The 110,825-nt window shown below is 73.2% G+C and carries 100 protein-coding genes and 8 pseudogenes; 56 read left to right on the top strand and 52 right to left on the bottom strand.

Features of this window, described 5'->3' with window-relative positions:
• Positions 1-20: 20 nt before the first annotated feature.
• Positions 21-827, bottom strand: a complete 807-nt coding sequence (locus tag CUT83_RS17795; protein WP_101256294.1) for a transposase family protein — start codon at positions 825-827, stop codon at positions 21-23.
• Positions 828-991: 164 nt separating this feature from the next.
• On the opposite strand from CUT83_RS17795, the gene CUT83_RS17790 reads away from it, so the two are divergent.
• The gene (locus CUT83_RS17790) at positions 992-1,846 is read left to right on the top strand and encodes a LysR family transcriptional regulator (protein WP_101256841.1); all 855 of its coding nucleotides are present in this window, start codon (positions 992-994) and stop codon (positions 1,844-1,846) included.
• Positions 1,847-1,967: 121 nt separating this feature from the next.
• Here CUT83_RS17790 and CUT83_RS17785 read toward each other — a convergent pair whose 3' ends face one another.
• Both CUT83_RS17785 and CUT83_RS17780 read right to left on the bottom strand, forming a co-directional pair.
• The gene (locus tag CUT83_RS17785; protein ID WP_101256840.1) at positions 1,968-2,186 is read right to left on the bottom strand and encodes a hypothetical protein; all 219 of its coding nucleotides are present in this window, start codon (positions 2,184-2,186) and stop codon (positions 1,968-1,970) included.
• A gap of 370 nt (positions 2,187-2,556) precedes the next feature.
• The gene (locus CUT83_RS17780; protein ID WP_101256839.1) at positions 2,557-3,561 is read right to left on the bottom strand and encodes a methyltransferase; all 1,005 of its coding nucleotides are present in this window, start codon (positions 3,559-3,561) and stop codon (positions 2,557-2,559) included.
• A gap of 415 nt (positions 3,562-3,976) precedes the next feature.
• Between CUT83_RS17780 and CUT83_RS17775 the strand changes: the two genes are divergently transcribed.
• From CUT83_RS17775 to CUT83_RS17750, 6 genes are read left to right on the top strand one after another with little or no spacing between them, the layout of a single operon-like run.
• Positions 3,977-5,008: a 3-oxoacyl-ACP synthase III family protein gene (locus CUT83_RS17775; RefSeq protein ID WP_101256838.1), complete on the top strand. Its 1,032-nt coding sequence runs from the start codon at positions 3,977-3,979 to the stop codon at positions 5,006-5,008.
• Positions 5,005-5,745 (top strand): glycosyltransferase family A protein, encoded by a 741-nt coding sequence (locus CUT83_RS17770; protein ID WP_101256837.1) that lies wholly within the window; start codon positions 5,005-5,007, stop codon positions 5,743-5,745. The genes CUT83_RS17775 and CUT83_RS17770 overlap by 4 nt, the downstream gene beginning before the upstream one ends.
• Positions 5,745-7,235, top strand: a complete 1,491-nt coding sequence (locus CUT83_RS17765) for a class I adenylate-forming enzyme family protein (protein WP_101256836.1) — start codon at positions 5,745-5,747, stop codon at positions 7,233-7,235. The genes CUT83_RS17770 and CUT83_RS17765 overlap by 1 nt, the downstream gene beginning before the upstream one ends.
• The gene (locus CUT83_RS30485; protein ID WP_194074717.1) at positions 7,232-7,468 is read left to right on the top strand and encodes a hypothetical protein; all 237 of its coding nucleotides are present in this window, start codon (positions 7,232-7,234) and stop codon (positions 7,466-7,468) included. The genes CUT83_RS17765 and CUT83_RS30485 overlap by 4 nt, the downstream gene beginning before the upstream one ends.
• A complete protein-coding gene (locus CUT83_RS17755) occupies positions 7,465-8,613 on the top strand; it encodes a cytochrome P450 (protein WP_101256835.1) in 1,149 nt (382 codons plus the stop codon). The genes CUT83_RS30485 and CUT83_RS17755 overlap by 4 nt, the downstream gene beginning before the upstream one ends.
• Positions 8,610-9,560 carry an NAD-dependent epimerase/dehydratase family protein gene (locus tag CUT83_RS17750; RefSeq protein ID WP_101256834.1) on the top strand — a complete coding sequence of 317 codons (951 nt, stop codon included), beginning with the start codon at positions 8,610-8,612 and terminating at the stop codon, positions 9,558-9,560. The genes CUT83_RS17755 and CUT83_RS17750 overlap by 4 nt, the downstream gene beginning before the upstream one ends.
• Before the next feature lie 253 nt (positions 9,561-9,813).
• Here the strand turns inward: CUT83_RS17750 and CUT83_RS17745 are convergent, their stop codons facing one another.
• The 4 genes from CUT83_RS17745 to CUT83_RS17735 all read right to left on the bottom strand — a co-directional run bounded on the left by CUT83_RS17745 (position 9,814) and on the right by CUT83_RS17735 (position 12,770).
• The gene (locus CUT83_RS17745; RefSeq protein ID WP_101256833.1) at positions 9,814-10,800 is read right to left on the bottom strand and encodes a nucleotidyl transferase AbiEii/AbiGii toxin family protein; all 987 of its coding nucleotides are present in this window, start codon (positions 10,798-10,800) and stop codon (positions 9,814-9,816) included.
• Positions 10,797-11,378: a hypothetical protein gene (locus tag CUT83_RS17740; RefSeq protein ID WP_101256832.1), complete on the bottom strand. Its 582-nt coding sequence runs from the start codon at positions 11,376-11,378 to the stop codon at positions 10,797-10,799. The genes CUT83_RS17745 and CUT83_RS17740 overlap by 4 nt, the downstream gene beginning before the upstream one ends.
• A 422-nt stretch (positions 11,379-11,800) precedes the next feature.
• The gene (locus CUT83_RS29860) at positions 11,801-12,115 is read right to left on the bottom strand and encodes a hypothetical protein (protein ID WP_143688588.1); all 315 of its coding nucleotides are present in this window, start codon (positions 12,113-12,115) and stop codon (positions 11,801-11,803) included.
• 160 nt (positions 12,116-12,275) lie between these two features.
• Positions 12,276-12,770 (bottom strand): hypothetical protein, encoded by a 495-nt coding sequence (locus CUT83_RS17735; protein ID WP_101256831.1) that lies wholly within the window; start codon positions 12,768-12,770, stop codon positions 12,276-12,278.
• Between the two features lie 983 nt (positions 12,771-13,753).
• Here CUT83_RS17735 and CUT83_RS17730 point away from each other — a divergent pair.
• The 3 genes from CUT83_RS17730 (at position 13,754) to CUT83_RS17720 (ending at position 17,412) form a co-directional block, all read left to right on the top strand.
• Positions 13,754-15,493, top strand: a complete 1,740-nt coding sequence (locus CUT83_RS17730) for a helix-turn-helix transcriptional regulator (protein WP_101256830.1) — start codon at positions 13,754-13,756, stop codon at positions 15,491-15,493.
• Between the two features lie 180 nt (positions 15,494-15,673).
• Positions 15,674-16,567 carry an alpha/beta fold hydrolase gene (locus CUT83_RS17725; RefSeq protein ID WP_158239029.1) on the top strand — a complete coding sequence of 298 codons (894 nt, stop codon included), beginning with the start codon at positions 15,674-15,676 and terminating at the stop codon, positions 16,565-16,567.
• On the top strand, positions 16,564-17,412 hold the full coding sequence (locus tag CUT83_RS17720; protein WP_101256828.1) for a class I SAM-dependent methyltransferase: 849 nt from the start codon (positions 16,564-16,566) through the stop codon (positions 17,410-17,412). Before CUT83_RS17725 ends, CUT83_RS17720 begins: the two co-directional genes overlap by 4 nt.
• A gap of 551 nt (positions 17,413-17,963) precedes the next feature.
• On the opposite strand, the gene CUT83_RS17715 is transcribed toward CUT83_RS17720, so the two are convergent.
• Complete coding sequence (locus CUT83_RS17715; RefSeq protein WP_101256827.1) at positions 17,964-18,806, bottom strand: alpha/beta fold hydrolase; 843 nt, start codon at positions 18,804-18,806, stop codon at positions 17,964-17,966.
• Positions 18,807-18,810: 4 nt separating this feature from the next.
• Complete coding sequence (locus tag CUT83_RS17710) at positions 18,811-19,428, bottom strand: dihydrofolate reductase family protein (protein WP_101256826.1); 618 nt, start codon at positions 19,426-19,428, stop codon at positions 18,811-18,813.
• Between the two features lie 756 nt (positions 19,429-20,184).
• On the opposite strand from CUT83_RS17710, the gene CUT83_RS17705 reads away from it, so the two are divergent.
• The 5 genes from CUT83_RS17705 to heR all read left to right on the top strand — a co-directional run bounded on the left by CUT83_RS17705 (position 20,185) and on the right by heR (position 24,955).
• Positions 20,185-20,763: a carbonic anhydrase gene (locus CUT83_RS17705; protein ID WP_101256825.1), complete on the top strand. Its 579-nt coding sequence runs from the start codon at positions 20,185-20,187 to the stop codon at positions 20,761-20,763.
• Positions 20,760-22,253, top strand: coding sequence for a SulP family inorganic anion transporter (locus CUT83_RS17700; RefSeq protein ID WP_101256824.1), 1,494 nt, complete (start codon positions 20,760-20,762; stop codon positions 22,251-22,253). The genes CUT83_RS17705 and CUT83_RS17700 overlap by 4 nt, the downstream gene beginning before the upstream one ends.
• A 390-nt stretch (positions 22,254-22,643) precedes the next feature.
• Entirely contained in the window at positions 22,644-22,889 is a 246-nt protein-coding gene (locus CUT83_RS17695; RefSeq protein ID WP_101256823.1) for a hypothetical protein, read from the top strand.
• A 63-nt stretch (positions 22,890-22,952) separates the two neighbouring features.
• Positions 22,953-23,993 (top strand): vWA domain-containing protein, encoded by a 1,041-nt coding sequence (locus tag CUT83_RS17690; RefSeq protein ID WP_101256822.1) that lies wholly within the window; start codon positions 22,953-22,955, stop codon positions 23,991-23,993.
• A gap of 179 nt (positions 23,994-24,172) precedes the next feature.
• Positions 24,173-24,955: a heliorhodopsin HeR gene (heR, locus tag CUT83_RS17685; RefSeq protein WP_165869436.1), complete on the top strand. Its 783-nt coding sequence runs from the start codon at positions 24,173-24,175 to the stop codon at positions 24,953-24,955.
• A gap of 60 nt (positions 24,956-25,015) precedes the next feature.
• Here heR and CUT83_RS17680 read toward each other — a convergent pair whose 3' ends face one another.
• Entirely contained in the window at positions 25,016-27,730 is a 2,715-nt protein-coding gene (locus CUT83_RS17680) for a cation-translocating P-type ATPase (protein ID WP_101256821.1), read from the bottom strand.
• Positions 27,731-28,324: 594 nt separating this feature from the next.
• Here CUT83_RS17680 and CUT83_RS17675 point away from each other — a divergent pair.
• From CUT83_RS17675 to CUT83_RS17665, 3 genes are read left to right on the top strand one after another with little or no spacing between them, the layout of a single operon-like run.
• Positions 28,325-29,170 carry a carotenoid biosynthesis protein gene (locus tag CUT83_RS17675; RefSeq protein WP_101256820.1) on the top strand — a complete coding sequence of 282 codons (846 nt, stop codon included), beginning with the start codon at positions 28,325-28,327 and terminating at the stop codon, positions 29,168-29,170.
• A complete protein-coding gene (locus tag CUT83_RS17670) occupies positions 29,167-30,291 on the top strand; it encodes a glycosyltransferase family 2 protein (RefSeq protein WP_101256819.1) in 1,125 nt (374 codons plus the stop codon). The genes CUT83_RS17675 and CUT83_RS17670 overlap by 4 nt, the downstream gene beginning before the upstream one ends.
• Position 30,292: 1 nt before the next feature.
• Positions 30,293-31,786 carry a phytoene desaturase family protein gene (locus CUT83_RS17665; protein ID WP_101256818.1) on the top strand — a complete coding sequence of 498 codons (1,494 nt, stop codon included), beginning with the start codon at positions 30,293-30,295 and terminating at the stop codon, positions 31,784-31,786.
• A 13-nt stretch (positions 31,787-31,799) separates the two neighbouring features.
• Here CUT83_RS17665 and CUT83_RS17660 read toward each other — a convergent pair whose 3' ends face one another.
• A complete protein-coding gene (locus CUT83_RS17660; protein ID WP_158239028.1) occupies positions 31,800-33,455 on the bottom strand; it encodes a YhjD/YihY/BrkB family envelope integrity protein in 1,656 nt (551 codons plus the stop codon).
• 323 nt (positions 33,456-33,778) lie between these two features.
• Here CUT83_RS17660 and CUT83_RS17655 point away from each other — a divergent pair, with 323 nt between their 5' ends.
• Both CUT83_RS17655 and CUT83_RS17650 read left to right on the top strand, forming a co-directional pair.
• On the top strand, positions 33,779-34,909 hold the full coding sequence (locus CUT83_RS17655) for a DUF3103 family protein (protein ID WP_101256816.1): 1,131 nt from the start codon (positions 33,779-33,781) through the stop codon (positions 34,907-34,909).
• A 248-nt stretch (positions 34,910-35,157) separates the two neighbouring features.
• Complete coding sequence (locus CUT83_RS17650) at positions 35,158-35,580, top strand: CBS domain-containing protein (RefSeq protein WP_143688587.1); 423 nt, start codon at positions 35,158-35,160, stop codon at positions 35,578-35,580.
• Positions 35,581-35,684: 104 nt separating this feature from the next.
• Here the strand turns inward: CUT83_RS17650 and CUT83_RS17645 are convergent, their stop codons facing one another.
• From CUT83_RS17645 to CUT83_RS17630, 4 genes and pseudogenes are all read right to left on the bottom strand, one after another.
• Positions 35,685-36,008: a hypothetical protein gene (locus CUT83_RS17645; RefSeq protein WP_143688586.1), complete on the bottom strand. Its 324-nt coding sequence runs from the start codon at positions 36,006-36,008 to the stop codon at positions 35,685-35,687.
• Positions 36,005-37,243, bottom strand: coding sequence for an SGNH/GDSL hydrolase family protein (locus CUT83_RS17640; RefSeq protein WP_101256813.1), 1,239 nt, complete (start codon positions 37,241-37,243; stop codon positions 36,005-36,007). The genes CUT83_RS17645 and CUT83_RS17640 overlap by 4 nt, the downstream gene beginning before the upstream one ends.
• 109 nt (positions 37,244-37,352) lie before the next feature.
• Complete coding sequence (locus CUT83_RS17635; protein ID WP_101256812.1) at positions 37,353-37,922, bottom strand: TetR/AcrR family transcriptional regulator; 570 nt, start codon at positions 37,920-37,922, stop codon at positions 37,353-37,355.
• 350 nt (positions 37,923-38,272) lie between these two features.
• Positions 38,273-39,235, bottom strand: a pseudogene (locus tag CUT83_RS17630) (alpha/beta hydrolase); the annotation flags it as partial.
• A 348-nt stretch (positions 39,236-39,583) separates the two neighbouring features.
• Here CUT83_RS17630 and CUT83_RS17625 point away from each other — a divergent pair.
• Both CUT83_RS17625 and CUT83_RS17620 read left to right on the top strand, forming a co-directional pair.
• Positions 39,584-40,438 carry a metalloregulator ArsR/SmtB family transcription factor gene (locus CUT83_RS17625; protein ID WP_101256810.1) on the top strand — a complete coding sequence of 285 codons (855 nt, stop codon included), beginning with the start codon at positions 39,584-39,586 and terminating at the stop codon, positions 40,436-40,438.
• On the top strand, positions 40,435-41,037 hold the full coding sequence (locus CUT83_RS17620) for a dihydrofolate reductase family protein (RefSeq protein ID WP_101256809.1): 603 nt from the start codon (positions 40,435-40,437) through the stop codon (positions 41,035-41,037). Before CUT83_RS17625 ends, CUT83_RS17620 begins: the two co-directional genes overlap by 4 nt.
• Before the next feature lie 9 nt (positions 41,038-41,046).
• Here CUT83_RS17620 and CUT83_RS17615 read toward each other — a convergent pair.
• Positions 41,047-41,508, bottom strand: a pseudogene (locus CUT83_RS17615) (type 2 periplasmic-binding domain-containing protein); the annotation flags it as partial.
• Positions 41,509-42,086: 578 nt separating this feature from the next.
• Between CUT83_RS17615 and CUT83_RS17610 the strand changes: the two are divergent.
• Both CUT83_RS17610 and CUT83_RS17605 read left to right on the top strand, forming a co-directional pair.
• A complete protein-coding gene (locus CUT83_RS17610) occupies positions 42,087-42,584 on the top strand; it encodes a DUF2975 domain-containing protein (protein ID WP_101256808.1) in 498 nt (165 codons plus the stop codon).
• Positions 42,584-42,838 (top strand): helix-turn-helix domain-containing protein, encoded by a 255-nt coding sequence (locus CUT83_RS17605; RefSeq protein ID WP_101256807.1) that lies wholly within the window; start codon positions 42,584-42,586, stop codon positions 42,836-42,838. The genes CUT83_RS17610 and CUT83_RS17605 overlap by 1 nt, the downstream gene beginning before the upstream one ends.
• Before the next feature lie 225 nt (positions 42,839-43,063).
• On the opposite strand, the pseudogene CUT83_RS17600 reads toward CUT83_RS17605, so the two are convergent.
• Positions 43,064-43,715 (bottom strand): annotated as a pseudogene (locus tag CUT83_RS17600) (hypothetical protein); the annotation flags it as partial.
• A gap of 721 nt (positions 43,716-44,436) precedes the next feature.
• On the opposite strand from CUT83_RS17600, the gene CUT83_RS17595 reads away from it, so the two are divergent.
• The 5 genes from CUT83_RS17595 to CUT83_RS17575 all read left to right on the top strand — a co-directional run bounded on the left by CUT83_RS17595 (position 44,437) and on the right by CUT83_RS17575 (position 50,074).
• On the top strand, positions 44,437-45,990 hold the full coding sequence (locus CUT83_RS17595; protein WP_101256806.1) for a pectate lyase family protein: 1,554 nt from the start codon (positions 44,437-44,439) through the stop codon (positions 45,988-45,990).
• Between the two features lie 173 nt (positions 45,991-46,163).
• Positions 46,164-46,787 (top strand): helix-turn-helix domain-containing protein, encoded by a 624-nt coding sequence (locus tag CUT83_RS17590; protein WP_143688585.1) that lies wholly within the window; start codon positions 46,164-46,166, stop codon positions 46,785-46,787.
• The gene (locus tag CUT83_RS17585; protein WP_143688584.1) at positions 46,784-47,389 is read left to right on the top strand and encodes a toxin-antitoxin system, toxin component family protein; all 606 of its coding nucleotides are present in this window, start codon (positions 46,784-46,786) and stop codon (positions 47,387-47,389) included. Before CUT83_RS17590 ends, CUT83_RS17585 begins: the two co-directional genes overlap by 4 nt.
• A 16-nt stretch (positions 47,390-47,405) precedes the next feature.
• Positions 47,406-48,653 (top strand): MAB_1171c family putative transporter, encoded by a 1,248-nt coding sequence (locus tag CUT83_RS17580; RefSeq protein ID WP_240957861.1) that lies wholly within the window; start codon positions 47,406-47,408, stop codon positions 48,651-48,653.
• On the top strand, positions 48,650-50,074 hold the full coding sequence (locus CUT83_RS17575; protein WP_240957863.1) for an FAD-dependent oxidoreductase: 1,425 nt from the start codon (positions 48,650-48,652) through the stop codon (positions 50,072-50,074). The genes CUT83_RS17580 and CUT83_RS17575 overlap by 4 nt, the downstream gene beginning before the upstream one ends.
• A gap of 39 nt (positions 50,075-50,113) precedes the next feature.
• On the opposite strand, the gene CUT83_RS17570 is transcribed toward CUT83_RS17575, so the two are convergent.
• Complete coding sequence (locus tag CUT83_RS17570; protein ID WP_101256846.1) at positions 50,114-50,746, bottom strand: TetR/AcrR family transcriptional regulator; 633 nt, start codon at positions 50,744-50,746, stop codon at positions 50,114-50,116.
• A gap of 155 nt (positions 50,747-50,901) precedes the next feature.
• Between CUT83_RS17570 and CUT83_RS17565 the strand changes: the two genes are divergently transcribed.
• Positions 50,902-51,858: a DsbA family oxidoreductase gene (locus CUT83_RS17565; RefSeq protein ID WP_101256803.1), complete on the top strand. Its 957-nt coding sequence runs from the start codon at positions 50,902-50,904 to the stop codon at positions 51,856-51,858.
• 153 nt (positions 51,859-52,011) lie between these two features.
• On the opposite strand, the gene CUT83_RS17560 is transcribed toward CUT83_RS17565, so the two are convergent.
• The 5 genes from CUT83_RS17560 to CUT83_RS17540 form a co-directional block, all read right to left on the bottom strand.
• Complete coding sequence (locus CUT83_RS17560; RefSeq protein WP_101256802.1) at positions 52,012-53,601, bottom strand: right-handed parallel beta-helix repeat-containing protein; 1,590 nt, start codon at positions 53,599-53,601, stop codon at positions 52,012-52,014.
• Between the two features lie 151 nt (positions 53,602-53,752).
• Positions 53,753-54,427 carry an FHA domain-containing protein gene (locus CUT83_RS17555; protein WP_240957864.1) on the bottom strand — a complete coding sequence of 225 codons (675 nt, stop codon included), beginning with the start codon at positions 54,425-54,427 and terminating at the stop codon, positions 53,753-53,755.
• Positions 54,411-56,405, bottom strand: coding sequence for an AAA family ATPase (locus tag CUT83_RS17550; RefSeq protein ID WP_101256801.1), 1,995 nt, complete (start codon positions 56,403-56,405; stop codon positions 54,411-54,413). Before CUT83_RS17550 ends, CUT83_RS17555 begins: the two co-directional genes overlap by 17 nt.
• A gap of 33 nt (positions 56,406-56,438) precedes the next feature.
• Positions 56,439-58,061 (bottom strand): hypothetical protein, encoded by a 1,623-nt coding sequence (locus CUT83_RS17545; RefSeq protein WP_101256800.1) that lies wholly within the window; start codon positions 58,059-58,061, stop codon positions 56,439-56,441.
• On the bottom strand, positions 58,058-60,379 hold the full coding sequence (locus tag CUT83_RS17540; RefSeq protein ID WP_143688583.1) for a protein kinase domain-containing protein: 2,322 nt from the start codon (positions 60,377-60,379) through the stop codon (positions 58,058-58,060). Before CUT83_RS17540 ends, CUT83_RS17545 begins: the two co-directional genes overlap by 4 nt.
• A 184-nt stretch (positions 60,380-60,563) precedes the next feature.
• Here CUT83_RS17540 and CUT83_RS17535 point away from each other — a divergent pair, with 184 nt between their 5' ends.
• Positions 60,564-61,721 carry a macro domain-containing protein gene (locus tag CUT83_RS17535; RefSeq protein WP_194074715.1) on the top strand — a complete coding sequence of 386 codons (1,158 nt, stop codon included), beginning with the start codon at positions 60,564-60,566 and terminating at the stop codon, positions 61,719-61,721.
• On the opposite strand, the gene CUT83_RS17530 is transcribed toward CUT83_RS17535, so the two are convergent.
• A complete protein-coding gene (locus CUT83_RS17530; protein WP_101256798.1) occupies positions 61,696-62,376 on the bottom strand; it encodes a 4Fe-4S single cluster domain-containing protein in 681 nt (226 codons plus the stop codon). The two genes, CUT83_RS17535 and CUT83_RS17530, sit on opposite strands and share 26 nt — an antisense overlap.
• A 239-nt stretch (positions 62,377-62,615) precedes the next feature.
• Between CUT83_RS17530 and CUT83_RS17525 the strand changes: the two genes are divergently transcribed.
• From CUT83_RS17525 to CUT83_RS17515, 3 genes are read left to right on the top strand one after another with little or no spacing between them, the layout of a single operon-like run.
• Positions 62,616-63,320, top strand: coding sequence for a hypothetical protein (locus CUT83_RS17525; protein WP_101256797.1), 705 nt, complete (start codon positions 62,616-62,618; stop codon positions 63,318-63,320).
• The gene (locus CUT83_RS17520; protein ID WP_101256796.1) at positions 63,317-64,102 is read left to right on the top strand and encodes a hypothetical protein; all 786 of its coding nucleotides are present in this window, start codon (positions 63,317-63,319) and stop codon (positions 64,100-64,102) included. The genes CUT83_RS17525 and CUT83_RS17520 overlap by 4 nt, the downstream gene beginning before the upstream one ends.
• Entirely contained in the window at positions 64,080-65,639 is a 1,560-nt protein-coding gene (locus CUT83_RS17515; protein ID WP_143688582.1) for a hypothetical protein, read from the top strand. Before CUT83_RS17520 ends, CUT83_RS17515 begins: the two co-directional genes overlap by 23 nt.
• A gap of 94 nt (positions 65,640-65,733) precedes the next feature.
• Here the strand turns inward: CUT83_RS17515 and CUT83_RS17510 are convergent, their stop codons facing one another.
• The 7 genes and pseudogenes from CUT83_RS17510 to CUT83_RS17485 form a co-directional block, all read right to left on the bottom strand.
• Positions 65,734-66,402: an RES family NAD+ phosphorylase gene (locus CUT83_RS17510; protein ID WP_101256794.1), complete on the bottom strand. Its 669-nt coding sequence runs from the start codon at positions 66,400-66,402 to the stop codon at positions 65,734-65,736.
• On the bottom strand, positions 66,402-67,079 hold the full coding sequence (locus CUT83_RS17505; protein ID WP_101256793.1) for a hypothetical protein: 678 nt from the start codon (positions 67,077-67,079) through the stop codon (positions 66,402-66,404). Before CUT83_RS17505 ends, CUT83_RS17510 begins: the two co-directional genes overlap by 1 nt.
• Positions 67,076-70,651: a CHAT domain-containing protein gene (locus CUT83_RS17500; protein WP_101256792.1), complete on the bottom strand. Its 3,576-nt coding sequence runs from the start codon at positions 70,649-70,651 to the stop codon at positions 67,076-67,078. Before CUT83_RS17500 ends, CUT83_RS17505 begins: the two co-directional genes overlap by 4 nt.
• A 353-nt stretch (positions 70,652-71,004) precedes the next feature.
• The gene (locus tag CUT83_RS17495; protein WP_101256791.1) at positions 71,005-72,450 is read right to left on the bottom strand and encodes a glyceraldehyde-3-phosphate dehydrogenase; all 1,446 of its coding nucleotides are present in this window, start codon (positions 72,448-72,450) and stop codon (positions 71,005-71,007) included.
• Between the two features lie 190 nt (positions 72,451-72,640).
• Positions 72,641-73,831: pseudogene (locus CUT83_RS31735) on the bottom strand (DUF5682 family protein); the annotation flags it as partial.
• A pseudogene (locus CUT83_RS31730) lies at positions 73,826-74,296 on the bottom strand (hypothetical protein); the annotation flags it as partial. The pseudogenes CUT83_RS31735 and CUT83_RS31730, both read right to left, overlap by 6 nt.
• Positions 74,281-74,511 (bottom strand): annotated as a pseudogene (locus tag CUT83_RS17485) (hypothetical protein); the annotation flags it as partial. The pseudogenes CUT83_RS31730 and CUT83_RS17485, both read right to left, overlap by 16 nt.
• A 432-nt stretch (positions 74,512-74,943) precedes the next feature.
• On the opposite strand from CUT83_RS17485, the gene CUT83_RS17480 reads away from it, so the two are divergent.
• Positions 74,944-75,147 (top strand): cold-shock protein, encoded by a 204-nt coding sequence (locus CUT83_RS17480; protein WP_093658049.1) that lies wholly within the window; start codon positions 74,944-74,946, stop codon positions 75,145-75,147.
• 117 nt (positions 75,148-75,264) lie between these two features.
• Here CUT83_RS17480 and CUT83_RS17475 read toward each other — a convergent pair whose 3' ends face one another.
• The 3 genes from CUT83_RS17475 to CUT83_RS31025 form a co-directional block, all read right to left on the bottom strand.
• Positions 75,265-76,110: a rod shape-determining protein gene (locus CUT83_RS17475; RefSeq protein ID WP_338104152.1), complete on the bottom strand. Its 846-nt coding sequence runs from the start codon at positions 76,108-76,110 to the stop codon at positions 75,265-75,267.
• Positions 76,111-76,369: 259 nt separating this feature from the next.
• A complete protein-coding gene (locus CUT83_RS31725; RefSeq protein ID WP_439145006.1) occupies positions 76,370-76,525 on the bottom strand; it encodes a hypothetical protein in 156 nt (51 codons plus the stop codon).
• A gap of 168 nt (positions 76,526-76,693) precedes the next feature.
• A complete protein-coding gene (locus CUT83_RS31025) occupies positions 76,694-76,954 on the bottom strand; it encodes a hypothetical protein (protein WP_241524805.1) in 261 nt (86 codons plus the stop codon).
• 230 nt (positions 76,955-77,184) lie between these two features.
• Between CUT83_RS31025 and CUT83_RS17465 the strand changes: the two genes are divergently transcribed.
• On the top strand, positions 77,185-78,927 hold the full coding sequence (locus CUT83_RS17465; protein WP_101256790.1) for a cellulase family glycosylhydrolase: 1,743 nt from the start codon (positions 77,185-77,187) through the stop codon (positions 78,925-78,927).
• 56 nt (positions 78,928-78,983) lie between these two features.
• Here CUT83_RS17465 and glgC read toward each other — a convergent pair whose 3' ends face one another.
• A complete protein-coding gene (glgC, locus tag CUT83_RS17460; RefSeq protein ID WP_101256789.1) occupies positions 78,984-80,204 on the bottom strand; it encodes a glucose-1-phosphate adenylyltransferase in 1,221 nt (406 codons plus the stop codon).
• A gap of 295 nt (positions 80,205-80,499) precedes the next feature.
• Complete coding sequence (locus CUT83_RS17455; protein ID WP_206282606.1) at positions 80,500-80,871, bottom strand: ASCH domain-containing protein; 372 nt, start codon at positions 80,869-80,871, stop codon at positions 80,500-80,502.
• Between the two features lie 201 nt (positions 80,872-81,072).
• Between CUT83_RS17455 and CUT83_RS17450 the strand changes: the two genes are divergently transcribed.
• Positions 81,073-82,080 (top strand): hypothetical protein, encoded by a 1,008-nt coding sequence (locus tag CUT83_RS17450; RefSeq protein WP_101256787.1) that lies wholly within the window; start codon positions 81,073-81,075, stop codon positions 82,078-82,080.
• A gap of 74 nt (positions 82,081-82,154) precedes the next feature.
• Here CUT83_RS17450 and CUT83_RS17445 read toward each other — a convergent pair whose 3' ends face one another.
• Positions 82,155-83,189, bottom strand: a complete 1,035-nt coding sequence (locus CUT83_RS17445) for a sodium:calcium antiporter (protein WP_101256786.1) — start codon at positions 83,187-83,189, stop codon at positions 82,155-82,157.
• Between the two features lie 449 nt (positions 83,190-83,638).
• Here CUT83_RS17445 and CUT83_RS17440 point away from each other — a divergent pair, with 449 nt between their 5' ends.
• Together CUT83_RS17440 and CUT83_RS17435 are read left to right on the top strand one after the other, a co-directional pair.
• Positions 83,639-83,860 carry a hypothetical protein gene (locus CUT83_RS17440; RefSeq protein ID WP_101256785.1) on the top strand — a complete coding sequence of 74 codons (222 nt, stop codon included), beginning with the start codon at positions 83,639-83,641 and terminating at the stop codon, positions 83,858-83,860.
• A 108-nt stretch (positions 83,861-83,968) separates the two neighbouring features.
• Entirely contained in the window at positions 83,969-84,964 is a 996-nt protein-coding gene (locus tag CUT83_RS17435) for a sporulation protein (RefSeq protein WP_101256784.1), read from the top strand.
• 98 nt (positions 84,965-85,062) lie between these two features.
• On the opposite strand, the gene CUT83_RS17430 is transcribed toward CUT83_RS17435, so the two are convergent.
• The 3 genes from CUT83_RS17430 to CUT83_RS17420 all read right to left on the bottom strand — a co-directional run bounded on the left by CUT83_RS17430 (position 85,063) and on the right by CUT83_RS17420 (position 87,068).
• Positions 85,063-86,004, bottom strand: coding sequence for a M48 family metalloprotease (locus CUT83_RS17430; RefSeq protein ID WP_101256783.1), 942 nt, complete (start codon positions 86,002-86,004; stop codon positions 85,063-85,065).
• 7 nt (positions 86,005-86,011) lie between these two features.
• Positions 86,012-86,407, bottom strand: coding sequence for a BlaI/MecI/CopY family transcriptional regulator (locus CUT83_RS17425; RefSeq protein ID WP_101256782.1), 396 nt, complete (start codon positions 86,405-86,407; stop codon positions 86,012-86,014).
• A 178-nt stretch (positions 86,408-86,585) separates the two neighbouring features.
• A complete protein-coding gene (locus CUT83_RS17420) occupies positions 86,586-87,068 on the bottom strand; it encodes a MarR family winged helix-turn-helix transcriptional regulator (RefSeq protein WP_101256781.1) in 483 nt (160 codons plus the stop codon).
• A 57-nt stretch (positions 87,069-87,125) separates the two neighbouring features.
• Between CUT83_RS17420 and CUT83_RS17415 the strand changes: the two genes are divergently transcribed.
• From CUT83_RS17415 to CUT83_RS30350, 3 genes are all read left to right on the top strand, one after another.
• Positions 87,126-87,956, top strand: coding sequence for an alpha/beta fold hydrolase (locus CUT83_RS17415; protein WP_101256780.1), 831 nt, complete (start codon positions 87,126-87,128; stop codon positions 87,954-87,956).
• A gap of 154 nt (positions 87,957-88,110) precedes the next feature.
• Entirely contained in the window at positions 88,111-88,782 is a 672-nt protein-coding gene (locus CUT83_RS17410) for a helix-turn-helix domain-containing protein (RefSeq protein ID WP_101256779.1), read from the top strand.
• Complete coding sequence (locus CUT83_RS30350; protein ID WP_165869437.1) at positions 88,772-88,912, top strand: DUF6126 family protein; 141 nt, start codon at positions 88,772-88,774, stop codon at positions 88,910-88,912. The genes CUT83_RS17410 and CUT83_RS30350 overlap by 11 nt, the downstream gene beginning before the upstream one ends.
• A gap of 81 nt (positions 88,913-88,993) precedes the next feature.
• Here CUT83_RS30350 and CUT83_RS17405 read toward each other — a convergent pair whose 3' ends face one another.
• A complete protein-coding gene (locus CUT83_RS17405) occupies positions 88,994-89,803 on the bottom strand; it encodes an ABC transporter permease (RefSeq protein WP_101256778.1) in 810 nt (269 codons plus the stop codon).
• A complete protein-coding gene (locus CUT83_RS17400) occupies positions 89,800-90,810 on the bottom strand; it encodes an ATP-binding cassette domain-containing protein (RefSeq protein ID WP_101256777.1) in 1,011 nt (336 codons plus the stop codon). The genes CUT83_RS17405 and CUT83_RS17400 overlap by 4 nt, the downstream gene beginning before the upstream one ends.
• Before the next feature lie 134 nt (positions 90,811-90,944).
• On the opposite strand from CUT83_RS17400, the gene CUT83_RS17395 reads away from it, so the two are divergent.
• Positions 90,945-91,565, top strand: a complete 621-nt coding sequence (locus tag CUT83_RS17395) for an L-threonylcarbamoyladenylate synthase (protein ID WP_093848778.1) — start codon at positions 90,945-90,947, stop codon at positions 91,563-91,565.
• Between the two features lie 67 nt (positions 91,566-91,632).
• On the top strand, positions 91,633-92,601 hold the full coding sequence (locus tag CUT83_RS17390) for a pyridoxal-phosphate dependent enzyme (protein WP_101256776.1): 969 nt from the start codon (positions 91,633-91,635) through the stop codon (positions 92,599-92,601).
• A 17-nt stretch (positions 92,602-92,618) separates the two neighbouring features.
• Here the strand turns inward: CUT83_RS17390 and CUT83_RS17385 are convergent, their stop codons facing one another.
• The 3 genes from CUT83_RS17385 to CUT83_RS17375 form a co-directional block, all read right to left on the bottom strand.
• Positions 92,619-93,254, bottom strand: coding sequence for a hypothetical protein (locus CUT83_RS17385; RefSeq protein ID WP_101256775.1), 636 nt, complete (start codon positions 93,252-93,254; stop codon positions 92,619-92,621).
• Between the two features lie 145 nt (positions 93,255-93,399).
• Complete coding sequence (locus CUT83_RS17380; protein ID WP_101256843.1) at positions 93,400-93,744, bottom strand: STAS domain-containing protein; 345 nt, start codon at positions 93,742-93,744, stop codon at positions 93,400-93,402.
• A gap of 344 nt (positions 93,745-94,088) precedes the next feature.
• Entirely contained in the window at positions 94,089-95,150 is a 1,062-nt protein-coding gene (locus tag CUT83_RS17375) for a Ppx/GppA family phosphatase (protein ID WP_101256842.1), read from the bottom strand.
• Between the two features lie 166 nt (positions 95,151-95,316).
• Here CUT83_RS17375 and CUT83_RS17370 point away from each other — a divergent pair, with 166 nt between their 5' ends.
• On the top strand, positions 95,317-95,733 hold the full coding sequence (locus CUT83_RS17370) for an ATP-binding protein (RefSeq protein WP_101256774.1): 417 nt from the start codon (positions 95,317-95,319) through the stop codon (positions 95,731-95,733).
• Positions 95,734-95,778: 45 nt separating this feature from the next.
• Here the strand turns inward: CUT83_RS17370 and CUT83_RS17365 are convergent, their stop codons facing one another.
• On the bottom strand, positions 95,779-97,419 hold the full coding sequence (locus CUT83_RS17365; protein ID WP_101256773.1) for an FAD-dependent oxidoreductase: 1,641 nt from the start codon (positions 97,417-97,419) through the stop codon (positions 95,779-95,781).
• Positions 97,420-97,637: 218 nt separating this feature from the next.
• Here CUT83_RS17365 and CUT83_RS17360 point away from each other — a divergent pair, with 218 nt between their 5' ends.
• The 11 genes from CUT83_RS17360 to CUT83_RS31390 all read left to right on the top strand — a co-directional run bounded on the left by CUT83_RS17360 (position 97,638) and on the right by CUT83_RS31390 (position 107,213).
• On the top strand, positions 97,638-98,783 hold the full coding sequence (locus CUT83_RS17360; RefSeq protein WP_240957857.1) for a SchA/CurD-like domain-containing protein: 1,146 nt from the start codon (positions 97,638-97,640) through the stop codon (positions 98,781-98,783).
• 76 nt (positions 98,784-98,859) lie between these two features.
• Positions 98,860-99,303 (top strand): cupin domain-containing protein, encoded by a 444-nt coding sequence (locus CUT83_RS17355; RefSeq protein WP_101256771.1) that lies wholly within the window; start codon positions 98,860-98,862, stop codon positions 99,301-99,303.
• Positions 99,300-100,568: a beta-ketoacyl-[acyl-carrier-protein] synthase family protein gene (locus CUT83_RS17350; RefSeq protein WP_101256770.1), complete on the top strand. Its 1,269-nt coding sequence runs from the start codon at positions 99,300-99,302 to the stop codon at positions 100,566-100,568. Before CUT83_RS17355 ends, CUT83_RS17350 begins: the two co-directional genes overlap by 4 nt.
• Positions 100,565-101,833: a beta-ketoacyl synthase N-terminal-like domain-containing protein gene (locus CUT83_RS17345; RefSeq protein ID WP_101256769.1), complete on the top strand. Its 1,269-nt coding sequence runs from the start codon at positions 100,565-100,567 to the stop codon at positions 101,831-101,833. The genes CUT83_RS17350 and CUT83_RS17345 overlap by 4 nt, the downstream gene beginning before the upstream one ends.
• Positions 101,830-102,099: an acyl carrier protein gene (locus CUT83_RS17340; protein WP_093848769.1), complete on the top strand. Its 270-nt coding sequence runs from the start codon at positions 101,830-101,832 to the stop codon at positions 102,097-102,099. Before CUT83_RS17345 ends, CUT83_RS17340 begins: the two co-directional genes overlap by 4 nt.
• 1 nt (position 102,100) lies before the next feature.
• Positions 102,101-102,580, top strand: a complete 480-nt coding sequence (locus CUT83_RS17335; RefSeq protein ID WP_101256768.1) for an SRPBCC family protein — start codon at positions 102,101-102,103, stop codon at positions 102,578-102,580.
• Between the two features lie 15 nt (positions 102,581-102,595).
• Complete coding sequence (locus CUT83_RS17330; RefSeq protein WP_101256767.1) at positions 102,596-102,940, top strand: TcmI family type II polyketide cyclase; 345 nt, start codon at positions 102,596-102,598, stop codon at positions 102,938-102,940.
• A 422-nt stretch (positions 102,941-103,362) separates the two neighbouring features.
• Positions 103,363-103,866: a hemerythrin domain-containing protein gene (locus tag CUT83_RS17325; protein ID WP_101256766.1), complete on the top strand. Its 504-nt coding sequence runs from the start codon at positions 103,363-103,365 to the stop codon at positions 103,864-103,866.
• Positions 103,867-103,969: 103 nt separating this feature from the next.
• Positions 103,970-106,138, top strand: coding sequence for a carbon starvation CstA family protein (locus tag CUT83_RS17320; protein WP_101256765.1), 2,169 nt, complete (start codon positions 103,970-103,972; stop codon positions 106,136-106,138).
• The gene (locus tag CUT83_RS17315; RefSeq protein WP_101256764.1) at positions 106,135-106,341 is read left to right on the top strand and encodes a YbdD/YjiX family protein; all 207 of its coding nucleotides are present in this window, start codon (positions 106,135-106,137) and stop codon (positions 106,339-106,341) included. The genes CUT83_RS17320 and CUT83_RS17315 overlap by 4 nt, the downstream gene beginning before the upstream one ends.
• Before the next feature lie 113 nt (positions 106,342-106,454).
• Entirely contained in the window at positions 106,455-107,213 is a 759-nt protein-coding gene (locus CUT83_RS31390) for a hypothetical protein (RefSeq protein ID WP_277347711.1), read from the top strand.
• Between the two features lie 60 nt (positions 107,214-107,273).
• Here the strand turns inward: CUT83_RS31390 and CUT83_RS17305 are convergent, their stop codons facing one another.
• The 6 genes and pseudogenes from CUT83_RS17305 to CUT83_RS17280 all read right to left on the bottom strand — a co-directional run.
• Positions 107,274-107,696, bottom strand: a complete 423-nt coding sequence (locus CUT83_RS17305; protein ID WP_101256763.1) for a DUF3662 domain-containing protein — start codon at positions 107,694-107,696, stop codon at positions 107,274-107,276.
• A 313-nt stretch (positions 107,697-108,009) separates the two neighbouring features.
• Positions 108,010-108,213: a hypothetical protein gene (locus CUT83_RS17300; RefSeq protein ID WP_101256762.1), complete on the bottom strand. Its 204-nt coding sequence runs from the start codon at positions 108,211-108,213 to the stop codon at positions 108,010-108,012.
• 112 nt (positions 108,214-108,325) lie between these two features.
• Positions 108,326-109,333 carry a magnesium and cobalt transport protein CorA gene (locus CUT83_RS17295; RefSeq protein ID WP_101256761.1) on the bottom strand — a complete coding sequence of 336 codons (1,008 nt, stop codon included), beginning with the start codon at positions 109,331-109,333 and terminating at the stop codon, positions 108,326-108,328.
• A 55-nt stretch (positions 109,334-109,388) separates the two neighbouring features.
• A pseudogene (locus CUT83_RS17290) lies at positions 109,389-109,955 on the bottom strand (terpene synthase family protein); the annotation flags it as partial.
• A pseudogene (locus CUT83_RS31015) lies at positions 109,955-110,410 on the bottom strand (hypothetical protein); the annotation flags it as partial. The pseudogenes CUT83_RS17290 and CUT83_RS31015, both read right to left, overlap by 1 nt.
• Positions 110,353-110,825: RNA-guided endonuclease TnpB family protein (locus tag CUT83_RS17280; RefSeq protein WP_143688532.1), on the bottom strand; the 473-nt coding region annotated here is incomplete at its 5' end. The gene CUT83_RS17280 and the pseudogene CUT83_RS31015, both read right to left, overlap by 58 nt.

Below are 110,825 nucleotides of genomic sequence, written 5' to 3'. Positions count from 1 at the left end.
TGAGGTTTTCTCATCGGTGATCACTTCCAGATCCCGTTGAGAACGAGAGCTGCTCTGGCGATGTCGCCGATCCGGTTGGGGCTGAGCGTGACGTGCTGCAGGGCCCGCCATCGCTGCTTGAGTTCGGCGGCAGTGCGCTCGCCCAGGGCCCGGACATGCCGCAGCAGCATGTTGAGCATGCGGGTATCGGCGTGAAGTGCCTGCTCGGACTGGCCCTTTGGGCGGCGGACCGGGATGCGGATGCCGATGCCCGCGCCGATGTAGCCCTTGTCCGCCAGGGTCGGAAGGCCCTCGGCGGCCTTGTAAAGGGCGGGCAAGGCGTGCAGGCGGGCGGCGGTGATGTCGGGGACGCTGCCGGGCTCGACGTCGGAGACCCACAGGGGGGTGCCGTCCGGAGCGGACAGGAACTGGATGTTGCCGCCGAACGCCTTGTGCTTCTGGCTGAACCACAGGTCGTTACCGTTGTCCCGGAGGCCGGCGAGGCGGTCGGACTCGATCAGTGTGCCGTCGAGGATCACGTGTGTCATGCCTTCACCTCGGCAGCGGGAGAGGACCTCGTGCAGGTCCGGGGCCTGGGCGGAGAGGACGTCGATGCCTTCGTGCAGGTAGCGGTAGCCGGTGGCCTGGGAGATTCCGGCGTCACGGGCCAGGCAGTGCACGCAGCCGCGCTCGCGGAACCAGCGCAGAACCAGTACGGCCTGGCGGAACGGGCCCAGCGCCCGCGAGCCGCGCGGCGTGCCGATGCGTCGTCGGTGTGCGGCCAGCAGGCGGGACAGGTACTCCACGACATGGCGTGGGACGTCGAGCGTGGCAACATAGGTGACCAACGTGAAGCCTCTGGTGGTTACGGACATGATCTTGTGGTGAGACCTGTCCTACCAGGGGCTTTACGTCTGTCCAGAGCCGGGGCCGCCCGGCCCGATCCACCCGGACCTGCACCGATCAGCCCACTTCGCGGAGATCATTTCGCTGAGAAAACCTCACTGAGGAGTTGCATTTCGGCCACGCCGCGGCCCGGTCGTTCATTACGCAGTCCGCTCTCAGCCAGCAGATTCGCAATCTGGAGAAGCGTCTTGGCGTGGCGCTTTTCGAGCGCTCCAGCCGGGCGGTCGCCCTCACCGAGGCCGGCCGGGCGCTGCTGCCCGAGGTCCGGGCGACCGTCGAGGCGATGATGCGGTTGCGGCGGGCCGCGGATGCGCAGGGGCGTCATCTGTCCGGGCGGGTGAGGGTGGGCGCCGTCGGTGCGGAGGCGGCCATGCCGCACACCCGCGCCGTGCTCCGGGCGCTGCGCCGCCGGCATCCCCATCTGGAGGTGGAGGTCCTCGGCCTGAACTTCGCCGACCAGTGGGGCGCCCTGTACCGGCGGGAAGTCGATGTGGTCTTCCTGCGTCCGCCGGTCCCGGACGGCATCGAGGTGCACCACCTGGCGGCCGAGCCCCGCGTGGCCTGCCTGCCCGGCGACGACCCCCTGGCGGCCCGGTCCCGCATCACCCTCGGCCAGCTCTCCGGGTATCCGGTGGTGGACGTCCCGCCTCAGGTGCCGCGGGTGTGGTGGGATTTTTGGGCGGTGGACCCGCGCCCCGACGGCAGCCCGGTGCGGTACGGTCCCGTCGCCGCGGACCTGGAAGCCCTACTGCACACCGTGGCACAGGGCGAGGCCATGGCCTTCCTCCCGGCCGCCGCCCGCGACCTCTTCCACCGTCCCGGCGTCGGCTACACCAACGTCGACGGCCTGCCGCCGTGCACCTCGGCCCTGGCCTGGACGGCCGAACACCGCGACACCCCCGCCGTCGCGGCCGTACGACAGGCCGCACAGGCGGTTTCACACGAACGCACCTACCCATAACAACCGCCCGGCACCTCCATCGCGGTGGAGGTGCCGACGGTGGTCGGCTCGGGCCCCCACAGAACACTTCCGCGCCGGCAGGGAAGACGGGCAGGAGGGTGTCTGTCCACGGCTCCGGTACTCAGAGGCCGCCGGCGACGCGGAGCGCGTCGCCGGCGGCCACGGTGAACGACCACACCACCGGGGAGCACGGAGACTCCAAACGGATCGTCACCGTCTGTGAGGTGTCGGGATACAGGGATATCCGCGGGGTGTCCACGGTGGACCAGGCGGCACAGCCCCCGACGACCTCCAGGCCCTGCGCGCTGTACGCCTGGTCATGGCGGCCGGGCGCCCCCACATCCCGGAGTCGTCCGGTCTGCTGCGTATCTGAAGGAACCCGGGCCTCTCGCCCTCTCCGGGCCAGAGGCCTGCCCGCTCAGCTCGCCTGGTCGTACGCGATAGCCACGACGGTCCGACTCTCTGAGTACCTTCACCGGGGCCTGCTCCGTCGTCGGACCCCGTCCCGCACCACCCATCAATCCCCGAAGGCGGTTTGGACCGCTGTGGAGTTACGGAGGGTCACCGACCGCCGTCGCAGGGCGGGCCTCCCCGGCGGTCGGGAAGCCGGCCCGATTCGGCCACCCGCAAGGGCAGGGCGCGGGTCGACCAGTGGTCGGGCACCCCCGCCCCTCGCGGTCAGTGCCTGTTCCCGATTCCCCGAGCGGCGTTCAGCCAGTGGCGAGTTCGATGATGGCCAGGCGGCCGGCGTGGTGTACCGCCACGGTGCGCAGACCCGCGTGGGCGGCGAGTGCGGTGAGTTCACCGACACCGCGCTCCCGGCCGCCGAAGTAGGCGAGCATCCGCAGGTCCATCCCGGTATCGGGCGACACGCCGTCGGGGCCGGTCATCTCGATGACGAGGACACGGCCGTGCTCTCCCGCCGCCTCCCCGCAGCGCCGCAGGATGGCGCGAGCCGCATCGTCGTCCCAGTCGTGGAGGATCGCGCACAGCAGGTAGCCTCCGGCGCCTGGTGGCAGGGTCTCGAAGAAGTCGCCGGGTACGGCGTCGCCCCGGTCGGTCAGGCCGGCCGCCGCCAGGGCCCTGCGGGCGGCGGCCGCGGTGTCGGGCTGGTCGAGGACGGCGCCCCGCAGTGCGGGATACGCGCGCAGCAGGGCGGTGAGCAGGGTGCCGTTGCCGCCGCCGACGTCGACCACGCTGCCCAGCGACTCCCAGTCGTAGGCGGGAACGATGTCCTCGGCCCAGGCGGCTGCGTCGGCGCCCATCTGTGCGTCGTAGGAGGCGGTGAGCGCGGGGTTTTCCGCCAGGTCCTCCCAGAAGGGCTTGCCGAAGTGCGCGGGGAAGGCGGCTTCGCCGGTGCGCACGCTGTGCGGCAGTCGGACGAACGCCAGATCGGCGCGGCCGATGGCGCCGTCGAGGTCCAGCACGCCACGGAGGCCGGACGGGTGGTCGCCGCGCAGTTCCCGGCCCCGTGCCGTCAGGGTGTAGCCGCCCGAGGAGTCCTGCCCGAGCACGCCCACGGAGACGAGGTGGCGCATCGTCCGGTCGAGCGCGTCGGTGTCGCTGTCCGTGGCGGCGGCCAGCTCCGGTGCCGTCCGCAGTCCCGCCGTGATGTGGTCGGCGAGCCGCAGGGTCGCCGCCACGCGCAGCGCCATCGGCGTCACCAGGTCCGCCATCGCCCACAGCCCCGTCCCGGCCGAAGCGTCCTCCGCCATCAGGCCCTCCTTCGTCTCGGCGCACGAAGGCACCACCCTGGTGGCCCCGGCAGCGGGCGGCAACCGGTTATCGGCCCGGTGCTCGCCGTGCGGCCGCGCGGCCGCACGGCCGGGACCGATGCCGGTGCTCCTCGTCGAGCAGTGCCCACAGGGCGGCGGTGGCGGCCGGGCTGCGGTCGCTCGAGGCCGCCAGGGTCTCCGCCGCGACGCTCCGCACGGTGACGTGCGGGTGGGCGCGTGGCATCGGCCGGCGCAGTGAAACACCGGGGCACGCCCGCGGTCTTGCCGGTTTCCGGGCGGCCTGCCCGGCCACGGTGCACGTGGCCAGAGCGGGCCGGTGACCGGCCGATTGCCTATTCCAGTTGAGTACCGGCACTCAGGCGGGCTGTCATGGTCCGCTCGTAGCGTCCGGCCCATGCACATAGACCATGCTGCTCCCGAGCAGGTGCGCCGCCGGGTGGGCATCACCGCGGTGGCCTCCTGCCTGCCGGATCTCGAAGTGACCTCACGGCAGTTGCAGGAGCGCCTCACCGCCGCCTCCGGGCTGCCCCTGCCCGCGCGCATGCTCGAACGGGCCACCGGCATCGCCTCGCGCCGGGCGGCCGCGGAGGACGAGTACGCCTCGACCCTCGCGGTACGGGCGGCGCGTACGGCGCTGGGCCGGGCCGGACTCGCTCCGTACGATGTGGATCTGCTGGTGTTCGCCTCCGCCACGCGGGACGTGGCCGAACCGGCGACCGCGCACATCGTCCAGGCCGAGCTGGGCTCGCGGGCGCACGCGCTGGACGTGACGAACGCGTGCAACAGCTTCGTCAACGGCATCGACACGGCGCGGGCGATGATCCTCGCCGGCCGTGCCCGCCGCGCCCTGGTCGTCACCGGGGAGACCCCCAGCCGCGCCGTGCGGCACGACCCCTCCGACTCCGGCCAGCTCCGGGACGGCTTCGCGGGCTACACCTTCGGCGACGCGGGGGCCGCGGTCGTCCTGGAGGCCGTGGACCGGGGCGGCATCCTCGACGTGGACACCGAGACGCACTCCGAGCACTGGTCGGTCGGCGGCATCTTCGGCGGTGGTTCGCGCCACCCCCGCGGGGACGAGCACACCTACTTCCGCGGGGACGGCGGCGAGCTGCGCGAGGTCTTCGAGAAGGTCGGCACATCGGTGCTCGACCGGATGCGGCAGCGCACCTCACTGGCGTGGGAGGACTTCCGGCACATCCTGGTGCATCAGGTCACCGTGCCGTACCTGGAGCGTTTCACGGAGCTCACCGGCGTTCCCCGGGACCGGCTCGTCGTCACGGTCCCCGAGCTCGGCAACATGGCGAGCGCCACCCTCGGCGTGCAGCTCGACCGTGTCCACGAGCATCTGCTTCCTGGCGACCGGGTCCTGTTCGTGGGCCTGGGCGGCGGCGTCAGCATCATGACGATGGTCTGGGAGAAGGCATGAGCGTCCTGTGGGTGATCGTGCCCGCGCACCAGGAGGCCGCGCGCATCGGCGCCACCCTGGAGGCGCTCGCGGCCCAGCGCGACCGCGACTTCACCCTCCTCGTCGTGGACAACGCCTCCACCGACAACACCGCGGCCCTCGCCCGCGACTTCGCCCGCCGGGCACCCTTTACGGTGCATGTCATCGGCGAGCCGGAGAAGGGCGTGGGCTGCGCGGTGGACACCGGCTTCCGGTACGCGATCGGACACGGCGCCACGCTGCTGGCCCGCACCGACGCCGACTGCCTGCCGCGGCCCGGCTGGACGGCGGGCGCCCGCGGCGCCCTGCGGCGCGGCGCGGGCCTGGTGTGCGGGCGCGTCGAGGCACGCCGCGACGAGCACGGACCGCTGGGGCGGGCCGTCTTCCGCGTGCTGGTCCGCGTCGCCGCCCTCTTCGGCCGCGTCCGCCCGGCCCACCACCGCCGCCATGGCTATCTCGCCCCCTACCGGATGCACGCCGGCAACAACATGGCCATCACCGCCGCGCTGTACGAGGCGGCCGGCGGGATGCCGCGCCGCCCCTCCCCCACCGACCGGCTCTTCCTCAACCGGGTGCGCCGCCACACCACCGCCATCGTCCACGCCCGCGACATGGTCGTGGAGAACTCCACCCGCCGGCTGCGCGCCTACGGCCTCGTCGGCACCGCCCGCTGGTACCTCGACAAGGGTCCGGGCCGCCACGGGGAGGATCCGCGCTGATGCTCGACGCTCTCGCCGGCGCCCTGCGGCGCCACCCCGGCCGGCCCGCCGTCCTCGGCACCACCCGCAGCGGCGCCGTACGCACCAGGGTCACGTGCGGAGACCTGGCCGACCTCGCCGACCGTTTCACCGCCGCCCTGCACGCGCGGGGCGTCGCACGCGGCGGCACCGTCGGCGTCGCCGTACGGCCGGGGCCCCGGGCTCTGGCCGTGATGCTCGCCGTGCACCGCCTCGGCGCCCGGGCCGCGGTGCTCGACCCGGGTGCCGGGCCGGACGTGCTGCGCGCCCGTCTCGCCCTGGCCCGTCCCGACATCGTCCTGGCCGACGCCGCCGCCCAGGCGGTCGCCGGCTGGGCCCGGCCGCTCGCCCGCCGGGCCCGCCTGGCCCTGCCGGACCTCGCGGAGCTGGGACCGGTGGCCACGGTCGGGCCACGGCTGCCCGGCTGCGCCCCCGCCCTGGACACCGGGGTGCGGACCGCGTTGCCGCCCCCGGTGGACGGGGACGGCGACGCGGTCATCGTGTTCACCTCGGGCACCACCTCCCGGCCCCGCGCGGTGGTGCACACCCGCTCCTCGCTCGCCGCCGGCATGGCCGCGGTGGCCGAGCTGGTCCGGCCCGAGGCCGGGCGGCCCGTTCTCGGCGGGACCTTCTTCGTCCTGGTGCCGTCCCTGGCGAGCGGAGCGCCGGTCGCGCTGCCCGCCCGTTCCGCGCGCGTGCTCTCCCGTCAGCTGCGCCGTCTCGCCCCGCAGGCCACCTATCTGACGCCGCCGCAGACAAGGCGGCTGCTCGCCGAGGGCGGCCGGTTCACCGGGCGGGTGTGGACCGGATCGGCTCCCGCGAGCGCCGGGCTGCTCACCCGCGTCAAGCGCGCGGGGGCCACGGAGGCGTGGGGCGTCTACGCGCTGACCGAACTGTTTCCCGCCGCGGCGGTCGAACAGGCCGACAAGGCCGGCTTCACCGGCGAGGGGGATCTGGTCGGCGCCCCGCTCCCCGGCGTGGCGGCCAGGACCGGCGCCTTGGGGGAGCTGCTGCTGTCCGGCCCCGCCGCCCGGGACCGCTACCTGGGCGAGGAGCCGGGCCCCTGGGTCGCCACCGGCGACCGGGCACGCCTGGACGGCGGCAGGATCGTGCTGGAGGGTCGGCGCAAGGACATGATCCTGCGGGGCGCGGAGAACATCTACCCGGGGCTGTACGAGCCGGCGCTGCACGTACCGGGCGTCGAACTCGCCCTGCTCGTGGGCGTGCCGGCCGGTGACGGCGACGAGCGTCTGGTCGCCGTCGTCCAGCCGGACGCCGGGGCGGACCGCGACACGCTGCGGGCGGCCCTGGCCGGACCGCTGGAGCGCATGGGTTCCGCCCGGCCGGACGCGGTGCTCTTCGCCGACATCCCGCTGTCCGGCCGCTCCCTGAAGCCCGACCGCGCCGCCACCGCACAGCTCGCCGCCCGGCGCCTCACGGCACGGAGCCTCGCGGCACGGAGCAGGCGATGACCGCGCCCGGCAGCGCGCCCGCGCCGTGGGTCGTGGTGCCCGCCCGCGACGAGGGGACCGGGACCGGCGCCGCCCGCGCCGCGCTCGCCACCCAGACCGACACCGGCCTCGCCCTCGCCGTCGTGCACAGCAGCCTGCGCCGGCCGCGGGCCCGGGGCGCCCGCCGGACCCTCCTGTGGTACCGGAACCGCCGCTGCCGCCCCGCCGACCCGAAGCAGGTGCACGCCGGATGACCACGGTTCCCGCCACCCCCACCGCATCCTCCCTCCGTACCGCCCGGCGCCGCGACCGGCGCGTCTACACCCGCTCCCACCCCGTGCTGTTCGCCCTCCTCGCCGCCGCCCGCCACCGCGCGGTCATCCGTGTCGGCGGCGCGGTACTGGTGCACGGCACCGAGCCCTACCGGCAGGCCCTCACCCGCCTCCCGCTGGACCGCACCGCGGCCGGCACCACCGGGGGCGCCGCCCGCGAACTGTCCTACGGCGGCACGCTGTTCGACCAGGAGGGCGCCGGCCACCGCGCCGGCCGGCGCGCGCTCGCCGAGGAACTCGGCGCGGCCGGGGTGGAGCGCCTGCGCCCGGTGTGGCGGGAGATCCTGGCCCGCCGTCTCGCCCCGCTCGGGGCGGGCCGCGACGTCGACCTCGTGCCGTTGGCCCGCGAAGTGGCCGGCGCCACCGTCCGCGCGCTGCTGCACGCCACCGGCGAACCGGAGGACATCGCCGTGGCGGCGGCCGCCGCGGCGGCCGCCACGGTGCGCGACCACCTGCCCGGCCCACGGAGGCCGGGCAGCGCACGTGCGGCCGCCGCGGCGGCCGCACGGCTGGAGGGTCTGCTCGCCCCTGCCCACGGCGAAGCGGCGGAGCCGGCCCTGCGGGCCATGCTCGCGGTCGCCGCCGTCAACACCACTGTCGCGGCCCTCCCGCGGGCCGCCGCCTGGTGCGCCGACGCGGGGCTGTGGGAACAGGCCGCCGATGACCGGCTGCGTCCGGCGCTGGTGGGCGAGCTGTTGCGGGTGACCGCCCCTTCACCGCTGCTGCCCCGCGTGGCGGCGGCCGACGCCGAGCTGGACGGCTGCCCGGTACGGGCCGGGGACCGTCTGATCCTGGTGGCCCGGCACGCCGCTCGGGCCCACGACCAGCCACCGGACGTCCACCGCCCGGCCCCGACCGCCCTGGCCCGGCTCGTCTTCGGTACCGGCCCCCACACCTGCCCCGGTGCGCGCCTGGCCCGTGCCCAGCTCGACGACACCCTCGCCTCGCTCGCCCCTCACCGCCCCACCGTCCAGCGCGCCCGCGTGGACCGGGGCGCGGCCCTGCCCGGCTGGCGCTCCCTCACCGTCCGGGCGACCGAAGTCCCTCGATCCCCGGAGGACCGATGACCACGATCGCCGTCACCGGCGCGAGCGGCTTCTGCGGCTCGCACGTCGCCACCGCGGCCGCCGCCCGCGGCGCCGACGTCCTGTGCGTCGGGCGGCGCCCCGGCCCGGTCGGCCGGCACATCCCCTGGGACGCCGCACACGAGGTGCCGGACCTGTCCGGCACCGACCTCGTCGTGCACTGCGCGGCGGCCGTCGGCGACCCGGTGCCCGGCTCCCCGGCCGAGGCCACCATGCACGCCGTCAACGTCGACGGCACGACACGGCTGCTGGAGGGAGCCGCCGGCCGGCCGGTGGTGTGGGTCAGCAGCGCCAGCGTCTACGCGCCCGGGGCCGGGCGCGCCGGCATCACCGAGGACCATCCGGTACGCGGGCACCTGAACGCGTACGGCCGCACCAAGGCCGCCGGCGAGGCGCTGGCGCTCGCCGCGGGCGCCGTGGTGCTGCGGCCGCGGGCGGTCTACGGCGCCGGGGACCCGCACCTGGTGCCCCGGCTGCTGTCCCGCGTCCGCCGCGGTCTGCTCATGCTGCCGGGACCCAGCGTGCGGCTCAGCCTGACCGCCGTCGAGAACCTCGCCGACGCCTGTCTTGCGGCCGCCGGCTGGCCGGCGGGCGCGTACAACATCGCCGACCCGGCGCCGTACGAACGTGACGAGGCGATACGGACGGTCCTGCGCGCCCACGGCGTACGGGCGCGCATCGGCCGTATCCCGCTGCCGGTGGCCCAGGCCGTGGCGGGCGCCGCCCAGACGCTGGCCCGGCTGCGCCCGCACGCGGAACCGCCGCTCACCCGCTACGCCGTCGACCAGCTGGCGCACTCCGTGGTCCTGGACGTCTCCAGGGCCCGGTCTCAGGGGTGGGTGGCCGGTCGCACCCTCCACGACTACGAAACCGCTCTCCTGAGGAGTCGCCGGAAGACAGCATGCGGGCGAGCGGCGAGCGGGGCCTGACTCCTGGCCCCGAACACGGGACGTGCGGCTTCGGCCGGCGTGGTCGGTGTTTCGCCACCTGGCCGTTCTCCCGGATCTCGGCAGTGATGCCGGGGATGCCGGGGATGCCGCAAGTACCGTCCGAGGCCCGATGAAGCGTGTGCAGCCGACGATGTGTCTCCCGCCGTTCCCGCACACCGCAGCACACCGCACACCAAGGTGTCCCCCAGGGGGCGAACACCAGTGGAACAGGCCTCGGCACCGAGCGGAAGACTCAGCGGTCCTCGAAGACAGGTCCCATCGCCGCGAGCAGCCTGGTGGAAAGGTGTCGGGTGGCGGCTTCCGCCTCCGGGTGGTCCCGGAGGAAGCCGGTCCAGTCCACCGCGGTCAGGGCTGCCCGGAACAGATCGGGGCCGAGCGGCTCGCCCGGGGGGCCGGGCCACTCGTCCGCCTCCCGCAGGACCGTCTCCAGGAGCCCCAGCGGCATGGTGCAGCTCTCGGCGAGCAGGACGGCGTCGTACAGGTCCTTGCCCTGCGGGTAGGCGTCGCAGCTGAGCCACATCAACTTCCAGGCCAGCGAGAGTTCACGGCTTGCCGCGGCGATCCGCACGCCCGCGACCTCCGTCGGCAGAGCGGGCGTCGGCAGCCCTTCGTTGAAGACGAAGTCGAGCTGCACCTGCCCACCGGGAAGGCCCGGAGCCGTCCATGGAAGCACCAGGCGGTGGCCGGGCACCCGATCGTAGGTCCAGATGTGTTCCGAGACCGCGCCGGAGGCGGAGACCACCAGGCCGTTGCCGCGCTCACGGGCCAGCCGCTCGGCGGCCTCGGCGATGCCGTCCAGCATGGTGCGTGTCCGCGGCTCCTCGATGCGCCAGGTGTCCGGGACGACGACGAAGTCGATGTCCCTGGGGGCGCGTGCGGCCGGGCCGAACCAGGCGGACATCAGCATGCTGCCGCGCAGCACCAGCGAGTCCGCCCAGGGTGATGCGGTGACGGCCGCGAGCACGAGGTCCAGCGCGGTGCGACGGGTCGCCTGCCAGCGGGCCCGCACCTCGGGGTCCTGGACCACGTCGTCGGTGGGCCGGTAGGCATCGTCGAAGTGCTTCAGGGCCGGATCGAAGACGCGGTGCCGGGCGGCTGCGTCACCGATGCCCGCCGTCAGGGTGTACGGCAGTTCCGTCCTGCGGTGGATCCTGGCAGCGGCCGGCTCGTCACCGTCCGGTCCGCCGGGGGTGGACGGCGTCCACGGCGTACTGCTCATACGGCTTCCTCCAGCCACCCCTCGTCCACCGACAGATCACTGTCGGACAGCACAAACTCGCGTTCCTCCGACAGTACTTCGTAGTCTGCCGCGGTGAGCGCGGAGATCAGCTCGTCGCAGGCCCGGCCCGCGGCATCCACCGGTCCGCGATGCCGCTGGGTCACGAAACGCTCGTGTCCGGCACCGGGCCCCGGCAGGACGCGCCGGGCGTTCCATGAGACATGTGCGCCATGCGGGACCACCAGGGTCTCCAGGGCGGCCGGGTCATAGTCAGCCGGCAGCGCCAGCTTGAGATGGTGTTCGAAGTAGCCCCCGCCGGGGCCTGCCGGCTCCTTGCTCCACGGCACCGTCTCCACCTTGACCCGTACCGGCTCGAATCCGGCGTCCCGCAGCCCGGTGACAACGGACGGGTGGCTGGTTCGGTCCGGCAGGGTCAGCATCGGCTGAAAGGTCATCCGTCCCCGGGCCAGAACAATGTGAGTGACCTTCACCTCGTGAGCCGCCGCCCACGCGTCCAGCGCGGCCGCCTCCCTCTCGGTCCGGCACCGGACCGTCACATGCGTCTCGTACACCGGCATGATTCTGGCAGACGGGGGGCGGGGTGTGCTCCATGGGCGAGTACGTCCAGACCGAGAAGAGCACGGTCTGAACCGGAAGCCGTGTCCAAAGGCCCGGCGTCCCGCTGGGCGCGGTACAGCCGGCCGGCCGGGAGACCGCTCCTACCCGAAGCGGCACCACCACGGAAACCCGGCATATCGCCATCAGAACCGCACCGATAAACCGACACGGACCGTCAACGGTGCCCGAGCGGTGCGACGGCAGGATCACCGGACCCGCCGCAGCGACCGTCGTCGACCGGGCAGCGGGCCCGCAAACGCTCCCACGTCCGCATCCGCGCCTTCGGTTTCGGTGAGCAGACCGCGGCCATCGTGAAGTCCCGGCGGCCGCCCCGCGGATCGCGGGGCGGCACCGTCCACATCAGCCTGAGGCCGGAGAGCGCTCACTCACCGGAACGGGGGCAGATGATCTTGGTCAGCTCTTTCTCCCACTCGTCGAGGGTGTCCGCCGGGGCGGCCGTGGTCGCCTGCTGCGCCAGTGGTGCGCCGGCGTCGAGGAAGGCGACGGCGTCTTCACGTGCCATCGGCAGCAGCGCCGTTCCTTCGGCGGAGCGCAGCCGGACGAAGATCCGCCTGCGCTGCTCGGCGCCCTCGCCGCCACCGGCACCGCCGTGCTGACCTATCTCGCCCAGCACAACACCGCCACCGCGCTCCTCGCCGGCGGCGCCGCCTTCGCCGGCGCCGTCCTGTTCTTCCACACCATCATCGCCACCTGACGCCCCGGGCGGCTCCCTGGGCTCGCAACGCCCTGTCCGAAGAGGGCGCTGCGGGCGTCCCGCCCCGGCGGGACGCCCCGGCGGGACGCCCCGGCGGGACGCCCCGGGGAGGCTGCGACGGCAGGGACACGGGCGCGGGTGATCAGCCCACCAGGAGGTAACTGGTTCCCCAGTCCTGCGGGTTGCAGTTGCCGCGGTAACGGCGGTCGGTGTCGGTGTAGGAGAAGCCGGGCGGGATGGTGCACGCCCAGATGCCGGTGCGGGGTACGGCGAGCAGGTAGGCGGTCCCCCAGTCCTGCGGGTTGCAGTTGCCGCGGTAGGTGCGGTCGGTGTCGGTATAGGTGTAGCCCGAGGGGACGGTGCACGCCCAGATGCCGTCGGCCGGGTCGACGACGTAGTAGCTGGTGCCCCATCCGCTGGGGTTGCAGTTGCCGCGGTAGCGGCGGTCGGTGTCGGTGTAGGTCTTTCCGGCCGGGACGGTGCACGCCCAGAAACCGGAGGCCGCCGTCACGCTCTTCTGCGCCGGCGGTGCGGCGGAGGTCGCGGCTCCTGCCGGTGCGGCGGCCAGGCCGCCGAGGGCGAGCGCTGCCGCACCGGCCGCCGCCGTGATGGCCGTACGAGTCCTCGATCGCTTCATGTGACGGGCTCCTCGTGTAGAGCGCGACGGAAGGGACCGGCCGGTCGACGCACCGCTCCCCGCCGGCTGCGACGGTCATCGAGCAAGGTCATGCTCACATCACGGTCGGTGATTGACAACGGGCCCCTCGCCCTCGAGGCCGCGCTCCGGTCGGCTTGACGGAGGTCCGGTCGGAGCTCTTGCCCGCGCGACGAGGGAAAACGTCGGTCGTCATTCCGAAAAGACTCAACGGCGGACGAGGGCTCAACCTGTGCTCCTCCAGCCGCTCCGGCGTCCCGGCGACTCCCGCCGTAGGTCTCGACGGTTTCCTCGCAGCCCTGCGGACGGTGCGGTGGAGGACGGCGGCCGGCCGGAGAGTGTGTCACCGGAGCATGGTGCCGGAGGAGTACAGCGGGTGGGGCGCCCCGCCGGGGATCGCCCAGACCGCGCCCTGCATGCCGTTCTCGCCCGCGGCGCCGATCAGCAGGTCGGGGCGACCGCCACCGTTGCTGTCCCCGCTCCGGCCGTGTTGAGGTTCCCGTAGCCATGACCGCTGTCCGCCCCCCCGGGGCGGACAGCGGCCGCGCTCCCCGGCAGGCCGATCACCCCGGCAGCCCCGGGCGCCGGCATTGCCACCGTTCACCGGACCGCTCTTCGCCCGTGCTTTCCGCGTCGGGCCGTGCCTGCCCGTCACGGTCTCCACAGCAGTCGCTCCCCGGGGCCGGTCGGCCGGTTCGGTGTACGTCCGTGCGAGGACCGCGCGACAGTCCCGGCGACCGGCGACCTCGATGCATCGCCGTCCGTTTCGGATCATCGAGGCCGGAGCACCACGGAAACTCTCCGTGAGGTCAGGAAGTCGAATTCTCGCTTTCCGTCACCGCCTGATGCGAGACAGGGCCGGACGAGTGGTGTAACCACGGTGGCCGGGGTTACTGACGGACTGCGAGGAGCCGGGCGGCGGCGTGCGTACGGCCCGGTGGCAGACCCGACTCACGGAGTATGCGATGGCGGAACGCAGGACGGCACAGAGGACATCGGCCGTGCCCCGCGGCGCCACGGCCGACGGACTCCGCGAAGAGACACTCCGCGAAGACGGTCTCCTCGAAGAGGACGGCCTGCTCGAAGAGGGCCGCGAAGCTTTCCGGCGGCGGGCCTGGGCAGAGGCGTACGGACGCCTCGCCACCGCCGAGGCCCGGAGTCCGCTTCCCGCACACGATCTGGACCTCCTCGCCCGTGCCGCGTACCTGACCGGTCGGGAGGAGCGCGCCGAGGAGCTCTGGGAGCGGGCCCACCTGGCGCTGCACGAGGTGGGCGCGGTCGGCCCCGCCGCACGCTGCGCCTTCTGGCTCGGCCTCACCCTGGCCCGGCACGGACACCACGAGCGCGCCGACGGCTGGTTCGGCCGCGCCACCCGGCTCCTGGAGGACGCGGGCGGCGACTACGTGGAGCGCGGCTATCTCCTGGTGCCGACCGGGCTCCGGGCGATGGCCGCCGGCGACCACGAGGCGGCACGCGCCGCGTTCGCCGAGGCCGTACGGACCGCCGACCGGTTCGGCGACCCCGACCTCGCCGCCCTCGGCCGCCTCGGCCGGGGACAGGCGCTCATCGCCGACGGCGACGTCGTCGAGGGCCGGGTCCTGCTCGACGAGTCGATGGTCGCGGTCACGGCCGACGAGGTCTCCCCGATCACCGCAGGCATCGTCTACTGCGCCGTGATCACCGCGTGCCGGGACACCTTCGACATCCACCGGGCTGCCGAGTGGACCGCCGCACTCAGCCGCTGGTGCGCCGCCCAGCCCGACCTCAGGCCCTATCGCGGGCAGTGCCTCGTTCACCGCTCCGAGATCATGCAGTTGCACGGTGAATGGACCGACGCCCTGGCCGAGGCACAGCATGCCTGCGCCCACATGGACACGCCGGCCGGCGATCCCGCCGTCGGCATGGCCCACTACCAGCGCGCCGAACTGCTCCGCCTGCGTGGCGCCTTCGCCCGCGCGGAGGAGGCGTACCGCGAGGCCGACCGGTGGGGGCACCCCCCGCAGCCCGGGCTCGCCCTCCTGCGGTTGGCTCAGGGCCGCACCGAAGACGCCCTGGCGGCCGTCCGCCGGGTCGCGGCCGAGACCGAGCACGACTTGGTGCGACGCTCCCGCGTTCTCGCCGCGTACGCGGAGATCGCCCTCGCGGCGGGCGACACCGGCACCGCCCGCGACGCCGCCGCCGAGCTCGCCCGGGCGGCCGACCATCTGGCAGCGCCGTACCTGCGCGCGGTCGCGGCCGGCGCCCGCGGCGCCGTCCTGCTCGCCGAAGGAGAGGTGGAGAGGGCCGGGGAGGCGCTGCGCGACGCCTGGTCGGCGTGGCAGGAGCTGGAGGTCCCGTACGAGGCGGCGCGGGTGCGCCTGCTGAGGGCCGAGGTCTTCCGGGCGCTCGGCGACCACGACTCGGCCGGGATGGAACTGGAATCCGCCCGCGCCGTGTTCGAGCGGCTCGGAGCCGCCCCGCAGCTCACCCGCGTGGACCGGCTGTCCCGGCGCGGCGACGCCCACCGGCTGCCGGGAGGCCTCACTCCGCGCGAGGCGGAGGTGCTCAGGCACGTCGCGGCCGGCGCCACCAACCGCGAGATCGCAGCCGCGCTCGTCATCAGCGAGAAGACCGTCGCCCGTCACTTGAACAACATGTTCCACAAGCTGGACGTCTGCTCGCGGGCGGCGGCCACGGCGTATGCGTACGAGCACCACCTCGTCTGAGGCGTGTGGGCCGTTCCACCCACTCGCCCCAGGTCCCCGACATGCACATTCCGGCCGATGCGCCGCCGGCACCCCCTCGCCCACACTCTCCGTAGAAGCGCGGATCCCCCGATCCGCAGGCCTGCGGATCCGCAGTCCGTAAAAGCGGAAGCTCTGCGGACCCGAGGAGAGGAGGCGGAGATGAACCGCACGTCCACCGTAGGCGCCGGGGCCCGGCAGCGGCTCCTCGCGCAGATCCCGCTCACCGAGCACCACCGCGATCTGGCCGGTGTCCCCACCGCCGTACTCGAGGGCGGCGAAGGACCGCCGATGGTCATCCTGCACGGCCTCGGGCAGACCTCGCTCGGCTGGATCCGGGTGATCCCGGACCTCGTGTCGTCCTGGACACTCGTCGTACCGGACCTGCCGGGGCAGGGTGCCTCCGAGGTCCCCGGGGACATCCCGCTCACCACGGGCCGGGTCATGGAGTGGCTGGCGGAGCTCATTACGGCCACCTGTCCCGCTCCGCCCGTCCTGGTCGGCCACAACCTGGGCGGTGCCGTCGCCGCCCGCTTCGCCTCGGCGCACGGTGACCGGCTCGCCGCGCTGGTCCTGGTCGACGCCTTCGGCCTGGGCCCGTTCCGCCCGAAGCCGCGCTTCGCCGTCACCGCCGCGACGTACCAGGTGCACACCACCGCACGGTCCAGGGACCGCATGCTCGGACGCTGCATGGTCGACTACGACGGCGTACGGGACGACCTCGGCGAGCGCTGGGACGGCATCGCCGACTACGTGCTCGACCGCGCCCGCACTCCCGCCGTCAGGCCCGGGAGCCGGACGCTCATGAAGGAGTTCGCGCTCTTCGCGATCCCGCCGGCCGACCTCGCCGCCATCCCCGTCCCCACGACGCTGGTGTGGGGCCGCCACAACCCCGAGACCAGGCTCCGGTACGGCGAGGCCGCCGCCGCCCGGTTCGGGTGGCCGCTGCACGTCATCGACGACTGCGGCGCCGACGCCCACCTCGAACACCCCGGCGCCCTTGTGGCGGCCCTCCGCGCCGCCTCGCACCCCGCACATGGAGGGACCCGGTCATGAATACCCGGACCGAACACCCCGCGGAGCAGATCCGTACCGCCTGGGACGCCCTGGCCCCGGGCTTCGACCGCCACACCACGCCGCACACCCTGCGGTACGGCGAACAAATCCTGGACGAGATCGCCATCGGCCCCGGCACCCGCTTCCTGGACGTGGCGGCCGGCAGCGGTGCCCTCGCTCTGCCCGCGGCGCGCCGAGGCGCCCGCGTCGTCGCCGTCGACATCGCGCCGGCCATGGTGGAGCGGCTCGCCGCCCGCGCCCGGGAGGAAGGGCTGGACCACGTCCGCGCCCTTGTCATGGACGGCGAGCACCTGGACCTGGAGGACGACGCCTTCGATCTGTCCGCCTCGCTCAACGGCGTGTCGCTCTTCCCCGACCTGGAGCGCGGTCTCGCCGAGATGGCCCGGGTCACCCGGCCGGGCGGGACGGTGCTGGTCGCGGCGTTCGGCTCACCGCAGGACGCCGAGTTCATCGCGTGGACGCTGGGCGCTCTGCGGGCCGCCGTCCCCGGATTCGCCGGCATGCCGGCCAACCCGCCGCCCCTGCCCTTCCGGCTCGCGGACCCGAACCGGTTCTCGGCGGTGCTGCGCGAGGCGGGGCTGGTGGGGGAGAGCGTCCACCGGACCGTGACGGACACGTTCTTCGCGTCCGCCGCGGAACTGCTGGACACCGTCCGCAGCAGTCATCCTCTCGGCGCCCGGTGGGTCACCGGCCTCACCGGGAGCCAGGCCGCCGAGGTCCGCCGGATCCTGGAGGGCATGCTCCGTGAACGTTCGGGCGGCGCGCCGGGCGCGGTGCTGCACACCGCGCTCAACATCGGCACGGGCAGGTCTCCGGCACCCTGACTCCCCCTGACTCCCCGCGAGACGGCGAAGGAGGCGGGGACCGGGGCTACCGACTGCCGCTGCTCACAGGGCGGCCGTAGCGCCGGCGGGCCGCAGCCGGTCGAGCCGATCGCGGAGGGAAGCGCCGCGGTTGTCCGCGCCGCGCCGTCTCGCGTTTGCCGAGCCTGCTTCGTCCAAGAGGGCTGAGCGCGGCGGAAGGGATCGGCAGGGCCCGTGACGGGCACCGGCCCGGGCCCAGTCGTCCAGCCCGGCTTCCCACTCGCGGCGTCGCAGCACGTAATCGCTGAACGGGTGCCGACCGCGGCCGAGCAGTTCGCCCGCCTCCGCGTCGCCGCGCCGGGCGTCCGCTCCCGGGCGCCGGCGCTGTACGGCCTGTTCCGGGCCGGGATCCCCCGACCCGGAGCAGGGGTGCCGGTCGGGCCGGGCGTGACGATGCCGGCACGGCCTGGAGAGCCCGACGGGCGCAGGGACAGCCGAGGTGCGCGACCGCGGGCAGCGGGGCGCCCGCGGTGACCTGTACCGCAGCCTGTGTGCGGCACACGCCGCCCCCTCTATCCGAGCGCGAGCATCGCCTCGGCGACCTCGCCGGCCGCCGTCTGCGGGATCGCGGTGGCGGCCGTCTCGAGGACCAGCAGTCGCGCCCCGGGCACCTCGCGTGCGATCGCCTCGCCGTTTCCGACGGGGAAGAACCGGTCGTGGCGACCGTGGACGACGAGCGTGGGGACCTTGATCCCGGGCAGACGCTCGCGCCAGCGCGGTCCGCAGTCGAGCCTGGAGAACACCATGCCCATCTGATTGGCCATCTGGACCGAGGGGTCGGTGCCGGGCGTGCGGTCCCAGACGCGTGCGGCGGTCGCACGCGCGGCGGCGGGGTCGTCGCCGAGGATCTCCGCGCCGCCTGCGGCGAACTCCGCCACCGCCTCGCGGTCGGTCCAGTCGGGCATCGGACGGGCGAACAGCCGGCCCATCGCCGCCCGGTCGTGGTCGGGGAGGTCGTCGTCGACCGGGCCGGGTGCGACAGCGCGGGTACCGGCCAGGGTGAGCGCCGAGAACGCGCCCGGATGGTCGAGCGCGGCCACCTGGGCGACCATCCCGCCGACGCCGATCCCCGCCAGGTGCACCGGCCCGCCGCCGAGCATTCCGGCAAGGGCCGCCGCGTCGGCGGCGAGGTCGCGCAGGGTGTAGGCGGGCGCCTCCGGTTCCGCCGTCGCCGACTCCCCGCTGTCGCGCAGGTCGTAGCGCACCACACGGCGTCCGCCGGCGGCGAGACGCTCGCACAGCGCGTCGGGCCACGAGAGCATCGTGGTCCCGCCCGCGAGCAGGACGAGTGGGGCGCCGTCGTCGCCGAACGACTCGATGCCCAGGCTGATCCCATGAACGTCGACGGTGGTCATCGGATCACCGCGGGACGTCGTAGGTCAGGTGCGTCGCGGTCGATGTCGCGGTCACGCCACTGTTCACCAGCGTGCGTGGCGCTCCGCCGGTGAACAGTGGCGTCCCGGCCCCCAGCACGACGGGCGCGAGGTGCAGCGTCAGCGCGTCGACCAGTCCGGCGGCCAGCGCCGAGCCGATCGTTGCGCCGCCTCCCATGATGACGGCGTCGAGGTCCCTGCCGTTGTCCGAGGACGCCGCCTCGGCGCGCTCGCGCGCGGCGGTGACGGCGCCGGGCAGACCGCTGGTGACGAACGTCCAGTCCAGGCCGGTGAGCCGGACCGACTTCGGCGGTGAACTCGTCACGACGACGAACGCGGGCTTGCCGACCTCTCCGGCGCCGTAGCCGGAGGTGTCGTCCCATCCGTTCGGCCCGTCGACGATGTCGAACAGACGCCGGCCGAGGACGACGGCGCCCGAGCGGGCGGTGGCCTCGCGCAGGATCCGGCGGTCGGCGGGGTCCTCGGAGAACGCCCAGGTGTGCAGGGCCTCGCCGCCGGTGCCCAGACCGTTGTCCGGGCCGGGCTCGGGCCCGGTGACGAAGCCGTCGAGAGAGATCGAGATGTCGGCGATGATTCGGGTCATGCCGGGGCAGACCCGAATCGGCGCACGAACTCATCGCTTGCGCATGAAGCATGTTCAGGTGCTCCGGAATCGCCGTGGCCCCCTGCGGGCGGCCACGGGCGGGGACCCGGCGGCCCGGCACGAGGGGCGACAGGGCGGATTCACGTCATCGGACCCTCGGTTTTCGGGCTCTCTTGGGCCGGAAGTGTCGACTTGCTCATGCAAGCCGCTTTACCGGGATATGGTTTTTCTTGAATGGTCGTTGACCAACGCTTGGCCTGGACGAGAAGTACGCGTCACCCGGAGAGGAGCCCATGTTGCGAGGTGTGAAGCCATGGGGTGCGGTCGCGTCCATCACCGCCGCCCCGTTCACCCCCCGCTTCCTCATCCCCTCTTCGGGTCGTTCGCTTCCGCACATACCGTCGGTCATGCCGAGGCCAAGGCATCGCAGCCGGAGAACGCGTGAGCGGAAGGACCTCACGCAACGACAGCGCGACTTCTCGCTTCCGTGACAGTTCCGGAGCGCCGCCCGAGCCGCTCCACCCCTGCGGCCGGTACCGCGTCTCCGCCCCCGCACACCCGGCACTCGGACACACGCTTCCCACCCGGAACCCGGTGACCGGCCACGAGCCGGCCGTGTCCGATGCCTCACGCTCACGTCTCTCCATGCCGCCGACGGCTCTTCAGGCCTTCCGCCGCTGACACGGGCGAGAGACGCCCCGATCCCTACCGTGCGTGCCCGACGCGCCCCCACGACGCGCCAGGAGGATTCACCACATGCAACCCTTCATCGACCATGCCCGCGTGTTCGGGCAGCGTTCGAAGGAATTCGCCGCACACGCCGAAGGCCAGACCCCGCAGGTGCTCTTCATCACCTGCGCCGACTCCCGGGTCGTACCGGCCCTGATCACGGGCGCCGGCCCCGGCGAACTCTTCGAACTGCGCACCGCGGGCAACATCGTTCCGCCCCACACGTTCGAGCGTCCCACCAGCGAGGCGGCCACCATCGAGTACGCCGTGGAAGTGCTCGGGGTGAAGGATGTCGTCGTCTGCGGTCACTCGCACTGCGGCGCGGTGGGCGCTCTGGTCCGCGGCGACGACCTGGACGCCGTGTCGGCCGTGCGCGACTGGCTCCACCACGCCACTCCCTGCCCCAAGGGAGACCCTCAGGACCCGGCCGTCTCCGAGGGAGTGCAGAACCACGTCCTGACCCAGGTGCTGCGCCTGCGGTCCTACCCGTGCGTGGCCGAGAGACTCGGCAGCGGCGAGCTGAGCCTGCACGCCTGGTACTACGAGGTGCACACCGGCGCGGTCCTGGCGCACCGTCCGCAGACCGACACCTTCGAGGCGCTGTGAGGGCGGGTAGGGGCACGGCGGACGGGAAGCGCGCCACGACCGGGTTCCCCCACCTGAAGCAGGACTTCACCGCCTCCCTGGTGGTCTTCCTGGTGGCGCTCCCGCTGTGCGTCGGCGTGGCGGTCGCTTCAGGGGTTCCGGCCGAACTCGGCCTGGTCACCGGGATCGTCGGCGGCATCGTCACCGGTCTCATGCCGGGAAGCAGCCTTCAGGTGTCCGGCCCCGCCGCAGGCCTGACCGTGCTGGTCCTCGGTGCCGTCGGCCAGTTCGGGCTGCCCGCGCTCGGCGTGATCGTGCTGGCGACCGGACTGCTCCAACTGGGGATGGGCGCGCTCAACCTCGGCCGCTGGTTCCGGGCGATCTCCTTGTCCGTGGTCGAGGGCATGCTCGCCGGCATCGGCCTGGTCATCATCGCCGGCCAGCTGTACGCGGCCGCGGGCACCACCGCTCCGGAGAGCGGCGTCGACAAGATCCTGGGCATGCCCGAGGCTCTGGTCGACGCCCTCGGCAGCGCCTCGACGCTCATCTCGATCGCGGTCGGCGCGGGCACCGTCGCCGTCGTCGTGCTGTGGCAGCGGATGCCCAGGAGGGCGCGGGCCGTGCCCGGCGCGCTCGCGGCGGTACTGCTGGCCACCGCCGCCTCGGCGGTCTTCTCCCTGCCGGTCGCCACGGTGGAGGTCCAGGGCCTGCTCGGCGTGATCCAGCCGCCCGGGGCGGACGCCTTCGCCGAGCTGGCCAATCCGGCGTTCGTCGGCACCGTCCTCGCCTTCACCCTGATCGCCTCGGCGGAGAGCCTGTTCAGCGCGGCGGCCGTGGACCGGTTGCACGACGGCCCGCGGACCCGGTACGACCGGGAACTGATCGCTCAGGGCGCGGGCAACACCGTGTGCGGCGTGCTCGGCGCACTGCCGATGACCGCGGTGATCGTGCGCAGCTCGGCCAACGTCCGGGCGGGTGCGAGGACCAAGGCGTCACGAGTGCTGCACGGTGTATGGCTGCTGGTGTTCGCGGCGCTGCTGCCCTCGGCCCTGGCACTGATCCCGATCCCCGCCCTCGCCGGCATCCTGGTGCACGCGGGCTGGAAACTGATCCCGTTCCGCCGGGTCGCCGCCCTGTGGCGGGGGAACCGGGGCGAGGCCCTGATCCTCGTGGTCACGGCCGTCTCGATCGTGGCCGTGAACATGTTCGAGGGCGTGCTGATCGGTCTGGTGCTGTCGGTCGTCAAGACAGCCTGGGACGCCTCGCACATCAAGCTGGAGGTCGTCGACAAGGGCGCCGGCCCCGTCCAGGCGCACCTGTCCGGAAACGCGACCTTCCTGCGGTTGCCGAAGATCCTCGACACTCTGGAGGCCCTTCCCCAGGACCGTCCGATCGAGCTGGACCTGTCCGGACTGCACCACCTGGACCATGCCTGCCGCTCGGCGCTGGAGAGCTGGGCCGAACGGCACACCACGGCCGGTGTCGATCCGGTGCGCCTCCTGGCTGCCTGACCACTGGGGACCGGAGGGCGCGGCTCGCCTTGTTCCGGCGGGCCGACGGCAGCCGGCCCGCCGGACAGCCGGACAGCCGGACGAGGACGACCGCCTGACGCCCCGGGCCGACGCGCCCGCATCGGCCCGGGGCAGGCGCGTCGGCCCGGCGAAGCGGCACGGGACCGCCGCCCGCAGCCCGCACTGTCCGATGCCTGGCCCGGCCGTACCGCGGCTCCGCCGCACCGGCAGCCGGAACGGCGCGGGCACCGTTCCTGGGGAACGACGAGGTCCCCTCCCCCGACGGGACTCCCTCGGGATGTGCCATGCGGTGGCCGGGCACGGAACTCCGGCGCTCCCCATCGTTCACCGATGTCCGGCAGTCCGTCACCGAAAGGCGGTTGACGGTGGGTGCTGCCGGACGCGGAGCACGAGCAGGTGTTCAGCCGGATCGCGCGAGTGCTGCCCGAGACGCTCGGGATCGTCGCTGACATCACCGTCCACCTCGCGCGCCGACGCGAGGAGCGCCAGGGCCTCGGCAAAGGCGCGCGGCCAGGTGACACAGCGGGTGCTGACGGCGGCAACCTGCCGTGTGTGGTTGGGCTGCACGCCGCCGCAGACGAGACCGCTGTCGCGACTCCGGCCGGAGAACCATGATCGACTGTCAGTGGCGGGTGAGACGGTGATGGCATCCAGTCGGCAAGAAGAGGGGGAGCTGTCATGTCCGGAAGCCAGAACTACATCAACCACGTCGCTCTCGTGCTGGACGCCAGTTCGTCCATGTCGCACCTGAGTCACAAGGTCGTCGAAGTCGCCGACCAGCAGATCGCCTACCTGGCCCGCCGGTCGCGGGAGCTCGACCAGGAGACCCGCGTCACGGTGTACGTCTTCGCGGACAGGGTGGAGTGCGTCATCTACGACAAGGACGTGCTGCGGATGCCGTCGCTGAAGCAGCTGTACCGGGTGGGGGGAATGACGGCTCTGCTGGCGGCCGCGCTGAAGTCGCAGCGGGAGCTGGCGCAGACGGCCCAACTGTACGGAGACCACAGCTTCCTGACCTTCGTGCTCACCGACGGGCAGGAGAACGCGAGCCACCGCTGCCCGGACGCCCCGGACAGGAATCCGCGGGAGCTGGTCCGGGCCGTGGCCGAGATGATCAGGACGCAGGAGGACAACTGGACACTGGCCGTCCTCGTACCGGACCAGATGGGCAGGCGCGAGGCCATGCAGTGCGGTTTCCCGAAGGACAACATCGCCATCTGGGACGCCACGAGCACACAGGGCCTGGAGGAGGCCGGACAGGTCATCCGGCAGGCCACCGAGAACTTCATGGTGGGCCGCGCCCGGGGTATCCGGGGGTCGCGGGCGGTGTTCTCCACGGGGGCGGAGACGGTCAACAAGGACACCATCAAGGCGGCCGGCCTCACCCCGGTGGACGCTTCGAAGTACCAGCTGATACCGGTGGCCCGTGAAGCGGCGATCCGGGACTGGGTCGTCGAATGCGGGCACACCTACCGCACCGGTGGCGCGTTCTACCAGCTGAGCAAGTCGGAGAAGATCCAGGCGCAAAAGCAGATCGCGGTGCTGGAGAAGAAGACGGACCGGGTGTACACCGGACCCGAGGCCCGGGCCCTGCTCGGCCTGCCTGACGTGGAGGTGCGCGTCAAGCCGGACCACAACGACGACTTCACGATCTTCGTGCAGAGCACCAGTGTGAACCGGAAACTCGTACCGAACACGCGGCTGCTGCTCATGCTCTGACGCCTCAGAACCCCGTCGCTCCCCGGACTCCGCCCGTCCCGGCGCCCCGCCGGGACGGAGCCGGCGGTCCCTGGGCCACTCCGGTGACTTCCGGCGGGGCGGTGCCGTGACTGCCGTGCTTCCCGCCCGGGCCGGTACGACCATGCAGAGGTGCGGTGGCGTCGAGCCCGGGAGAGACCATGAGGAGACAGGACGGCACGGCGGTGGCCACCGGTGTCACCGCCGAACGCCTGGCCGGGCTCCGCGCGTGGAATCTGGGGCTCACGCTGCTGCACCTGGCACAGGCCGCGGCGGTCGTGCTCCTCGCCGGGAGCTTCTCGATCACCGTCACCTCCTCCGTACCCGAGGGGCCGCCGGGGACGGCCGCGCCCGCCCCCGAAGCGCTGTTCGACGTGCCGATCGGCTGGGCCGTCGCCGTCTTCCTCGCCCTGGCGGCACTGGACCACCTGCTGACGGCGACGGTGTTCCGCGGCGTCTACGAACGCGACCTCAGGCGCGGCATCAACCGGTTCCGGTGGCTGGAGTACGCGCTGAGCGCCACCCTGATGGTGCTCCTCATCGGCTTCTACTCGGGCATCACCAACGTCAACGCCGTCATCGCCGTCATCGGAGCCAATGTCGGGATGATCCTGTTCGGCTGGGTCGAGGAGATGACGAACCCGCCGGGGCGGGCGGCGACCACGATGCTTCCCTTCTGGTTCGGGACGCTGGTGGGCGTGACGCCGTGGATCTCGATCGCGTACAACATCGTCGCGGCCGAGACCGTCCCCGGCTTCGTCTACGGGATCGTCCTCGTCCAGGCCGCCCTGTTCTTCAGTTTCGGTCTCAACCAGTGGCTCCAGTACCGCGGAGTCGGCCGGTGGTCCGACTACGCGTACGGCGAGAAGGCCTATCTGGTCCTCAGCCTCGTGGCGAAGTCGCTTCTGGCCTGGCAGATCTTCGCCGGCTCGCTGGCCGGCTGAGCCCGGAGCGCCTCTGTGCCGGGCCCGGCCGTGTCCGCGGCCGGGCCCGGCGCAGAGGTCTTACCCGACCCGCCGTGCCGCGTGGCTCCGCCCCGCCCGCAGGACGCGCCAGAGGTGCTCTGCCAGCAGCACGGTGGAGGCGGTGGCCAGACACACGCCCCACTGCACGGGCGTGAGGGGGACGGTGTCGAAGACACCGTGGGCGAAGGGAACCTGCACGGCGACGATCTGCAGCACGAGGACGGCCGCCAGGCTGGCCCACAGAGTGCGGTTGCGCAGCTGGTGGCGGCCGAGGACGGGGCCGTCCTCGCTGCGTGCGTTCAGCGCGTTGAACAACTGGAAGAGCACGAACGTGGTGAAGGCCATGGTCGCGGCGGTCGCGGAATCGGTGAGGTCCCGGGCCGCCGCGAAGACGGCCAGCGTGCCGGTGGCCATGACCGCGCCGGCGCGGGCGACGGCGCCCAGCCGGCGGGCGCCCAGGATGCGCTCGCCGGGCGGCCGGGGCGGGCGGCGCATGATGCCGTCCCGCGGTGGGTCGATGCCCAGGGCCATGGCGGGCGGCCCGTCCATGATGATGTTGACCCACAGCAGCTGGATCGCGTTCATGGGGGCGGGCAGCCCGGCCAGCACGGTGGCGAGCAGGGTGAGGATGGCGCCGACGTTGGTGGACAGCTGGAAGCGGACGAAGGTGGTGATGTTGTCGTAGATGGAACGGCCCTCGCGCACCGCCCGGACGATGGTGGAGAAGTCGTCGTCGGTCAGCACCATGTCGGCGGCTTCCTTGGCGACATCGGTGCCGGTGATGCCCATGGCGACGCCGATGTGCGCGGCGCGCAGGGCGGCGGCGTCGTTGACCCCGTCTCCGGTCATGGCCACGATGTGGCCGCGCTGCGCGAGGGCGCGGACGATGGTGACCTTGTGCTCGGGGGCGACGCGGGCGAAGATCCCGATCCCGTCGACGCGCGAGGCGAGTTCCTCGCCGCTCATCCGGGCCAGTTCGGCGCCGGTGACGACATCGCCGGTGATGCCGAGTTCGCGGGCGATGGCGGCGGCGGTGTCGGCATGGTCCCCGGTGATCATTTTGACGGTGACGCCGGCGTCCTGGGCCAGGGCGACGGCGTCGCGGGCCTGGGCTCGGGGCGGGTCGGCGATCCCGGCGACCGCCGTCAGGGTCAGCCCCGCCACCTGGTGCGGCTGCGATCGGCCGGGGGTGGCGGTGGCCGCGCCCAGGACGCGCAGGCCCTGTCCGCCCAGCCGGGTGGCGGCGGCCATGACCTCCCGGCGCCGCTCGTCGTCCATGGGGACGGGACCCCGCTCGGTCAGGAGGTGGGTACAGCGGTCCAGCAGGACGTCGACGGCGCCCTTGGCGTGGATGCGGGTGGACCCGTCGGCCTCGGTGTGGAAGGTGGCCATGTACTTGGCGGCCGGGTCGAAGGGCACCTCACCGGTTCGCGGTGTGCGGGTGCGCAGCGTCTCGGGGTCGAGGCCGGTCTTGGCGGCGAGCACGAGCACGGCGGCTTCGGTGGGGTCCCCGATGATGCCGTCGCCGTTGAGACGGGCGTCGTTGCACAGCGCGAACGGCAGGGCCGCCTCCCGCGGGTCCGCGGTCGGCGTCCCGGTGCCGGCCGGGCGCACGCTGCCGGCGGTGCCGTAGCCGTCGCCGGTCACCTCGTAGAAGCGCCCGGCCGACCACAGGGCCCGGGCGGTCATCTCGTTCAGGGTCAGGGTGCCGGTCTTGTCACTGCACACCACGGTCGCGGAGCCGAGGGCCTCCACGGAGGCCAGGCGCTTGACGATGGCACCCCGGCGGGCCATCCGGTGCACGCCCAGGGCCAGGGTGAGCGCGAGGACGGCGGGCAGGCCTTCGGGGATCGCGGCGACCGCCAGTGCCACGGCGCGCAGTGCGAGGTCGGCCAGGTCCTCTCCGCGTACCAGGGAGGCGATCGCGTAGGCGGCCACCGCGATGCCGCTGATCAGGGCCAGGCGCCGGCCCAGGCTGTCCATCTGCACCTGCAGCGGGCTGGGCGGTTCGGTGCCGGTGCGCAGGGCCGCGGCGATCCGGCCGACCTCGGTGCGCATGCCGGTGGCGGTCACGACCATCTCGGCGCGTCCGCGGGTCACGGCGGTGTTCATGAACAGCATGCCGGTGCGTTCGGCGACGGGCACCGGGTCCTCGTCATCGGCCGGGGCGGGGGCGGTCGACTTGGCGACGGGGTGGGACTCGCCGGTCAGTGTGGCCTCGGCGGCCTCGACGGACTCCGCGACCACCAGGCGGCCGTCGGCCGGGATGCGGTCGCCGGCTTCGAGCAGGACCACGTCACCTGGCGCCAGGGTGCGGGCCTGGACCACCTGCACCCGTCCGTCACGGCGCACCCGGGCGGTGGGCACCAGCATCTGCCGCAGTGCCTCCAGGCTGCGCTCGGCACGGCGTTCCTGCAGGTAGCCGATGACGGCGTTGAGGAAGAGGACGGCGGTGATGACGATGGCGTCCTTGATCTCGCCGATGACGCCGGCGATGACCGCGGCGGCGAGCAGAATGCCGATCAGCCAGCTGCGGAACTGGTCCAGCAGGCGCATCAGCTGCGACCGGCGGGCGGGTTCGGCCAGCGAGTTGGTGCCCCAGGTGGCGGCCCGCCGCTGCGCCTCCTGCGCGGGCAGGCCCGCGGACGGGTCCACGCCGAGGAGCCCGGCCACCTGCGCCGCATCGCGCAGGTGGGCGTCGGCCACCGGTTCGAGGGCATGCGGCGGGGCCGTGCCGGGTGGCTGCTGGACCATGATCAATTGCTCCTTTACGCGCAGGACGGCGACAGGGTGGGAGGAGTGGTGCATCGGAAACCGGCCGGGTGACGGAGCCGCGCCGGGCAGCGGATGCTCCGAGGACGGGCGGCGAAGCCGTCCTCCTCGGCGGTCATCAGGTCACTCCTCTCGCTCTCCCGCCCCGGAAGGCCGCCGGCAAGGGGCCTTCCGCGTCTCCCGGCCTCGGCGACGCCGCTCGCTCCGGCCGGGGGCCGACAGGTTCCCAAGGGGCCGGTCGGGCCTGCCGGTTCTGTTGCTTCTGTCCGTTGTCTCAGTTCTATCGCCTCTGCCGGACCCAGGGAGACCCCGGGCACCGGCACCGGCGCGCACGGACCGGGAGAGCAGCGGCGTCGGTGCCCGGATACCCGCCGGCTCCTGCCGGATACCCGGGCGCGGCCGGCCGCCGGACACGTCCACCACGACACGCGATCGGCATCCTCGTACGCGCGGGCCTTTGCGCCTACTGAGGGGGTCGCGGGCGTCGCGCCGTCGTGTGGTCCGTACCGGTGAAGCCCGCGGTGCCGGTCTCGCCGCCTCGGTGGTGGGGCCGGTCCGTCTCCCTATGCTCGTCGCATGGTTCAGGTACAGGGACGGCCGGCGCTGCGCCGTGGGCCCGGAGCCGGCCGGCGGACCGCCTGGGCGCTGGCCGCGGCCGCCGTGCTGTGCCAGATTCCTTACCCGCTCGTATCCGGTCCGTGGCGCGATGCGCTCACCGTCGCCGGCGTGGCGGTCTTCTGTCTGGCGTCCCTCGCGGCCGCCGCGCTGCGGCACGGCGTGCGGGGCCCGCTGGCGCTGTTCACGGTGGCGGGGCTGGGGGGCCTGGCGGTGGAGGCCGTGGGGGTGCGTACGGGTTTTCCGTTCGGCTCCTACCACTACACGGGCTCCCTGGGACCGGGCGTGGCGGGGGTGCCGGTGGTGGTGCCTCTCGCCTGGATGATGATGGCCTGGCCCGCTCTGGAGGCGGGGCGCGTACTGGCCGGGAACCGCGGGCGTGCCGGTGCGCCCGCGTCCCGGGTGCGGACGGCGGTGGTGGGGGGATGGGCCCTGGCGTCCTGGGACGTCTTCCTCGATCCGCAGATGGTCGACGCCGGTCACTGGGTCTGGTCGCATCCCCGTCCGGGGCTACCGGGCGTGGAGGGCGTACCGCTGACCAACTTCGCCGGGTGGGTGGCCGTGTCCGTGGTCATGGTCGCCGCCGTGGACGCCGTCTCCCGGCGCCCGGTGCGGCGGCCCGCCCGGAACGGTACGCCCGGCAGCCCGGCTGTCGTGCTGTACCTGTGGACCTACGCCTCCTCGGTGACGGCCTGTCTGGTCTTCTTCGGCCGCCCGCGGGTGGCGCTGGTGGGGGGAGTGCTGATGGGCCTGGTCGCCGTGCCGCTGGCCCTGCGGATGGTGGGCGCCGCCGGGAGACGGGGGTGAGCCGGCCCGGTCTCGCGCGGGCGGCGGTCGCGGCGGGGTCGGTGCTGGCGGTCGCCGGTGCCGTGCACAGCGTCTGGAACAGCAGGGCCCTGCGGACCCCGCCGGTGGATCCGCCGCCTGCGGCCGAGCATGTGTCCCTGCTGATGCCGGTGCGCGACGAGGCCGGGCGTGTCGGCCCCGCGCTGCGGTCCCTGCTGGCGCAGGAACGGGTGCCCCGGGCAGAGGTCATCGTGCTCGACGACCAGTCCACCGACGGCACCGGTGACGTGGTCCGCCGTCTGTGCGGACCGTACCGGCACGCCCGGGTCGTGCGCGGCACGGCGCCGAAAGCCGGTGCCCCGGGCAAGGCCCACGCCTGCCACCAGCTCGCGTCGCTCGCGCGGGGCGGCGTACTGGTCTTCGTGGACGCGGACGTGGTGCTCGCGCCGCATGCGGTGGCGTCCTCGGTCGCCCTGCTGCGCTCGGCCGGACTCGATCTGGTCTCCCCCTTCCCCCGCCAGATCGCCGAGGGATCCGCCAACCGGCTCGTCCAGCCGCTGCTGCAGTGGTCGTGGCTCACGGCGCTGCCGCTGCGGCGGGCGGAGACCTCGCCGCGGCCGGCGCTGTCCGCGGCGAACGGCCAGTTCCTCGTCGTGGACGCCGCCGCCCTGCACGGCTGCGGCGGTTTCGCCGCGGTCACGGACGAGGTCCTGGAGGACATGGCGCTCATCCGGGCACTGAAGCGGGCCGGTGGCCGGGGCGGGATCGTGGACGGCAGCCGGATCGCGCGGTGCCGGATGTACGACGACTGGCGCGATCTGCGTGAGGGGTACGGAAAGTCCCTGTGGGCGGCGTTCGGGTCCGGCGGTGGCGCTGCGGCGGTGTGCGCCCTCCTGGCCTGGGCTTATGTGGTGCCCCCGCTGGCGGCGCTGCGGGGGTCGCGATGGGGTGCGGCCGGATACGCCGCGGCCGTGGCCGGGCGGGCGCTGACCGCGCGGCGCACGGGCGGGCGGTGCTGGCCGGACGCGCTGGCCCACCCGCTTTCGGTGAGCCTGCTGGTGGCACTGACGGCGCGGTCCTGGCTCGGTCACCGCCGCTCCACGCTGACGTGGAAGGGCAGACCGCTGCGAGGGGGGCGCTGAGGTGGCCCGCGTCGCCGTGATCGGTGCCGGCATGGGCGCCCTGGCGGCTGCCGCCCGGCTCGCCCGGCAGGGGCACCGGGTCACCGTGTACGAGCGGGCGGCCGTGTGCGGGGGGAAGCTCGGCACCGTGCGCCGGGACGGTTTCGTCTTCGACACCGGGCCGTCGCTGCTGACCATGCCCGAGGTCTACCGCCGGCTGTTCACGGACACCGGCGCGCCCCTGGAGCGCTGCGTACCGCTGAGGCCGGTGGAGTCGGCCTGCGTCTACCGGTTCGCCGACGCGACCCGTCTGGCGATGCCCGGTGATCCGCGCCTGGTGCCCGGCGCGCTGGACGACGCCCTGGGCGAAGGCGCCGGAGCGCAGTGGGCCCGGCTGCACGCGGCCTCCGGCGAGCTGTGGCGGCTGGTGGGCGAGGACGTGCTGCGGCGGCCGCTCGGCGGCCCGGCGGGACTGCTGCGCCACTCGGTCCGTCCCCGCGGCCTGGCCGCCGTCGCCCCCTGGCGCACCCTGCGGGGCACCGGCCGGCGGTATCTGCACGATCCCCGGCTGCGCATGTGGCTGGAGCGCTACGCCACCTACAGCGGCTCCGATCCCCGGCGCGTGCCCGGCGTGATGTCGGTGGTCCCGTACGTGGAGCAGCACTACGGCAGCTGGTACGTTCCCGGCGGTCTGCGCCTGCTGGCCGAGGCCGTGGAGCGGCGCTGCGCCGAGCTGGGGGTGCGGTTCCGCTACGGCTGCGAGGTCGCGGCGGTGGACACCTCGGGCCGGGGCGTCACCGGGGTCCGCATGGCGGACGGCGCCACGGCGGCGGCGGACGTCGTCGTCTCCGGCATCGACGCCGCGGTCCTCTACGGACGTCTGGCGGCGGACCGGCGCGGTCGCCGGCCCTTGAGCGCCCTCACGCGGGCGCGGCCCTCGCTGTCCGGGTTCGTCCTCCTGCTCGCGCTGCGCGGTCGGGATCCCCGGACACCGCATCACCGGGTCCTGTTTCCGGCGGACTACGACGCGGAGTTCGACGCCGTCTTCGGTGCCCGGGCCCGTCCCGCCGCCGACCCGGCGGTGTACATCAGCGCGCCGGACGACGCCGCGCTGCGTCCCGATGGCGCGCACGAGGCGTGGTTCGTCCTGGTCAACGCCCCCCGGCACGGACAGCGGGGAGCACCCGGCACCGTCGACTGGAGCGTCCCGGGACTCAAGGAGTCCTACGCCGAGCGGATCCTGGACATCATGGCCGCCCGCGGCGCGGACGTGCGCCCGCGCCTGCTGTGGTACGAGGCCCGCAGCCCCGCCGACCTGGAACGCGAGACCGAAAGCCCGGGCGGCGCCATCTACGGCACCTCCTCCAACGGCATCCGCGCCGCTCTTCTCCGGCCGGCCAACCGCTCCCCCGTCCCCGGGCTCTTCCTCGTCGGCGGATCCGCCCACCCCGGCGGCGGCCTTCCGCTGGTGGCGCTGTCGGCGGAGATCGCCGCGGCCCAGATCGGTGGCGCCTGACCGCGCGGAGCCGCTATCTCAGCGCCCGCGCCACCCCGGCCGCCAGTTGTGCGAAGCCGACGGCTCCGGCCGCCGTCCAGCACACCGCGCACACCGTCGCCCAGTCCCACCCCGTCCCCGGCGTGCCGTCGGGCAGCAGGCCGCTGCCCAGGCAGGCGACCGCGCACAGCACGACCCGCAGCGGCCGTTCGGCGATGCTCAGCGCTCCGACTCCGCGCATTCCCGCCGCGTTGGCCCGGGCCCGGACGTACTCGTGCAGCTGGGTCAGGAAAGCGGCCGCCAGGCACCAGGAGGCCGGCGCCCCCAGGACGTACAGGACCGCGACGAGCAGAAGGTCCGCCACCCGGTCGGCCAGGGCGTCCACCACGGCGCCCAGCGGGCGGGCCCGGCCGGTGATCGCGGCGACCGCGCCGTCCAGCCCGTCGAACAGGCCCGACAGGACGACGAGCGCGCAGGCCGCCAGCGGCCAGCGGCCGCCCTCGGCCGCCAGTGCCACGGCGGCGGTGACCGCGAGGGGCCCGGCCAGCGAGAGAAGGTCGGGCGGCAGGGCGCGGAGCGGACGTGTGGAGGCGCAGCGCTGGACCAGCACCACCCACGCCGAGGCCAGAGCGCTGCCGGAGGGATCGTGCCCTCCATGGAGTTCGGCCCACCGGGCCAGGGCGTCGTCGCGGCCGCGCGTGCCGGACCCTGTGGACACCGCCCCGCGGCCGCGGAAGCGCTGCCTCGCGGCCGCGGCCGCGGTCCGAAGCGCCCGCGGCCGCGGGGCCGGCTCACCGGCCGGGCGGTCGCCCGGTACCCGGCCCCTCCGGAGGGGCCGGAACATCGTGAGAAGGGGTTCCGTGCGGCCGTCCAGACAGAGCATCAGCTGGTAGCCGACGAGCAGGACCGCGTGCAGCAGGTACAGCCACAGACCCAGTGCCACGGTGACGCCGGGGACGACGAGTCCTCCGAACGGCAGGCTCCAGTCGACCGGGATGGCCAGGAACACCACGAAGCCGCCGAGGAAACCGCACAGGAAGGCCCCCGTCACGAACGCGGCCGGGACGGTCGCCCGGGGAGCGGCTGCGCCGACGCCGACGAACCGGAAGACCAGGAGGACTTCCGTGGAGAGCAGGACCCACAGCAGGTGGAAGGCGAGAAAGGCGGACAGGGCGGCGGGCCGGCCGCCGGCTTCGGCCAGCCGGGCCAGCGCCGGGCCGGCGTACAGGACGGCGCCCATCAGCAGCGGGGCCGCCACGAGTGCGGGCACCAGCCCCAGCCTGCCCCGCCAGCCGGTGAAGGTGTCCTCCTCCGCCGCCGTCGGGGACAGCTGCAGAAATCCCCGGCGCAGCCCTTCGCCGTACACGGTGGCGGGCACCAGGGCGATGGCGAGAGCGGGCCAGGACAGCCCGACCGCCGCCTCGGCCAGGGTCCGCAGTCCCGTCTGTACCCCGTGCCCGTGGGGGAGCGCGTCCGCGATCTGCGCCACGGCCTGCCGGGTGCCGTCCGCGCCGGTCGCGAACGCGCACAGCCGGAGCAGGAGCAGTGCCAGGGAGACGACGGAGATCATTCCGAAGAAGGAGACTCCCGCCGCGACCAGGGCCACCTGCCTGCCGTGCAGGCCGTCACGCACCTCGCGGACGAGCACGCGCAGCGCACCCCGTCCTGTGTGCGCAACACCAGTCGGCACCGATCGCTCCTCCACATCCGCTATGAGGCGTATGAGCGCTTTGCGGTGACGATACACAGGGCACCGCGCGACAGCGGTCCCCCCGTGGACACACATGCCTTCGCCGCGGCCCCGGCACGGGACCGCGGGGCGGGCGGCGGGGATTTCGCGGCGCATCCGGGGTCTCCCGGCCGGGCCGGGGATGTCTTGATCCCACCCCTTGTCGCTTTGGCATGTCATCGTCATTCTGGGCCACGCGGCGGCTTCTACCCGCATAGAAGAGGCCGTCTGCGTCCGTGCACCGCCTCTCACCCACCCACCCCGTCCCTCCACAGGAGACCCGCGTGGTCAGACACCGGTTCAGGAACACAGTCGTGTGCGCCGCCCTCCTCGCCCTCGGCCTCGGCGGCGTCCAGGGGGCCGCCTCGGCCTCCCCGCCGCCCGCCACATCCCGGGGCCCCGCGACCGTCACCGCGATCGAGGACGGCACCGCCCGTTCACTGGCCGCCTCCCTCTCCGACCCCGCCTGGCAGGCCCGGATCGAGGAGGCCGCCCTCGCCTCGGACGGGGTCGGTCTCGGCGACCTCGCGAGGAAGGCCTCCTCACCGGTCGCGAAGGACTTCCGATCGATGGTCGCCGACGCCGACCGGGACCTGGCGGCGGCCAAGGGCCTCGGCACCGAGACCGGCCCCCTGCTGCGGCTCCGCCTCGCCGACGAGTCGATGCGCGAGGCGCTCGAGGCCGGAGCCGAACCGCTGGTGGCGGCCGCCCCCGCCGACGACAGCGCCACGACGGTCACCGCCTACGACAGCGCGGGCCGCACCCACACGCTGGACACGCACCGGCTCCCCGAACGCCCCGTCTACGTGGTCGGCGTCGACGCCGAGCGGGCCGTCACCGCGGGCATGGCCGTCCTGCGCGAGGAACTCGCCCGGCACGGCCTCTCCACAGCCGGCCCGGTGGACTCCGTGAGCACCGCGAGCGACGGTTTCTGGACAAGCCGTATCACCTCCGTGAGGCTGTCCGACGACGAGGAGCCCTGGATCAAGGGCGATGCCGAGATCTTCTCGCTGGTGACCGGCTTCGGCCCGGACGGCAGGGTACGCGTCGACCCGGTCGACATGCCGTACCTGGAGGAGGACGGCAGGACCTACCAGCCCAACCAGATCCTGGTGAACTGGTCGTACTACAAGTACAACCTCGCCGACGTCGTGATGATGGAGGAGGACAGCGGCACCAACTACCGGTCGCTCGCCAAGGCCCTCGCCAGCGCCCTGCTCACCATCATCGACATGGGCGCCTACACCCCCCTGGTCAACGCCGTACTGGACGCCATGCCCGACCACTGGTGGACCGACGATCCCGACTACGTGGACTCCTGGTACACCCTCGCCCGGAACAGCGCGGGCTCGTTCAGGGGCGCGCGGGGCAACGGCACCATGACGCTCGAGCCGTACTGGGTGTCGGCCTTCTAGGTCCCGCCTCAAAGGGCTCGTGTCCGCCCGGCCGGCCGCCCGGGACTTCCCCGGGCGGCCGGCCGATGCCGGGGCACCGCTCTCTCGCCGGCCGTTACCGGCACGGAGACGGGACAATAAGACCTGGAGGCCGCGAAGCGCATGTCGTGCGCCCGAGCCCCGGCCTCCCTCCTGTGCGCCTGTGCCGACCGGGAAAGCGAGGTGGCCGAGCTGTGCGTGCCTACGATCTGGCTGATCCCTATCCGTGGGTGTCGACCGATGACGACGCGATGGCGGCGGCCCGGCTGTTCGCCAAGCGGCGCCTGCCGGCACTGCTGGTGGTGGATCCCGAGGAGCAGCCGTACGCGGTGGTGCCCGGGTCACAGCTGCTGAGGGCCGCCGTGCCGGACTTCGTCCTGAACGAGCCGGTCCTGGTGGACGTCCTGCGGGACGACCATGTCGAGCGCCTGGCGGAGAGGCTCGACGGGCTCACGGTGGCACAGTGGATCCCCCGGCACGGCACCGTCCCCGCCGTGGTGGGCCGTGACACCAGCGCCGTCCGGATCGCCGCGCTGATGGCCACGACGCACACGCCGCTGGTGGCGGTGGTGGAGAACGACGGTGAGCGGACGCGGACGGTGGGCGCGGTGACCGCGGCGCGGCTGATGGAGTACTTCCTCGCCCAGGGATGAACCGGGGCGAGGGGAGACCCGCCCTGTTCCGCCCCCGGCCCACGTCCCACCGCCCCACAGCGCCGCCTCAGACCGGACGGGCGGGATCGCGGGACACGCCGTGCTCACCGTGTCATCAGGCCGCGATCCTCGAATTCGTCCACGCACTCCCGCGGCACCAGCATGCTCCTGAGGGTCGTGGACGGGCGCACCGGGGTCGCGGACGGGTCGAGCGCTTCGCGTCGCCCGCGTTCGGCCTCGGCGCGGGCCCATGCGATGTCGCCGGCGAGCTCCCGGCAGTCGACGGTGTATGTGGCGGCCGGCGCCGGCTCCCTGCCCGGGGAGGACGGTGTGTCCGCGGACGGCTCGGCCTCCAGGGCGGAGGTGGCGGCGAGGCCGGCCAGGCACAGCACGGCCCACCCCGCCGCGATCCTCCGGCGGGTGCTCACGAGCCGGCCGCTTCGGCGGCGGGGCCGGCTTCGGCGACGGCGCCGCGGTGCGCGAAGGGGCCCCCGGCGGCGAAGACCAGCTCCGCGAAGCGCTCGCCGATGCGGTGGTGAGTGGCGGCGTCGGGGTGGAGCCGGTCGGGCAGCGGCAGTTCGGCCGCGTCGGTCCGGCCGTAGAGGCGGCGGCCGTCGAGGTGGTACAGGTTCGCGTCCTCTTCCGCCCGCCGCGCCACGATCCGGGCCAGCTCCTCCCGGATGACGCCCAGGGTCAGCTTCCCCTGAGCGCGTTCCGCGGGATCGCCCGCGGCCCGGAAGCTCAGCCGCCCGGCGCCGAGGGCGGTGAGGTCCGGGACGCTGGGACCGGGGGTGTCCTCGTGGATGGGACACCAGATGGGCGAGACGACCAGCAGCGGTGTGGTGGGCCGGCCCTCGCGGATGGTGTCGAGGAAGCCGTGGACGGCCGGAACGAAGGCCCGCAGACGCATCAGATCGCTGTTGACCAGATTGATGCCGATCTTGACGCTGATCAGATCGGCGGGGGCGTCGCGCAGGGTGCGGGCGGTGAACGGGTCGAGCAGGGCTCCGCCGCCGAACCCCAGGTTGACCAGCTCCACCCCGGCGCGGGCCGCGGCGAGCGCGGGCCAGGTGGTGGTCGGGCTCGCGGCGTCCGAACCGTGGCTGATGGAACTGCCGTGGTGCAGCCACACCGCGCGGCCCCGCTCCGGTGCGGGCTCAACGGGGGCGTCGGTGCGCAGGGCGACCAGCTCGGTGGTCTCGTTGTGCGGAAGCCATATCTCGACGTCCTTGGCCTCGCCAGGCAGGCCGGTGAAGCGAAGCGTGCCGACCGGGCCGGGCCGGTGCTCGGCGGTGCCGGTGGCCATGTCGATGGTCAGGGTGTCGCCGCCGGCCACACTGGCCCGGCCGGCAAGGCGGCCGTCGACGAGCAGGTCGTAGACGCCGTCGGGGCGGGGCGGGGCGCCGGTGTAGACCCGCTTGGTGGGCAGCACGTCCAGCTCGACGGCGGTGGCACGGGTGCGGAAGACCAGCCGGACCCCGGAGGGCTGGGACTCGGCCATGGCCAGCTGCCCGTCGGTGCACTGGGCGCGGGCCCGGGCGGGCAGCCGGTGCGGCAGGACGCCTCGCGCGGTGCGCTCCAGGTCGAGGGCTCCGCGCAGGAGGTCCGCGGTGACGGGTGTGGTGACGGTGGTGGCGATCCGGTCGTGTTCGGTGTTGTTCATGGCGCAGTCCGTCGGTCGGGGTCGGTCGGGTTGTCCAGGGCTTGTACGTGCGCCGGTACAGAACCCCTCACGGTCACGCACAGGTGGTCGTGAGGGCCGGCGGCGGTGTTCAGCCGGCGGACCGGCCCCGCAGCATGGCGTCGAGGCGGTCCAGCGCCCAGGCCCAGCTCTCCTGCGCGCCGGGGGCGCTGTGGCTGAAGCCGCCGGCCGCCTCCAGGCTGACGTAGCCGTGGAAGACGCTGCCCAGCAGCCGGACGGCGTGCGTCTGCTCCGGTTCCGCCAGGTCGTAGCCGCGCAGGATCGCGCGCATCATCTGCGCGTGTCTGCCCCCGGCGCTCGCGGCCGCCGTGTCCGGGTCGAGTCGCAGCCGTGCCGCGGCGTAGCGGCCGGGGTGTTCCCGTGCGTAGTCACGGTAGGCGTTCGCGAAGGCCTCCAGGGCGTCCCTGCCGGCTCGCCCGGCCAGGGCGTCGGCGGCCCGGTCTGCGAGTTCCTCCAGGGCCAGCAGGGCGATCCCGGTCCTGAGCTCCCGGGAGTTCTCCAGGTGGGAGTACAGGCTCGCGGTCCTGACGCCGAACCGCCTGGCGAGCGCCGAGACGGTCACATGCTCGAAACCGACCTCGTCGGCCAGCTCCGCTCCCGCCCGGACCAGACGTTCCCCGGTCAGTCCTGCCCTCGCCATGGTCTCCCCTCCTTACCCTGAAGCGATTATGCAAAAAACTATACCCATTAGGCAATAGGCTTATCCCATAAGGGAGCGTGCTCGGTGCGCGGCTCCTGGGACGCGGTCCCCTGTCCGGGATGCGGCGCGGGCCGTCTCCGATCACCGACGGCGGGCGCGCCGGTCAGGGCCTGCCTGGATCACCACGTCCGGCAGGTCCTGACCGGGGGTTCGCCACCGGCCGCCGGCGTACCTTCCACCCGGAGCGCCGGACGGGCGGCGCGGCCTCACGGGTCGAGCAGTACCGGCAGGACCCGGCGCAGTTCGCGTTCCCAGTACGGCGGGCTGTGAGTGCCCCGGTAGAAGTGCGTGGTGACGTCGACTCCGGCCTCCTGGAGGCGGCGGGCCACGGTGCGGGACTCGTCCCCCATGACGGCCTCGGTCAGCGAGATCACCTCGTCCTGGTAGAGCGGCGCCAGGTCCGCCAGTCCGGGGATGTCCGGGTCCGGCTCGGTGCCCGGCGGGTCGAGGGCGCCCGGGGTGCCGTCCCCGGCGGCGATGTGGACCCGCGTACCGCGGAGCCGTTCGGCCAGGTGGTAGGGATCGTTGCGCTCCCAGACGTGGCGCTGCCGGACCGGGTCGCCCCAGATCCTCCGCCACGGCACACCGAGGTACTCTGCGCCGCCGCCGACCGCCTCGGGGTACTGGAGGGGGTGGAGGAAGCCGCCGAAACTGGCGGCCGCCTCGAACATCCCGGGGCGGCGCGCCGCGTACTTCACGGCCCCGTACCCGCCCTGCGACTGCCCGGCGATCGACCGCTGCCGTCCGGCCCCGTAGTCGCGCTCCAGGATGGGGACCACCTCGTCGAGGTGGAAGGTCTCCACGGCCGGCGCGCCGCCCTCCCCTCCGTTCCACCAGTCGCTGTAGAAGCCGTAGAACGGCATCTGGGGCACGACGACGAGCGTCCCGCGCAGTTCGGGCCACTCCTCGATGCGGTAGTCGTCGTTGTAGGTGCGGTAGTCCCCGCTGCCGTCGGGCAGCAGGTAGAGCACCGGCCAGCGGTCGCCGGGACGGCGCGAGTCCCATCCGTCCGGGGTCAGCAGCCGTACCTTTCCGGTGCCCGCCAGGGCCGGGGAACGGATGGTCAGATCGAGCAGACGAGGGCCGATCCGTTCCTCGCCGACGACACGGGCCGGACGCTGGGAGCCGGTCGCCGGAGGCTCATGGGACGCGGAGACGGTGGTCGGGGCGTCCCCGGCGGGGAACACCGCCGCGGGAAGCAGTCCGAGGACCGGCACGAGGGCGGCCACCGGCGCGACGAGGCCGAGGCGCATACGAGCACGAGTGCGTTGAGTCATGCCTTCACGGTTACCGGGCCGGGGCCCGCCGGCATCCGGCATGCCACGGACACCGCCCCTGATACCGACCCGGACGGCCTCCTCACACACTCCGACGGCAGACCCGTACCGTCCGCCGCCCCGTCCACCGGAGATTGGTCCCTACGCGCCCTGGCGCGACGGACCGCGTCGCGGTCTCACGCGGCGGTGACGGATCCCGCCCGACGGGGGCGAGCCGGCGGGGCCGGCTCCACGACCAGCAGGGCGGCCGGGTTCCGGTGCGGTCCGGCCGGTCTCCGGAATATTCCTTGACACGAATATTCCCTTCGGAGAATACTTCCTCCCGTGGACGCACTTCTCACCGCGCTGGCCGACCCGGCCCGCAGGCGGCTGGTGACCCTGCTGGCCGAGCGGCCCCGCTCGGTCGGTGTCCTCGCCCAGCTCGCCGAGGCGCGCCAGCCGCAGACGACCAAGCACCTGCAGACCCTGGAACGCGCCGGCATCGTCATCTCCCAGCGCTCCGGCCGGCGCCGTATCTACGCGCTCCGCCCCGGTCCCCTGAGGGAACTGGCGGCCGAGCTCGGCCGGCTCGCCGACACCGCGGACCGAGCCGGCGGCCCGCGCACGACCTACGACCGCTACGGATCCAGCCTCCGAGCGGAGCGGCTCGCCGCGCAGGGGCCGGGGTGGGCCGACGGCCGCTCGTTCCGGTTCCTCCAGCCGCTGGTCGGACGCCCCGAACTGGTCTGGCGCCACCTGACCGAGCCCCCTCTGCTCGCCCGGTGGTGGAAGCCCGACGACCTCCGCGTCTCCGAGCTCGTCTTCGAGGCACGGCCCGGCGGACGGATCGTCCACGAGTACCGCGAGGCCGAGGACGCCGACGGATCCGCCCCGATCGCCGGACGCGCGGAAGGCGTCGTCGACGATGTGCGCCCCGGGGAGCGTCTGGCCTACCGGCTCTCCCCACTGCTTCCCGACGGCGGCCTCGCCTTCACCGCCCACATCGACCTGGGCCTGCGGCCCACCGGGACCGGTACGGACCTGGACGTCCACTACCGGATCACCGACAGCACCGTCGAATCCGCCGACTTCGTCGCGGGCATCGAGATCGGCTTCGGCCAGAGCCTCGGCAAACTCGCGGCGGCCCTCGCCGCGGACACACACGAAACCACCGGCACCGACACAAGGAGTACCAAGTGACCGAGCAGACCTCCGGCCGCAGGGTCGTCGCCAACATGGCCCTCTCCCTCGACGGCCGCTACGCCGCGCCGGACAACCCCCTGGACATGAGCTGGGTGATGCCCTACGCCCACACCGACGTCGCCCGCGACCACATGGCCGGTCTCCGCGAGCCGGCGACGACGGCCCTGCTCGGACGGGTCAACGCCGAGGGATTCCTGGGTTTCTGGCCCACCGTCATCGGCATGGAGGGCGCCGATCCGCGCGACGAGGCCTTCGCGAAGTGGCTCGTCGACGCCGACAAGGTGGTCCTCTCCTCCACCCTCAAGGAGGCTCCGTGGGAGCGGACGGCGGTCGTCGACGGGCCTGCCGCCGAAGTGGTCTCGGACCTCAGGACCACAGAGGGCGGAGACATCCTGGTGCTCTCCAGCGCGAGCGTCATCAAGGCGCTGCTGGCCGCCGACGAGGTGGACCGGCTGGCCCTCACGGTCTTCCCGGTCTTCCTCGGCGGCGGGCCGCGCCTGTTCGACGACGGCCTGCCCGCGGGGCGGTGGGCCCTCGCCGGCCAGGCCGCGGGCGAGCACGGCACGCTGGCCCTCGTCTACGACCGGGTCCGCTGAGCCGGACGGTCATCCGGCTCGGGCGGCACCGCCTGCGCCACGCCCGGCCACCACCGGCAGATCGTCCTCGGAGAGCCAGGAGCCGGCGGGACGCTCCAGCCAGCCTTCGGCGGCGCCCAGCTCATGGGCCGCGCCGATCAGGTGTCCCAGGCCCGGATGACGCAGACCACGGCGCCAGACCATGGAGACGGGCGCCGGCGGCACCGGATCGGTCAACGGGCGCAGGGCCATCTCCGGCACGTCCGAGAACTCCACGTTGGCCAGCACCGACCAGCCCTGCTTGCGGACTATCCGGCCGAACTCCGCCTCGCCCTCGATCTCGGGGAAGGGCGGGGCAAGCCTGATGCCGTGCCCCGCGAACAGCGTCCGCGCCAGATCCGTCCACTCGGTGGTGTCCTCGTTGCCCGCCGCCGCGTACACCGTCTCACCGGCCAGTGCGTCCAGAGGCACCCGGGGCAGGGCGGGCGGCGGCACGGGTGAAGTGCAGCTCCTCCGCGACGGCCACGAAGGACCGCAGCAACCGGGGGTTGGCGTCGCCGCGCACGGGTCCATTGCCCACCACCGCCCGCGATTCACAACATCACCGCCTGAGTGACCGGCGAACAGGTGTTGGACCCGGCCCCGGAAGTCCGGCGAAGCTGAATCCATGTCAGCTTCCGGAAGAACCCGCCCAGCGCACCCCTCGCACCGCATCCTGCCGACCGTCGTCGGCCACACTCTGATCGCCGGCGCGTCCTCCGTCCCCGCGGATCCGCCGGCCACCACCCGGCGACGGTGGCGGCCGGGCAGGGCGTGGCGATCGCTGAAACGCCGGGTGCGCGCCACCGCGCCGGGTGATGTGCGATCGCCGTGAAGCTTCCGCGATCCGGAGGCCGTCCGCCCGCGCGCCCCGGCACCACCGGGTCCGCATGCCCGGGCTCACCGGTGTGATCACCGAGCGGATCACCTGGATCCGCTCCCCGGGCGCATTGGGATCCAAGGGCGGAGCATCTTGCCACCCCTATCGAATTTCGATAGATTCCTGTCGTTGCTCGACAGGAGGAGATGTGATGGGAAAGTCGGCGGTGCTCGCACTGCGTGCCGTACTCGCGGCGTTGCTCACCGGTTCGGTGTTCGTACAGGCGGTGATGGTGCCGCTGCTGGCCGCCGACCTGGAGGAGCTCGGCCCGGAACTCGCCCATCTGCGCGCCCCGTTCCTCTTGATCACGGTCCTGGGCATCGTGACGGTCCAGGTCGTCCTGGTCTGCGTGTGGCGACTGGTGACGATGGTGCGGCGCGGGACGGTGTTCTCCCACGCCGCCTTCCGGTACGTGCACATCGTGATCGGCGCTTTCGTCGCGGCCGCGCTCCTGGTGTTCGCGCTCGGGGTGCTCCTCGCGCCGGGTGAGGCAGTGGCTCCGGGTGTAGTCCTTCTGCTGGGCGGGGGCTGTCTGGCGGTCTTCGGGGTGGCGCTCGTCGTGCTCGTGCTGCGCATGCTGCTCGCCCAGGCCGTGGCACGGGACGTCGAGGCGGCGCGGATGCGGGCCGAACTGGAGGAGGTGATCTGATGCCGATCACCGTCGACATCGACGTGATGCTGGCCAGACGGAAGATGTCCGTGGGTGAACTCGCGAACCGGGTCGGGATCACGCCCGCCAATCTGGCGGTGCTCAAGAACGGACGGGCCAAGGCGGTGCGCTTCACCACGCTCGCCGCGCTCTGCGAGGTGCTCGAATGCCAGCCGGGGGACCTGCTGCGCTGGGAGCCCGGGGGCGCCGAGGACACCGAGGACAGCGCTGCGCGCGGAGTCGGGCACCCGTGACCGAGGGGGCATGAGCACGCTCACCGCAGGGCCGCTCGCGGACAGGGCGCACGGCGGTGGCCACCCGGACCCGTCCGCGCCGATCCCGGTGGTGTACGCCGCCCGGAACGGTGCTGTTCCGGGCAGGCAGCGCACACCGCGACCGAACACGTGCGGGGAGGGAGGACCGTCCTGGAGCCCCGGCCCGGACGCGCCCGGCCGGTTCCGGGTCGGGCGCCGTACCGCTTACAGGGCCATCTCGTAGGCCCCGGCGAGAGATTCGACCCGTTCCCACACGCGCGCCGACCGGGCGGCGTCGGCGAGGGACGCCGGACCGCGCCCAGGGCCCAGTCCTGCTGCCGGGCCGTCGCGGAGTCCTTGCCGTGCAGTTCGACGGCGTGCGCGGAGAAGTCGCGGACGAGTACGGCGAACATCTCGTCGAGCACGTCCTCGTCCAGGTCCGTCAGGCCCGCCTGTTCCAGGATCAGCTGACCGTGGACGACCAGGGCGAACAGCCGGCCGACGGCGAGGAGCAGATCGAGATCGCGGCTCTGCTCCTGGTCGGGGCGGCGGTGGCGACGAACTCGCACAGGGCGTCCACCACCTGCTCGCGGAAGCATCCGGCGTTGGGCAGGTGGGCGTAGGCGTCGGAGGCGGCCCGCCCGGTGTGCAGGACGTCCGGCGGGCCGACCGGGTAGTCCTCGAGGCGGAACTCGCTGACGTGCTTCGAGGAGTCGACGACGTTCTTCACCAGGCGGTAGGCCGGACGGCGGCTGTCGGCCGCGAAGAGGACATAGGCGTCCGGGCCCTCGGCATCGGTGGGGCGGCCGAAGACGGAGACGAGGCCGGCGGCGTTCCCGTTGCCGATGTAGTACTTGGAGCCGTTCGCCCGGAAGCCCGCTCGCCGGAGCCCGAACTCCCTTTTCCCGTCAAGCGGTTGGCTGGACCCGGCGCCGTGCCCGCACGCGCGGGTCCAGCCATGCGCGGGTCTCGGCCCGGCCTTCGGCGGTGATCGCGGGCGACGACCGCCGGACGAGGTGGAAGGGTGTACTCCGCAACCTTCCGGAGCCTTGCCATTCCAGCGGACGCCACCCTATCCTCACCGAAAGAAAGCGCTTTCTCCGCTCATGGGGTCCGCTCCGCCGAAGGCGGCCACCACGGCACCTGCCGCGACCTCGCACGCAAGCCGCCACCGTTCCGCCGCAAAGACTTCACCCGGATGTCGACGCGCCACGAAGCGAAAGGGCATACGCCACGATGAAGACCCATCGCGCCGTCCGCAGCGGCTTTGACGGCGACGGCCTCCCGTAGCGGATGACGGACCACGCCACCCACCCGGGCAGTCACCCCGCGCGGGGCGGCACCCCGCGGACGCCGCCCGACGGGGCGGCCGGGAGTGCGGCCACGGCGGCCCCGGGACCCGCGCTCCGCGGCGAACCACCGAACCCCCCACCCCGAAGGAGAGGATTCATCCCCGGGCCGGTCTGCCGATCTCCGGCCTGCCCGGCGGCAGACCGACAGACCGGCAGACCGGCAGACCGACGGCACCGACAGTTGAATGTCATGCGCACGACATTACGTAACAGCGTTCAGTGTTCGAAGAGGAAGTGGGAGACGAGATGAGACGAGCAGTCGCACTGCGGCTCTACGCGGGACTGGCCACGATGGGACTCGCGACCGCCACCGGTGTGGTCCTGACGATGCCCGCGGCGTCGGCGGCACCCGGCGGCCCCACCGGCTACGCGACCCAGAACGGCGGGACCACCGGTGGCGCGGGCGGGCAGACGGTCAGGGCCACCACGGGGACCGCGATCCACCAGGCCCTGTGCGGCCGGGCCAGCAGCAGCACCCCGATCACCATCCAGGTCGAGGGCACCATCAACCACGGCAACACCAGCAAGGTGTCGGGCGACAGCTGCAACACCGACGACGACAGGATCGAACTCAAGCAGATCAGCAACGTCACGATCGTCGGGGTCGGCAGTGGGGCCGTCTTCGACCAGCTGGGCATCCACATCCGCGAGGCCAGCAACATCATCATCCAGAACGTGACGGTCAAGAACGTCAAGAAGTCGGGCTCGCCCACGTCCAACGGCGGTGACGCCATCGGCATGGAGAGCGGTGTCCGCAACGTCTGGGTCGACCACGTCACCCTGGAGGCCTCGGGCGGGGAATCGGAGGGGTTCGACGGCCTCTTCGACATGAAGGACGACACCAAGTACGTGACGCTGTCCTACAGCGTCCTGCGCAACTCCGGCCGCGGCGGCCTGGTCGGCTCCAGTGAGAGCGACCGCTCCAACGGCTTCATCACCTACCACCACAACCTGTACGAGAACATCGACTCCCGCGTTCCCCTGCTGCGCGGCGGCATAGCCCACATCTACAACAACCACTACGTGGGCATCAGCAAGTCCGGCATCAACTCCCGTGCCGGGGCCCGCGCCAAGGTGGACAACAACTACTTCGAGGACTCCAAGGACGTCCTGGGCACCTTCTACACCGACGAGGCCGGCTACTGGCAGGTCGGCGGCAACGTCTTCGACAACGTGACCTGGTCCAGCCGCAGCGGCGACAACAACCCGGCCGGTCCGAACCCGCAGTCCAACACCACCGTCAGCATCCCCTACTCCTACGACCTCGACGGCGCCGACTGCGTGCCGGGCGTCGTGAGCCAGACGGCGGGGGCGGGCAAGGGCCTGAGGGTGTCGGACGGAAGCTGCTCGCCGCAGACTCCGGACCCGACCCCGACGCCGACCGACCCCGGACCGACGCCGACCGACCCCACGCCCACGCCGTCCCAGCCCGGCGGAACCAATCTCAGCATCGGGGCCGGTTCCGACGGTTCCGGCAAGGCGAGCGGAACGAGCTACGGCAACGTGCGCGACGGTGACATGGGCACGTACTGGTCGCCGACCGGATCGACCGGGTCGATCTCGATCAAGTGGGGCTCCGCCACCACCGTCTCCAAGATCAACATCAGGGAGGCGGCGGGCTCCGAGGGCAACATCGGCTCCTGGCGGGTCGTCGACCACGACACCGGCGCCGTCCTGACCTCGGGCAGCGGAGCGGGCGTCATCACCTTCCCGCAGACCTCGCTGCGCAAGATCACCTTCGAGATCACCGGCTCGTCCGGCACCCCGAGGGTCGCCGAGTTCGAGACCTACGCCGGATAGCGGCACACCCCGCCGCCCGTCCGGGGCCGGTACTCCCCGGCCCCGGACGGGCGGCGGCGCGGACGTCAACGTCAGTTCTCGCTCCGGCAACGATCGTTGTGAAGAATGGCCCTGGTCGCGACAGAGGCCGTAGTCTCGGCTTACCATCGGGTGACGACCGTTCGGAGGGCATGGTGACCGAGGCCTCTCGCAACCCCTTGGACGAGGTTCTGGAGCGTCTGGACGCTCTGTCGAAGAGCAGAGGGCTCACCCGCGACGACGTCCTGGACCTCGGTGAGCTGTCGGCCGCCACCGGCCTCGGCGCCAGGGAGATCCGCACCCTGCTGAGGGGCGGGAGGGTGCGGGAGCGCAAGGTGGGCGAGACCGCCCCCCGGCGGGTGAACTTCCTGTACGAGCGGCTCGTGAGGGAAAGCGGAAGGAGGCCGGCCGACATCGTCGGCGAGGTGGCGGCCCGCCTGGGGGTGACCGGTGCCTGGGCCCGCAGCCTCCTCCAGGGCGGGAAGTGCCCCAATGTGCCGCATCTCGCCGCGCTGGCCGACTACTTCGGGGTGCCGCTGACCTTCTTCACCGACTCTCCCCGCGACGCGCTGACCCGTGAACTGCGACCGGTCGTGGGCCGGCTGGAGTCGGAGCCGGCCGGGAGGGAGCTCGACGACCCCCTGACCGCCCTCGTCGGGGAGCACGGCGCCAGGGCGATCGCCGCCCGCGGCGGCGGGCCCGCCCTCACCCGTACTCAGCGGGAGGCCATCGCCAGGTTCGTCGTCGACTTCGTCACGGACTCGGAGCCCGGACGATGAGGAGGGAGGGCCGAGGGCGCAGGGGCATCGGCAGGAGCACCCGCAAGGCCATGGACGAACTCGCCCGCCGGCTCATGGACGGCCTCAGCCGCGACCCCGGGCTGCGGGTGCCGACGGACGCGGAGTCGCTGTGCCGGGCACTGTGCCGGGAGATGGGCGCGCTCCGGGGCCGCCCTCTGGAGCTGAGGGTCGAGGAACTGCCGCGCGAGGCGGGCGGCATCACCGGCCTGATGCTGTCCCTGGAGGAACGGGACGTGATCCTCGTCGAACGCAGGGTGGACGCCCCGCAGAAGCCGATCATCGTGGGCCACGAGCTGTGGCACCTGCACCAGGGCCACAGCAGCTACCCGGGCCAGGTGGAAGGCGGCACCGCCGCCGCCCGCATGCTGTCCCCCGCGGACCGGCCCGGCGACGGCGCGGTGCTGTACGCCGCGGCGCGCAGCCACTGCGACGCCCGGGAGGAGGGGGAGGCCGAGGCGTTCGGTGTACGCCTGTACAGGGATTTCCGCAGATGGCTCGTGGACGACCCGCTGGCCGTCCCCCGCCCTGCCCGTACCGACGCGGTGGTGACCCGGCTGCGGACCACTCTCGGTCCCCGGTGAGGCGGCCGGACCACCCATGGACGCCTCCGAAGACGTCATCCCCCACATCTACTACCTCGCGGCGGTCGTGGCGCTGCTGCCCCTGTTCCTCAAGATGCGCTCCACCATCCGCGCGCGGCGCGAGTCGCTGCTCCGCATGGCGAGTCTGCTGCTGGTCATGGCCTTCCTCGTCCTCGCCTCCGCTGCGCCCCAGAGCATCGCGCTGATCAACCGGACCACCGGCGTGACCAACATCGCGGCGCCCTGGGTCTACAGCCTGCTCACCGCGTTCAGCGCCTGCTGCCTGCTGATGCTCACCGCGTGGCGGGACGGGACCACCGCGTCGGCCGGCCGCGTGATGCGATGGGTCATCGCCGTGTACTCGCTGGTCATCGTCGCGCTGTGGGTGCTCTTCGCCCTCGGTGACCCCGCTGTCGAGCGCCTGCGCGACTTCGACACGTACTACGCCGACGAGCCGTATCTGCGCGAGATGATCACGCTCTACATCGTGGCCCACACCGTCGCCAACACCGTCAACTTCGTGCTGCTGTGGTCATGGGAACGCCGGGTGCGCCGCGTCGACGCCTGGCTCCGTACCGGACTGCTGCTCATGGGCACCGGTTACATCGCCACCCTCGCCTTCAACGGCTTCAAGCTCACCGCGGTCGTCGGCCGGTGGAGCGGCCATGACCTGGACTGGCTGAGCACCCAGGCCGCCCCGCTGGCCGGCGCCATCGGCTCCATCCTGGTCGGCGCGGGCTTCCTGGTCCCCCACGCGGGCCAGGCTGCCTACGAGTTCTGGCGGGCCGCCCTCCGTCACCGCAGGCTCCTGCCCCTGTGCCGGCTGCTGAAGGAGCATGTCCCGGCCGGGCCCTCCACACTCGTCGGCAAGCCGGACATCCACACCTCCCTGACGATCCGGGAGAAGGAGATACGGGACAGCCTGTACACCCTGGCCCCCTATCTGGACCATGAGCTGTACCGCCGGGCCCGCCGGGCGGCCCTCGACCCCGATCCCGTGCTCGGGGAGTCGCTGGGCCGGCGGCTCACACCCCGGGAGGCCGAGGGCGTCGCCGGCGCCGTGGCCGTCTCCGCCGCCATCGCCGCCCGCGCGGACGATCCCGGCAGGGGCTCCGAGTGGAGGAGTCCCGACAGTCTGCTCCGCGACGTCGAAGCCGTCTCCGGGGCACTGCGCCGCCCCGGCCTCGTCGAGGCGGTCCGCCGCAGCGCGGCCGCCAGGTCGGAGAGCACACCCGCCGCATGGAACGACACCCCCGCCCCATGAGATCCGCGAGAACCGCGAGAACCGCGATAGTCCTCGGCGGCAGCATGGCCGGCATGCTCGCGGCCCGCGCGCTGGCCGACTTCGCGGCCGTCACCGTCGTGGAGCGCGACACCCTGCCCGAAGGGCCCGGGCCCCGCAGGGGGTTGCCCCAGGCGCAGCACACCCATGTGCTGTGGTCCGGCGGCGCCAGAGCCGTCGAGGAGCTGCTGCCCGGTACCGCGGCTCTGCTCGGGGAGCGCGGAGCGCACCACGTGCCGGTGCCCACCGACATGGTCGTCCTCAGCCCGCGGGGATGGTTCAGGCGCTGGGAGGAGTCCCACCACACGCTGCTGTGCAGCCGTGAGCTGCTCGACTGGACCGTGCGCCGGCAGGTGCTCGGCCATGAGCGCGTCACCGTCTCGGAGAACACCACGGCCGAAGGTCTGCTCGGCGACGCGGACGCGGTCACCGGCGTCCGTGTCCGCCGGGCGGACGGCAGGGAGGAACGGCTCACCGCGGACCTGGTCGTCGACGCCACCGGCCGCGCCTCGCGCGCGTCCTCCTGGCTGCGGGAGCTGGGGCTGCCCGCTCCGGCCGAGCGGAGGATCGACCCGGGCCTCGTCTACGCCAGCCGTGTCTTCCGGGCTCCCGCCGCCGTGCGCGCCCTGGGGCGTTTCCCCACCGTCATCGTCCAGGCCGATCCCCGGAGGGCTCCCGGACAGGGCGCCTCGCTGATCATGATCGAGGACGGGCGCTGGATCGTGACCCTCTTCGGTACCCGTGGGGGCGAACCCCCAGGAGGCGGCGACGCTTTCACGGACTTCGCCCTGCGGGCGCCACGGCATCCGGTCGTCGGCCGGCTCATCGCGGACGCCGAGCCCCTGACCGAGGTCACCCTCACCCGCAGCACCGCCAACTACCGCCGCTTCTACGAGCGGATGCGCCGCTGGCCCGAGGGGTTCGCCGTCCTCGGCGACGCACTGGCGGCCTACAACCCCAGTTACGGACACGGGATGTCCACCGCGGCCCAGAGCGCCGTCGCCCTGCGCGACACGGTCGGGCGCCGCGGCTGGGACGCCCCGGGGCTGGCGCGGCACGTCCAGAGGGCCGTGGCCGGGCCGGTGGACGCCGCATGGATCCTGGCCGTCGGTCAGGACGTGCTCTACCCGGGCGCCACCGAGCACGGTCCCACCCTCCGGGACAAGCTCGCGTCCGCCTACGTCAGCCGGCTGCTCCACACCGCGACCGGCGACGGCTGGGTGGCCCGCCGCGTCACCGACGTCACCTCCCTCGAACGCCCGGCGTCCGTTCTGGGCGACCCCCGGCTGTCCCTCGCCGCGCTCCGCGGGCCCCGCCGACCGAAACTTGACGGGCCTCCCCTCACCGGGGAGGAGATGGCCGCCGCCGGCCTGCCCGCCTCGTCCGTCACCGCTTCCGGGTGACCGGCCGCCGAACGCTCCCGGCTGCGGCGCCGGGAGCGTCTACTGCGGGCCCGCGGCACCGCGGTCGGGGGAGGCCCCGCGCAGGAGTCCCCACACTTCCTCGGCGGCCTGCTCCGCCGTGGGCCCGCCGGTCATGGCGACCCAGCGGGTGAACACCCCGACGAACGCCCCGGCCAGGTAGTGGGCGCGCAGTTCCAGCAGCGCGGTGGCCCCGCGCCCGTCCCCGCCGTCCCCGCCGTCGCCGCCGGCCGCGCCCAGCTGGGCCGCCACCTCCTCGGCCAGCAGTTCCCTGAGCCGGTTGACGAAACGCGCGGACCCCCCGGGGCCGAGCATCCGCCGGTACAGGGTCGCGTTCGTCTCCACGTGGCGGAACAGTTCCGCCAGCTCGCCCGGGGTGCACTGCGCCGGATGCGTGAGCGGGCACCGGGCGGCCGCGCGGGCGAGCCGGCCGACCTCCTCCTCCATGGCGTCCAGAAGCAGGGCGTCCCGGTCCCGGTAGTGCTGGTAGACGGTCGCGCGGTTGACCGTGGCGCGTTCCGCGATGTCGGCGATGGTCATGGATTCGACATCCCGTTCCGCGGCGATCGCCAGCGCCGCCTCCCGCAGCAGGGCGCGGGTCCGCAGCACACGAGGGTCCACACGGTCGGCGGGGAGCGTCCTCTGCTTCGGCATGCCCGCCAGCATATCGATCGAGCGACAAGCGGCGCTTAAGCGACTTGTGCCGCCCAGTGGCCGGGCCCGCTTCCGGAGCCGGAGCCGGAACCGAATCCGGAGCCGACTAAACAACACACGTTGCTTAGATGACTGCTGTCGGCTAGCCTTGCGGCATGCGAATCGAGATCTGGGCAGACGTCGTCTGCGCGTGGGCGTACATCGGCAAGCGGCGCCTGGAGCGTGCGCTGGCAGGCCGGAGCGACGCGGAGGTCGTCTGGCGGCCCTTCCGGATCGACCCGACCGCTCCGGCCCGGGCCGTTCCGCTGGAGGAGGCACTGCGCGACCCCCTCGTGGACGAGGCGCTGCGCGCCTGCGCACCGGGGCTGTCCCCGGAGCGGAACCGGGCGCGGGTCTCGCAGGTGGCCGCCCGCGAGGGCCTGGGGCCGACCTGGGGCTCCAGATGGCGCGTCAGCAGCCACGACGCCCACCGGCTCATCGCCCTGGCCCACGAGCACGGTGGCCCGTCCGCGCAGGACGCCGTGGCCGAGGGCGTGATGCGCGCGAACTTCGTCGAGGGCCTGGACATCGGCGACCGGGCGGTCCTCGGCGAGGTGGCCGCGGCGGCCGGCTTCCCCCTCGGCGCGAGACTGCTGGACGGCGACGCGGGCGAGGACCTCGTGCGCGAGCTGCTGCTCCAGGGCAGGGCCCGGAGGGTGCGCACCTCGCCCACCCTCGTCGTGGGCGGCCGGGCCCTGGCGGGCGCCCAGTCGCCGGAGGCGATCGCGGACTTCCTGCGCGGCGGCGGGCGCGAGCGCCCCGTTCCCGCCGAGGTCGAACGGATGCGGTGGGCCGAGTCGCTCATGGACCGGCACGACCCGCTGGGAGCCCTGGTGATGCTGCGTCCGCTGCTGGAGGAGTTCGGCGAGGACCGCGGGGTCCGGCTGCTGGCCGCCCGGGCCTACTTCGCCTCCGCCCAGCTGAACCGGGCCGGGGCCGTCCTGGAGTCCCTGGTCGAGGAGTTCCCGGGCGATCTGTACCTGCGGATGCTGTACGGACGCACTCTGGAGCGCCAGGGCCGCGACGAGGAGGCCCGCCCCCATCTGCGGCTGGCGGCCGCCGCGGACGGCTGAGGACGCGGCCGGCCGCGGGCGGCGTCCCTGCCCGGAGGGACGCCGCCGTGCGGCAGGCTGTGCGGCAGGCCGTGCGCGTACGGCCTGCCGCAGGGTTCCGCCGGTGGGGGCTGCCGGCTCACCCCACCCGGCCGACGGGCCGGCGGGCAGCGGTCACGGCATCGCCGTCCTGCCGCCGAAGGACACGACCAGGCGCCCGTCGGAGGCGAAGGACCAGCTCATGGCACCGGCGTACGAGGAGCACCGGGAGCCGTTCGAGCCGGACCAGAACTGGTTCGAGCCGTCGGCGTCGCCGACGGTCTTGTCGTTGGACCCGCTGCCGCTGCGGCACGAGACGTTGTTCCGGAACACCGAGGTGCCGGCGTCGAAGGAGTAGTTGCGCTGGGCGTTGTCGATGCTGATGTTGTCCGACATCGTCATCGTGCCGGGGTTCCTGTTGTAGGTGAACCCGTGCTTGCCGTTGTCGTAGGCGATGCTGCGCCGGATGACGTGGTCGACCCCGATGTCCTCGCCGCCGAGCTTGTAGCCGTTGCGGTCGCCGCTGGAGTTCTGGGTGCCGTCGCTGAGGGTGCCGTTCTCGTAGGCGAGGGAGTCCTCGATGGTCACCGCGCCGATGGGCCCGGTCTCGTCCTTGGTGTAGAGGTCCCAGCCGTCGTCGATGTTGTTGTGGGCCACCGCGTGGCGGAAGACGTTCCCGGGGCCGGAGGTGAGCTTCGCGGCGAAGCCGTCGGCGTCCTCGCCGTCGGAGTCGGCGTTGTCGTGCGACTGCGCGCTCAGGACGAGGTTGTGGGAGGGCCACTGGTCGCGGGGGGTCGAGGAGGACATCCGCGAGAGCTGCAGACCCGTGTCGCGGTTGAAGCGCGTCACCGTGCGCTCGATGACGTTGTGGCTGCCGCCGACGAAGATCCCGTTGTCGCCGGCCCGCTGGACGACGAGGCCCTTGACGTGCCAGTACGACCCGTTGACGGCGAGTCCGCGGTTGGACGAGCTCTCACTCTGCGCCGAGAAGTCCAGCACCGGCGTCTCGCCCGGGTAGGCGGACAGTTCCGTGCGGTCGCCCGGTGTGCCGTCGTTGCCCCGCGGGATGGCGACCGTCCGCGAGAAGCGGTAGGTGCCGCCGCGCAGACGGATCGTCCCGCCGGGGGTGACGCGGCTGATCGCCGAGGTGAGCGTCGTCGGGTCGGCCTCCGTCCCGGAGGCGTCGGCGCTGCCGTTCGGCGCCACGTGCAGCACCGATCCCGAGGGCGGCGGTGTGGTACCGGTGCCGTCCACCTCGGCGTCGAGGTAGTCGATGTTGGGCAGACCATCCGTACCGGTGGGGCTGAGCCGGATGGTGTTGCCGCCCTGTCTCACCGGCACCGTGAGCGTCTTCGTCGTCCATCCGTCCCATACACCGGTGCTCTCGAACGACGCCGCCGCGACCACCGAGCCGTTCACCGCGATGTCCGCGGTCCGTGCGGCGGCGGTTCCGTTGGCGAAGCGGACCGACAGCGTCGCGGTGCCGGCCTGCGTGGCGTCCACCGTGAACTGGGCGGCCGCGCCCACGGCGTTCCGGCCGTTGCAGAAGCCCGTTCCGGAGTAGCCGGCGTGTTCGGAGTCGATGGTGCCGTCGCAGGTGGCGGGGGCGTGCTCGGCCTCGTGGCGGACCGGCGCGGCCGTCGCCGTGGCGCCGGGCAGTGCCACGGCGACGCCGGCCGCCAGGGTGGCGCAGGCCAGTAAGGACAGCGGGGTTCTCGGTCTCATCGGGACATCGCCCTTCCGTGGGGGGCACCTGCTCGGCAGGCATGGCGGTGTGGCTTTCGACACGAGAGGAAGAAAGCGCTTGCCACGCTAAGAGCGCGCACCTGACAGGTCAATAGAAGGAACGAGGAGAAGACGTTCGACAAACGGTTGCTCAGAACCGGATCCATCCATCGGAGTCGAGCTCGGTGTGGGTGTGCGTCGTGGTGTGCGTCGTGGTGTGCGTCACGCCGGAGGACCGGGCATCCCCCTGGTCTCCCCCGGGAACACCGAGATCCCGCGGTCGCTCCTCCCCGGCGGCGCCCGGCCGCGGAGCGAGACCCCGGACCAGGAAGCCGACCCGGGGGCCGAGTCCCACCGTGTCCCCCTCGCTCAGCCGCTCCCGGACTCCCGGAACCAGCACCCGGCCGTTGACCAGGGTGCCGTTGCTGGCCCCCTCCCTCACCTCGGTCACCCAGGCGGTGCCGTCCTCGGCGTGCTCGACGCACGCGTGCCGCCCCGAGACCGTGGTCTCCTCCGCGAGGATGCCAAACGCCCTCGGCGCCCACTCCTCACTGCGGCCCAGACGCACCGTCTCTCCCCTCCCGACGTCCAGATGCCGTCCCATGCCCCGGAAGACCAGCCGCAGTCCGCCACCGGCCGGCCGCGCCGCCGCGGGGCGGTCACCGCCGTCGGTGCGGGCGCCGCACGACGGACAGGCGGAGAGCACTCCGGGCAGGGGCCCGGCGCAGTGCGGGCAGGAGGGGAGGACGGGACCGGCGCGGCGGGGCGCCGTACCGTCGAGCGGGACGGGGATCCAGTCCCGGTCCCCGTCAGAGTGAACGCCCAACGCCCGCCGCCCCCTTCTCGAAGTCGACGACGAGTTCGACGCGGCCGTCCGCGGCCTGCTTGACGCCGGAGACCAGGACGGTCGTGCCCGGAGCGAGGTCGGGCGCGGCGAACAGGACCCGGGCCAGCGGGTTGATCAGATGGGTCTCCAGCACCATGCCGATGCCCCGTCCTCCGTTCCACTGGTCCGCCGTGCAGTGGCCGAGGAGGGTGGCGCGCGCGTCGTCCGTGAGTTCGAGGTCGACGCGGTGCCCGGCCGCCAGCTGCCGCCGGATGTTCCGCGTCTGCAGGTCGAAGATCTTCTCCGCCACCTCGGGTGAGATGAAGTTGAAGACGACCACGTTGCCGCCGATGCGGTTCATCAGCTCCGGACGGCCGATGACCTGCTCGAAGTGCTCCTTGACGTTCTTCCTGACCGTCGCCTCGAGTTCGGGGTAGGGCGTGCCGGGGGTGACGATCCACTGCCGTGCCTGGGTCTCCGGATCGGTGCGCTGCACGCCCAGGTTGGAGGTGAAGATCAGGACGCACTCGCTGAAGTAGGTGGTGACGCCCTGGCCGTCCGTGAGCCGGCCGTCCTCCAGGACCTGGAGGAACTTGTCGAGCACGCCCTTGTCCGCCTTCTCGATCTCGTCGAAGAGGATGACGCGGAACGGGTTCTGCCGCACCGCCGCCGTCAGTTCCCCGCCCGCCTCGTATCCGACGTACCCCGGCGGCGCTCCGACGAGCCGGTCGGCGGCGTGCGCGGAGGAGAACTCGCTCATGTCGAAGCGCAGGTACGCCTGGTCGCTGTCGAAGAGGACGGAGGCGACGGCCTTGGCCAGTTCGGTCTTGCCGGTGCCCGTGGGGCCCGCGAAGAAGAGCACTCCGCGGGGGCGGTGCCCGGGGCTGGTCGCCTGGGCGCCGGAAAGCCCCAGCGCGGCGCGTTTGAGGATGTCCAGGGTCATCGACACGGCGGCCTCCTGGCCGAGCACCCGCCGGGAGACGGACCTCTCCTCGTCCGGGTCCTCCCCCCTCAGGACGCGCTGCCGGATCTCCTGGCGGCTCCAGGGGTTCTTCTCCACCCCGAGCCGGTAGATCCGGACCGCGTCGGGCATCGAGCCGAAGGGGATGCCGCGCGCCGCCGCCAGGCCGGCGCTCTCGCGCATGGCCATCAGCGTCATGCCCGCGGCCGCCCGGGCGAAGGCCCCCACGGCCTCCTCGTCCTTCGGGGTCAGCACGCCGGCCCGGAACGAGGTGGGGGCGGTCCGCTCCCGGTCGTCCTGCAGGAGTCGGCGGGCCATCCGCAGCCGCTCGTCCGCGTCGGGTTCCGGGACGGCCACCGCGCGGATCCGTTCACTGCCGGCGACCAGCCAGCCGGGGAGATCCCGCTCCCCCTCGGCCAGCCAGATCACGGGGTTGAACACAGCGGTGGCGGGCCGCCCCCCGGGGACGGCCCCCGGGGACGGCACCGGCCGCACCCGGTCGGCCAGTTGCAGGCAGGCCAGGAAGAAGTCCCGTTCGTCGGCGGTGAGCCGAGTGACGTCCTGTACCAGGCGTGAGGCGTGCTCGACCACCAGCACCACACGCAGCGGCGGCAGTTCGACGTGGTCGGGACGGGCCTTGCCGCGCTTCTCCGCCCAGCCCGAGGCGATCTCCCGCAACTGCTCGACCGCCTTCCGCTGCTGAGCGGGGTTCGTGCCGGGGAACTCGCAGGGCTGCAGCAGGGTCCGCGCCGCCTCCGCCACCTCGGGGTCCGCGTACATCAGGCGGAAGCCGTGGATCTGGTCGCAGGCCACCAATACCTGGTAGCCCAGCCGGTGCAGCGGGTTCCACAGCACCTCCAGGAGCGGACGGTGGTGGTCCCGGCCGTTCCTGTGCACCAGGTGGAGGTCGTGGATGTTGCCGTGCAGCACGTACTGCGCGTGCACGCTGAGTGTGCCGGTCAGTTCCTCGACGAACAGCGGGTGCCGGTCGCCCTTGTGCAGTTGCGCGGATCCCATCGCGAGTCCTTCCGGGGGTCGGGGCGCAGGTGGTCAGTGCCGGCCGGCGCCGTCGACCGTCCGGTGCCCGGGGCGGGTGCGCTCATCGGGACGGGTGCGCGCGCCGGAGCGGCCGGCGGCCGCGGCGCCCTGCCCCGCCGGGGTGCCGGCCACCGCGCCGTGGGTGCGCTCCATCTCGAACCGCACGGTGAGGCCGAGGTCCTGGGCCAGTTCCCGGAACCGGGCCAGCTGCTCCTGGGCCTGGGCGCACCGGAGGTCGTCCAGGGCCTTCTCCCCGGGAAGCCGTTCCGCGCCCGTCTCGGTGCGCATGGTGACGACGCGGAAGGCGTCTCCCGTCAGGGTCGCCCTCAGCCAGTGCTCCGGGTCCCAGTCTCCTGGGGTCCACTCCAGCCTCATACCGCCGTTCTCCAGGCGGTCGACGTGGACGGCCTCGCCCGTGTCCCGGGCCAGCCGGGCCAGGACGTCGGCGCACTGGGCGCGTACGTAGAGGGCTTCGAGGGCGCTGTGCCGCTCCTCGACCCGCTGCCGCACCGTCTCCTGTTGCCGGGGACTGAGCGGGACGCCCTCCTCCAGGAAGCCTCGCAGGGCGTCCTCCGCTTCCGGGTCGTGGCCGGGCAGTTCCGGGTCCTCGGGCAGGGGCGCGGTCAGGAAGTCGAGCTGCAGGGCCGCGCGTTCCTCGTCCTGCCGCCGCTGCCGGGCCTTTCCGTTCGCGCGCTCGGCGAACCTGCGGGCCTCCTTGAGATGGAGGCGGGCGCGGCGCGGGTGGGCGGCGGCGTGGCGGGTGGCGTTCCCCACCGCCTCCGCGACCAGTTCGGCGATCCGTGGATCGGCCCGCGGGTCCAGGGCGGCCAGGATGTCGGCGCCCCGCTCCCGGAAGGCCGCCGTGTCCGCCCCGTCACCGGGCGGGGCGGACACGGGCACCGGGAGCGGCGAGTCCCGCCGGCCGGCCGCAGCGGCACGTTCGCGGTGCTCCCGCAGCATGGCGTCCCGGCGGGCCCGCATGGCGTCCTGCCAGTCGTCCGCGCCGTCCGCACGGCACAGCGAGGCCGTGAGCGCTTCGGCCTCCCATGTCTCCTGCGCCGCCTCGGCGCTCTCCAGCGCCATCTCGAACCGGGCCAGTTCGCCGCGGAAGTCGCCGAGGGCAGAGCCGGCCGGGTTCAGCGGCGGTGGCAGGCCGGGACGCGGCGGAGGGTCGCTCGGCGCGGTCCGGGCGGCCCGTGAGGCACGTGCCAGCAGTGCGGTCCTGCGGGCGTTGGCCCGGGCGGCGGCGAACGCCGCGTCCCGCCACTGCTGCGCGGCCAGCGCGGAGAGTTCCTCCTGGCGCTCCAGGCAGCGCTGCTCCCCGGCGGCTCGTACCGCGGCGGAGGCCAGCACCCGGGTGGTCGCGAGCGCGGCGCGTCCGGCCAGCAGCGCTCCGCTGAGCGTGCCGAGTACGGTCAGGGCCGCGTCGGCCGCCTGCAGCAGGGCCTCCCCGGCCGCTTCCGCCAGCTGCGCGGAGACCTCGCCGGCCGTGTCCGCGGCCGTTTCGCCGGCCGTGTCGTTCGGATGGATCGCCCCGGTGTGGGGGGTGGCGCCCGGTTCCACCGGCGGTGGCGGGGCGAAGGCCGCACCGGGCGCCACGAGGTCCACCATGGGCAGGGCGAGGCCCGCGCTCATATATCGGCTCCTGTCGTACGTGTCGTGTGTGCCGTGCCGGCCGTTCCTCCCCGGCCCCGCGTCCGAGGCCCCGGGGCCGCACGGCCCCGGCGCTCCCGTCTCTCCGCGCGCCACCGGTGGCACCGGTACAGGCTCCAGCCGGCGAGTGCCGCCACCGTCGCCGCCGGCCAGAGCCACGGCACGGCGGTGAGCGCCTCGAATCCGAGCAGGAAGAGTGCGGCCAGGCCCAGGGCGGCCAGGAGGCGGGCGCGCCATCCGCCGAGGGCGGCGGTCGCGGGCCGCTCGGCGGTGCGGATGAGCAGGCCGGCCAGGGACCGGCGGGGGTGGTAGGCGGGCGGGCCGATGTATGTCGCGGTGAGCAGTTCCGCGGCGAAGACGGCCGCGGCCCCGGGAAGCGCGAGGAGCCAGCCGATGACGACCGCCTCCTGCGGAGCCCTGCCGAGCACGTCGGCCAGTCCGATGAGGAAGCACCAGGGGGCGGTGAGCACCGTCGCTCCCATCAGCGCCCAGCCCAGGGTGGGAAGCCGGTCCAGGCGCCGCATGACGGCGATCACCCCGTCCTGGTCCTGCGCCATCAGCCGCTCGGCCTCCTCCTCCAGGAACCGCGCATGGCGGGCGTTCGCCTCCCGGACGGCAGGCGGCGCGAGGAGCCCGGCGGCGAGCAGCCGCAGGGGGTCGTCGGGGACGGTCAGCAGCCAGTGGAACCAGGGCACGGCCGCCGGGAGGCCGTCCCGCAGTGTCAGGGTCTCGGTGGCCAGCCGGGTGGCCGTCCGGTCGGGCTCGCGGGCGAGTTCCAGGAGCCTGGCGTCGAGGGCGGCCGTCTGCGTCAGGACGTGCCGGACCCTGCGCAGGCGGTCGATGTCCTGGTTGCGGCGGATTTCCCGGACCAGGTGCGGCCAGCGGCGCCGATGGGCCAGCCAGCGTTCGGCGACCGCGTCCAGTCCCTGTCCGAAGGGGCGTTCGGCCAGAGCGGTCAGGATCTCCGGGTGATCGCGCAGGTGCTCGACCAGTTCCAGTGCGCCGGAGTCGCCCTGCTGGGCCAGTGCGCTCAGCTCCCGTATGCCGCGGGCGGTCATCGGCATGCCCCAGCAGGTGGCCTCGAGCCGGGGCCCCAGCCAGTTGATCAGACGGACGACGAGTTCGGGTGCGGGCGGGCCGGCGGCCAGTTCCTCCCGCAGCGCCGCGAGGGCGCTCCGTCCGGAGTCGTGCGCGCGGGTGGTCTCGAACTGCCCCAGCCACCGCGCCAGTGCCGCGCGGCTCTCCGGTTCGGCCAGCATCCGGCGGGCGGCCTCGTGGTAGTGGTCGAGTGCCCGGGCCAGGTCCTCTCTCCGGGTGAACTCCTCACCGGCGAAGGCGAAGGGGCGGATCGCGGGCTCGGGCCGGGGTGCGGACGGCTCGCCGAAGCCGCGTGGCGCGGTCGCCGGTGATCCGCCGGCCAGCCAGTCCGCGACCTCCACGGCTCCCCAGCGGTGTTCCGGATCACGGGTCAGCAGCCCTTCGCAGAGCATGCGGACGCGCCGGTCGCCGATTCGGCTCAGGTCGGGGTCGCGGGTGGCGAGCGCGTTGAGTACCGCCTCGTCCTCGCGTTCGTCCATCGGGTGCCGGCCCAGTGCGAGTTGCGTGGTGACCATGCCCACCGACCACCAGTCCATGGCCTCCGAGACGCTCTGGAGCCGCGACCCGGCCTCCGGGGCGAGGTAGAGCGGCTTGCCCCGCCAGTCGAACCGCCGTACCTCGTCGTCGGGCCGGTGTACGGCCGCCCCGAAGTCGATCAGCACGATCTCGGCGGTGTCCGTGCGGGCCTCGACCATGATGTTGTCCGGAGTGATGTCCCGGTGCACGATCTCGTGCTCGTGCAGGAACGACACGGCGGCGTGCAGCTGGCGCACGAACCGCACCAGTCGGCGGGCGGGCGTGGCGCCGGGGTACTGCCGCTGGTGGTCGCCGAGGTGGCTCTCGCCGTGCGAGCGGCAGAGCTGGTACGGGTGCCCGTCGCTCTTCCCGGTCTCCACAACCCTTTCGACGTGCGGTCCCCCCTCCTCGCGCAGCACCCGGCTCACCTCCCGGTCAGGCGCGTGCATGCGGTGGTACCACTTGAGCACCAGCGGCACATCGGGCGTTTCGCTCTCCAGATCCCGCACCCGCAGCACCACGGCCTGAGAAGCCGTCTCCGCCTCCCGGAGAACCCGCAGCAGAACGAATCTGTGGGCCAGCCCCGGTGGAACGGCAGCGGTGACCTCCCTGGTCTCGACCAGACGGGCATCGGTGACACCGCCGTCCTCGGGAGGCAGGAAATCAGTGGGAAGAGTCGTCGACACCGTCCGCCCCTCCGGGAATTGCGTCCGCCCAGCGGTCGCCGACCGACGCGGGAGGCCAGAGCGTATCCGGGGGGCCCGGATCTCTGCACTCTTTTTCGAATTGCGTGCGAATCAAGGAAGTGGAGGGAAGATGTTTTCGAATCCACCCTCCCCTCGTTTCCGTGACCGGATTACCATGCACCCCATGCATCCCACGTCCGCCCTGCCGCCGCACCGGGACCTGGTCGACGAACTGAGGCACCTCAGGCAGCGCGGTCTGCCCCGGCTCCGCCACTGCCCCCGGCAGGCCCTGGGCCAAATCGCGGTCGCGGCCGGCTTCTGCACCGGGGCGGACGACGAACTCGAGGGCGTCGAAAGGCTGCTGGGCGCTGCCGTTCGACGACTGGCGGGCGGAGGCCCGCTGCACGACACCGCCGGATGCGACCCGCTGGCCCGTGCCGCCGCGCACTCCTTCGGTCTGTTCGCCGAACGCCGGGGGGTGGCCGCGGCCGACCGGAGGAAGGCCGCGGCGGCCGTCTACGGCGTGAGCACCGAGCGCTTCCGCAAGAGCCAGGAGCGTGAGGTGGTGGAGGGGATCGCGTCGGCGCTGCTCGCCCTGGCCCGCGAAGCCGGCCGGCCCGCGGAGCCCGGCACCGCGGCGGACTCCGCACCGGCGGCGGGGGCCGGCGGTGCGCAGCCGCCCGAGCCACCGCCCGAGCCACCGCCATCCCGCAGTCTCCCGCGCGGCACGAAGGAGCGGATCACGGTCCTGGCGAGCCCGATCGAACTGGTCGGCGACATCGACATCCTCGTCTCCTCGGAGAACGTGTACCTGGAGATGTCGAAGACCTTCCGGCCCACGGTGTCCGGAGCGCTCCGCAGGGCCGCCGCGATCCGGGACTCCTCCGGGGAGATCGTGGACGACGTCCTCACCCGGGAACTGGCCGTATGGCTGCGGATACACGGCCGGACCGGGCTGCCCGTGCGGCCGGGCACGGTGGTGGGCACCTCGGCGGGCGCGCTCGCCCGGCGCGGGATACGCCGCGTCCACCACGCGGCCGTGGCAACGCCCGTCGAGGGCAGCGATCACTACCATGTCGCCCCCGCCACGGTCGCGGAGGCGGTCCGGGCCTCGTTCGCGCTGGCCAGGCAGGAGCGCCGGACCCTGGGCCTGCCCCTGTCCAGTATCTGCTTCCCCCTGCTGGGCTCCGGGCGCGGCGGGCTGCCCGCCGGCACCGCCGCACGCTGGCTGCTCTGGGCGGTGCGGGAGGAGTTGCGGCGCGACCCGGACTGGTCGGTGTGCCTGGCAGCCCCGCGGCCCGAGCACGCCAGGCTGCTCACGGCCGCCAACTCGGCCTCCTGAGAACCACTCCGGCCTCCTTCAGACCGCGCTCCACCCTTCGCAGCTCCCCTCTCAGCGGCACCCCGTAGATCCGCACGCCGGGGCCGTCCCGGGTGTCCACCACCGCCTGGAGCCCTCCTCCGGTGCTCTCCCTGGCCAGGTGGGGCGCGTAGCGCGCCTCCCCCAGCGGCGTCAGCGGCCTCAGCCGCTGGTTGGCCGAGCCCCGCCAGACCAGCCGGGTCGGCTGCCCGGCCCGGTACCGCCCGGTGATCAGCGCGTCGGCATGGCGCAGCGCGCGCCGGCGTACGGGTGTCAGTTCCGCGGGCTCGTAGCCGGTGTAGACGAGCAGGTCCGGCATGTCCCCGGATCCGCCCCTGTCCCGGCGGGCCGGTCCCCGCAGGCGGGAGGCGCCGGCCAGCAGTTCGGCCAGCGCGCCGGCCTGCTCCAGGGGCTCGCCCCCGCTGACGGTGAGCCCCTGGGCCCCTTCGCGGAGCGCCGCCTCCCACAGTTCCAGCAGGTCGGAGATCCCCTTCGGCCTCCCCCCGCCCGCGTCCCAGGTGTGCCGCGACATGCACCCCGCGCAAGCCAGCGAACACCCCTGGAACCAAATACCGAGTCGCCGTCCGGGGCCGAGGGTCTCCAGAGGGAAATGCGTCGCGCTGATCCTGGCCTCCATCACATCTCCTCACTCACTTCGGAAAGGAGTATCGACGGCGCGGCCGTCCTGCCGCAATCGCGGTAATGCCGTTAACCGGGCGCCGCCCGGGCGAAGTCAGGGCGTTTTCCGGGAACACCCCCTGGAACGATCTGTTCCGCCCTTCTTTTCCCCTCGAACCCCGCCTTCCCTGGGCTACTCTCTCCCCCATCACCACGGATCTCATCCGAACTCCCCCGCATGGAAGGGAGGTTTCTCTCATGAACGACTCCGGCCGGACAGCGGGCCGCGTCCGCGGAACGGGAACCGGATTCCTCTCCGCGCCTCTCGCCCGCCACCACGGCAGACGGGACGCCGCGGACCTGGAGACCGTCCTGGCCGAGGCCCGGGCAGGAGAAGCTCCGCCGGACCCGCCCCTGCCTCCGTACGTACTGGGCCTCCGGTCCCGGGCCGACCGAGGCAACTCACGGCTGCGGGCGCGCATGCTGGCCGCCAACCGCGGCCTGAGCGCACGTATACAGGCCGAATCGGTGCGCATCGTCATCCAGTACGCCGAACGCGGCCGGCCGGCCCCCGCCGCACTGGCGCGGTACGGCGAGATGGTCGCCCGCTGGCGCAGTACGGCGGCCGTCCACCGCACCATGGCGCAGGAACTCGTCGACCGGGCCAACTGGCTGCTCGCCTGTTACTGGGACTCCGCCTGGCAGCGGGCCCGCAGACAGGCGGAGGAGGGCGTGCCGGCCGATCCGGCGGAGCGCCGCCCCACCCGGTGGCTTCCCGGCCGGATCCGTCTGGATCCCACCTGGTACCGGGTCGACGACTGGCTGGACACCGACCGCTGGTACCGGCAGCCGGGAAGCGCCCCGGCCGCACAGCGGTCGGCCCTCCGGCAGGCGCTGGCCATCCTCGACGGCCAAACGGCCGGCACCGCCCGCACCAGCACGCATCAAGGCAGCCGGGGATGACGGCCCCGCCGAACAGTGAGGTCACCGTGCACCGCTCAGTCCACGCCGGCCGGCGCAGGCACCGCGCCCGCCGCACGGCCGCCCTGGCTCCCGCGCTGGGGCTGCTCACCGCCCTGGTCTCCTGCACCTCCCAGCCCGATCCCCTCACCACCCCGTGCGGAGTGGTGGTCGACGGGTCGGGGTCGGGCGCCTCGAACGAGAAGGGGTTCGACGCGGAGGCCAAGCTGAAGAGCACCCTTCTGCCCTTCCTCGAGGAACAGGGTTGCGGCACCGTCGAGTTCGCCCCCATCACACGATCGTCACAGAGCTCGTCCTGCCGGGTGGAGCGCGTCGATCTCGACCCTCCGCACAAGGAGACCACCGACCAGAAGAGCCTGCGCGCCCGCGCACGCACCACGGCGGCGGGCCGTGCCCTCGAAGAGCTCGAGTGCGCGCGTACGCAGGGCGGGTCCGATGTGTGGGGAGCTCTGGACCGCATCGGCGAGGAGATGCCCCCGAAGGGTCCCGCGGCCAAGCTGCTGGTGGTGAGCGACTTCGCCCAGACCGACCCGGACTTCCGGATCTCGCGGGCGGACCTCTCAACCGCCCGGCAGCGGGAGGAGACCATCGACTCCCTGGTCGAGGAGCGGGGGATACCCGCCATAAAAGGCATGGACATCTACCCGGTCGGCCTCGGCATGCAGTACGACTCCCGCCCGGGCGAGGCCGAGGACTTCCAGGCCTTCTGGACGGAGGTTCTCGAAGGGAGGGCCAGGGCCCGTGTCCACCACGACTACAAGTGAGCCGCCCCGGCCGAGGCGGCGGCGGCTTCCGGCTCTGCCCTCCGCCGGCCGCCGGAGCCAGGGGAGCGCCCCGCGCTTCCGCGGCGCCCCCTCGCCGCCGAGCACCGGACGTCCCCTGGTGCTGGACGAGCGCGCCGAGCGAAAGCTCCTGGAAGCCTCCCGCCGGCGGGGCCGTGAGGCCGCCGGGCACGGAGGGCTGGACCCCCTGGTGCTCCACGGCGACGACCGCGTCCCCCACTTCGCCGAACTGGCGTCGGTACGGGACCGGGTCATCCGCGAGATCGCCGAAGAGGCGCACCACGCCGAGGAACAGGCCAGGTTCGACGACGCACACGCGCAGGCCGAGGCCGAGCGGCTGCGGCGGGAGACCGAACTGATCGACCGGCGGCTGGCCGAGACACAGGAGCAGATCGCCACCACCACAAGGCAGTTGGACCTGCTGGCGATGCGCGCGTCCCGGTGGAGCCGCTTCCGCGACTCCGTCCGCACCCGGCTCGAGGAGCGATGGCTGCGCGCCCGTTTCCCCGCTCCCTCCACACAGGTCCCCGCCCCCCGGGGGCCCGGCGACGGCGCCGCCCCGGACACCGGCGAAGCCCGGCAGGCGAACGCCGACCCCGACTGGGTCACCCTGCAGGGAGCTCCCGAACCACCACGGCGCTCCGAGCCTCCGGGGAACATCCCGGACACGGAGACGGGCCTGGCCCGCGCGTGGGAGGGGCTTCACAAGCGGCCCGGTATCCCCGGCTGGATGACCTGGGCGCTGCTCGGCGTGATCTTCGCGGTCGAGCTCCCCATCTACTGGGTGGCCTACCAGCCCTTCCACGGCATCGGCAGCATCAGCGCGGACGCCCAGACAGGCATGCTGGCCGTATCCTCCGCGATCCTGATGGTGCTTCTGCCGCATCTGGCGGGACACGTCCTGCGGCGGCGCCCGGAGACGGGGGCCGTCCGGCAGGCATGGGTCCCGGCGTTCCTCCTGCTGGCCGTGTGGGCCGCGCTGGCATCCCTGCTGGGTACGGTCCGCGCCGGATACGTGATGCAGACCGAGGAGGACACCGGGGCGCCCCGGACTCCCGAGGGCTTCACCGACCCCGCCGCCGGCGGCGCGGCGTCCACCAGCCTGATCGACCGGCTGGATCTGGCGCCGCAGACCGTCACCTGGCTCTTCGTCGCCCTGCTCCTGCTCTCGGGCGGTATCGGCTTCCTGCTGGGACTGTGCAGGGAACACCCCCACCTCAACGCGTACCGCACCGCGGTGGAACGCCGTGCCGAGTTGCTGCGGGAGCGTGAACTGAGCGTGGTGGAGGCGGAGCTGGCGCAGAGCACGGCGGACACGGCCGAGGCCCGGCGGGAGGAGCGCAGAGCCGCGGCCGAGGACCGTGCCCGGGCGGCCCGCGACCTCTACGAGGCCGCCGCGCACGCCTACCTGGACGGGGTGAGCCTGGAGGCCGCGGACCCCGCGGTGACCGAGGCGGCCATGCGGCTGTCCGGCAAGTGGCCTCTGCTGCCGGCGACCCGGCAGGGGCCGGCCTTCTAGAGGAAGCCCCGGGGAGGGGGGACGAAACGGCCGACACCCGCCCCTGCCGCGCCCCTTGAGGGGCGCGGCAGGGGCGGGTGTCGTGTCGCGCCCGTCAGCCTCCGAGTCCCTCGGGCACGGACACCTGTGCCCGCAGCGGCGCCAGCAGCCGGTTGACCTCCTTGACGTCGGTGGCGGATTCCAGGCGGTAGCTCTCTTCCGGAGTCCGGGCCAGTGTCCCGGGTGCGCAGCGGTCGCCGAACAGCTGCAGGGCCCTGCGGGGCCGGCAGCGCTTGGATGTCCAGCACAGGCCCTGGGCCGCGGCGCTGTGCGTGCGGATCAACTGCACCCAGTAGCGCGTCTTGTCGTACTCGCGCTCCTCGCAGTCCACCAGCCACTCGTCCTGCCACACGGCGGCCAGCCCCTCGGCCGTGGTGAGGTCGACGAGGGTGACGTCGGCCGCGGTGCGTACGGCCGAGAGGCGGTACCGCGACGCCTGTGCCCAGGGGATCATCCGGACGGCGGTGCGGTTCTCGAACTCCCTGGACCGCAGGAAGACTTCGGCCAGAGCGGCCATCGGTTCGAGGGCCGCGTAGAGGTAGGGGTATCCGTCCGGCTCCATGGCGTCGAAGCGGTTGCCCTTGAAGTAGCCGTGTGCGAGGCGGGGGTTGAACTCGGCCGGACCGTAGCGGTCGCTGTGGAGACGCCAAAGGAGGGTGCCGGCCGGCAGCGCGGTGAGGACCGGTGCCATGGTGACTCCGTCGGGCGGGATCTGGAGCGCCATCAGTCGGCCTCCACCAGTTCGGCGGCGGCGAGTTCGATCTCCTCGTCGGGCAGGTCGCCCAGGAGTTCCGCCGGAACGCCCCGGAGCCAGCTGTTCCCGCCCAGCCACCAGTCGGCGGCCCCCCAGGGGTCCGCGTCGGCGCGCAGGATCCCGTTGACGCGCAGCACGACGGGGAGGGGTTCGAGCGTGCCCGGCCGGAACTGGAAACGCGGGTAGCGCGGGCCGGAGCGCGGGTCGGGCAGCCGGATCAGGCCGGTGTCGCCCCGCTGTCCGGTGAGGAGTCCGCGCCGCTCCCGCTCGGTGAGAGCGGGAGCGGCGAGCAGACGCTCTCTGGCCAGTATCAGCAGCTGTTCGGGGGCCGGCTCCGCGGAAGGGCCGTCGAGCAGGTCCAGCAACGTGTCGACGGCGGCGGGAGCCGGCAGCTCCCGGCCGCCGGCGCCGCCGGCGTAGCGGTGGCCCACCAGCGCTTCGGAGAGCGGGTGTTCGGGCGGGAGAGCGGACAGCGCCCTGCGCAGCCGGCGCGCGGCGCGGGCCGCCCGGGCGGCGTGGTCGTCGCCCGCCGCCGCCCGCAGTTCGCGCAGGGCGCCGGCGGCCTCCTCCCGTTCGTCGTCCCGGAGTGCGGCGGCCACGGACTCGCCGTGGGCCAGCAGTAGCGCGATCAGTTCCTTCGGCGTCACGGCCTGGCTCCTCCCGCCGGGTTTCCGTGGTGGACGAACGCGGCCCAGGTGTCCGTGTCATGGAAGTCCCTGTTCCACCGGGAGGGACGGACCTTCTCCAGGGCACGGACGAAAAATCGGCTGCCGGGCTCGGTGAGCATCCAGCGCTGGGCGGCACGCAGCGCGTCCGGCGGCGCCAGCCCCGCGGTGATCCGGTCGTGCAGCACCAGCATCAGGATCTCCGATTCCCCGTCGTCCACCGCCCAGCGTGCTCCGACGGCATCGGCCGCGAGCCGGTGGACCAGGACGGAGGTGACGGTGAGGGCCTCGTCGTGGTCGCGGGTGGTGAGGTCGGTCTCGCAGGCCCCGCACACCACCAGAGGGCCGCGGGAGCGGTACGCCTCACCGTCGTGCGGGGCCTCCAGCAGGGTGGTCAGGGTCAGCGGCCGGTCCGTCTCCCCGGCCCCCTCGGCAGGGGCCAGTCTCAGCGCCGAGGTCGTCGGGTCCGGGCCGGCGATGCCGTGACAGGAGAGGTGGACCATGGAGGCGGGCGCCTCGGCACGGCCGCCGAGCAGCGACAGGACGGCTTCGGGCGTCGCCGGCCCGGCGGCGTCGTCCTCGTCGAGGTGGCGCTCCGCCCGGGGGTAGTAGACCTGGTGCAGGAGTCTGATCTCGTCCTCGGCCCAGGCCAGCCCGTCGTCGCCGTGGTAGACCAGCGCGGGCCGCTCCTTCGGGCTCATACGGCTGCGGGCCGAGGAGCGGAGGAACTCACGGCCGGAGGCGGCGTGGGAGACCACGGCGACCTCGCACGCCCGTACCGTGTCCGGGCCGGCGAGCCCGGACGGCGGGCGCAGCACCGCCGCCGGCCAGGGCACCACGCCGAGGTCCCCGCACGGGACCAGGACGAGCCGCACCGCCTCGGGTCCCGTCCCGCCACCGCCCGGCCCCGTCCCGCCACCGCCCGGCTCCGCTCCCAGGCCCGATTCGGCCAGAGCCCGTTCCCACAGGCCGAGGGCGTCCAGTACGGGGGACAGCACCTCCCCCGCCCACCGGCACACCTCCTCGAATGCCCGGCGGCGGCGTCCGGCGGCCCGTTTCCGCTCCTGCGGCGACACCGCGTCGAACGGCGTGTCGAGCAGTCGCTGCTGCTCCGCGCCGGCCCGGACGAAGGCGTCGACCGCCTCGCGCCCCTCCTGCGAGAGCGCGGGCAGGGGCACGGCCCGGACGGGCCCGGCGGGGGTGGTGACGACAAGCGCGCCGTCCTCCGCGCCGGTTCCGGGAAGCAGGTGCACGAGGGCGTCGACACCCGCCCGCGCCAGACCGGCGCGCAGCCCGGCGACCGTTTCGGAGGGCGACTGCTCGTCGCTGAAGCCCTGCTGCCCGCGCAGCAGTTCCAGGGCGCGGCTGCGGACGTCGCCGGGGAGTCGGGGGGTGCCGCCGGTGAGCGCGGACAGGACTTCCAGGGGTGAGTCGGCATCCTCCTGCCGGAGGGGCGGCGGTGCCGGAGCGGCCTCGCGCCACTGTGCGGCGAGGTCGGCCGCGCCGAGGGCCTCGAGCCGGTCGGCGACGTCCCTGGACTCGGCCGCGGCGCCCAGCACCAGCGAACGGCCGGCCTCCAGGCAGGCCAGCGCCTCGTCCGTCCGGCCCACGCGCAGCGCCCAGGAGGCGGCGACGCGGCCGTGGTCGGCTCCCTGGCGTGCCACACGCAGTCCGTGCCGCACCCCCAGTTGCAGCAGGACGTCGGCGGCGGTCGCGCGCAGCGATTCGCGCGCGGCGGCCACGGCGGCCAGCAGGTCCTCGTCCGCCTCCGGTGTGCCGGGGCGGGTGGCCGCCCGGTCGGCGTGCAGCGAGGCGAGGTCCCAGTGCAGGGAGGCGCTGACGGGCGTTCCCCCGGGCGGAAGGGCGGCCAGGGCCTCGCGCACTTCCCCGACGGCCTCGTCGAGGGCCGCGACATCACCGGTGAGGCGGTGCAGCAGGCTCAGACCGCTCGCCACCAGGCCGCGGGTTCTGGCCTCGAAGTCGAAGGAGATTCCGGCCCGTCCCAGCACGGACCGGGTGCGCCGGATCCCCTCGGCGACACGGCCGGGATCGGACTCGAGTGCGCCGCTGAGGGAGAACGCCGCCGCCCAGCCCGAGTCCAGCAGGTCGCGGATGGCCGGGGTCTCCACCGGTGCCTCCAGGGCTTCCTCGATGTGGACCCCGGCCTTGCGGACGTCGCGCACGTCCCTGGTGAGGAAGGCACGGGTCAGATGGGCCAGTGCCAGCATGAACGGGACGAGGGCGCCGCCCCAGACCGACGGCTCGGGAAGCTCCTGGTCCAGGTCGAGGAGTTCCTCGATCAGCCTGTCCACGGCCGTGACGTCCCGGTTCTCCTGCGCGGCGGTCAGACGGTTCCTGATCCGCAGGCAGGCGGCCCCGGCCCTCAGCTCGGCCTGCACGGGGATGTCCGGAACGGCCCGGGAGAGCAGGCTCTCCACGAGGGCCACGGCGGCCTCCTCGTCCTGGAGGCTGCCGCCCGTCGCGGCGGCCACCTCCAGGTTGCCCGCGGTGACGGCCCGGAGCCACTCCCTGTCGGCCGGTTCCCGCAGCTCGCCCGCCTCGTCGAGCTGCCGCAGGATACGCAGCGACGAGCGGAACGCCTCCCTGTCGCGGGTGCGCATCCCCTCCGTGATGTGGAGCATGGCGGCGATCATGCGTGAGGACGGCGAGGCTTCCGGCCCGCTGTCCAGCCGGCCGATGACCTTCCTCAGCTCCTCGCTGCCGACCGCCCCGGGGTCCGACACCCCGACGACCGCCATGAGCTGCAGCGCGTCCCGCAGAGCCTCGTCGGACGGGATCTCGGACCGCTCCGGCGCGCCCGGCTCGGCGGGGCGGTCGGAGAAGGTGCCCAGCATCGAGAGTGCCCCGTCCAGCAGAGAGCGCAGCGGTCGCGGAAGCAGACCGGCGTTCCTCCGCACCAGCTCCGCCGCCTCGGCCATCGATCCGGGGTCGCCGATCCTCCCCGGATCGATGAGGAAACCGGCGAGCCGCAGGATGTCCTCCTGCCGAAACGGGGCTTCGGCCAGGAGACCGGCCTCGGTGCCCAATCGCAGCAGCAGCTGCATGTCCTCCAGTGTCCCGTCGCCTCCCCGGTCCTCCGGAGTGCCCGCGCCCGCCACCGCCCTGACCAGGTCCACGGTCAGTGCCTCCGCCTCGCTCACGGCCTGCCCCAGCGGAGCCACCCGGGATGCGAGCAGCAGCATCAGGCTCTTGGAGGCGGCCGTGCGCTCCTCGGCGCAGAGCCGTTCCGAGCCCCGGGCCTCCTGCAGCAGAGGGACGGCCGCGTTCCGGTCCTCCGCGGCCCCGTCCAGGACGAACCTGACGGACCGGAGCGTCCCGAGTCTGGCCCTCAGGCGGGCCGCGGTCGTGCCGGATTCCGGCAGTTCTTCGAGGAGGGACTCCAACCCGGCGATCTCACCGTCGAGTTCGGTTCCCCGTATGCCCTGGTAGGGGGTGTTCCGAAAGGTTCGCGGCAGCGGGACCGCGCAGTCGGCGGTGCGGGCCAGGGCGGTCGCGGCCCGGGCGGACGGTGATTCGGCGTCGGCATCGCTCATGGGTCATCCCTCCCCCGCCATCATGCCCACTTCCCGGCCGCCGCACGGGCTGATGCGCGATGCGGGCGGCAACGCCCGGAATCCGCCCCGCCCCCGCCCGGAACACGCCCGGCCCTCCGGCGCCCCCGGCGGACCTCGGGGCGGCGCGCCGGGGGCGGGGGCGGGTACCGGGGACGGAGACCGCCGAGGTGCGGGTGCCGTCGTCCGGCGTCACGGATCTCGGCGCGGTGGACTCCTGCCCGGCGCCGCAGGCGCGTCCGGTCCCTCCTTCCGGACGAGAAGAGGGACCGGACACGCCACGCCCGCCCGGTCACCGGACCGGGCGGGCGTGGCGCGGAAACCGAACGCCGGGGTCAGACCGCCGGGGCCGGGTAGGTGGGGTACTCGACTCCGGAGACGTGCTGGACGACGCGGACGACCTGGCAGGAGTAGCCGAACTCGTTGTCGTACCACAGGTAGAGGATCGCGTTGTCGCCCTCGACCTTGGTGGCGCCGGCGTCGACGATCGAGGCGTTGCGCGAGCCGATGAAGTCGCTGGAGACCGCGTCGGGGGCGCTGATGAAGTCGATCTGGCGCTTGAGCGGCGAGGTCAGCGACACGTTGCGGAGGTAGTCGAGGACCTCCTCACGGGTGGTCTCGCGGGCGAGCTGCAGGTTGAGGATCGCGATCGAGACATCCGGCACGGGGACGCGGATCGAGCTGCCGGTGATCTTCGCGTCGAGGCCGGGCAGCGCCTTGGCGACGGCGGACGCGGCGCCGGTCTCGGTGATGACCATGTTGAGCGGCGCCGAACGGCCGCGGCGGTCGGACTTGTGGTAGTTGTCCAGCAGGTTCTGGTCGTTGGTGAACGAGTGGACGGTCTCGACGTGGCCGCGCAGGACGCCGTACTCGTCGGCCATCGCCTTCAGCGGCGGCACGATCGCGTTGGTGGTGCAGGACGCGCAGGACAGGATCCGCTCGTCGGGCTTGATCGTCTCGTGGTTGACGCCGTGGACGATGTTGGGGACGTCGCCCTTGCCCGGCGCGGTCAGGACGACCTTGTCGACGCCGGGGCGCAGGTGCTTGGACAGCCCCTCCCGGTCGCGCCACCTGCCGGTGTTGTCGATGAGGATGGCGTTCTTGATGCCGTACGCGGTGTAGTCCACCGCCGTCGGGTCGTCGGAGTAGATCACCTGGATCTCGTTGCCGTTGGCGACGATCTTGTTGTTCGCCTCGTCGACGGTGATCGTGCCCTGGAACTGGCCGTGGATGGAGTCGCGGCGCAGCAGGGACGCGCGCTTGACGAGGTCCTGGCCGGCGGCCTTGCGGACGACGATGGCGCGCAGCCGCAGGCCGTTTCCGGAGCCGGTCTTCTCGATGAGCAGACGGGCGAGGAGGCGGCCGATGCGGCCGAAGCCGTAGAGGACCACATCGCGCGGCTCGCGGCACTTGATCTTGCTGTCGCCCGTGGCGCCGGCGACGGCCTCGGCGGTGAACTCATCCACCGACAGCCCGCGGTCGTCGGCCCTGTACGTCGCGGCGAGCATGCCGATGTCGATCTGGGAGGGGCCGAGGTCGAGCGTGGTGAGAGCCCGCAGGAACGGCAGCGTCTCGGTGACCGAGAGCTCCTCGCCGGCGATCTGCCGGGCGAACCGGTGGGTCTTGAGGATGCTGACCACCGACTTGTTCACCAGGGAGCGGCTGTGGAGCAGGATCGTGACGTCCCGCTCCCGGTGCAGCTTCCCGATGATCGGGATCATCGACTCCGCGATCTCCTCGCGGTTCTTCCAGTTGGTGAACGAGTCCACGGTGGTAGTCACAGGTTCATCTTTCGAGCTAGGCGGTGCTCATATGTTAAACACCCCTTATTTTGATCACCCACGCGGTACCGCCCTCACCGGGGGTGCGACGACGGTCGGCAGCACGGTTGTGGGGCCCCGGCCCGGCAAGGGGCCGGGGCCCGTCGGTCCGGCCGGTGGCGGCCGCTGCCGCCGCGCCCCCTGATCGGCCTCACGAAGCGGCCGGCAGCGCCTCCAGTGCCACCGCCGTCCGCGGGTGACGGTCGGCCGGCGCCGCGCCCGGCGGGGCAGGCTCCGCGCCCTGCCACGTGCCGTCGCAGCCCAGCAGACCGGCCACCGCGTCGCACGCCGCGGGATGGGCGGCGAGCAGCGCCGCGCCCGACGCCCGCGCGCCCGCACGCCGTGCCGGACGTGCGGCTTCCGGCTCCGCTCGCGCCCGCCACGGCGGCACCCATGCGTCCAGTGCCGCGAGCCGTCCGGGGAAGGTCCGCCCGGCCTCGCGGATCAGCAGCGGGGCCAGCTCGGCGCCGTCCGAGCGCAGGGTGGTGATCAGAGTCGGCAGCCACGGCAGGAGCACATGGTCCGGCAGCCGCGCGAACGCGTTCGACACGGCTTCCACGACGAAGTCGGCGAGACCGGGGAAGGGCTCCAGCGCGTGCAGGAAACCACTGAGGTGGCGCGGGTAGACGGGCACCACCATGGGGTTGCCGAGCATCTCGTCGCACCTGGTCCGCAGCTGCTAGCGGGTCAGCTGCCCGAGGTGCGTCCGGGCCGCCCACAGCAGCGCCGTCTTCGCCGGGTCCCGCGGACGGGACTGGGCCAGGGCCAGCTCCAGCTGTGTCCGGTCGCACCCCAGCGACAGCGCCAGGCTCTCCATCCCGAACAGGAAGCCCAGCATCGCCGCCACCTGGCGCACGCCCGCGTCGTCGTCGGTGAACGCCGTCGGCAGCAGGGTGCAGTAGTGCGCGTATCCCGCCTTGACGAAGGACTCGATCCACGGCGGCAGGACCGGTTCGCCGGTGCGGTAGTACGCCAGCAGCCGCCGCACCCGGCGCAGCACCTCCGGAGCGCCGTCCACGCTGCGCTCGGCCGACAGCACCTTCAGGGCGTGGGTCCCCAGTTCGCCGGCGAGGCGGTGGCCGCGCAGATACAGCACGGTGTCCTCGACCGCACCGAGGACGGTCGCCGCGGTGGCCCGTGAGTCGTACGCCGTGCGGCGCAGACGCTGCTCCAGCACCTGCTCGACGCTGACGCCCTCGTAGCCCAGCTCGATGAGCGAACGCTGGTGGGTGCCCAGTGCCAGATCCCAGGACTCCTGAATCGGGCGCTCCCCCAGCTTCCGCTCCCCCATGATCGGCCGTGCGGCGCCGTGCGGCATCAGGCGGCGCAGTATCCACTGTACGGCGGTGGCGTGCTCGTGCGCATCGACGCCGAGTGGCAGGAGGCGTCCGGTGACGGTACCGGCCGCGGGTGCGTCCGCCGCGCCGGGCAGTGTCAGCAGCATCGCGCGCGACCACAGGTCGGCCCACCGCCGTACCGGGACGCGCTCCAGCGTCGCACCGGGGCAGGAAGCGGCGAGTTCGGCGGCGAAGCCGTCCAGGAGGGCGGCCGGCCGGCGCAGGGACGGATCCGGAAGCATCGCGGAGACGACCTGCGCGGACGCGGAGACCACATCGTGGTCGATGCCCCGCCATCCGGCGCGCGCCAGGTCGACCAGCCACGAGCGGGCGGCGGCGAGCAGGTTCACCGTCCGCTGTCCGCCGGGCGTGAGGCCCGTCTCCGCAAAGCGGGCCCGGCCGGTCGCCTCCCGCAGACGGGCCGTCAGCGCGTCGTGGACGGATCCGAGCAGTGCGCTCCGCCGCACGGCCGGTTGTTGTTGGTGCTGCAGGCGAACGCGTAGTCGGCCGCGGCGACTGACGAGACGTAGACCCGTCCGACGTCCGAGCCGCTGGACACCACTCCCTGCAGGCGTCCGTCGGCCAGTTCGACGAACGGCACCTTGGCGAGCTTGCGCGGCCGTGCGGGTGGTATCACCCGTGCCGTGCTCGACCTCTCCCAGTCCGACAACGCACCGTCTCCCATGCTTCAGGGGGCCTTCCACACCACAGCGGCGGGACATGGCCGGAAACATAGGTGCGGTCACTGACAATGCCGTCGCCACCCTCGCCATAGGCCGCCCTCCCCTGTCCCGGTGACCGGGGAAGGCGGGCGGGGGAGGGCGGGCGGGCCTCCGGCAGGCGGCCGTCCTCGATGTGGAGGCCCGGCCGCCGGTGCGCCGGAGGGCTCGGCGTGGGCGGCCGGGCCCGCAGGACCATCGGGACACGCCCGGCCGCGTCGGTAGCGGCAGCCCACCGCGCGGTGTAGCGTCGTGAACAGCAGTCGTGGTTCCGAAGTCTCGTTCGCCCGTGGTCACGATCACGGGCGTTCTCGCTGTTCAGCTCATCTCCGGACCAGGGCGATCACCTCCCGGGCCCACAGGGCGGGCCCGGTCCCCTCAAGGAGAAGGAGACGGTCATGGCCAAGGGCACCGTGAAGTGGTTCAACAGTGAGAAGGGCTTCGGCTTCATCGAGCAGGAGGGCGGAGGCCCCGACGTCTTCGCCCACTACTCCAACATCGCGGCCCAGGGTTACCGCGAGCTGCACGAGGGCCAGAAGGTCGAGTTCGACGTCACCCAGGGCCAGAAGGGCCCGCAGGCGGAGAACATCCGCCCCGCCTGACCCCGGCGCCTCCACGGGCCCGGCACCCCGAAGCGGGGTGCCGGGCCCTGCCCGTCCCCGGAAGGCCGCCCGTGCGGAAGGGGGCCGTCCCGGCGGACACGGCCGGGACGGCCCCGTTCAGCGGTGGTGCGCATGCGTGGAGCGCAGTGCCTCGGCGGCTCCGCGCAGTGCCGCGATGTGCGGCTGGGGAGCGGGCCGTACACAGGTGTTCAGCCGTACGGAGAGCTGGTAGGTCACCTCCGGCCGCAGAGCGCCCCCGCCGCCCACCAGCGGACCGCGTTCCAGCGCGTCGGCGAGGTGCGGAACACGGCTGCCGCGCAGCATGCCGGTGACCATCGCGACGGTCCGGGCGACCAGCTCGCGCGAGGGGGTCGTGTCGAGGTCGCTGGTGCCCAGGGGCGCCCTGCGCGCGGCGCTCACGGCACCGTCGACCAGCAGGGCCACCTCGGTGATGTGCGCGCCGATGTCCACCACCAGCAGTGGGCGGGACAGATCCGCCCGGACTCCCAGCGCGATGGCCCTGACGCTCTCGACGGACAGCACCGTGCGGGGCCGCAGCACTCCCAGCGCCTCGGCCGCGGCGGTGTGGTGGCGCCGGTCGCTGAGGACCGGGGTGGTGACGGCGACCACCGGGCGGGCGAGGCGGGGGGTACGGCCGCCCAGCAGGCGCTCCAGCAACCGGCCGGTGCCGTCGGCGTCGACGATGGTGCCCCGCTGGACGGGGTGGGTGATGCCCCTGCCCGGGAAGGTCACGGTGGGCGCGTCGATGACGCTGCGGCGGCCCTGCGTCCAGGCCCGGGTACGGGCGCTGCCCAGGTCGATGGCGATTCCCGGGCACCGCCGGCACACCGGCCAGGCGGGGAAGCGGTGGGCGGAGAGCATCGTGGCCTCGGAACCGGCCACCGCCGCGTCCCCCCGGCCCGTGGGCGGGACCGCACCGCTGCCGGCGACCTGGTGGTTCACGACCTCACCCTCCACACCCCCGCGGGGCACCGGGGAAACAGAACCCGGCCTGCGTCGGGCAGTCGCCGGTACGGCGCCGCCGCGGCGCGGCGGATCACTGGCCGTCGCCCTCATCCTGGCCGAAGGGCCTGTCCCCGGCCATCGGGGGCAGGCCCCATTTCCACCGGGCGGCGGTGTGCAGTCGGCCCGCTCCGGGCGCCGTGGGCCTGTGCGGGCCGGTGGGCCCGGCCCGCTCCCCTCAGCCGCGGTGCGGCGGAGGTCACCTCAGCGGATCGAACGGCGCCAGCTCGGCGGGCTCCCGGCCGGTGACCACCCGCTCCGCGAGCAGCCGGCCCGTGACCGGCCCCAGGGTGATGCCCCACATGCCGTGGCCTCCGGCGGCGAAGACGCGCGGCGAGCGGGTGGCTCCGATCAGCGGCAGCCCGTCGGCTCAGCGGCAGCCCGTCGGCCGTGCAGGGCCGGGAGCCGACCCACTCATCCCGGCGCGCCTCCAGGTCGGCGCCCTCCAGCAGGGGCCGCGCGGCATCGGTGACGGCCCTGATCCTGCGGCGGTCCAGCGGCGCCTCGGGGCGGCGGAACTCCATCATCCCCGCCACCCGCAGCCGGTCCCCCAGCGGTGTGCAGGCCACCCGCTGGGCGGGGAAGTGGACCGGCCCGCCGGTGCCGGCTCCACCGGGACGCTGAAGCTGTGTCCGCGGCTGGCCTGCACCACACGGCGGACGCCGAACCTCCGGCCGAGGTCGCCGAGGTGGCCCCCGCCGGCCAGGACGACCGCGTCGAACCGCCCGCCGGTGCCGTCGGAGAGCTCGACGGTCACGCCGCCGACCCGACCGTCGAATTCCATTCGACGATTCACCACGCGTCGAACACCGGTGGTCGAACGTCTGGATTCCTGCCCGGAAGTCCATATTGCTGAACGGTTTTTCCCCCGGCCTCGCACACCGGCCCTTGCGCCGTTGATCCACCGCTGTCAGCATCACGACCAAGCGGTATTCCCGCGGGCCTCTGCGGGTGAAAGCGACCGCACTCGGCCCCCTTTCCCCACCACCCCGCCATGCGAACGCAAGGAGTGCGATGTCCGGTTTACGCGACAGATCAAGGAGGACCGGCCGGTGGGCCGGCCTGCTGGCGAGCGGCATGGTCATGCTGCTCGCCGGGCTGAGCGTGCTGGCCACCGGCGACGCCCGGGCGGCGTCCGGAGCCGGACACGGAAAGCGCGCCTCGAGCGCCGCGATGTCCCAGGTCGCCGCGATGCAGCCCGGCTGGAACCTCGGAAACTCCCTCGATGCCATCGGCGACGACGAGACTTCATGGGGAAATCCCCGTATCACCGAGACGCTGCTCGACAATGTCAGGGCACAGGGATTCAACAGCATTCGCATTCCCGTGACATGGAGCCGGCACCAGGGCCCGGCGCCGGACCACGCCCTTGAGGCGGAATACCTCGACCGTGTCGAGGAGGTCGTCGACTGGGCGCTGGCCGACGGCTTCCATGTCATGATCAACATTCATCACGACTCCTGGCAGTGGATCGCGGACATGCCGGCCGACCGCGCCGGCGTGCTCGCCCGCTACAACGCCATCTGGGAGCAGCTGGCCGGTACCTTCCGGGACCACCCCTCCAGGCTGGTGTTCGAAAGCGTCAACGAACCGCAGTTCAACGGCGGCCAGGACGACGCCCGGAACGCGGAGCTGCTGGACGAGCTCAACACCTCGTTCCACCGCATCGTGCGCCGGTCCGGCGGCGGCAACGCCGACCGCCTGCTCGTCCTGCCCACCCTGCACACCTCCGCCGAGCAGGCACGGGTGGACGAACTGGCCGACACCATCGACGCCCTCGGCGACCCCCGCGTCGCCGCGACCGTGCACTACTACGGCTACTGGCCCTTCAGCGTGAACGTGGCGGGCGGTACGCGCTTCGACGCCACCGCGCAGAAGGACCTGACCGATGCGTTCGACCGCGTCCACGACACCTTTGTGGCCCGGGGCGTCCCGGTGATCCTCGGCGAGTACGGCCTGCTGGGCTTCGACCGGCACACCGGCACCATCCAGCAGGGCGAGAAGCTGAAGTTCTTCGAACACCTCGGGTACCACGCCCGCATCAGGAACATCACCACGATGCTGTGGGACAACGGCCAGCACTTCCGGCGCACCGACTTCCGCTGGAACGACCCGGAGCTGTTCGCCCGGATCAGGTCCAGCTGGAGGACTCGGTCGGGCACGGCCTCCTCGGACCAGGTCTTCAGCGCCCGCGGCGACGCCGTCACCGACAAGACGCTCACCCTGAACCTCAACGGCACCTCCTTCACCGGGCTGCGCCACGGCTCCACCGCCCTGGTGTGCGGCAGGGACTACACCCTCCGGGGCGACCGGCTCACCATCACCGCAGCCGCGCTCACCCGGCTGAGCGGTTCCCGGGCCTACGGCACCAACGCGGTGCTGCACGCGCGGTTCTCGCGCGGCGTGCCCTGGCGGATCGACCTGGTCACCCATGACACGCCCGTCCTGCGCGACGCGACCGGTACGACGGACTCCTTCGCCGTTCCCACCGAATTCCGCGGCGACAGACTCGCCACGATGGAGGCCAGGTACGCCGACGGCACCAACGCGGGCCCCCACGACTGGACGCCCTACAAGGAGTTCGACCGTGCGTTCGCACCCGACTACGCGGGCGGCGCCACCACTCTGACGTCCGACTTCTTCGCCGAGGTCAGGGACGGCGCCCGTGTGACGCTCACCTTCCACTACTGGAGCGGAGCGAAGGTGACCTACCACGTCACCAAGTCCGGTGACTCGGTCACCGGCACCACTGCCTGACCGTCACCACCCCGGCCCCGGGCGGGCTCGCGCCCGGGGCCGGGGCAGCGCGCGTCTCACAGAACGCGCTGCCCCTTGCCCAGCGCCACCACGCCGTTCTCCGAGACGGAGTACAGCTCCCGGTCGCTTCGCTCGTCGACCCCGACCGCGGCGCCGGGCGGCACCTCTATGTGCTTGTCCAGGATCGCGCCCCTGACGATCGCGCCGCGCCCAACGCGCACGTTGTCGTGGAGGACGCAGTCCTGCACGACCGCCCCCTCCTCGACCACCACGCCGGGTGAGAGGACCGAGCGGGTCACCTGGCCGCGGATCAGGCAGCCCGCGCTGACGATGGACTCCCCCGCGATGCCCCCGGCGTTGAACCGGGCGGGCGACAGCTGGGAGGAGTGGGTGTAGACCGGCCAGTCGCGGTTGTACAGGTTGAAGGCCGGGCGCTCGGCGATCAGGTCCATGTGGGCGTCGTAGTACGCGTCGAGGGTGCCCACGTCACGCCAGTACCCCTGGTCGCGGGCGGTCTCGCCGGGCACGTGGTTGGTGTTGAAGTCGTACAGCTGCGCCTCGCCGCTCTCGGTGAGGATGGGCAGGATGGAGCCACCCATGTCGTGCGCGGAGTTCTCGTCCTCGGCGTCCTTGAAGAGGGACTCCACCAGCGCCCTGGTGGTGAAGACGTAGTTGCCCATGGAGGCGAGGACGGAGTCGGGATCGTCCTCCAGGCCCGGCGGATCGGTGGGCTTCTCCAGGAAGCCCTCGACCGTCCGGCCGTCCGGGCCGGGTTTGATGACGCCGAAGGCCGAGGATTCCGCGCGCGGCACCCGGATGCCGGCGACGGTGACCCCGGCGCCGCCGTCGATGTGCTGCCGCAGCATCTGCCGCGGGTCCATGCGGTAGACGTGGTCGGCGCCGAAGACCGCGATGTGGTCGGGGCGCTCGTCCTGGACCAGGTTCAGCGACTGGAGGATGGCGTCGGCGCTGCCCAGGTACCAGTGGGGGCCGAGACGCTGCTGGGCGGGCACGGGCGTGACGTAGTTGCCCAGCAGGCTCGACATCCGCCAGGTGGTGGTGATGTGCCGGTCCAGCGAGTGCGACTTGTACTGGGTCAGGACGCAGATCCGCAGGATGTCGCCGTTGACCAGGTTGGACAGCACGAAGTCGACCAGGCGGTACGTTCCGCCGAAGACGACCGCGGGCTTGGCCCGGTCGGCCGTGAGCGGCATCAGCCGCTTGCCCGCTCCACCGGCCAGCACGATTCCCAGCACCGAAGGTCCGCCGCGTCGCATCGCAGCTCCTCTCTCGCCTCCGCGCCGCCCCGGCCGCGTGCCCTGGGGCGGTCGAGCGGCTTCGGCTCGCGGGCGAGGGGCTCGGCACGGGAGCCCGCACCGCCGGGGACGCCCGGCGGAAACTCCACGGCGGTCGGGCCCGCCCTCGTACGGCCCCGTCCCTCGAACGTCCTGTTCCAGGGTCGCTCACCCGGCGCGGTTGCGAAAGTCGATCTCCCGGGCGCCCGCGGCCCCTCTCTCCCCGCGGCGGCCGGCGACGCAGACGGTCGTGAGCCGTACGCCGGGCCCGTCGGCCCTACCCCGCGAGCCGGAAGGCCAGGCAGGCCACGGGGGTGCGGTCGGTGACCGGGGTGCCGATGCGCTCCCAGAACCGGCGGTGGCCCTCGCGCCACTCCTCGAGGGAGGCGTCCCCCTCGCCCTCGGCGGCAGCGTGTTCCCAGGTCACCTCGCCGAAGGGCTTGATCTCGACACCGGTGATCTCGACGGTGGCGACGCGCCGGCCGTGGTCGTCCAGCAGCGCCAGCCTCTCACCCTCGTACTCCAGGCCCTCCGTCTCCTGCGCGTACTCCTGGAGCAGGCCGGTCGTGGCGGTCTTCGTCCCCGCGAGGACGAGCGCGTTCAGCCGGGCCCGCAAACCCCCGGGCGTGCCCAGCTCCAGAGCGCGCATGCCGTCCACCCGGGGCCACATCCGCCCACCACCTCGTCTCCCCGCCGCCTCGGCACGTCCACCGCCCTGTGCGGCTTCCTCGCGTGATCGTACGCTCTGGCCGGACCGGAAGGCCCTGGTGGGCGGGCCGGTCCCGGTGTCGGTGCGGCGTGGCATTCTGGCACCGGACCGATCACCGCCCACAGGAGACAAGAGCACGGCATGATCTTTCGCCGTACCGAAGAGCGCGTCGCCGTCCGCTGCGGCACCTGCCCCGGCATGCCCCTCCTCCCCACCCCCTGTGACATCGACACCGGGAAGTGCCTGCGCTGCCAGGACAGAAGCCGTCCCCTGCCCGTCCCCCACCCCGACGACCACCTGTGCGACGTGTGCCGCCGCGAGTGCCCCGGCTGCGGTGCACCGTCCGCCCAGGGCGGCCGGTGCCGGGCCTGCCGCGGCCTGTGCCGCACCTGCCACGCCCAGCTCCCCGCGCGTCCGGGGAACGGGGCCGCCCGGGGGGATCTCCGGTCGCGGGCGCCCGGCAGAACGGGCAGGCCGGGCGAGGGGGCCACACGGCGGGAGCGGGTCTATCTCCCCAGGACCTGGCTGGACGGCCAGTGCGACGCCTGCCGGAACGCCCCGGGTTCCGCCGACCCGGTCCGCGCGGTCCTCGCCGCCCTGCCGGACAAGGTCATCCGCGCCTGTGGGGGCACCGCCCCTCCCGCCGCCGTCGACACCATCCGTACCGAACTGCGGTACCACACCACCGCCCAGCTCACCGCCCGCATCGAACGCCGCTGGTGGGGAGGCTGGGCCTCCCGCCCGCTGAGCGGGGAGGCGGACGAGCACGGGGACGGCTACCGGCCCGACCATGTCGCCGTCTGGCTGCTGGCGCCCAGCGGCTGCCCGGCCCGCTGCGACGACGGCTGGACACCCGGCGACCCCGACCTGCCCTGCCCCCACTGCGGCAGCCGGGCCCGGCCCCGGCCCGCCGCCGAGGGCGGCGACGAGGGGGAGGCGCCCGCCGCCACGCCCGCCGACCGCACCCCGGCCGAAGCCGTCACCCACCGGCCCATGCCCGAGTGCGAGGGGCGCAACGGCACCTGTGGCGTTCCCGTCGCCGCCCCGTACACCATGTGCCCGTCCTGTCTGGACTGGCCCCGGTGCGCGTGCGGCCGCCGCTACGACCCGCAGCGGGCCACGGCGTGCGCCGCCTGCGCGACGGGCTGAGCCCTGCGGAAGGGGCGCGATGCGGTGCCACACCGTGGCGCGCGGCCCTGCGGCCCTGCGCCGGAGCCTCCCTGTCAGAGAGCAAGGACGGCCACGCTTCCCAGATAGACGGTGAGCAGCACGATGCCGTCGAATCCGAGCCGCAGCCAGCCGCGTTTCTGCCGCACCAGCATGCCGCCCAGCAGCACGGTGGTCATCAGCAGGGCGGCGCTGGTGAGGAAGAGCTGGTCGGCGCCGGCCGCGTGGTAGAGGGAGCCGCCGCGGAAGAAGAGGTCACCGATGGCGAGATTGAGTACGTCCAGGCAGTTGCCGCCCACGATGGCCGCTATCGCCAGGGTCACCGCCCCGCGCCGTACCGCCGCGACCGCCGTCACCGTCTCCGGCAGCGCGTTGACCCCGCCCATCAGGACCGCGCCGACGAAACCCGCGTTCATCCCGGTCACCTCCAGCAGGCTCTCGGCCGCCCTGGCCACGGCCCAGCCGCCCAGCGCGACCAGGCCCGCGACCGCCAGGAACTCCCCCCACAGGCCGCGGTCGCCCCGTCCGGCGAAGCGCTCCTCGTCCGGCGTGTCCGGGACGGTCTCACGGGTGCGGACCGCCCGCCACATCGGCTCGTCCTGATCGCGGATCAGCCGGATCCCGCCCCAGTAGAAGGCCGCCAGCACCAGTGAGGCCGGGTGCACTCCCAGCACCGTGGCCTCGGGGCCGAAGGAGGCCATCAGCGCCAGGCCGAGCAGGGCGATGAGCAGGCAGCCGAACAGCACGTTGGGCAGGGAGGCCGCGGCGTGCTCCAGATTGACCTTCCGATAGGAGGCGTCGGCGACCACCACCGCCAGGGTCTGCGCCGCGATGCCGCCCACCGCGTTGCCGTAGGCCAGAGTGGGCTGGCCGTCCGCCGCGCTGACCGCCGTCATCACGATGCCCGACAGGGAGGTGATCAGCCCGAAGAAGACCGCGCCGAACAGCGCCTCGCCCCAGCCCGTCCGGTCGGCGAGGGTGTCGCCCAGCGCCGCGAGCCGGACGCTGCACACCACGGTGACGGACGCGGCCGCCAGGAAGATCACGATGCTCCAGCCCAGGCTCCACGATCCGGTCCAGGCTGCGAGCATCCGTAACTCTCCTCGTCACACGCGTCGGGGTCCTCTGCCGCATGCCCAGACCACCGGCGAACAGACCACCGGAAGTGGCCGAATGCGACGGTGTCGCTCATCTCCTCCCCAGCCTCTTCCCGGGAGGGTGTCGGCGCCGTGAGGGATGAACAGCGGCTGGAGGGAAGAGGTGACGCCCGTTCAGGGGTCGTTTTCGGCCTTTCCCGCTCTGATCGACTCGGTGCGCCCTGATCAGGGGTCGGCACCCCCTATTCTTCTACAGTCATGTAGAAGAAAGAGGAGGTCGTGTGCGACGCCCGCCGCCCGCGCGTTCCGCGAGGGCACACCGCGGCGATCCACGCCCCGAAGGGACCGGGCCGCGGGACCGATCGGTCAACGCACGGACCGGCCTGCGCGGTTCCGCCCGGACCCGCACCTCACTCACACACCGTCAGCCTGGGAGGGCGTAAGTGGCTTCGATCGACCTGGACAAGGTGCTGGACAAGGCGTGGGCGGACAAGGCCCTGCCGGAGATACTCCAGGCACCCGTCTCCGCCCTCAAGGGTGTCTCCGACCGCGACGGCGAACTGCTGGACGAGGCGTTCGGCGTGAAGACCGTGGCCGACCTGGCCGGGCTGAAGTACGTCCGCCGGGCCCAGGCGCTGGCCGCGCTGGACACCACCGCCAAGTAGCCCCGGGGCCGCGCGGCGCCGCGTACGGCACAGCCCACGCTCCCCCGCCGCGGCGCCGCGCGGCTCTCACACGCACAGACACACGCACACGTAAAGGAGAACGCCGCGATGGTGTTCAAACGGCTGCTCGGCTCGCTCGGCGTGGGCGGCCCCACCGTGGACACGGTCCTGGACCCGGGCGCGGCCCTGCCGGGCGGCCCTCTGTCCGGGCAGGTGCATCTCAAGGGCGGCAGCGCCGACTTCGACATCGAGCACATCACCCTGGAACTGATCGCCCGCGTCGAGGTCGAGCACGAGGAGGGCGAGTCCGAGGGCGGGATCGTCTTCGAGCGTTTCACCGTGGCCGGCGGCTTCCGCCTGGCCGAGGGCGAGGAGCGCGCCGTTCCGTTCACCGTGACGCTGCCGTGGGAGACCCCGGTCACCGAGCTGTACGGCCAGCCCCTGGGTATCGTCCTCGGGGTGCGCACCGAGCTGGCCGTGGCCGGCGCGAAGGACAAGGGCGACCTCGACCCGCTGGCGGTGCGCCCGCTGCCCGCGCAGGAGGCGATCCTGCAGGCTCTGGGGCAGCTCGGGTTCGGCTTCAAGTCCGCCGACCTGGAGTACGGCCGCATCCACGGCACCGGCCAGGCCCTGCCCTTCTACCAGGAGGTCGAACTCACCCCCGCTCCGCAGTACGCGCACGCGGTCAACGAGATCGAGGTGACCTTCCTGGCCCACCCCGGTGGCATGGAGGTGGTGCTGGAGGCCGACAAGCGCGGCGGCCTGTTCTCCGGCGGGCACGACGCCCTCACCCGGTTCGCCGTCGGGCACCAGGACGTCCGCGACTGGAACACCGAGGTGGACGGCTGGGTCCGGCAGCTCGTCGAGCACCGTGCCGCGCACGGCGGGTACGGCCATGCCGACCCCTACGGACACCACCACGGCGAGCACCACGGCGAGCACCACGGCGGCCACCGCTCCGGTCCGGGCATGGGCACCGCCATCGCCGCGGGCGCGGCCGGGCTCGCGGTCGGCGTCGCCGGCGGGATGGTCGCGGCCGAGGTCGTCGACGAGATCGGCGACGCCTTCGAGGGCGAGGACGAGGGCGAGGGCGACGAGGGCTGATCCGTACCGCCTGTGTCCGGGCCGCGGTGGTGCGCGGCCCGGGCTTCCGCCACCGCCGCGATGCGGGCAGTGGTCCGCGAGGCCGCCGCGGCCGGGTCCTACAGCGGGGTGGCCGCCTTCAGCACGAAGAACAGGGTGACGGCGGAGTTCGCCGACGACAGCGCCGAGACGGTCGTGCCCGCCGCGGCCGTCCAGGCCGCCAGCCCCGCCGTGGTGAACACCGGCGGCCAGCTGCGCGCCACCGGAGCCGGCTCCAGCAGGGCCGCCACCCGCCGCGGTACCGGCCCGGCCGCGGCGAAATGGGCGAGTGCCGCGGCCGGGCCGGTACCGCGGGGGACCAGCGCGGCCCTGCCCACCGCCCGGGCCACCGCCCGCCGGCTGCCGACCGCCTCCGCCGCCTCCTCGTCCGCCCACCGCTCCGCCGTGTAGGACACCGCCGTCCGCAGCGGCCGCAGGAAGGGGTTCGCCCGCGCGGCCAGGTGCACCGCCAGCAGAAACCGGTGGTGCCGGCCGGCCAGATGCGCCCGCTCGTGCGCGAACAGCGCCCGCCGCTCCCCGCCTCCCAGGCACGACAGCATCGCCGTGGACACCACCACCCGCCCCCGCCGGCCCCGGCCCGCGGGCAGCGCGTACGCGTAGGGCTCGCCGTCGGGCAGCACCGCCACCGACCGGCCGCGCGCGCCCGTCAGCGCCCGTACCGCCCGGCGCCGCACCCGGCGGTGCACCCACAGCGTCCGCCCGCAGGCCGCCACGACCGCCAGCAGTGCGGGGATGGCCGCCCGGCCCGCGACCTCGTCGTAGGGGACCGCCTCGCGTACCTCCTCGTCCGACCAGCCGTCCGGCAGCGGGTTGCCCGGCAGCTGCGCGGTGCCCACCACCATCAGCAGCACCAGGCACACCGTGCTGCACACCGCCAGCACGCCGGCCGCCGCCGACAGCAGCACCGTGGCGGTGCGCGGGTGCAGATGCTGCTCGGCCAGGCGCGCGATCGGCCAGGCCGTCAGCGGCAGCACCAGCGGCAGGAAGACGAAGACCCCCACAACCGCCTCATTCCCCCGGCTCTTCGGCCCGTTCCAGCAGTTCCCGCAGCATCCGCTCGTCTCCCGGCGGCAGGGAGGTCACAAAACTCGCCAGCACCGCCTGACGGTCACTCTCCCCGTCCAGCACCCGCCGCATGCGCAGCGCCGCCAGCCCCGCCTCGTCCGCCGTCGGCGACCACACGAACGAGCGTCCCGTCTTCTCCCGCACCACCGCGCCCTTGGCCAGCAGCCGGGTCAGAATGGTGATGACGGTGGTGTACGCCAGGTCGCCGCCGAGCCGCTCCCTCACCCAGGCGGTGTCCACCGGTCCCGGCGCCTGACGCAGCGTCGACAGCACCTGTACCTCCAGCTCGCCCTGGCCGCGCCGGCGCGCACGGGGCCGCCCTGTCCTCTCCTGGTCCACCCTGCCGTCTCCTTCCAGCCATGCCCCCGTCACATCGGCCGGGCCGGCCGTACATCGTAGGCGAGCGGCGGCCGGGGCGGCCCTCGGCACCTCCGCGCCGCCGTGGAGCCGGGAGTCTCCACGGACCGGCGCCGCCACCCCGCCGGATGGGCAGAGTCGCGACGCCGGCGCGCACCCGTCAGTCCGTGCCGACATCGTCCAGGAACGCGAGCATACGGGTCAGGACCTTCACACAGGCGTCCACGTCGGCCCCGGTCAGGCCGCCTCCCACCTGACCCAGCAGCGCCTGCTCGCGCGCGTGCAGCGCACCGACGGCCGCCCTGCCCCGGTCGGTCAGCCGGATCAGCGGGGACCTCCGGTGAGCCGGGTTGGGGACGGCCTCGGCCAGCCCGCGCTCCACCGCGTCGTTGACCATCCGCTGCACGAACTGCCGGCTCAGCGCCTGGGCGCGGCCCATCCGGGGCACCGTCATGGGGCCGTGCTCGCGCAGCAGGTCCAGGACGGCACGCACCCCGACGGACAGCCCGTCGGCCGGCGCGATCTGCTCCACCTTGCGGTGGGCCCGCCGGTACAGCGGTCCCACCAGGGCGAACACCTCGGCCAGCCGGTCGGCGAGTTCACCGGGCGGCAGGGGCTCGTCGGGGGTATGGGTGTCCGTCATCCCGCCAGGATGACACCCCTGTTGCCAACCTCGCGAAGGAATGACACCTTGGTTGTCATGTCTGACCGTGGCGAACACTCGCGTACGCTCACACTCACCACCTCCGACGGCCCCCTCGCCTACCGCGACGAGGGAACGGGGCCGACCGTGGTCCTGCTCCACGGAGGCCACCTCGACCACACCATGTGGGACGAGCAGATCCGGGCCCTCGCACCGCACCATCGCGTCATCGCCCCGGACGCCCGCGGACACGGCGGCTCCTCGAACGCGACCCGGCCGTTCCGCCCCGCCGACGACCTCGCCGCACTGCTGCGGCACCTCGACGCCGCGCCGGCCGTCCTCGTCGGACTCTCGATGGGCGGGGCCACCGCGGTCGACACCGCGCTCGAACACCCCGGACTGGTCCGCGCCCTGGTCGTCAGCGGCGCCGGAACCAGCCGGCCCGTCTTCGAGACGCCCTGGAGCCGACGGCTCCTGGCCGGGCAGCAGCGCGCGATCGCCTCCGGTGACGTCGAGGGCTGGCTGAACTCCTTCCTGCTCTTCGCCGCCGGGCCGCACCGCGGTCTCGACGACGTCGACCGGGAGGTGGTGCGACGGCTGCGCACGATGGCCCTGCGGACCGCCGCCAAGCACACGGGGGACGAGCCGGATCTCATCACCCCGGTCCCGGACCCCTGGGACCGGGCCGCGGACATCGGCGTGCCGCTCCTGGCCATCAACGGCGCGATCGACTCCCGCGACCACATCTCCATGGCCGAACGCCTCGTCCGCACGGTCCCCGGCGGCCGCGCCGAGACCGTCGAGGGCGCGGCCCACTACCCCAACATGGAGAACCCCGCCGCCTACAACGCCCTCCTGGCCGGGTTTCTGCGAACCCTTCCGGGCTGACGGGCGAGGCGGAAGAGGCCTGCTGGAGCCCCCGCGGTGGCGCGCTCCGCCTTCTCGGGCCGAAATCAGAGCGGAAAGCCGTCTTCGCGGCAGTCACTCTTGCCCCCGAGGCAAATAACTTGCCCCACGGGCACAGACGTGGCTCAATGGATGCATGGGCCAAAGAACTCCCGACACGGGCACGGACCTGCCCGGTGTCGCGCCCCGTCTGCGCGACCTGCGCAGGCGGGGCGGACTCACCCTGGAGGCCGCAGCCGAGCGGCTCGACCTGTCCCCGGCGCACCTGTCCCGTCTGGAGACCGGGCAGCGCCAGCCGTCGCTGCCGCTCCTGCTGTCGCTCGCCCGGACCTACGGCACCACGGTCGCGGACCTGCTGGGCGAGGCTCCCCCCGACAGGGACCCGGTCGTCCGGGCCGGGCAGGTGGAACCGGTCGAGGCAGGCGGCTGGGTCTACCGGCAGGCAGGCGGATCGCGGCGGGCCATGCAGGCGCTGCGCGTGCACATCCCCCCGGACGCCCAGAACGACCTGGTCCGCACCCACGCCGGAGAGGAGTGGCTGTACGTTCTCACCGGCCGCCTCCGCCTCGCCCTGGGAAGCGACGAGCACCTTCTCGGCCCCGGCGACTCGGCCCACTACGACAGTCTGACCCCCCACCGGATCACCGCCGTCCCCCCGGAGGGGGCCGACCTTCTCTTCGTCCACACGCTGCTGCGGAGCAACATCGGCGATCTGTGTCCGGGCGGCGGGGAACCGCCTGTCCGGCGAGACGCCCGGCGGCACACCGACTCATCGCGATCTTTGGAAGGTGACCCCCATGCCGAGTGAAGACACCGGTGTCGAACGCGGCGACGGCCGCTTCCCCCGCGGACTCGTTCTCCGTCTGTTCGCCTACATAGTCGCGGGCCACGTCTTCGCGTTCTTCCTCTACCTGCTGTTCACGCTCGGAGGCGAGTAGCCCCTCCCTGTCTCCGCGGCGCCGGTGCGCGGCCTCCTCCGGCCGCGCACCGGCGCCGGGCGGGGAGGCCCGCCCGGCTCCTCAGGTCTTGGCCCGGTAGGCCCTCATCGCCAGCGGGTAGAAGACCGCCGCTATCCCCGCCGCCCAGACCAGCGACCACAGCAGCGGCCGGCCCACCTCACCGCCCAGCAGCAGACCGCGGTACGCGTCCGACAGATGGGTGACCGGGTTGACGTCCGCCCAGGCCTGGAGCCAGCCGGGCATGGTGTCGACGATGACGAAGGCGCTGCTGGTGAAGGTGATGGGGAAGATCAGGGTGAAGCCGAACGCCTGGACCTTCTCCGCGTCGCCCGCCAGCATGCCGATCAGCACCGCGCACCAGGACACCGCCGCCGCGAAGACGACGAGCAGCAGCGCACCCGCCAGGAAGCCCCCGAAGCCGCCGGTGACGCGGAAGCCGAGCGCCAGACCGAGAGCGACCATCAGCAGCATCGCCCACACGTGCTTGGCCAGGTCGGCGGTGATCCGGCCGACCAGCGGGGCGGATCGGGCTATCGGCAGACTGCGCAGCCGGTCGAAGACGCCCTTGGTGAGGTCGGTGTTGAGGGCCAGCGCCGTGTAGGTGGTCATGAACAGGGTGTTCTGGACGATGATCCCCGGCAGCGCGTACGTCAGGTAGACATCGGGCGACCCGGCCATCTGGCCACCGAGCACATAGGTGAAGAGGAAGACGAACATGATCGGTGTGATGCTGTAGTCGACCAGTTCGAGCGGGTTGTGCTTGATGGCGACGAGGCTGCGCCACGCCATGGTGGCGGTCTGCCGCAGCCCGGCGCCCGGGCGGACCCTGCCGCCGGCGGTGACGGGGGCGCCTGCTGTCGTGGCGGTCATGACACGCTCACCGTCCCCTCCTCCTTCCGTTCCCCGGCCCGGGAACCCGCCCCCCGCCGTCCTCCGTCCGGCCCGGCACGGTGACCGGTCAGCGCGAGGAAGACCTCGTCCAGCGACGAGCGGCGCAGCGTCAGCTCCCCGACCGCGATACCGGCCCCGTCCAGGCTGCGGACCACCGCGGGCATCAGCTCCGGGTCGCCGACCGGCGCCGTGACCACCTCCCCCTCGATCCGGGTCTGGGGTCCGGCCGCCCGTGCCACCAGGGAGTGCGCGGCCGCCAGGTCGTGCCCCCGCACCGGCCGCACCTGAAGCACCTGGCCGCCCACCTGCGACTTCAGCTCGTCGGGCGTGCCCTCGGCGATGACCCGGCCCTTGTCGATCACCACGATCCGGTCGGCGAGCAGATCCGCCTCGTTCAGATACTGCGTGGTCAGCAGCGCGGTCACGCCCTCGGCGACCAGGCCGCGCAGCATGTCCCACAACTCCCCGCGGCTGCGAGGGTCGAGGCCGGTCGTCGGCTCGTCCAGAAAGAGGATGCTGGGCCGGCCCACCAGGCTCGCCGCCAGGTCCAGCCTGCGCCTCATGCCTCCCGAGAACGTCTTCACCGCGCGCCCGGACGCATCCGTCAGCCCGAAGCGCTCCAGCAGCTCGGCCGCCCGCGCCTTCGCCTCACGCCTCGGGATCCCCAGCAGCCGTCCGATCAGCAGCAGGTTCTCCGTGCCGGTGAGGTTCTCGTCGACCGCCGCGTACTGGCCGGTCAGACCGACCAGGGAGCGCACGACCCCCGCCTCCCGGACCACGTCGTGGCCCGCCACCTCGGCCCGCCCCGCGTCCGGCTGGAGCAGGGTGGCGAAGATCCGCACGGCGGTGGTCTTGCCCGCTCCGTTCGGCCCGAGCATCCCCAGCACCGTCCCGGTGCGGGCCTCCAGGTCCACGCCGTCCAGCGCCCGGGTGTCCTTGAAACGTTTGACCAGGCCCTCGGCCTGGATCGCGTACGCGCGTGCCATGGGGTTCGCCTCCTCGAACCGAGGTCGCGTTCGGGTGCCGCCTCCGGCCCCCGGCCCGGGGGCGGCCCTATGGACAACTGTGACGCACACCACTGACAAACGGCGCGGTGACCCGATCGCGTAAGGTCGGCGGGATGGCGAGGTATTTCGACGTGCACCCCGACAACCCCCAGCAGCGCACCATCGGCACCGTGGTGGACGGCATCCGGTCAGGCGGGCTCATCGCGTACCCCACGGACTCCTGCTTCGCGCTGGGGTGCCGGCTGGGCAACCGCGACGGCATCGCCCGGATCAGGTCGATCAGGAACCTCGACGACCGCCACCACTTCACCCTGGTGTGCCGGGACTTCGCGCAGATGAGCCAGTTCGTGCGCATCGACAACGACGTGTTCCGGGCGATCAAGGCGGCCACGCCCGGCAGCTACACCTTCATCCTTCCCGCGACGAAGGAGGTGCCGCGCCAGCTGCTGCACCCGAAGAAGAAGACGGTCGGGGTCCGCATCCCCGACCATGTCGTCACCCGGGCCCTGCTCGACGAGCTCGGCGAGCCGCTGCTGTCCAGCACCCTGCTCCTGCCCGGCGAGGAGGAGCCGCTGACGCAGGGCTGGGAGATCAAGGAGCGGCTCGACCACGTGGTCGACGCCGTGCTGGACTCGGGCGACTGCGGCACCGAGCCGACCACGGTCGTCGACTTCTCCGGGGGCGAGGCGGAGATCGTACGCAGGGGAGCGGGCGACACCTCCCGGTTCGAGTAGCCGGGCCGACGGCCCCCGTCCCCCTCCCCGACGCCCTGTCCCCGACACCCCCGATGGAGACATCGACATGACGAGCACACCGCCGGTCACGCTGGAGGACGTCCGCGACGCCGCGGCGCGGATCGAGGGCGTCGCCCACCGCACCCCCGTGCTGCGCTCCCGCACCCTGGACTCCCTCGCCGGCGCGGAGGTCTTCCTCAAGTGCGAGAACCTCCAGCGCATCGGGGCCTTCAAGTTCCGCGGCGCCTACAACGCCGCCTCACGCCTGTCGTCCGAGCAGTTGGCCCGGGGCATCGCCGCCTACTCCTCGGGCAACCACGCGCAGGCCGTCGCCCTGGCCGCGCGTGAGCTGGGCACCACCGCGGTGATCCTGATGCCCGAGGACACCCCGCGCTCCAAGCTGGAGGCCACCGCCGGATACGGCGCTCAGATCGTCACCTACGACCGCTACACCGGCGACCGGGTCGCCCTGGGCGAGGCGCTGGCCGCCGAGCGCGGGCTGACGCTGATCCCGCCCTACGAGCACCCGCACGTCATCGCCGGCCAGGGCACCGCCGCGCTGGAACTGATCGAGGAGGTGGGCGAGCTCGACGCCCTGGTGGCCCCGGTCGGCGGCGGCGGGCTGATCGCCGGCAGCGCCACGGCCGCCAAGGCCCTGCGGCCCGGGATCCGGGTGATCGGCGTCGAGCCGGAGGCGGGGGACGACACCAGGCGGTCGCTGGAGGCGGGAGGGCGCGTCTCGATCCCCGTGCCCCGCACCATCGCCGACGGTCTGGCCGCGGAGAGGCCGGGGGAGCTGACCTTCTCCGTCAACCGCAGGCTGGTCGACGAGATCGTCCTGGTGGACGACGACCGGATCCGCGACGCGATGCGACTGGCGTTCGAACGGCTGAAAACGGTCGTCGAGCCCAGCGGCGCCGCCGCCCTGGCGGCCGTGCTCGCCGGGCTTCCGGACCCCTTGCCGTCCCGCGTCGGCGTCATCGTCTCCGGCGGCAACGTCGGCGCGCAGCGCTTCGCCGAGCTCCTCGGGAGCTGATCCGGCCGGGACACGCCCTAGTGGCCGTGGTCATCGCCCTGCGGCGGGCGGAGGGAGGCGCCCGGCACGGCGCCGGAGAACTGTCCGGCGGCGCCGTTCCGGGCCCCTTCGGGCCATACGAGCACCTGGTAGCCGACGGCCACGATGTCGGGCACGGCCCAGGCGCTCAGCTCCGTCGCGCTCCCGCCCGGCGCCAGCTCACCCTCGAAACCGCCGTCGGCGGCGGCCCTCCGGGCCATGCCGCCGACCTCGACTCCCACCCACTGGACCTCCACCGCGTCCAGGTCGAGGGGTGTATCGCCGTTGTTGGTCAGCTGCACGCGCAGCCCCAGCGGCTCGCCGCTCTGCCCCAGCAGCTTCTCGCGGGCCCCGGCCAGCCGCCTTTCGTCCACCGTGCCGCCCTGGACGTCGGTGTGGTCGGCCGGACGCAGCCGTCCCAGCACCGTCGCCGTCGCCTCCAGGCCGTCCGGCCAGGCGAAGGTCTTCCCGGTCGGCACCGCCGACGGCCCGGCGGACGCGGCTTGGGAGGGTCCGGCGGTCGCCGGGGCGGAGGGGCCGGGGGTGGCCGAGGGGGCCGGCTCGCCCCCCGCGCCGCAGCCGGCGAGGGGCAGGGATAAGGACATCAGAACCGCTGCGAGCACGGTTCGGCGCATGGGGACTCCAGCGGGCGGCATCGGGCTGACAACGGCGAGGCCGACGGTAGCGTCCCGCCCCCGGCCCGTAAAGATCGGCGGCCCGCGTGCGCGCTCCCTCGTCCGGGGCGCCGGTGCCGGGCGCGTCCGGGCGGGGTGCCCGCTGTCACTCCTCGATCACCGCGACCGTGTCCAGACCGACCTCGTGCAGGGTCCGCAGGACGGTCGGGCCGGCCCCGCGGACGGTCAGTACGGCGTTCTCCGGCCGTCCGGTGGCCGCACGGAGCAGGGCGTAGGCACATGACAGGTCGATGTGATCGAGATCGTCCATCTCCAGCACGACTTCGTGGGCGCCGAGCAGTCGCGGGTCCACGAGCCGCTCCTCCAGTCCACCGAGTGTTCCGGAGTCCAGTCGGCCGGAGAAGCTGAGCACGGCGCGGCGGCGTCCGGCCTCGGTGATCGTCAGGTTCGGGCGGTGTGCCCGTGCGGTGGGTTGCGGCTCGGATGCCATGACGGCCTCCTCCGTGTGCCGACCGGCGGTGGTTGTGCGCCTGTCTTCGTCCTCTCCCTCCAGCTTCTCACCACCGCCCCTGCCCTGACCGGTGGCCGCCGGCCCGGGCGGGGCGGGGCAGGGCAGGGCGAAGCGGCGCGGGGCGACCGGCTCGGGGGGCCGCTCCGCCGGGACCGCCCCGGTCGGCGGGATCACCCCCGCCGCGGTCGAGGACATGCCGGACGCCCCGCCCGCGGCGGGATCCGCAGGCGGGCCCAGGACCCGATCGCCGGGACCGACGTGTCCTGAGGCCGCCAAAGCCACCGCGTGGAGGGCCGGCGGGCCCGGCCGGGCCCGCCGGCCCCTCAACCTTCCCGGGTCACAACGTCCTTGACCACCCGTTCACCGGGCCGGCCGCGGCGGCCGGACGGGGACCGGACCAGGGACGGCAGCGCGCCGGACGGGTCCGTCCGGCACATGTCCGCCGGGGCCCCGTGCCACAGCGGGGCCTGTTCCCGGATCTGTCTGAGCATGACACCCTCGCGCAGCCCCCACGGGGAGAGTGTGAGGGTCTCTATCTCCATGCACCGCATGGCCGTGTGCGCTATCACGGCTCCGGCCAGGGACTGCCGGGCGCGGGCGGCGGAGATGCCGGGCAGCTCCGCGCGGGCGGCCGCGGGCAGCAAGGCCAGCCGTTCCACGGCCGCCTTGAGGTCCCCGCGCTCGATGCGGCGTGTGACGAAGGGGCCCAGCTTCCCGGGAGGGGCCCCGCACAGCCGGGCCAACTGCTGGAAGGTGCGCGAGACGGCCACGGCGGTACGGGGACGCTCCCAGTGGATCCGGACCGCGACGTCCCGCAGCTCGTGGCGTACGCGGCGTCTCAGTTCCCTGACCGCGCCGGCCGGCGGGGGGTCCGCCTCCCCGAAGTACTCGCGCGTCATCCGTCCCGCGCCCAGCGGAAGGGAGGCCACGAAGCCGGGCGTCCTGTCCCGGCCGAAGGCCACCTCCAGCGAGCCGCCGCCGATGTCCAGCAGCACCATCGGGCCCGCCTGCCAGCCCATCCACTGCCGGGCCGCCAGGAACGACAACTCCCCTTCCGTCACACCCGACATGACGTACAGGGGCACCCCGGTACCGCCGTGGACGGCCTCCAGGATCTGGTGGCGGTTGGGCGCGTCCCGGATGACCGCGGTGGCGAAGGCGAAGGGCTGCTCCACCCCCCAGCGGGCGGACTCCTCCCTCACCTCGGCGACCGCGGCCACCACGGCGTCCACCGCCCGCTCGCCGAGCCGTCCGTCCGGCCCCACGTGCTCGGACAGCCTCAGCCGCCGCTTGGCCGTGTGCACCGGCAGCGGTATGTCACCGCCGCAGTCGGCCACCACCAGCCGCACCGTCTTGGACCCCACGTCCACAACCGCCAAACGCATGGAGGGCTCGTGCCCCCCGGTGCCGTGCGGCATGCCATCACCCCCCGGGCACAGGCGCAGACCGGCCATGTCCCGCCGGCGTCCCGCCGATGTCGCGGGCACCGCGCCATTTTGCACCGGCCCGCCGGGGGCAGAAGTACCGCAGTGAGCAGGGAGGTGGGCCGTCGTGTGCGAGTCGTCGCTGCGGGCCGTGGGGTGGGCTCGGTCACTGCCGGTGGCCAGCGGGGTGAAGGCCGCACGGGAGTGGGCGCGCGGTCATCTGGAGTCACTGGGGTGGGCGGAGTCGGCCCCGGAGACGGTGGACGCGGTGCTGCTGACCGTCTCGGAGCTGGTGACCAACGCGCACGTGCACGCCCACAGCGCCGCCCAGTTGGTGCTGACGTGGGACAACCGGTGCCTGCACGTGAGTGTGCGCGACTCCTCGGCCGACCTCCCCGCGCCCCGCTCCCCCAGTGTCGAACGGACCTCGGGGCGCGGCATGTTCCTCGTCGGCGCTCTGGCCGACGAGTGGGAGGCCCGGCCCTGCACGGGCGGCAAGGCCGTCACCGCCTGCTTCCGTCCGCCCGGCCGGCCCGCCGGGTGATCTTTGCGGGCCGGCCGGGCGGACGAGCCCCGCCACCGGGTGCCGTCAGTCCAGCGCCAGCACCGCCGAGACGGCCCGGCGCAGCACCTCCTCCGGGTCCGGGACCGGCCCGGCCGAGCGCCACGCCACGAACCCGTCGGGACGCACCAGCACCGCGCCGTCCGGCTGCGTGCCGTGGGTGCGCGCCCAGTCCGCTCCGTCCTCGGGCACGAGGTCGGCGTCCGTCCCGGCTCCGATCCGGTACGGCGTCAGCGGCACGGACAGCTTCTCGGCGACCCGGCCGGCCGCCTCGTACCACCCGGCCGCCGTGCCGGCTCCGGTGATCAGGACCGGGGAGCGCTCGTACAGGTCCAGGGTCGAGATCCGCTCCCCGGCGCGGCTGAGCCACATGTGGGGCGCCCGGCTGCCCGGCTCACCCGTCAGGCCCAGGTCCCCGGGGACGGGCGGCGCCTCGGGGTCGGTGCCCACGACGGCGCCCCGCGGATAGCGGTATCCGACGGCCACGGCGAGGATGCCGCCCTGCGGACCGCGGCCCTCCGCGCCGGGGGCCGGGGTGTAGCCGGGGTGCTTGTGCTCCGCGGAGCGCGCCGAGGCGCGGGCGGCGGTGGCCTGCGCCACCGGGCGGCGCTCGGCGTCGTAGGTCTCCAGCAGGCCCGGCCCGGCCCAGTCCCCGAGCACGGCGGCCAGCTTCCACGCCAGGTTGTGCGCGTCCTGGATGCCGGTGTTGGAGCCGAAGGCGCCGGTGGGGGACATCTCGTGGGCCGAGTCGCCGGCCAGGAGGACACGGCCGGCCCCGTAGCGCAGGGCCACCCGTTCCGCCGCGTGCCACGGCGCCCTTCCGGTGATCTCCACGTCGATCCCGGACACGCCGACCGCGCGGCGGATGTGCTCGGCGCACCGCGCGTCGGTGAACTCCTCCAGGGTCTCACCGTTCTCGGGGTGCCAGGGGATGTGGAAGACCCAGTGCTCCCGGTTGTCGACCGGCAGCAGCGCCCCGTCCGCGTCCGGGCCGGTCAGATAGCACATGACGAAGCGCCGGTCGCCCACCACCTCGGCGAGCCCCCGGGAGCGGAAGGTGACGCTCACGTTGTGGAACAGCTCGCCGGGGCCGCTGTGGCCGATGCCGAGGCGCTCGCGTACCGGGCTGCGCGGGCCGTCCGCGGCGACGAGGTAGTCGGCGCGGATGGTGGTGTGCTCCCCGGTCTCCCTGCTCCTGACCACGGCCGTGACCCCGTCCGGGTCCGGCTCGAACGTCGTCAGTTCGGTGGAGAACCGCAGGTCGCCGCCGAGTTCGCGGGCGCGCTCCAGCAGAACCGGCTCCAGGTCGTTCTGGCTGCACAGGCACCAGGCGCTGGGGCTGAGGCGGGCGAGCGCGCCGCCCGGCTCGATCTCCTGGAACAGCCACCGGCCCTCGTCCCCGGTCAGCGAGGGGGTCTGGAGGATGCCGTGGTTGCCGGACAGGACCGACGCCGCCTCCCTGATCCCCGGTTCGACACCCGCCACCCGGAACAGTTCCATCGTCCGCACGTTGTTGCCGCGTCCCCGCGGGTGGGTCGAGGTCCCCGCATGCCGTTCGACAAGCGTGTGCCGCACGCCGAGGCGGCCGAGGAACAGCGAGGCGGACAGGCCCACCAGGGAACCACCGACGATGAGGACGGGGGTCCTGTGGTCGGCTTCTTCGTTCATGTCTTTCCTCCAGCACATCGATTTCGCCGGTACGTGCACACGCGCGTCCCGGACGGTTATGGATGCCACCGAGGCGTCCGTTTCGCCCGTCCTTCACCCGGTTGATTCTGACGGTTTGCGAGTCCGGAAAGAGCATCACATGATCAGTTCTCATGACGACTGACGCCGAGTCAACGCCCTCGGCAGTCCCACCGTTCGCCAATGGAAAGGCTCCCAGGATGGCGGTCTCGGGTCGCGCGCCCCAGGTGCCGGGCCGTGTCTCCCAGTCGGTGTTCGACGGCTCCCGGCTCCGGGCCGTCCTGCTGGTGGACCTTCAGGAGGGAGCCCAGCAGCGCTTCCTCGACGCCTACGAGCGCATGTGCGCCCAGGTGGCCTCCGTGCCCGGCCACATCAGCGACCAGCTCTGCCAGTCCATCGAGAACCCGTCCCAGTGGCTCATCACCAGCGAGTGGGAGAGCGCGCCGCCCTTCCTCGCCTGGGTGAACAGCGAGGAGCACCTGGAGACGGTCAGACCGCTGCGCGCCTGCGTCCGCACCATGCGGCCGCTGCGTTTCGGCATCCTCAGGGAGACCCGCGGCGGCGGGCACGCCGCGGCCGCTCCGGGCGGGCAGACGCCGCGGCCGCCCGTCCGTCTGGGCGACGGCACGGTGCACCACGCCCTGACCTACACCGTCCGGCCCGGCAGCGAGTCCAAGGTCGCGGAGATCCTGTCCGCCTTCGACCCGCCCGACCCCGATGTGGACGACGCCACCCGACTGCTGCGCACCTCGGTGTTCCTGCACGGCGACAGGGTCGTGCAGACCGTCGAGGTGCGGGGCGATCTGTCCGCCGCCCTCGGCCACGCCATCGGCCGGCCCGAGGTCCGCGCGGTCGAGGAGGCCCTCGCCCCCCACCTGGAGCGGGAACGGGACCTCGGCGATCCGCAGTCCGCCCGGGTCTTCCTCACCCGGGCGGCGATGCCGGCCGTGCACCGCGCAGCGTCCGGCGGGCCGAAGTCGCCCCGGGCCCGGCGGCACGCCCTGTACTACCCGGCCCGGGAGGGCCGCGGCACGGACCTGGCGCGGCTGATCGCCCGGCGCGATGAGAGCGCCGCGAACGACCCGCACGACCCGGTCCGCGCCGTCACCGTCTTCCAGCGCGACGACATCGTCGTACGGATGGTCGAGGTGGAGGCCGAACCGGACTCCGTTCCCGTCCGGGTCCTCGGCCTCGGCGAACCGGGCGCCCTCACCGAGGCCGCCGGCCTGCTCGACCTCGAAGCGCTCGGCCTCGACCGTCCCCCGGCCGGTGAACGCGACCTCCTGCGCCTGCTGGCGCACGCCGGCATGCGCCTGGTCACCGACCGGAGAGCACCGCACTCCTGACCCCCGCCGGCCGCGGCGCCGGCCGGTCCCGTCCGCACACCGCCCGCCCCTTTCCACTCCCATGGAGCGAACGACCATGACCCAGCAGTCCCCACGCATCGTCGACCTCTCCCAGACCGCGCCCAACCGCAGGCGCGGAGGCGATCTGCGCGCCATGCTCACCCCCACCACCGTCGGTTCCACCAGCGGCTTCATGGGCCTGGCCATCGTGGAGCCCGGCGACCGCATCGGCGAGCACTACCACCCGTACTCCGAGGAGTTCGTCTACGTCGTCAGCGGCCGCCTGGAGGTGGACCTGGACGGGGAGCCCCACCCCCTCGCCCCCGACCAGGGGCTGATGATCCCCGCGTACACACGGCACCGGTTCCGCAACGTCGGCGACACCGAGGCACGCCTCGTCTTCCACCTGGGGCCGCTGGCCCCCCGTCCGGAGCTCGGGCACGTCGACACCGAGGAGACCACGGCGGACGACCACGCCGCCGGCGACCGGGCCGCGCAGCCCACCGGGGCGTCCTCGTGACGCGACGCGTGGCCGTCACCGGTCTGGGCGTGGTGGCACCGGGCGGTATCGGCGCCGAGGCCTTCTGGGACCTGCTGGCGAACGGCCGCACCGCGACCCGGGGCATCACCCTCTTCGACCCGGCTGGCCTGCGCTCACGGATCGCCGCGGAGTGCGATTTCGAGCCACTGGCGCACGGCCTGACGGTGCGACAGACCGAACGCTGCGACCGCTACGTGCAGTTCGCACTGGTCGCCGCCGCGGAGGCGGTCGGCGACGCCGGTCTGGAGACGGAACACGAGGACCCCTGGCGCCTGGGTGTCAGCCTGGGCACCGCGGTCGGCGGCACCACCCGGCTGGAGCACGACTACGTCCTGGTCAGCGAGCGCGGCTCGCGCTGGGACGTCGACCACCGGCGGGCCGGTGCGCACCTGCACCGGGCGTTCTCCCCCAGCACCCTCGCCTCGGCGGTCGCGGAGGAGTTCGGCGCCCGCGGCCCGGCGCAGACCGTGTCCACCGGCTGCACCTCCGGGCTGGACGCCCTCGGTTACGCCTTCCACGCCATCGAGGAGGGCCGCATCGACGTCTGCCTCGCCGGCGCGGCGGACTCCCCTATCTCGCCGATCAGCATGGCCTGTTTCGACGCCATCAAGGCCACCTCCCCCAACAACGACGACCCCGCGCACGCCTCCCGGCCGTTCGACGCCGACCGCGACGGCTTCGTGATGGGAGAGGGCGGCGCGGTGCTGGTGCTGGAGGAGCTGGAGCACGCCCGGGCCCGCGGCGCGCGCGTGTACTGCGAGATCACCGGCTACGCCACCTACGGCAACGCCTACCACATGACCGGACTGACCGGTGAGGGTCTGGAGATGGCGCGGGCGATCGACACCGCCCTGGACCATGCCCGCACGGACGGCTCGGATATCGACTACGTCAACGCGCACGGCTCGGGCACCCGGCAGAACGACCGCCACGAGACCGCGGCGGTCAAGCGGTCCCTGGGCGCCCACGCCTACGGCACGCCCATGAGCTCGATCAAATCCATGGTGGGCCACTCCCTCGGCGCCATCGGCTCCATCGAGGTCGCCGCCTGCGTCCTGGCCCTGGACCGCCAGGTGGTGCCGCCCACCGCGAACTACGAGACCCCGGACCCCGAGTGCGACCTGGACTACGTGCCGCGCGCGGCGCGTGAGCGGAGACTGCGGAACGTGCTGTCGGTGGGCAGCGGCTTCGGCGGCTTCCAGTCCGCGGTGGTGCTGAGCGGGCCGGGCTGGAGGACACCATGAACCCGCCAGGCGCGCGGCGCGCGGTCGTCACCGGCATCGGAGTCGTCTCACCGGGCGGAGTCGGCGCGGACGCCTTCTGGAAGTCGGCCGCGGAGGGCCACAGCCTCCTGGACCGCGTCTCCCGGGAGGGCTGCGGCCATCTGCCGCTGAAGGTCGCGGGCGAGGTCCGCGGCTTCGACCCGGCCGCCGTGATCGAGGGCAGCCACCTCGTCCAGACCGACCGGTTCACCCACTTCGCGATGGCAGCCACCTCGCTCGCACTGGAGGACGCCCGGCTCGGCCGCGCCGACATCGGCTCCCCGTACTCGGTGGGCGTGGTCACCGCCGCGGGGTCCGGCGGCGGCGAGTTCGGGCAGCGCGAACTGCAGAAGCTGTGGGGGCAGGGCTCGCGCCACGTCGGCCCATACCAGTCCATCGCCTGGTTCTATGCGGCCAGCACCGGCCAGATCTCCATCCGCGGCGGTTTCAAGGGGCCCTGCGGTGTGGTGGCCGCCGACGAGTCGGGCGGTCTGGACGCCCTGGCGCACGCCGCCCGCGCCGTGGTGCGCGGCACCGACACCGTGGTCGCCGGTGCGGCCGAGGCGCCGCTGGCCCCGTACTCGATGGTCTGCCAGCTGGGCTACCCCGAACTCAGCACCGGGGGCGACCCCGAACGCGCCTACCGCCCCTTCACCCCGTCCGCCCGCGGGTTCGTCCCCGCCGAGGGCGGGGCGATGCTCGTGCTGGAGGAGGAGGGCGCGGCCGTCGACCGCGGCGCCGAGCCCCGGGCGGTGGTGGCCGGCCACGCCGCCACCTTCACCGGGGCGTCCCGCTGGGAGTGCTCCCGCCAGGGGCTGGCCCGGGCGATCGGCGCCGCACTGGCGGAGGCGGGCTGCGCGCCCGGGGAGGTCGACGTCGTGTTCGCCGACGCCCTCGGTACGGCCGAGGCCGACCGGGCCGAGGCCCTGGCGATCACCGACGCCCTGGGCCCGCACGGCCGGCGCGTGCCCGTCACCGCTCCGAAGACGGGGACCGGCCGCGCCTACTGCGGGGCACCCGTACTGGACGCCGCGGCGGCCGTGCTCGCCATGGAGCACGGCCTGGTGCCCCCCACCCCCAACGTCTTCGACGTCTGTCACGACCTGGACCTGGTGACCGGCCGGGCGCGCTCCGCGGAGCTGCGCACCGCCCTGGTCCTCAGCCGGGGACTGATGGGCTCGAACGCGGCGCTCGTGCTGCGGCGCGGCGCCGAATCCCCCACCGACCGAAGGAGTGCATCCGCATGACCGACCAGATGACGGGCCAGGTGACCGTCGAGGAACTGGCCGCGCTGATGAAGCAGACGGCGGGTGTCGCCGTGGACCCCGGTGACCTGCGGCAGCGGGCCGGCTCCGGTTTCGACGCCTTCGGCCTCGACTCGCTCGGGCTGCTGGGCGTCGTGGGCGAGCTGGAGAAGCGCTACGGCCGGGACATGCCGGAGCGGGCCGAGCAGTGCAGGACTCCCCGCGAGTTCCTCGACTTCGTCAACGGCGTTCTGACAGCGGAGGCATGAGATGGCCGGGCACACCGAGAACGAGATCGTCATCGCCGCACCCCTGGACCTCGTCTGGGAGATGACCAACGACATCGAGAGCTGGCCGCGGCTGTTCAGCGAGTACGCATCCGTCGAGATCCTCTCCCGCGACGGCGACACCACCACCTTCCGTCTGACCATGCACCCGGACGAGAACGGCACGGTGTGGAGCTGGGTGTCACAGCGGACCGCCGACCGCGACGCCCTCACCGTGCGGGCCCACCGCGTGGAGACGGGCCCCTTCCAGTACATGGACATCCGCTGGGAGTACGCGCAGACCTCCGAGGGCGTGAGGATGCGCTGGACGCAGGACTTCGCGATGAAGCCGGACGCACCGGTCGACGACACGTGGATGACGCGGAACATCAACCGCAACTCCCGCGTCCAGATGGCCCTCATCCGGGACCGGATCGAGCAGCGCGCCCGGCGCGCCGGCGAGCCCGCGGCCATGGCCGACTGAGAAGGGATCCTTTCCGTGCACCACACCCTGATCGTCGCCCGGATGGAACCGGGGGCGGCGCCGGACATCGCGAAGGTGTTCGCCGAGTCCGACCGCGGCGAGCTGCCCCACCTGGTGGGTGTCGCCCGGCGCAGCCTCTTCCAGTTCGGCGACGTGTACATGCACCTCATCGAGAGCGAGCGGGATCCCGGACCGGCCATCGCCCGGGCCGTGGACCACCCGGAGTTCCGCGCCGTCAGCGAGCGGCTGACGGCGTACGTCCGGCCCTACGACCCCCAGACCTGGCGGGGCCCGAAGGACGCCATGGCGCGGTGCTTCTACCGCTGGGAGCGCGACGGCGCGACCGTGCCGCCGCGCTGAAGGGGCCCTGCTCCGCCGCAGGGGCCGGGACGACCGGGCGGACGGGACCGGTGGAACCGCTCTCCGTCCGCCCGGTCGTCCCGTGTCCGCACTCCTTCGGATGCACCGTCCCCGGAAGACGGGCCGGCCCGCGCCGCCGGGGCGTGACGGCCCGGTGCCGCCGCCCGTTGCGGGCCGGCCGGGGGCGGTGACGGACGCGGCGGAGGCCGGCCGGCGCACGAGCCGGCCTCCGCCGCGTCCCGGTCCCGTCACGTCCGGGCGGGGGGCTCCGGAAGACGGTCTTCGGCCCGCCGTACTCCTTCCGGAACATCCCGCGCCGTCAGCCGCGCGGAGGGCGGCGGACGGTGCGGGGCGGCGGGGTATCCGGCGTACCGGCCGACCGCTTCACCCTCCTGTCCGTTCCGTCCCCCCGAGGAGTTCACATGCCGTCCGCAGCCTCCGACGTCGTCGAGCTGATCCTGCGCGACCACCGCAGGATGGAGGATCTCTTCCGCACGATGCGCAACGCCGAGGCCGACCGGGCCGGCGCACTGGGCGAGTTCGCCGGCCTGCTGGTCGCCCACTCGCTGGCCGAGGAGGAGAAGGTCTACCCGGCCCTGCGGCGCTACAAGAACGTCGACGACGACGATGTCGAGCACAGCGTGCACGAGCACGGCGAGGCCAACGAGGCGCTGCTCGCCCTGCTGGAGGTGGAGGACACCTCCTCCAAGGAGTGGGACGAGAAGCTGGAGGCGCTCGTCACCGCCGTCGACCACCATGCGGACGAGGAGGAGCGCACCCTGCTGAACGGTGCCCGCGAGAACGTCGCCGACAGCCGGCGCGCCCGGCTCGGGGAGGCCTTCGCGAAGGCGCGTGCCGAACACCTGGACGCCGACTGCGGAAGCGTGGAGAACGTCCGCGGGATCGTGGCCTCCAGCGGCGGCTGACCGGCCGTCGCCGAAGGGGGCGGCCGGTCAGCCGCTCTACCCAATGAAGCGATACCGCTGTACACAGGGCTACGAGCCGGTTACGACTTGGCAAGGAGCCGCCATGCCCGAACCTTCCGCACCCGCCGCACCGACCGGACCGGAGAACAGGCCGAGATCGATTCTGCTGTGGACCGCCGTCGCCCTCCTCGGCGCGGTCGGCTGGGGCATGTTGGCCCTGGCCCGGGGGGAGGAGATCTCCGCGATCTGGCTGGTGGCCGCCGCCCTGGGCTCGTACGCCATCGCCTACCGCTTCTACTCCCGCTTCATCGCCCGGCGCGTCCTCCAGCCCGACGACAGCCGCGCCACCCCGGCCGAGCGGCTGGAGGACGGCGTCGACTACCACCCCACCGACCGCCGTGTGCTGTTCGGTCACCACTTCGCCGCCGTCGCGGGGGCCGGACCGCTGGTCGGCCCGGTGCTGGCGGCCCAGATGGGCTATCTGCCGAGCACCATCTGGATCGTCGTCGGCGTGATCTTCGCCGGGGCGGTCCAGGACATGATGATCCTGTTCTTCTCCATGCGCCGGAACGGCAAGAGCCTGGGCCAGATGGCGCGCGACGAGATCGGCAGAGTGGGCGGCGCCGCAGCGCTCATCGGCGTCTTCGCCATCATGATCATCCTGCTGGCGGTACTCGCGCTGGTCGTCGTCAACGCGCTGGCCCACTCCCCCTGGGGCACCTTCTCGGTCGCCATGACCATCCCCATCGCCCTGTTCATGGGCTTCTACCTGCGCTATCTGCGACCGGGCCGGGTCGTGGAGACCAGCGTCATCGGTGTGGCCCTGTTGCTGCTGGCGATCCTCGCCGGTGGCTGGATCCAGGACTCCTCGCTGGCCGACACCTTCACCTGGAGCCCCACGACCCTGGTGTTCTGCCTGATCGGCTACGGCTTCGTCGCATCCGTGCTGCCGGTGTGGATGCTGCTGGCCCCCCGCGACTACCTGTCCACCTTCATGAAGGTGGGGACGATCGTCCTGCTGGCGGTCGGTGTGGTGATCGCCGCGCCGACGCTGAAGACCGATGCGGTGACCCCCTTCGCCTCCTCGGGCGAAGGCCCGGTCTTCGCCGGGGCGCTGTTCCCCTTCCTGTTCATCACCATCGCCTGCGGCGCGCTGTCCGGCTTCCACGCGCTGGTGTCCTCCGGCACCACGCCGAAGCTGATCCAGAAGGAGTCGCAGGTCCGGATGATCGGCTACGGCTCCATGCTGATGGAGTCCTTCGTGGCCGTCATGGCGCTGGTCGCGGCCTGTGTCATCGACCCGGGCCTGTACTACGCGATGAACGCCCCGGCGGGCATGCTGGGCACCACCGTGGAGAGCGCCTCGCAGGCTGTGGCGGACCTGGGCTTCAGCATCACCCCCGACCAGCTGGCCGCGGCGGCCAGTGCAGTCGAGGAGGAGACCCTGATCGCGCGCACCGGCGGCGCGCCCACCCTGGCGGTCGGCATGGCGGAGATCTTCTCCCAGGTGTTCGGCGGCGCCGGGATGAAGGCCTTCTGGTACCACTTCGCGATCATGTTCGAGGCGCTGTTCATCCTCACCACGGTGGACGCGGGCACCCGGGTCGGCCGCTTCATGCTCCAGGACATGCTGGGCAACGTCTGGAAGCCCATCGGCCGGGTCACCTGGAAGCCGGGAATCTGGATCACCAGCGCCCTCGTCGTCGGCGCCTGGGGCTACTTCCTCTACGTCGGCATCACCGACCCGCTCGGCGGGATCAACCAGCTCTTCCCATTGTTCGGCATCGCCAACCAGCTGCTCGCCGCGATCGCCCTCACCCTCGCCACCACCTTGCTGATCAAGGCCGGGAAACTGCGCTGGGCCTGGGTGCCGGGCCTTCCGCTGGCGTGGGACGTGGCGGTCACCTTCACCGCCGGCTGGCAGAAGATCTTCTCCGACGACCCCAAGGTGGGCTTCTTCGCCAACCGCGAGCGTTTCGCGGAGGCCATCGACGCCGGCCAGGTCCTGGCTCCGGCCAAGAACATGGACGACATGCACACGGTGGTGCTCAACCAGACCGTCGACGGCGTGATCATGGCCCTGTTCCTGCTGGTGGTCGCCACGGTGATCGCCAACGCGGCCGTGGTGTGCGTACGCGCCGTGCGGTCCGCCGAGCCGCTGCCGACCACCGAGGCGCCCTACGTCGAGTCCCGGATCGGGGTCCCGGCCTCGTGGTCGTCGGGCGACGGGAAGGAGAAGGGCAGGGAGCCGGTGGGGGCGGGCGAACGATGACTGCCGCACTGCTCGGCAGGGCGGCCCGGCTGCTGCGGGGGGTGCGCTGGTATCTGCGCGAGTTCTCCGGTGAGGCGGACTACGAGCGCTTCCGCCTCAGGCACCTGCGTGAGCACCCGGGCGAGCCGGTCCCCTCCTGGCGCGACTACGAACGGCGACGCGCCCGGCACCGGGAGGAGCACCCGCAGAGCCGCTGCTGCTGACGCCTTCGGGGAGGCCTCCGCCGGCGGCGGTGGAGTGCCTCCCGGCGCCCGCACGGATACTGGTCCCCATGGGCTCACCCGCACCGGGCGGGGAGCCTGTGGGGAGGTGTGCGGTGTCGCGGCGGCCGACGGCGAAGTCCCTCACCCCCGCGCAGCGGCGGGCGGTTGTGGCGTCCGATCCCGCGACGGGAGAGCTGGCGGGGAGCCCGGCTACGGGCGCCGCGCTGCGGGACAGGGGCCTGGCCGTGGCGTACGGGCCGGCGGGCAGGTACTACCTGACCGAGGCGGGGCTGGCGGTGCGCGAGGAGTTGCGCGAGGGATCGGTTCCGGTCGCGCCCGGGTCCCCGGCAGCCCCGCCTGCGGCGGCCGCTCAGCCCGCTCCGGCCGCTCCCGCCGGGCAGGCCGGGGCCGCGGGTTCCGGCGCGTTCGCCGCGGCGACCGGTGACGGACCGCCGCAGCAGGAGGCCCCCGGGCTGCGCGCCGCCGCCGTGGCCCGTGCCTGGGCCGGGCTGCTGGAGATACGCCGTGTCACGGACGGCTCCGCCGGTACCGGCCCGGGCGCCCCGGCGCCCTGGGAGCGGGCGCGGATGGTCTGGGCGGTGTCCCTGGCCCTGGAGGCCGCGGGCGTACCGCCGTCGGCGGTGGACACGAGCGGACGCCGGACCCGGGCGGGGTACCGCGTCCTCGACTCCGGCGAACCGGGCACGGTACGCGTGGAATGGCGGGGCCCCACCGCCTCCGCCGGACGCGAGCGGGCCGAACGGGAGCTGAGAGTGTGTGCGGAGCATCTGACCGGGTGCGGCTGGGAGGCGTTGCTCTACTGGGGGGCTCGCCGTATCCCTTTTCTGCTGGTCACGCCCGGTGTGCCATGAGGTTCCGGGTGGTGCGGCACGCCCCTGCGGGCACACGGGGGTGCCGTGCCGGGTACACGGTCAGCGTGCCGGGTCGGAGACCGGGTCTCCGTGTCCGGCGAACGCGTCGGCGCGGACGTTGGGCGTGGGGCTGCCGGTCACGCGGTAGCGGCCGTTGGGCAGGTCGTCGCAGACGGTGACGCGGACGGTGAGCGGGCCGGCCCACTCGTATCCCTTCCGCTCCCCGTGGCGTGCCAGGCTGTCCGCCAGGAGCTGCCCTGTCCGACCGCCGCGCCGCGCCAGTTTCCCGTGCACCGCGGCGGAGAGCTCGACCTCGTAGGCGTTGGGAACCACCACACGGCTGTGGCTGCACACCACGGCGTGGTCGTCGCACTCGCGCCGCAGGGCGTCGAGGAGTTCGACCGGTTCCCTGCGGAGCACCTTGGCCAGCAGTGAGTGCTCCCAGCTCTCGACCCTGCGTTCCCATCGGTTCAGCGTTCCCATGACAGAACTCGTGCCCGGGTCGGGTCGCCGCATACGCCCGGGAATGCCCGGATCCTTTCCGGTCCCGGATCTCCCGGCGGGCGCCCGCCACACGCGGAGAACGGCGCCTCCCTCCGGTCCGCGGCGATCGCACGACGGGGTCGGAAACGGGGCCGGAAACGGGAAGGCGGGCCGCGGAACGGGACAAGGCCGCCGCTTCACGGGAAGCGGCGGCCTTGTCCCGGCACGGATCACCCGGCGGTTCGGCCGGCCGGCTCGTGCCGGTACGGGGGGCGGGGCCCGGCGGGTTTCCCGGTCCCGCGGTGGCCGCGTCTCACGCGGCGCGCTCCTCCTCGCGCGGGACGGAGGACCTCGACGGCTCGCCCGCCGGGAGGTCCGGCACGGCCCGCAGGTGGCGTTCGCGCGGGGCCTCGGCGGGCTCCGGGCCGGCCTCGCCCAGCATGCGCTCCTCGTACCGCCCGAGGGCGAGCATCACGCACAGCAGCAGAGGGGGTATCACAAAGGCGGCGACAGCCACGGGGGACTCCTTGTTCGGGGAAGGGTTCGACTCTGTTCCGCGTTGCCTCCCTGATCGGACGGAAACCCCCGTAAGGCGCCTTTTGAGGCGTTCGGGTGGCCCGCGCCGGCCGTCACAGCCATCCGTTGCGCCGGAAGGCCCGGTACAGGAAGCCGGCCGCGGCGGCCATCGAGGCCACGGCCAGCGGATAGCCGAAGTCCCATTCCAGTTCCGGCATGTGCTCGAAGTTCATGCCGTACAGGCCTGCGACCATGGTGGGTATCGCGAGGATCGCCGCCCATGCCGAGATGCGGCGCATGTCGTCGTTCTGCCAGGTACCCACCCTGGCCAGGTGGGCGTCGAGCGCGGAGTTGAGCAGCTCGTCCAGGGACCGGACCTCGGTGTCGGTGCGGTGCAGATGGTCGGCCACGTCCCGGAAGTAGGGCAGCGCCCCCTGCGGCCACCTCGACCGCGTCTCGGCGGCGAACTCCCGCGCCACCGGGACCAGGGGCCGGATCGCGTCGCGGAACTCCAGGACCTCCCGTTTGAGCGAGTAGATCTCCTCGGTGAGGTCGTCGCGGGACGGGGAGAAGACGCAGCGCTCCAGCCGGGTGAGGTCGGTGCGCACCCGGCCGGCGGCGTCGCCGTAGCCGTCCACCACCACATCCAGGACGGCGTGCAGGACCGAGACGGGGCCGAAGCGCAGCGTCGCCGGGTCTGCGGCCAGCCGGCGGGCGGCCTCGGCGGCCGGGTCGGCCGGTCCGTGGCGGACGGTCATCACGAAGCGGGGGCCGAGGAAGACCATCACCTCCCCCGTCTCCACCTCCCCCGTCTCCGCGTCCGACTCCTTTTCGACGTACCACAGCGTTCTCAGCGCCACCGCGTGCACGTCGCCGTACCGCTCGTGCTTGGGGCGCTGGCGCGCGTGGACCGCGTCCTCCACCGCCAGCGGGTGCAGTCCCAGCTCGGTGGTCAGCTCGGCCACCTCGCGCTCGGTGGGAGAGTCCAGGCGCACCCAGCCGAACTCCCCCTCGCCCAGATCGCGCAGGTGTTTGAGCACCGTCCGCCCCGCCTCGCCGGGCCGCTCGCAGCCGACCTGCCGGGCCGTTCCGTCCTCTTCCCGGTAAATCACACACTCCATGTCACACGGATGCTTCACCTGCCCGGTTCCATGCGTGGCCGCCCCACGGCTCCGGCGCCCGCGCCGCCTCGCGGGCCCTGCCGAGCACCGCCGCGATGCGGGCGGCCGAGGTGCCCGGGCCGGTGGGCCCGCTCGGGAGGCCCGCTCCGCCCGGCGGCGGGGCGCCGGGACCACCGGCCGGGCCGTCGTTCATGTAGCGGCTGGAGCGCATGTGCCACTCGTGGCCGCTCGCCTGCCAGTCCTGGAGACCCTTGGCGTACGCGAGCACGTCCGCGCAGGACTTCGGGTCCAGACCGTGCTCGGCGAACAGCGGCGGCAGTTCGGTGAGTGCCGTGTGCTCGAACTGCTGGAGCCGGGAGGTGATCAGGTCGTTGACGGCGTCGGCGGCCTGCTGGGTGCCGCAGTCGAGGAACGTCTCGAAGACCAGGACACCGTTGGAGAGTTCACCCTCGTCCTCGACCTCGCGCTGGTAGGAGAAGAGGTCGTTGCGCAGGTGGACCGCGTCGGAGAAGGCATCCCTGAGCACCCGGACCGGTCGGCTCGCCGCGACCGCCCCGGGCACCTCGGCTTCCGCCGCGAACTCCACCAGGCCCGCCGACCAGGGAGCGCCGCCGCCCTTGCGTGGGCCTGGATCCGCTGGCCGTACTCGGCGTTGTGCAGCAGGCCGAACTCGGGATTGTTGATCAGCTCGTGCTCCTGCCGCTCGCGCAGCGCCTCGACGGTGAGCCGCAACTGCTGTTCGGTCTGGTTCATCGGCTTGTTGTAGAGGTCCGCCACGCGGGTGTGGACCCGCAGCACGGTCTGGGCGACGCTGAGTTCGTACTCGCGCGGGCAAAGTTCGTGGTCCACGAAGGTGCCGGGCAGTTCGGGCTCTCCGCTGTGGCCGGACGCCACGGCGATCTCGGCCTCGCCACGTTCGTTCTGCCGCTGCCGGGGGAGGGCGGCGAACTGCGCGACGTGGTCCCGCAGGGCGGGTGAACTCTCCTTGACTTCCTCCCCCTCCTGAAGGAGGGGGATTCCTACGGCTCGCGCCGTGGGGTTTTCTGCTTCATCGCCGACTGCCCGCCCGGAGTACTCCGTTGAGGTCTTACACCAGCTCCACAGACAGACGCCGTCAGCCCGACGGCCAGGATGTTCTTCGCCGCGTTCACGTCCCGGTCGTGGGCCGTCCCGCAGTCGCACGTCCAGGTGCGGACGTTCAGCGGCATCTTGTCCTGCAAGGTGCCGCAGGTCGAGCACAGCCTGGAGGAGGGGAACCATCGGTCGATCGCGATCACCTCGCGGCCGTACCACTGGGCCTTGTACTCCAGCATGCTCCGGAATTCCGACCAGGCCGCGTCGCTGATGGCGCGGGCCAGGCTCCGGTTCTTCACCATGTTCCGGACGGTGAGGTCCTCGATCACGATCGTTTGGTTTTCACGAACGAGCCGAGTGGTGAGCTTGTGCAGGTGGTCACGCCTGCGGTCGGTGATGCGGGCGTAGACCTCGGCAG

The sequence above is a fragment of the Streptomyces barkulensis genome (assembly GCF_002843305.1).
Classification (GTDB): Bacteria; Actinomycetota; Actinomycetes; order Streptomycetales; family Streptomycetaceae; genus Streptomyces; species Streptomyces barkulensis.
The sequence above is the reverse complement of the archived record's forward strand: the minus strand, read 5'-3'. Positions and strand labels throughout refer to the sequence as shown.

Excerpts from the sequence above, each read along its gene's own strand:
- CUT83_RS17780 (WP_101256839.1), bottom strand. The coding sequence starts at position 3,561 with ATGGCGGAGGACGCTTCGGCCGGGACGGGGCTGTGGGCGATGGCGGAC.
- CUT83_RS17775 (WP_101256838.1), top strand. The coding sequence starts at position 3,977 with ATGCACATAGACCATGCTGCTCCCGAGCAGGTGCGCCGCCGGGTGGGC.
- CUT83_RS17770 (WP_101256837.1), top strand. The coding sequence starts at position 5,005 with ATGAGCGTCCTGTGGGTGATCGTGCCCGCGCACCAGGAGGCCGCGCGC.
- CUT83_RS17765 (WP_101256836.1), top strand. The coding sequence starts at position 5,745 with ATGCTCGACGCTCTCGCCGGCGCCCTGCGGCGCCACCCCGGCCGGCCC.
- CUT83_RS30485 (WP_194074717.1), top strand. The coding sequence starts at position 7,232 with ATGACCGCGCCCGGCAGCGCGCCCGCGCCGTGGGTCGTGGTGCCCGCC.
- CUT83_RS17755 (WP_101256835.1), top strand. The coding sequence starts at position 7,465 with ATGACCACGGTTCCCGCCACCCCCACCGCATCCTCCCTCCGTACCGCC.
- CUT83_RS17750 (WP_101256834.1), top strand. The coding sequence starts at position 8,610 with ATGACCACGATCGCCGTCACCGGCGCGAGCGGCTTCTGCGGCTCGCAC.
- CUT83_RS17745 (WP_101256833.1), bottom strand. The coding sequence starts at position 10,800 with ATGAGCAGTACGCCGTGGACGCCGTCCACCCCCGGCGGACCGGACGGT.
- CUT83_RS17740 (WP_101256832.1), bottom strand. The coding sequence starts at position 11,378 with ATGCCGGTGTACGAGACGCATGTGACGGTCCGGTGCCGGACCGAGAGG.
- CUT83_RS17735 (WP_101256831.1), bottom strand. The coding sequence starts at position 12,770 with ATGAAGCGATCGAGGACTCGTACGGCCATCACGGCGGCGGCCGGTGCG.
- CUT83_RS17730 (WP_101256830.1), top strand. The coding sequence starts at position 13,754 with ATGGCGGAACGCAGGACGGCACAGAGGACATCGGCCGTGCCCCGCGGC.
- CUT83_RS17725 (WP_158239029.1), top strand. The coding sequence starts at position 15,674 with ATGAACCGCACGTCCACCGTAGGCGCCGGGGCCCGGCAGCGGCTCCTC.
- CUT83_RS17720 (WP_101256828.1), top strand. The coding sequence starts at position 16,564 with ATGAATACCCGGACCGAACACCCCGCGGAGCAGATCCGTACCGCCTGG.
- CUT83_RS17715 (WP_101256827.1), bottom strand. The coding sequence starts at position 18,806 with ATGACCACCGTCGACGTTCATGGGATCAGCCTGGGCATCGAGTCGTTC.
- CUT83_RS17710 (WP_101256826.1), bottom strand. The coding sequence starts at position 19,428 with ATGACCCGAATCATCGCCGACATCTCGATCTCTCTCGACGGCTTCGTC.
- CUT83_RS17705 (WP_101256825.1), top strand. The coding sequence starts at position 20,185 with ATGCAACCCTTCATCGACCATGCCCGCGTGTTCGGGCAGCGTTCGAAG.
- CUT83_RS17690 (WP_101256822.1), top strand. The coding sequence starts at position 22,953 with ATGTCCGGAAGCCAGAACTACATCAACCACGTCGCTCTCGTGCTGGAC.
- heR (WP_165869436.1), top strand. The coding sequence starts at position 24,173 with ATGAGGAGACAGGACGGCACGGCGGTGGCCACCGGTGTCACCGCCGAA.
- CUT83_RS17680 (WP_101256821.1), bottom strand. The coding sequence starts at position 27,730 with ATGGTCCAGCAGCCACCCGGCACGGCCCCGCCGCATGCCCTCGAACCG.
- CUT83_RS17675 (WP_101256820.1), top strand. The coding sequence starts at position 28,325 with ATGGTTCAGGTACAGGGACGGCCGGCGCTGCGCCGTGGGCCCGGAGCC.
- CUT83_RS17640 (WP_101256813.1), bottom strand. The coding sequence starts at position 37,243 with ATGAACAACACCGAACACGACCGGATCGCCACCACCGTCACCACACCC.
- CUT83_RS17635 (WP_101256812.1), bottom strand. The coding sequence starts at position 37,922 with ATGGCGAGGGCAGGACTGACCGGGGAACGTCTGGTCCGGGCGGGAGCG.
- CUT83_RS17610 (WP_101256808.1), top strand. The coding sequence starts at position 42,087 with ATGGGAAAGTCGGCGGTGCTCGCACTGCGTGCCGTACTCGCGGCGTTG.
- CUT83_RS17605 (WP_101256807.1), top strand. The coding sequence starts at position 42,584 with ATGCCGATCACCGTCGACATCGACGTGATGCTGGCCAGACGGAAGATG.
- CUT83_RS17595 (WP_101256806.1), top strand. The coding sequence starts at position 44,437 with ATGAGACGAGCAGTCGCACTGCGGCTCTACGCGGGACTGGCCACGATG.
- CUT83_RS17585 (WP_143688584.1), top strand. The coding sequence starts at position 46,784 with ATGAGGAGGGAGGGCCGAGGGCGCAGGGGCATCGGCAGGAGCACCCGC.
- CUT83_RS17580 (WP_240957861.1), top strand. The coding sequence starts at position 47,406 with ATGGACGCCTCCGAAGACGTCATCCCCCACATCTACTACCTCGCGGCG.
- CUT83_RS17575 (WP_240957863.1), top strand. The coding sequence starts at position 48,650 with ATGAGATCCGCGAGAACCGCGAGAACCGCGATAGTCCTCGGCGGCAGC.
- CUT83_RS17570 (WP_101256846.1), bottom strand. The coding sequence starts at position 50,746 with ATGCCGAAGCAGAGGACGCTCCCCGCCGACCGTGTGGACCCTCGTGTG.
- CUT83_RS17565 (WP_101256803.1), top strand. The coding sequence starts at position 50,902 with ATGCGAATCGAGATCTGGGCAGACGTCGTCTGCGCGTGGGCGTACATC.
- CUT83_RS17560 (WP_101256802.1), bottom strand. The coding sequence starts at position 53,601 with ATGAGACCGAGAACCCCGCTGTCCTTACTGGCCTGCGCCACCCTGGCG.
- CUT83_RS17550 (WP_101256801.1), bottom strand. The coding sequence starts at position 56,405 with ATGGGATCCGCGCAACTGCACAAGGGCGACCGGCACCCGCTGTTCGTC.
- CUT83_RS17545 (WP_101256800.1), bottom strand. The coding sequence starts at position 58,061 with ATGAGCGCGGGCCTCGCCCTGCCCATGGTGGACCTCGTGGCGCCCGGT.
- CUT83_RS17535 (WP_194074715.1), top strand. The coding sequence starts at position 60,564 with ATGCATCCCACGTCCGCCCTGCCGCCGCACCGGGACCTGGTCGACGAA.
- CUT83_RS17530 (WP_101256798.1), bottom strand. The coding sequence starts at position 62,376 with ATGGAGGCCAGGATCAGCGCGACGCATTTCCCTCTGGAGACCCTCGGC.
- CUT83_RS17525 (WP_101256797.1), top strand. The coding sequence starts at position 62,616 with ATGAACGACTCCGGCCGGACAGCGGGCCGCGTCCGCGGAACGGGAACC.
- CUT83_RS17520 (WP_101256796.1), top strand. The coding sequence starts at position 63,317 with ATGACGGCCCCGCCGAACAGTGAGGTCACCGTGCACCGCTCAGTCCAC.
- CUT83_RS17510 (WP_101256794.1), bottom strand. The coding sequence starts at position 66,402 with ATGGCGCTCCAGATCCCGCCCGACGGAGTCACCATGGCACCGGTCCTC.
- CUT83_RS17500 (WP_101256792.1), bottom strand. The coding sequence starts at position 70,651 with ATGAGCGATGCCGACGCCGAATCACCGTCCGCCCGGGCCGCGACCGCC.
- CUT83_RS17480 (WP_093658049.1), top strand. The coding sequence starts at position 74,944 with ATGGCCAAGGGCACCGTGAAGTGGTTCAACAGTGAGAAGGGCTTCGGC.
- CUT83_RS31025 (WP_241524805.1), bottom strand. The coding sequence starts at position 76,954 with ATGGAATTCGACGGTCGGGTCGGCGGCGTGACCGTCGAGCTCTCCGAC.
- CUT83_RS17465 (WP_101256790.1), top strand. The coding sequence starts at position 77,185 with ATGTCCGGTTTACGCGACAGATCAAGGAGGACCGGCCGGTGGGCCGGC.
- glgC (WP_101256789.1), bottom strand. The coding sequence starts at position 80,204 with ATGCGACGCGGCGGACCTTCGGTGCTGGGAATCGTGCTGGCCGGTGGA.
- CUT83_RS17455 (WP_206282606.1), bottom strand. The coding sequence starts at position 80,871 with ATGCGCGCTCTGGAGCTGGGCACGCCCGGGGGTTTGCGGGCCCGGCTG.
- CUT83_RS17450 (WP_101256787.1), top strand. The coding sequence starts at position 81,073 with ATGATCTTTCGCCGTACCGAAGAGCGCGTCGCCGTCCGCTGCGGCACC.
- CUT83_RS17445 (WP_101256786.1), bottom strand. The coding sequence starts at position 83,189 with ATGCTCGCAGCCTGGACCGGATCGTGGAGCCTGGGCTGGAGCATCGTG.
- CUT83_RS17435 (WP_101256784.1), top strand. The coding sequence starts at position 83,969 with ATGGTGTTCAAACGGCTGCTCGGCTCGCTCGGCGTGGGCGGCCCCACC.
- CUT83_RS17420 (WP_101256781.1), bottom strand. The coding sequence starts at position 87,068 with ATGACGGACACCCATACCCCCGACGAGCCCCTGCCGCCCGGTGAACTC.
- CUT83_RS17415 (WP_101256780.1), top strand. The coding sequence starts at position 87,126 with ATGTCTGACCGTGGCGAACACTCGCGTACGCTCACACTCACCACCTCC.
- CUT83_RS17410 (WP_101256779.1), top strand. The coding sequence starts at position 88,111 with ATGGGCCAAAGAACTCCCGACACGGGCACGGACCTGCCCGGTGTCGCG.
- CUT83_RS30350 (WP_165869437.1), top strand. The coding sequence starts at position 88,772 with ATGCCGAGTGAAGACACCGGTGTCGAACGCGGCGACGGCCGCTTCCCC.
- CUT83_RS17405 (WP_101256778.1), bottom strand. The coding sequence starts at position 89,803 with ATGACCGCCACGACAGCAGGCGCCCCCGTCACCGCCGGCGGCAGGGTC.
- CUT83_RS17400 (WP_101256777.1), bottom strand. The coding sequence starts at position 90,810 with ATGGCACGCGCGTACGCGATCCAGGCCGAGGGCCTGGTCAAACGTTTC.
- CUT83_RS17395 (WP_093848778.1), top strand. The coding sequence starts at position 90,945 with ATGGCGAGGTATTTCGACGTGCACCCCGACAACCCCCAGCAGCGCACC.
- CUT83_RS17390 (WP_101256776.1), top strand. The coding sequence starts at position 91,633 with ATGACGAGCACACCGCCGGTCACGCTGGAGGACGTCCGCGACGCCGCG.
- CUT83_RS17385 (WP_101256775.1), bottom strand. The coding sequence starts at position 93,254 with ATGCGCCGAACCGTGCTCGCAGCGGTTCTGATGTCCTTATCCCTGCCC.
- CUT83_RS17380 (WP_101256843.1), bottom strand. The coding sequence starts at position 93,744 with ATGGCATCCGAGCCGCAACCCACCGCACGGGCACACCGCCCGAACCTG.
- CUT83_RS17375 (WP_101256842.1), bottom strand. The coding sequence starts at position 95,150 with ATGCGTTTGGCGGTTGTGGACGTGGGGTCCAAGACGGTGCGGCTGGTG.
- CUT83_RS17365 (WP_101256773.1), bottom strand. The coding sequence starts at position 97,419 with ATGAACGAAGAAGCCGACCACAGGACCCCCGTCCTCATCGTCGGTGGT.
- CUT83_RS17360 (WP_240957857.1), top strand. The coding sequence starts at position 97,638 with ATGGCGGTCTCGGGTCGCGCGCCCCAGGTGCCGGGCCGTGTCTCCCAG.
- CUT83_RS17355 (WP_101256771.1), top strand. The coding sequence starts at position 98,860 with ATGACCCAGCAGTCCCCACGCATCGTCGACCTCTCCCAGACCGCGCCC.
- CUT83_RS17345 (WP_101256769.1), top strand. The coding sequence starts at position 100,565 with ATGAACCCGCCAGGCGCGCGGCGCGCGGTCGTCACCGGCATCGGAGTC.
- CUT83_RS17340 (WP_093848769.1), top strand. The coding sequence starts at position 101,830 with ATGACCGACCAGATGACGGGCCAGGTGACCGTCGAGGAACTGGCCGCG.
- CUT83_RS17335 (WP_101256768.1), top strand. The coding sequence starts at position 102,101 with ATGGCCGGGCACACCGAGAACGAGATCGTCATCGCCGCACCCCTGGAC.
- CUT83_RS17325 (WP_101256766.1), top strand. The coding sequence starts at position 103,363 with ATGCCGTCCGCAGCCTCCGACGTCGTCGAGCTGATCCTGCGCGACCAC.
- CUT83_RS17320 (WP_101256765.1), top strand. The coding sequence starts at position 103,970 with ATGCCCGAACCTTCCGCACCCGCCGCACCGACCGGACCGGAGAACAGG.
- CUT83_RS17315 (WP_101256764.1), top strand. The coding sequence starts at position 106,135 with ATGACTGCCGCACTGCTCGGCAGGGCGGCCCGGCTGCTGCGGGGGGTG.
- CUT83_RS17305 (WP_101256763.1), bottom strand. The coding sequence starts at position 107,696 with ATGGGAACGCTGAACCGATGGGAACGCAGGGTCGAGAGCTGGGAGCAC.
- CUT83_RS17295 (WP_101256761.1), bottom strand. The coding sequence starts at position 109,333 with ATGGAGTGTGTGATTTACCGGGAAGAGGACGGAACGGCCCGGCAGGTC.